Origin of the sequence: Streptomyces sp. NPDC048331, assembly GCF_043201215.1 — a bacterium.
Taxonomy (GTDB): Bacteria; Actinomycetota; Actinomycetes; order Streptomycetales; family Streptomycetaceae; genus Streptomyces.
In genome coordinates, this window is record NZ_JBICYT010000024.1 from 1 (window position 1) to 113,625 (window position 113,625).

The 113,625-nt window shown below is 71.8% G+C and carries 95 protein-coding genes, 1 tRNA gene, 1 other RNA gene and 1 pseudogene (1 of these 98 only partly in view); 62 read left to right on the top strand and 36 right to left on the bottom strand.

The window, feature by feature from the left end:
• Positions 1-124 precede the first annotated feature (124 nt).
• Genes ACGFYY_RS29020 through ACGFYY_RS29045 form a run of 6 tightly spaced genes read right to left on the bottom strand, consistent with a single transcriptional unit; the run spans position 125 to position 6,289 of the window.
• Positions 125-721 (bottom strand): Uma2 family endonuclease, encoded by a 597-nt coding sequence (locus ACGFYY_RS29020; RefSeq protein ID WP_393713840.1) that lies wholly within the window; start codon positions 719-721, stop codon positions 125-127.
• 47 nt (positions 722-768) lie between these two features.
• Entirely contained in the window at positions 769-2,079 is a 1,311-nt protein-coding gene (locus ACGFYY_RS29025) for a DUF58 domain-containing protein (RefSeq protein ID WP_393713842.1), read from the bottom strand.
• Positions 2,079-3,065, bottom strand: a complete 987-nt coding sequence (locus ACGFYY_RS29030; protein WP_393713844.1) for an AAA family ATPase — start codon at positions 3,063-3,065, stop codon at positions 2,079-2,081. Before ACGFYY_RS29030 ends, ACGFYY_RS29025 begins: the two co-directional genes overlap by 1 nt.
• On the bottom strand, positions 3,062-4,345 hold the full coding sequence (locus ACGFYY_RS29035; RefSeq protein ID WP_393713846.1) for a DUF4350 domain-containing protein: 1,284 nt from the start codon (positions 4,343-4,345) through the stop codon (positions 3,062-3,064). The genes ACGFYY_RS29030 and ACGFYY_RS29035 overlap by 4 nt, the downstream gene beginning before the upstream one ends.
• Positions 4,342-5,022 carry a DUF4129 domain-containing protein gene (locus tag ACGFYY_RS29040; protein WP_393713848.1) on the bottom strand — a complete coding sequence of 227 codons (681 nt, stop codon included), beginning with the start codon at positions 5,020-5,022 and terminating at the stop codon, positions 4,342-4,344. The genes ACGFYY_RS29035 and ACGFYY_RS29040 overlap by 4 nt, the downstream gene beginning before the upstream one ends.
• 7 nt (positions 5,023-5,029) lie before the next feature.
• Positions 5,030-6,289 (bottom strand): hypothetical protein, encoded by a 1,260-nt coding sequence (locus tag ACGFYY_RS29045; RefSeq protein WP_393713850.1) that lies wholly within the window; start codon positions 6,287-6,289, stop codon positions 5,030-5,032.
• Positions 6,290-6,602: 313 nt separating this feature from the next.
• On the opposite strand from ACGFYY_RS29045, the gene mtrA reads away from it, so the two are divergent.
• The 6 genes from mtrA to ACGFYY_RS29075 all read left to right on the top strand — a co-directional run bounded on the left by mtrA (position 6,603) and on the right by ACGFYY_RS29075 (position 13,934).
• Positions 6,603-7,292: a two-component system response regulator MtrA gene (gene mtrA, locus ACGFYY_RS29050; RefSeq protein WP_200904315.1), complete on the top strand. Its 690-nt coding sequence runs from the start codon at positions 6,603-6,605 to the stop codon at positions 7,290-7,292.
• Between the two features lie 22 nt (positions 7,293-7,314).
• Positions 7,315-9,264: an MtrAB system histidine kinase MtrB gene (mtrB, locus tag ACGFYY_RS29055; protein ID WP_365269012.1), complete on the top strand. Its 1,950-nt coding sequence runs from the start codon at positions 7,315-7,317 to the stop codon at positions 9,262-9,264.
• Complete coding sequence (locus tag ACGFYY_RS29060; protein ID WP_393713852.1) at positions 9,254-11,128, top strand: LpqB family beta-propeller domain-containing protein; 1,875 nt, start codon at positions 9,254-9,256, stop codon at positions 11,126-11,128. The genes mtrB and ACGFYY_RS29060 overlap by 11 nt, the downstream gene beginning before the upstream one ends.
• 66 nt (positions 11,129-11,194) lie before the next feature.
• Positions 11,195-11,953: a ComF family protein gene (locus ACGFYY_RS29065; RefSeq protein WP_393713854.1), complete on the top strand. Its 759-nt coding sequence runs from the start codon at positions 11,195-11,197 to the stop codon at positions 11,951-11,953.
• 326 nt (positions 11,954-12,279) lie between these two features.
• Positions 12,280-12,975: a ribosome hibernation-promoting factor, HPF/YfiA family gene (hpf, locus tag ACGFYY_RS29070; protein WP_030724158.1), complete on the top strand. Its 696-nt coding sequence runs from the start codon at positions 12,280-12,282 to the stop codon at positions 12,973-12,975.
• A gap of 212 nt (positions 12,976-13,187) precedes the next feature.
• Positions 13,188-13,934, top strand: a complete 747-nt coding sequence (locus ACGFYY_RS29075) for a response regulator transcription factor (protein WP_365268940.1) — start codon at positions 13,188-13,190, stop codon at positions 13,932-13,934.
• Between the two features lie 70 nt (positions 13,935-14,004).
• Here ACGFYY_RS29075 and ACGFYY_RS29080 read toward each other — a convergent pair whose 3' ends face one another.
• Together ACGFYY_RS29080 and ACGFYY_RS29085 are read right to left on the bottom strand one after the other, a co-directional pair.
• Positions 14,005-15,165 carry a DNA glycosylase AlkZ-like family protein gene (locus ACGFYY_RS29080; protein WP_365268942.1) on the bottom strand — a complete coding sequence of 387 codons (1,161 nt, stop codon included), beginning with the start codon at positions 15,163-15,165 and terminating at the stop codon, positions 14,005-14,007.
• 207 nt (positions 15,166-15,372) lie between these two features.
• Positions 15,373-15,948: a GNAT family N-acetyltransferase gene (locus ACGFYY_RS29085; protein WP_393713857.1), complete on the bottom strand. Its 576-nt coding sequence runs from the start codon at positions 15,946-15,948 to the stop codon at positions 15,373-15,375.
• Between the two features lie 240 nt (positions 15,949-16,188).
• Here ACGFYY_RS29085 and secA point away from each other — a divergent pair, with 240 nt between their 5' ends.
• Positions 16,189-18,987: a preprotein translocase subunit SecA gene (gene secA, locus ACGFYY_RS29090; RefSeq protein ID WP_365268948.1), complete on the top strand. Its 2,799-nt coding sequence runs from the start codon at positions 16,189-16,191 to the stop codon at positions 18,985-18,987.
• 170 nt (positions 18,988-19,157) lie between these two features.
• Here the strand turns inward: secA and ACGFYY_RS29095 are convergent, their stop codons facing one another.
• Positions 19,158-19,607, bottom strand: coding sequence for an Rv3235 family protein (locus ACGFYY_RS29095; RefSeq protein ID WP_365268951.1), 450 nt, complete (start codon positions 19,605-19,607; stop codon positions 19,158-19,160).
• A 302-nt stretch (positions 19,608-19,909) separates the two neighbouring features.
• Here ACGFYY_RS29095 and ACGFYY_RS29100 point away from each other — a divergent pair, with 302 nt between their 5' ends.
• From ACGFYY_RS29100 to ACGFYY_RS29110, 3 genes are all read left to right on the top strand, one after another.
• Entirely contained in the window at positions 19,910-20,410 is a 501-nt protein-coding gene (locus ACGFYY_RS29100; protein ID WP_393713860.1) for a DUF6912 family protein, read from the top strand.
• Positions 20,407-21,102: an HAD family hydrolase gene (locus tag ACGFYY_RS29105; protein WP_365268957.1), complete on the top strand. Its 696-nt coding sequence runs from the start codon at positions 20,407-20,409 to the stop codon at positions 21,100-21,102. The genes ACGFYY_RS29100 and ACGFYY_RS29105 overlap by 4 nt, the downstream gene beginning before the upstream one ends.
• Before the next feature lie 367 nt (positions 21,103-21,469).
• Positions 21,470-26,434: an NAD-glutamate dehydrogenase gene (locus ACGFYY_RS29110; protein WP_365268959.1), complete on the top strand. Its 4,965-nt coding sequence runs from the start codon at positions 21,470-21,472 to the stop codon at positions 26,432-26,434.
• A 107-nt stretch (positions 26,435-26,541) separates the two neighbouring features.
• On the opposite strand, the gene ACGFYY_RS29115 is transcribed toward ACGFYY_RS29110, so the two are convergent.
• Together ACGFYY_RS29115 and ACGFYY_RS29120 are read right to left on the bottom strand one after the other, a co-directional pair.
• The gene (locus tag ACGFYY_RS29115) at positions 26,542-27,330 is read right to left on the bottom strand and encodes an ABC transporter ATP-binding protein (RefSeq protein WP_365268962.1); all 789 of its coding nucleotides are present in this window, start codon (positions 27,328-27,330) and stop codon (positions 26,542-26,544) included.
• The gene (locus tag ACGFYY_RS29120) at positions 27,323-28,237 is read right to left on the bottom strand and encodes an ABC transporter permease (RefSeq protein WP_393713863.1); all 915 of its coding nucleotides are present in this window, start codon (positions 28,235-28,237) and stop codon (positions 27,323-27,325) included. The genes ACGFYY_RS29115 and ACGFYY_RS29120 overlap by 8 nt, the downstream gene beginning before the upstream one ends.
• A gap of 137 nt (positions 28,238-28,374) precedes the next feature.
• Here ACGFYY_RS29120 and ACGFYY_RS29125 point away from each other — a divergent pair, with 137 nt between their 5' ends.
• The gene (locus ACGFYY_RS29125; protein ID WP_365268967.1) at positions 28,375-29,007 is read left to right on the top strand and encodes a TetR/AcrR family transcriptional regulator; all 633 of its coding nucleotides are present in this window, start codon (positions 28,375-28,377) and stop codon (positions 29,005-29,007) included.
• On the opposite strand, the gene ACGFYY_RS29130 is transcribed toward ACGFYY_RS29125, so the two are convergent.
• The 5 genes from ACGFYY_RS29130 to ACGFYY_RS29150 all read right to left on the bottom strand — a co-directional run bounded on the left by ACGFYY_RS29130 (position 29,004) and on the right by ACGFYY_RS29150 (position 38,161).
• Positions 29,004-31,253 (bottom strand): CDP-glycerol glycerophosphotransferase family protein, encoded by a 2,250-nt coding sequence (locus tag ACGFYY_RS29130; RefSeq protein ID WP_393713866.1) that lies wholly within the window; start codon positions 31,251-31,253, stop codon positions 29,004-29,006. The two genes, ACGFYY_RS29125 and ACGFYY_RS29130, sit on opposite strands and share 4 nt — an antisense overlap.
• 169 nt (positions 31,254-31,422) lie before the next feature.
• Positions 31,423-32,388: a carbohydrate ABC transporter permease gene (locus tag ACGFYY_RS29135; RefSeq protein ID WP_393713868.1), complete on the bottom strand. Its 966-nt coding sequence runs from the start codon at positions 32,386-32,388 to the stop codon at positions 31,423-31,425.
• Positions 32,385-33,677, bottom strand: coding sequence for a carbohydrate ABC transporter permease (locus ACGFYY_RS29140; protein WP_393713870.1), 1,293 nt, complete (start codon positions 33,675-33,677; stop codon positions 32,385-32,387). The genes ACGFYY_RS29135 and ACGFYY_RS29140 overlap by 4 nt, the downstream gene beginning before the upstream one ends.
• A 97-nt stretch (positions 33,678-33,774) precedes the next feature.
• Positions 33,775-35,133, bottom strand: coding sequence for an ABC transporter substrate-binding protein (locus ACGFYY_RS29145; protein ID WP_393713872.1), 1,359 nt, complete (start codon positions 35,131-35,133; stop codon positions 33,775-33,777).
• 97 nt (positions 35,134-35,230) lie between these two features.
• Positions 35,231-38,161: an FtsK/SpoIIIE domain-containing protein gene (locus ACGFYY_RS29150; protein WP_393713874.1), complete on the bottom strand. Its 2,931-nt coding sequence runs from the start codon at positions 38,159-38,161 to the stop codon at positions 35,231-35,233.
• Positions 38,162-38,598: 437 nt separating this feature from the next.
• On the opposite strand from ACGFYY_RS29150, the gene ACGFYY_RS29155 reads away from it, so the two are divergent.
• Positions 38,599-40,341 carry a protein kinase gene (locus tag ACGFYY_RS29155; RefSeq protein WP_393713876.1) on the top strand — a complete coding sequence of 581 codons (1,743 nt, stop codon included), beginning with the start codon at positions 38,599-38,601 and terminating at the stop codon, positions 40,339-40,341.
• Between the two features lie 160 nt (positions 40,342-40,501).
• Complete coding sequence (locus tag ACGFYY_RS29160; protein ID WP_393713878.1) at positions 40,502-41,752, top strand: serine/threonine-protein kinase; 1,251 nt, start codon at positions 40,502-40,504, stop codon at positions 41,750-41,752.
• A gap of 40 nt (positions 41,753-41,792) precedes the next feature.
• On the opposite strand, the gene ACGFYY_RS29165 is transcribed toward ACGFYY_RS29160, so the two are convergent.
• Positions 41,793-42,794, bottom strand: a complete 1,002-nt coding sequence (locus tag ACGFYY_RS29165) for an isopenicillin N synthase family dioxygenase (protein ID WP_393713880.1) — start codon at positions 42,792-42,794, stop codon at positions 41,793-41,795.
• Between the two features lie 316 nt (positions 42,795-43,110).
• On the opposite strand from ACGFYY_RS29165, the gene prfB reads away from it, so the two are divergent.
• A complete protein-coding gene (prfB, locus tag ACGFYY_RS29170; RefSeq protein WP_365268987.1) occupies positions 43,111-44,220 on the top strand; it encodes a peptide chain release factor 2 in 1,110 nt (369 codons plus the stop codon).
• A gap of 103 nt (positions 44,221-44,323) precedes the next feature.
• Here the strand turns inward: prfB and ACGFYY_RS29175 are convergent, their stop codons facing one another.
• Positions 44,324-44,515 carry a hypothetical protein gene (locus ACGFYY_RS29175; RefSeq protein WP_030724207.1) on the bottom strand — a complete coding sequence of 64 codons (192 nt, stop codon included), beginning with the start codon at positions 44,513-44,515 and terminating at the stop codon, positions 44,324-44,326.
• A 235-nt stretch (positions 44,516-44,750) separates the two neighbouring features.
• Here ACGFYY_RS29175 and ftsE point away from each other — a divergent pair, with 235 nt between their 5' ends.
• The 5 genes from ftsE to ssrA all read left to right on the top strand — a co-directional run bounded on the left by ftsE (position 44,751) and on the right by ssrA (position 48,664).
• Positions 44,751-45,440 carry a cell division ATP-binding protein FtsE gene (gene ftsE, locus ACGFYY_RS29180; RefSeq protein ID WP_030011324.1) on the top strand — a complete coding sequence of 230 codons (690 nt, stop codon included), beginning with the start codon at positions 44,751-44,753 and terminating at the stop codon, positions 45,438-45,440.
• A gap of 17 nt (positions 45,441-45,457) precedes the next feature.
• Positions 45,458-46,429: a permease-like cell division protein FtsX gene (gene ftsX / locus ACGFYY_RS29185; RefSeq protein ID WP_365268990.1), complete on the top strand. Its 972-nt coding sequence runs from the start codon at positions 45,458-45,460 to the stop codon at positions 46,427-46,429.
• Between the two features lie 67 nt (positions 46,430-46,496).
• Complete coding sequence (locus tag ACGFYY_RS29190; RefSeq protein ID WP_393713884.1) at positions 46,497-47,687, top strand: S41 family peptidase; 1,191 nt, start codon at positions 46,497-46,499, stop codon at positions 47,685-47,687.
• 18 nt (positions 47,688-47,705) lie between these two features.
• Positions 47,706-48,191: an SsrA-binding protein SmpB gene (smpB, locus tag ACGFYY_RS29195; RefSeq protein ID WP_030774276.1), complete on the top strand. Its 486-nt coding sequence runs from the start codon at positions 47,706-47,708 to the stop codon at positions 48,189-48,191.
• A gap of 84 nt (positions 48,192-48,275) precedes the next feature.
• Positions 48,276-48,664: a transfer-messenger RNA gene (gene ssrA, locus ACGFYY_RS29200) on the top strand.
• A gap of 55 nt (positions 48,665-48,719) precedes the next feature.
• Here the strand turns inward: ssrA and ACGFYY_RS29205 are convergent.
• The 3 genes from ACGFYY_RS29205 to ACGFYY_RS29215 are packed head-to-tail and all read right to left on the bottom strand — an operon-like array spanning position 48,720 to position 50,528.
• Positions 48,720-48,977, bottom strand: coding sequence for a Txe/YoeB family addiction module toxin (locus tag ACGFYY_RS29205; RefSeq protein ID WP_393713887.1), 258 nt, complete (start codon positions 48,975-48,977; stop codon positions 48,720-48,722).
• Positions 48,974-49,249 (bottom strand): type II toxin-antitoxin system prevent-host-death family antitoxin, encoded by a 276-nt coding sequence (locus ACGFYY_RS29210; protein ID WP_352043685.1) that lies wholly within the window; start codon positions 49,247-49,249, stop codon positions 48,974-48,976. The genes ACGFYY_RS29205 and ACGFYY_RS29210 overlap by 4 nt, the downstream gene beginning before the upstream one ends.
• Before the next feature lie 34 nt (positions 49,250-49,283).
• Positions 49,284-50,528: an MFS transporter gene (locus ACGFYY_RS29215; protein ID WP_393713983.1), complete on the bottom strand. Its 1,245-nt coding sequence runs from the start codon at positions 50,526-50,528 to the stop codon at positions 49,284-49,286.
• Between the two features lie 97 nt (positions 50,529-50,625).
• Between ACGFYY_RS29215 and ACGFYY_RS29220 the strand changes: the two genes are divergently transcribed.
• The 8 genes from ACGFYY_RS29220 (at position 50,626) to ACGFYY_RS29255 (ending at position 60,847) form a co-directional block, all read left to right on the top strand.
• Positions 50,626-51,588 (top strand): LysR family transcriptional regulator, encoded by a 963-nt coding sequence (locus ACGFYY_RS29220; protein WP_393713890.1) that lies wholly within the window; start codon positions 50,626-50,628, stop codon positions 51,586-51,588.
• A gap of 96 nt (positions 51,589-51,684) precedes the next feature.
• Positions 51,685-53,055, top strand: coding sequence for a nitrate/nitrite transporter (locus tag ACGFYY_RS29225; RefSeq protein WP_393713892.1), 1,371 nt, complete (start codon positions 51,685-51,687; stop codon positions 53,053-53,055).
• 95 nt (positions 53,056-53,150) lie between these two features.
• A complete protein-coding gene (locus ACGFYY_RS29230; protein ID WP_393713894.1) occupies positions 53,151-54,326 on the top strand; it encodes a uroporphyrinogen-III synthase in 1,176 nt (391 codons plus the stop codon).
• Positions 54,327-54,335: 9 nt separating this feature from the next.
• Positions 54,336-54,887 carry a GNAT family N-acetyltransferase gene (locus tag ACGFYY_RS29235; RefSeq protein WP_393713896.1) on the top strand — a complete coding sequence of 184 codons (552 nt, stop codon included), beginning with the start codon at positions 54,336-54,338 and terminating at the stop codon, positions 54,885-54,887.
• A 458-nt stretch (positions 54,888-55,345) separates the two neighbouring features.
• A complete protein-coding gene (locus ACGFYY_RS29240) occupies positions 55,346-55,906 on the top strand; it encodes a CGNR zinc finger domain-containing protein (protein WP_393713898.1) in 561 nt (186 codons plus the stop codon).
• A gap of 115 nt (positions 55,907-56,021) precedes the next feature.
• A complete protein-coding gene (locus ACGFYY_RS29245) occupies positions 56,022-58,328 on the top strand; it encodes a HelD family protein (RefSeq protein ID WP_393713900.1) in 2,307 nt (768 codons plus the stop codon).
• 493 nt (positions 58,329-58,821) lie between these two features.
• Positions 58,822-60,225, top strand: a complete 1,404-nt coding sequence (locus ACGFYY_RS29250; RefSeq protein ID WP_033224466.1) for an NAD-dependent malic enzyme — start codon at positions 58,822-58,824, stop codon at positions 60,223-60,225.
• Between the two features lie 340 nt (positions 60,226-60,565).
• A complete protein-coding gene (locus tag ACGFYY_RS29255) occupies positions 60,566-60,847 on the top strand; it encodes an HU family DNA-binding protein (RefSeq protein ID WP_007264399.1) in 282 nt (93 codons plus the stop codon).
• 426 nt (positions 60,848-61,273) lie between these two features.
• Here the strand turns inward: ACGFYY_RS29255 and murA are convergent, their stop codons facing one another.
• The gene (gene murA, locus ACGFYY_RS29260) at positions 61,274-62,617 is read right to left on the bottom strand and encodes a UDP-N-acetylglucosamine 1-carboxyvinyltransferase (protein ID WP_365273284.1); all 1,344 of its coding nucleotides are present in this window, start codon (positions 62,615-62,617) and stop codon (positions 61,274-61,276) included.
• 263 nt (positions 62,618-62,880) lie between these two features.
• Here murA and ACGFYY_RS29265 point away from each other — a divergent pair, with 263 nt between their 5' ends.
• From ACGFYY_RS29265 to ACGFYY_RS29320, 12 genes are all read left to right on the top strand, one after another.
• A complete protein-coding gene (locus tag ACGFYY_RS29265) occupies positions 62,881-63,441 on the top strand; it encodes a YqgE/AlgH family protein (RefSeq protein WP_365273287.1) in 561 nt (186 codons plus the stop codon).
• Positions 63,442-63,469: 28 nt separating this feature from the next.
• A complete protein-coding gene (locus tag ACGFYY_RS29270) occupies positions 63,470-63,754 on the top strand; it encodes a DUF3039 domain-containing protein (RefSeq protein WP_030010729.1) in 285 nt (94 codons plus the stop codon).
• Between the two features lie 166 nt (positions 63,755-63,920).
• Positions 63,921-65,558, top strand: coding sequence for a beta-N-acetylhexosaminidase (locus ACGFYY_RS29275; protein WP_393713903.1), 1,638 nt, complete (start codon positions 63,921-63,923; stop codon positions 65,556-65,558).
• Between the two features lie 319 nt (positions 65,559-65,877).
• A complete protein-coding gene (locus tag ACGFYY_RS29280; RefSeq protein WP_393713985.1) occupies positions 65,878-66,762 on the top strand; it encodes an FAD binding domain-containing protein in 885 nt (294 codons plus the stop codon).
• A complete protein-coding gene (locus tag ACGFYY_RS29285) occupies positions 66,759-68,843 on the top strand; it encodes a 2Fe-2S iron-sulfur cluster-binding protein (protein WP_393713905.1) in 2,085 nt (694 codons plus the stop codon). Before ACGFYY_RS29280 ends, ACGFYY_RS29285 begins: the two co-directional genes overlap by 4 nt.
• Positions 68,844-68,884: 41 nt before the next feature.
• Complete coding sequence (locus ACGFYY_RS29290; RefSeq protein WP_393713987.1) at positions 68,885-71,185, top strand: xanthine dehydrogenase family protein molybdopterin-binding subunit; 2,301 nt, start codon at positions 68,885-68,887, stop codon at positions 71,183-71,185.
• A gap of 159 nt (positions 71,186-71,344) precedes the next feature.
• Positions 71,345-71,890 (top strand): hypothetical protein, encoded by a 546-nt coding sequence (locus ACGFYY_RS29295; protein WP_393713907.1) that lies wholly within the window; start codon positions 71,345-71,347, stop codon positions 71,888-71,890.
• Positions 71,887-73,350, top strand: coding sequence for a hypothetical protein (locus ACGFYY_RS29300; protein ID WP_393713909.1), 1,464 nt, complete (start codon positions 71,887-71,889; stop codon positions 73,348-73,350). The genes ACGFYY_RS29295 and ACGFYY_RS29300 overlap by 4 nt, the downstream gene beginning before the upstream one ends.
• Positions 73,351-73,371: 21 nt before the next feature.
• Positions 73,372-74,544 (top strand): type VII secretion-associated serine protease mycosin, encoded by a 1,173-nt coding sequence (mycP, locus tag ACGFYY_RS29305; RefSeq protein WP_393713911.1) that lies wholly within the window; start codon positions 73,372-73,374, stop codon positions 74,542-74,544.
• 55 nt (positions 74,545-74,599) lie between these two features.
• A complete protein-coding gene (locus tag ACGFYY_RS29310; protein WP_365273304.1) occupies positions 74,600-75,022 on the top strand; it encodes a hypothetical protein in 423 nt (140 codons plus the stop codon).
• A gap of 8 nt (positions 75,023-75,030) precedes the next feature.
• Positions 75,031-77,313, top strand: a complete 2,283-nt coding sequence (locus tag ACGFYY_RS29315) for a hypothetical protein (RefSeq protein WP_393713913.1) — start codon at positions 75,031-75,033, stop codon at positions 77,311-77,313.
• Positions 77,310-77,858, top strand: coding sequence for a hypothetical protein (locus tag ACGFYY_RS29320; protein ID WP_393713915.1), 549 nt, complete (start codon positions 77,310-77,312; stop codon positions 77,856-77,858). Before ACGFYY_RS29315 ends, ACGFYY_RS29320 begins: the two co-directional genes overlap by 4 nt.
• 56 nt (positions 77,859-77,914) lie before the next feature.
• On the opposite strand, the gene ACGFYY_RS29325 is transcribed toward ACGFYY_RS29320, so the two are convergent.
• Positions 77,915-77,986: transfer RNA gene (locus ACGFYY_RS29325), tRNA-Cys, on the bottom strand.
• 180 nt (positions 77,987-78,166) lie between these two features.
• Here ACGFYY_RS29325 and ACGFYY_RS29330 point away from each other — a divergent pair.
• The 4 genes from ACGFYY_RS29330 (at position 78,167) to ACGFYY_RS29345 (ending at position 82,193) form a co-directional block, all read left to right on the top strand.
• Positions 78,167-79,612: an MFS transporter gene (locus tag ACGFYY_RS29330; RefSeq protein ID WP_393713917.1), complete on the top strand. Its 1,446-nt coding sequence runs from the start codon at positions 78,167-78,169 to the stop codon at positions 79,610-79,612.
• 52 nt (positions 79,613-79,664) lie between these two features.
• Positions 79,665-79,865: a hypothetical protein gene (locus ACGFYY_RS29335; RefSeq protein ID WP_365273314.1), complete on the top strand. Its 201-nt coding sequence runs from the start codon at positions 79,665-79,667 to the stop codon at positions 79,863-79,865.
• On the top strand, positions 79,862-80,272 hold the full coding sequence (locus ACGFYY_RS29340) for a type II toxin-antitoxin system death-on-curing family toxin (protein ID WP_393713919.1): 411 nt from the start codon (positions 79,862-79,864) through the stop codon (positions 80,270-80,272). The genes ACGFYY_RS29335 and ACGFYY_RS29340 overlap by 4 nt, the downstream gene beginning before the upstream one ends.
• Before the next feature lie 136 nt (positions 80,273-80,408).
• Positions 80,409-82,193, top strand: a complete 1,785-nt coding sequence (locus ACGFYY_RS29345) for a DEAD/DEAH box helicase (RefSeq protein WP_365273320.1) — start codon at positions 80,409-80,411, stop codon at positions 82,191-82,193.
• A 58-nt stretch (positions 82,194-82,251) separates the two neighbouring features.
• Here ACGFYY_RS29345 and ACGFYY_RS29350 read toward each other — a convergent pair whose 3' ends face one another.
• Positions 82,252-84,114: a hypothetical protein gene (locus tag ACGFYY_RS29350; protein WP_393713921.1), complete on the bottom strand. Its 1,863-nt coding sequence runs from the start codon at positions 84,112-84,114 to the stop codon at positions 82,252-82,254.
• Between the two features lie 372 nt (positions 84,115-84,486).
• On the opposite strand from ACGFYY_RS29350, the gene ACGFYY_RS29355 reads away from it, so the two are divergent.
• Both ACGFYY_RS29355 and ACGFYY_RS29360 read left to right on the top strand, forming a co-directional pair.
• Positions 84,487-85,128, top strand: a complete 642-nt coding sequence (locus ACGFYY_RS29355; protein ID WP_007264382.1) for an IclR family transcriptional regulator — start codon at positions 84,487-84,489, stop codon at positions 85,126-85,128.
• 138 nt (positions 85,129-85,266) lie between these two features.
• Positions 85,267-86,064 (top strand): S16 family serine protease, encoded by a 798-nt coding sequence (locus tag ACGFYY_RS29360; protein ID WP_365273326.1) that lies wholly within the window; start codon positions 85,267-85,269, stop codon positions 86,062-86,064.
• Here ACGFYY_RS29360 and ACGFYY_RS29365 read toward each other — a convergent pair.
• From ACGFYY_RS29365 to ACGFYY_RS29375, 3 genes are all read right to left on the bottom strand, one after another.
• The gene (locus ACGFYY_RS29365) at positions 85,994-87,334 is read right to left on the bottom strand and encodes an MFS transporter (RefSeq protein WP_393713923.1); all 1,341 of its coding nucleotides are present in this window, start codon (positions 87,332-87,334) and stop codon (positions 85,994-85,996) included. The genes ACGFYY_RS29360 and ACGFYY_RS29365 overlap by 71 nt on opposite strands.
• Before the next feature lie 55 nt (positions 87,335-87,389).
• Positions 87,390-87,995 (bottom strand): ArsR/SmtB family transcription factor, encoded by a 606-nt coding sequence (locus ACGFYY_RS29370; RefSeq protein WP_393713925.1) that lies wholly within the window; start codon positions 87,993-87,995, stop codon positions 87,390-87,392.
• Between the two features lie 92 nt (positions 87,996-88,087).
• Positions 88,088-88,567, bottom strand: coding sequence for an Lrp/AsnC family transcriptional regulator (locus ACGFYY_RS29375; RefSeq protein WP_030724270.1), 480 nt, complete (start codon positions 88,565-88,567; stop codon positions 88,088-88,090).
• 142 nt (positions 88,568-88,709) lie between these two features.
• Here ACGFYY_RS29375 and hppD point away from each other — a divergent pair, with 142 nt between their 5' ends.
• The gene (gene hppD / locus ACGFYY_RS29380) at positions 88,710-89,864 is read left to right on the top strand and encodes a 4-hydroxyphenylpyruvate dioxygenase (protein WP_365273333.1); all 1,155 of its coding nucleotides are present in this window, start codon (positions 88,710-88,712) and stop codon (positions 89,862-89,864) included.
• Between the two features lie 76 nt (positions 89,865-89,940).
• Here hppD and ACGFYY_RS29385 read toward each other — a convergent pair whose 3' ends face one another.
• Positions 89,941-91,422: a tetratricopeptide repeat protein gene (locus tag ACGFYY_RS29385; RefSeq protein WP_393713928.1), complete on the bottom strand. Its 1,482-nt coding sequence runs from the start codon at positions 91,420-91,422 to the stop codon at positions 89,941-89,943.
• Between the two features lie 96 nt (positions 91,423-91,518).
• Between ACGFYY_RS29385 and ACGFYY_RS29390 the strand changes: the two genes are divergently transcribed.
• A complete protein-coding gene (locus ACGFYY_RS29390; protein ID WP_393713930.1) occupies positions 91,519-92,901 on the top strand; it encodes an FAD-binding oxidoreductase in 1,383 nt (460 codons plus the stop codon).
• A gap of 50 nt (positions 92,902-92,951) precedes the next feature.
• Here ACGFYY_RS29390 and ACGFYY_RS29395 read toward each other — a convergent pair whose 3' ends face one another.
• Positions 92,952-93,431, bottom strand: coding sequence for an SsgA family sporulation/cell division regulator (locus tag ACGFYY_RS29395; RefSeq protein WP_365278672.1), 480 nt, complete (start codon positions 93,429-93,431; stop codon positions 92,952-92,954).
• 257 nt (positions 93,432-93,688) lie between these two features.
• Here ACGFYY_RS29395 and ACGFYY_RS29400 point away from each other — a divergent pair, with 257 nt between their 5' ends.
• Together ACGFYY_RS29400 and ACGFYY_RS29405 are read left to right on the top strand one after the other, a co-directional pair.
• Positions 93,689-95,182, top strand: coding sequence for an RDD family protein (locus ACGFYY_RS29400; RefSeq protein ID WP_393713932.1), 1,494 nt, complete (start codon positions 93,689-93,691; stop codon positions 95,180-95,182).
• 111 nt (positions 95,183-95,293) lie between these two features.
• A complete protein-coding gene (locus ACGFYY_RS29405; protein ID WP_393713934.1) occupies positions 95,294-96,040 on the top strand; it encodes an RDD family protein in 747 nt (248 codons plus the stop codon).
• 68 nt (positions 96,041-96,108) lie between these two features.
• Here the strand turns inward: ACGFYY_RS29405 and ACGFYY_RS29410 are convergent, their stop codons facing one another.
• Positions 96,109-96,429, bottom strand: a complete 321-nt coding sequence (locus ACGFYY_RS29410; RefSeq protein WP_393713936.1) for a hypothetical protein — start codon at positions 96,427-96,429, stop codon at positions 96,109-96,111.
• Positions 96,430-96,924: 495 nt separating this feature from the next.
• Between ACGFYY_RS29410 and ACGFYY_RS29415 the strand changes: the two genes are divergently transcribed.
• Together ACGFYY_RS29415 and ACGFYY_RS29420 are read left to right on the top strand one after the other, a co-directional pair.
• Positions 96,925-99,279, top strand: a complete 2,355-nt coding sequence (locus ACGFYY_RS29415; RefSeq protein ID WP_393713989.1) for an immune inhibitor A domain-containing protein — start codon at positions 96,925-96,927, stop codon at positions 99,277-99,279.
• Between the two features lie 112 nt (positions 99,280-99,391).
• Positions 99,392-99,694, top strand: a complete 303-nt coding sequence (locus ACGFYY_RS29420) for a hypothetical protein (protein ID WP_033226620.1) — start codon at positions 99,392-99,394, stop codon at positions 99,692-99,694.
• A gap of 45 nt (positions 99,695-99,739) precedes the next feature.
• Here the strand turns inward: ACGFYY_RS29420 and ACGFYY_RS29425 are convergent, their stop codons facing one another.
• Together ACGFYY_RS29425 and ACGFYY_RS29430 are read right to left on the bottom strand one after the other, a co-directional pair.
• Entirely contained in the window at positions 99,740-100,342 is a 603-nt protein-coding gene (locus ACGFYY_RS29425; RefSeq protein WP_365278660.1) for a nicotinamidase, read from the bottom strand.
• A 333-nt stretch (positions 100,343-100,675) separates the two neighbouring features.
• Positions 100,676-102,004, bottom strand: coding sequence for a nicotinate phosphoribosyltransferase (locus ACGFYY_RS29430; RefSeq protein ID WP_393713938.1), 1,329 nt, complete (start codon positions 102,002-102,004; stop codon positions 100,676-100,678).
• A 143-nt stretch (positions 102,005-102,147) separates the two neighbouring features.
• On the opposite strand from ACGFYY_RS29430, the gene clpS reads away from it, so the two are divergent.
• From clpS to ACGFYY_RS29465, 7 genes are all read left to right on the top strand, one after another.
• On the top strand, positions 102,148-102,462 hold the full coding sequence (gene clpS / locus ACGFYY_RS29435; RefSeq protein ID WP_030010601.1) for an ATP-dependent Clp protease adapter ClpS: 315 nt from the start codon (positions 102,148-102,150) through the stop codon (positions 102,460-102,462).
• Positions 102,462-103,064 carry a DUF2017 domain-containing protein gene (locus tag ACGFYY_RS29440; RefSeq protein WP_365278654.1) on the top strand — a complete coding sequence of 201 codons (603 nt, stop codon included), beginning with the start codon at positions 102,462-102,464 and terminating at the stop codon, positions 103,062-103,064. The genes clpS and ACGFYY_RS29440 overlap by 1 nt, the downstream gene beginning before the upstream one ends.
• Positions 103,065-103,382: 318 nt before the next feature.
• On the top strand, positions 103,383-104,822 hold the full coding sequence (locus tag ACGFYY_RS29445) for an amino acid permease (protein WP_030724304.1): 1,440 nt from the start codon (positions 103,383-103,385) through the stop codon (positions 104,820-104,822).
• Positions 104,823-104,966: 144 nt separating this feature from the next.
• Positions 104,967-105,389 (top strand): Mov34/MPN/PAD-1 family protein, encoded by a 423-nt coding sequence (locus tag ACGFYY_RS29450; protein ID WP_393713941.1) that lies wholly within the window; start codon positions 104,967-104,969, stop codon positions 105,387-105,389.
• 77 nt (positions 105,390-105,466) lie between these two features.
• Positions 105,467-105,574 (top strand): putative leader peptide, encoded by a 108-nt coding sequence (locus tag ACGFYY_RS29455; protein WP_314252769.1) that lies wholly within the window; start codon positions 105,467-105,469, stop codon positions 105,572-105,574.
• 90 nt (positions 105,575-105,664) lie between these two features.
• Entirely contained in the window at positions 105,665-105,943 is a 279-nt protein-coding gene (locus ACGFYY_RS29460) for a MoaD/ThiS family protein (protein WP_393713944.1), read from the top strand.
• Complete coding sequence (locus ACGFYY_RS29465) at positions 105,943-106,893, top strand: PLP-dependent cysteine synthase family protein (protein ID WP_393713946.1); 951 nt, start codon at positions 105,943-105,945, stop codon at positions 106,891-106,893. Before ACGFYY_RS29460 ends, ACGFYY_RS29465 begins: the two co-directional genes overlap by 1 nt.
• A 225-nt stretch (positions 106,894-107,118) precedes the next feature.
• Here the strand turns inward: ACGFYY_RS29465 and ACGFYY_RS29470 are convergent, their stop codons facing one another.
• Positions 107,119-107,481, bottom strand: coding sequence for a DUF488 domain-containing protein (locus tag ACGFYY_RS29470; RefSeq protein ID WP_393713948.1), 363 nt, complete (start codon positions 107,479-107,481; stop codon positions 107,119-107,121).
• Positions 107,478-107,897: a hypothetical protein gene (locus ACGFYY_RS29475; RefSeq protein ID WP_393713950.1), complete on the bottom strand. Its 420-nt coding sequence runs from the start codon at positions 107,895-107,897 to the stop codon at positions 107,478-107,480. Before ACGFYY_RS29475 ends, ACGFYY_RS29470 begins: the two co-directional genes overlap by 4 nt.
• A 195-nt stretch (positions 107,898-108,092) precedes the next feature.
• On the opposite strand from ACGFYY_RS29475, the gene ACGFYY_RS29480 reads away from it, so the two are divergent.
• Positions 108,093-108,845 carry an MBL fold metallo-hydrolase gene (locus ACGFYY_RS29480; protein WP_365279073.1) on the top strand — a complete coding sequence of 251 codons (753 nt, stop codon included), beginning with the start codon at positions 108,093-108,095 and terminating at the stop codon, positions 108,843-108,845.
• Positions 108,846-108,919: 74 nt separating this feature from the next.
• Here ACGFYY_RS29480 and ACGFYY_RS29485 read toward each other — a convergent pair whose 3' ends face one another.
• Both ACGFYY_RS29485 and ACGFYY_RS29490 read right to left on the bottom strand, forming a co-directional pair.
• On the bottom strand, positions 108,920-110,194 hold the full coding sequence (locus ACGFYY_RS29485; protein ID WP_365279076.1) for a PTS transporter subunit EIIC: 1,275 nt from the start codon (positions 110,192-110,194) through the stop codon (positions 108,920-108,922).
• Positions 110,195-110,460: 266 nt separating this feature from the next.
• Positions 110,461-111,762 carry a PTS transporter subunit EIIC gene (locus tag ACGFYY_RS29490; RefSeq protein ID WP_393713952.1) on the bottom strand — a complete coding sequence of 434 codons (1,302 nt, stop codon included), beginning with the start codon at positions 111,760-111,762 and terminating at the stop codon, positions 110,461-110,463.
• A 219-nt stretch (positions 111,763-111,981) separates the two neighbouring features.
• Here ACGFYY_RS29490 and ACGFYY_RS29495 point away from each other — a divergent pair.
• The 3 genes and pseudogenes from ACGFYY_RS29495 to ACGFYY_RS29505 form a co-directional block, all read left to right on the top strand.
• Positions 111,982-112,224: pseudogene (locus tag ACGFYY_RS29495) on the top strand (glucose PTS transporter subunit EIIB); the annotation flags it as partial.
• Positions 112,225-112,508: 284 nt separating this feature from the next.
• Positions 112,509-113,234 (top strand): ribonuclease PH, encoded by a 726-nt coding sequence (gene rph / locus ACGFYY_RS29500; RefSeq protein WP_365279079.1) that lies wholly within the window; start codon positions 112,509-112,511, stop codon positions 113,232-113,234.
• A 105-nt stretch (positions 113,235-113,339) separates the two neighbouring features.
• A protein-coding gene (locus ACGFYY_RS29505; RefSeq protein ID WP_365279082.1) for a hypothetical protein crosses the window boundary here: on the top strand, positions 113,340-113,625 show its 5' portion. Its footprint extends 95 nt past the window's final position; the window shows 286 of its 381 coding nt (coding positions 1-286); it begins with the start codon at positions 113,340-113,342; its stop codon lies beyond the right edge, outside the window.

Genomic DNA, 113,625 nt, shown 5'->3' on the forward strand with positions numbered 1-113,625 from the left:
GGGGACCCTGTGGGAGAGTAGGACGCCGCCGAACAATCATTGTGGGAAAGCCCCGCACCTTATGGTGCGGGGCTTTTCTGCGTTCACGGGCCGATACCGTTCCCTACACGGCCGGGGCCGGCTCCTACCAGTCGGCGGGATAGCTCTTGAGGGTGCTCGTGTCGAGTGTCCAACGGCCGGCGGTGACGGTGTCTCCGAAGGCGTAGGGAACCGTCTTTCGGTATCGCGTGCCGTCGGGTCCGTCCGAGGGGTCGCTGTGCACGGTGACCGACTTCTTGTGCCTGCGCGGATCGACGACGACGTACAGGGGGACTCCCATCCTTGGGTAGTCGTGCAACTTGTCGCGGATGTCAGTGAGGGAGTTCGTACGGGAGACGACTTCCACGACCAGCAGGACGTCGCGCGAGTTGACGACCTTCGCCGTGTCGTCCGTATCCTCTTCCGCGATGACCATGAGGTCGGGCACCTTGGTCAAGCCGGTCTCGGGGTCGCCCATGTTCGTATCGTTGAGAGCCATCACCTCGGGTGTCTGCGCCTCGATCTGGCGGCGCATGCGCACCACGTTGAGGCCGTGGGGGGCGGTGGGGCTCATCATCGTGAGGAAGATCTGACCGTCTGTGGTCTGCACCTTCCACCGGTCTTCCTGGTGCTCGGCCAGCTCCGCGAGCTGCTCCGCGAAGTCGTGCATTCGACGCATCTGCTCGGGGGAGAGGTCGGCCATGGTGTCCTCCTGGTGGGTGCCTTGGCCAGCGTATCCAGCCCTGCGGGCTAGAGGCGGCCCGCGGCCTTCAGGGCGAGGTAGGCGTCCGCCAGGGCCGGGGCCAGGGTGTCCGGGGTGGCGTCGACCACGTGGACCCCGTGGCGGGACAGCTGGTCGGACGTGCGGCGGCGTTGGGACTGGGTCTGGGTGCCGGCGGCGGCCTCGTAGACCGCGTCCACGGTGCCCCGGGAGGCGGTCATCGCCGCTACGTGCGGGTCGGCGACCGAGGCCAGGAGGACCGTGTGGCGTTGGGTGAGACGGGGGAGCACCGGGAGCAGGCCCTCCTCGATCGGGGCCGCGTCCAGACTCGTCAGGAGAACCACCAGGGACCGGCGCGGGGCGCTGCGGAGGATGGTGGAGACCAGGGTCCTGGCGTCCGTTTCGACCAGCTCCGGTTCCAGGGTGGCCATCGCGTTGACGAACGACGGGAGCGTGTCGGCCGCCGAGCGGCCCTGGACCTGGGCGCGCGGGCGGCGGTCGTGGGCCAGCAGGTCCACGCGGTCACCGGCGCGGGTGGCCAGGGCGGCCAGGAGCAGGGCCGCGTCCATCGCGGAGTCCAGCCGGGGGGCGTCGCCGACGCGGCCCGCCGAGGTGCGGCCGGTGTCGAGGCAGATGAGGATGTGCCGGTCGCGTTCGGGGCGCCAGGTGCGGACGGCCACCTTGTTCTGGCGGGCGGTGGCCCGCCAGTCGATGGAACGGGTGTCGTCGCCGGGGACGTAGTCGCGGAGGCTGTCGAACTCGGTGCCCTCGCCGCGGGTCAGGACGCTGGTACGGCCGTCGAGTTCGCGCAGGCGGGCCAGTCGGGACGGGAGGTGCTTGCGGCTGGTGAAGGGCGGCAGGACCCGGACGGTCCAGGGGGCGACCTGGGAGCGCTGGCGGGCCCACAGTCCCAGCGGGCCGTAGGAACGGATCGTGACGCGGTCGGCCTGGCGGTCGCCGCGGCGGGTGGGCAGCAGCCGGGTGGTCAGCCGGCGGCGTTCGCCCGCGGGGACGACCACCTCGTGGCGGGACGCGCCGCTCTCCGTGCCCGGGAGCCAACTGCTCGGGGGCCAGGCGTCACGGACGCGGGCCCGGAGCTTGCGGCCGCTGGGGTTGGTGACGGTGAGGTGGACCTCCGCCGGTTCGCCGAGGCGGACCGAGGTGTCCCCGGAGCGGCCCAGCACGAGGCCGCGTACGGGCGCCGCGAGGGCGCCGTCGAGTGCGCAGGCCAGTGCGATCGGGCCGTTGACCGCGAGCATGCCGGTCCAGCTCGGTTCGAGGAGGCCGACCGGGATGCTGCCGAGGGCCGCCAGCAAGGCGGCGCGTCCGGTGAGGGCCATCAGCGCGGGACGGGGACGTGGGAGAGGATCGCCGTGATCACGGCGTCGGCGGTGACTCCCTCCATCTCCGCTTCCGGGCGCAGTTGGACGCGGTGGCGCAGGGTCGGCAGGGAGAGGGCCTTCACGTCATCGGGGGTGACGTAGTCGCGGCCGGTGAGCCAGGCCCAGGCGCGGGCGGTGGCCAGCAGGGCGGTCGCGCCGCGCGGGGAGACGCCGAGAGTGAGGGACGGCGATTCGCGGGTGGCGCGGCAGATGTCGACGACGTAGCCGGCGATCTCGGGGGAGACGGATACCTGGGCGACGGCCTGGCGGGCGGCTTCGAGCTGGGCCGGGCCGGCGACGGCGCGGATGCCGGCGGCATGCAGGTCGCGGGGGTTGAAGCCGGCGGCGTGGCGGGTCAGGACCCCGATCTCGTCCTCGCGGGAGGGCAGGGGGACGGTGAGCTTGAGGAGGAAGCGGTCCAGCTGGGCTTCCGGGAGGGGGTACGTGCCCTCGTACTCGACCGGGTTCATGGTGGCGGCGACGAGGAAGGGGTCGGGCAGCTTGCGCGGTTTGCCGTCGACCGTGACCTGGCGTTCCTCCATGGCTTCGAGGAGGGAGGACTGGGTCTTGGGTGGGGTGCGGTTGATCTCGTCCGCGAGGAGGAGGTTGGTGAAGACCGGGCCGTCCTGGAAGGAGAACTCGGCGGTGCGGGCGTCGTAGACGAGGGAGCCGGTGACGTCGCTGGGCATCAGGTCCGGGGTGAACTGGACGCGCTTGGTGTCGAGTTCGAGAGAGGCGGCCAGGGCTCGCACGAGGAGGGTCTTGGCGACGCCGGGGACGCCTTCGAGGAGGACGTGGCCGCGGCACAGGAGCGCGACGACGAGGCCGGTGACGGCGGAGTCCTGACCGACCACGGCCTTGCCGATCTCGGTGCGGAGCGCTTCGAGGGAAGCGCGGGCGCTGTCCGCGGTCACTGCCGTGGACTCGGTGGCCGGGTACGTCATGACGTACGGACCTCTCTTTCGAGGGCGTCGAGGTGGTCGGCGAGCGCGACGAGTGCCGCGTCGTCGGAAGGCGTGGTGCCGAAGAGGAGGGCGGTCACGTCCCGGGGCTCGCCGGTCAGGCGGGCGGAGACGGCCGGGGCCAGTGCCGCGGGGTCGTGGGCCTGGGTGTGCGGTACGCCGACCAGTGCGGCGAGGCGTTCGCGGGTGGCGGCGCGCAGCACGGTGGCGGCGCGGTCGCGGGCGTCGGCCTTGCGGTAGAGGCGGGCGCGGCCCTCGGTGGCCTCGGAGGCGCGGATGGCGACGGGGAGCTTCTCGGTGACGAGGGGGCCCAGGCGTCGGGCGCGCCACAGGGCGGCGAGGACGGCGGCGACGAAGAGTTGGAGCAGGGCCCAGGACCAGCCGGTCGGGACGAGTTCGAGCAGGCTCTTGTTCTCGTCGGAGGACGCGGTGTCGGGGTCGGAGTCCGCGAGGGACGGCAGGTACCAGACGAGGTCGGGGCGGGAGCCGAGGAGTTGGAGGGCGAGGGAGGCGTTGCCTTCGTCGGCGAGGGACTCGTTGAGGAGGATCGTCTCGGAGCCGAGGACGACGGTGTCGCCGCCGGTGGGGCCGGTGGGGAGGACGAGGAGGGTGGGGTCGCCGGCGCTGGGGTAGCAGGCGGTGGCCCTGGGGAGGGTGGTGGTGTAGCGGAGGCCGCCGCCGGTGTCGGCGCGGCCGGCCGAGGTGGCGGCGGGCAGGGAGCAGCCCGGATCGGGGTGTTGCGTGTCGGCGTCGCCCGCGGTGCGTACGCCGGGGGAGAGATCGGTGAGGCTGTGGCTGCTGGGAGCGAGGAGGACGGTGCGGCCGCCGGAGAGGTCGATGGCCGAGCGGATGACGCCGCGTTGGGTGGCGCCGAGCCGGTCGGGGTCGGTGACCAGGAGGGTGGTGCGGGGGCCGGCGGCGTCGGCCGCCTCGCGGGCGGTGGTGACGACGCGGGTGGTGACGCCGCGTTCCTTCAGGAGCTCGGCGACGGCGTGGCTGCCGAAGGGATCGGTGGTGCGGGGGTCGAGGTAGCCGTGGTGGGAGCCGGAGTTGAGGGCGGCCGTGGCGATGACGCCGGCGGCGAGGACGGCAACGGCGGTGAGGGCGCGGCGGATCCGGCGGACGCGGCGGATGCGCGCGTCGGCGTCGGCGTCGGCGTCGGCGGGTGCGGGGAGGGGGGCGGTGCCCTCGGGCTCCCGCGCCTCGTCCGCGGGCGGGGCGGAAAGCGCCGTCGGTGAGGCCGGGTCGGTCGGGCCGGTCATGCGGTGGGTCCCGTCAGCAGCGGCTTTGCGCGGTCCAGGGTGAGGTCGAGGGCGCGCAGGCGGGCGTACGTGTCGGCGTCGGCGGTGCGTCCGCCGTAGGTGACGTCGTCGAAGGTACGGGCGGCGGCGCGGAGTTCGGCGGCGTGGTCGGGGAGGGTGACGGCGGCTTCGGCGGCGGCCTCGTCGGCGGTGCGGCCGGGGCGCGGGTCGAGCAGGGTGCGCTCCTCCAGGGCGCGGACCACGGCGCGCATGCGTTCCTGGACGGCTTCGGTCCAGCGGCCGGCGGCGGCGTGGGCGTCGGCGGCGGTGCGGTGGTCGGCGGCGCTGCGGGCGCCGTCGGTGAAGAGGACGCCCGCGCCGGTGGTGATCCGGCCGGGGGTGCCGAGGCGCCACCAGAGGGCGCCGACGGCGAGGAGGACGAGGACGAGGATCACGAAGAGGCCGAAGCCGCCTCCGGGGGTCGCCCCGGAGGCGGCGCCGAGCACGTCGTCGAGCCAGTCGAAGAACTTGCGCAGGGCGCGGTCGAACAGGCTCGGGTCGTTCTCGTGGTACATCGGCTTGGACAGTTCGCGCTCGGCCGCTTCCCTGGCGGGTTCGCGCGGTGTGGTCACCGGTGGTGTCTCGGCGTTCGGCAGGAGCGCCCTGGCGCGGGTGATGAGGCCCCCCGTACTCATCATCTGTGCGTCAGCCTCCGGTCGTGCCGTAGTTCTCGAGGCCGGCGGCCCGGGCGAGCTCCAGGTCGAGTCCCTCGCGGCGGATGCGCTGGTCGACGTAGAGGAGGACGGTGACGCCGGACTGGAAGGGCATCACGATGGTCTGCGCGATGATCAGGCCGATCGCGGGGCCGATCAGTACGCCCCAGTTGGTCATGCCGCTGCCGTCCTCGAAGGAGTCGAGGCCACCGCTGAAGGCGAGGAGGCTGATGATCTGGAACGGGGCGACGATCATCGCCGAGATGAAGAAGGCGATGACGGTGGTGAGGACCGTGATGCCGAAGATCCTCCACCAGGTGTCCTTGACCAGCTTCGAGGACCGCGCGAAGGCCTTGATGACGCTGCTCTTCTCCAGCATCAGGGCGGGCGAGGCCAGGCTGAACTTGATGCCCAGCCACACCAGGAGCGGCACCCAGACGAAGACGCCGAGGATGACGAGGCCGACGCTGTCGGTGAGGGCACCCGGCAGGATCAGGACGGCGCCGAGCAGCACGGCGCCGAGGGCCAGCAGCAGGGTGAGCCCGATCAGGCGCAGCAGCTGGGGGCGGGCCTCGCGCCAGGCGCCGGAGACCGAGGACTGATGGCCGAGCACGGCGCGGCTGAAGACCATCGTGAGCATCGCGGTGACCACGATCGTGCCGAGGGCCTGGATGAACTGGATGACCACGGAGGCGCCGATGGTGCTCCCGAGCGAGTCGAAGACCTCTTCGGGGCCGGCGTCCGGGTCCGCGGTGAAGGCGATGTCGTCGAGCATGAACTTCTGCACGATCACGCTGATGACCTGGACGACGGTGGCCACGACGAGGGTGATCGGCAGGACCGAGCGCCAGTGGGTGCGCATGGTGGCGACCGCGCCGTCGAGGATCTCGCCGAGGCCCAAGGGCCGCAGCGGGATCACACCGGGCTTGGCGGCGGGGGGTTGGCCCCACTGGCCGGGGCCGCCCGGGTAGCCGTACTGGGCGCCGTTGTGGCCCGTCTGCGGGGTGCCTGGCTGCTGTCCCCAGCCCCCGGTGGGCTGCGGCTGGGCCTGGGGGGTCTCGGGCGTGGCGCCCGGGCTCGACCACTGACCGGGCGGCGGCTGCTCGGCGGACCACTTCGGGTCGCCGGCGGGCTGCGCGGGCTGTTCGGGCTGTGCGGGCGCTGCGGGCTGCTGCGCGTCGCCGTCGGTGCCCGGCCGCTCGCCGTCGGACGGAGAGGATCCGGGCGTAGCCCAGCCCGGAGAGTCGTTCATCGTCACTCCTTCATGTGCGCCTGCCGCGGCGGGGCGCTGGTCGCTGCCATCGTGCCACGTAGGGGGCCCGAACGGAGTAGGGGGTGGGCGGCGGATCGGGCGTGGTGGCGGGGTGGGGAGGGGCGGTTCGGGGCGATCCCGACCGGTCGGTCGATCCTGGGCGGTACTGCGGGGTCCTCACAGCCCGTACCTTCAATAGTCGACCCGATCGGGGGCAGACTGGTGGGGCTGATCTCCACGCAGGTCCGAGGGTCGATTTCCAGCCCTTTTGGCTGTGGGACAGCTCACCGCCGGGTAACGATTAGCTAATGGGATGATGTCAAGCATGAAGGGACGAGTCCTTGTCGTCGACGACGACACCGCGCTGGCCGAGATGCTCGGCATTGTGCTGCGTGGAGAAGGTTTTGAGCCGTCGTTCGTAGCGGACGGTGACAAGGCGCTGGCTGCCTTCCGGGAGGCGAAGCCCGACCTGGTGCTGCTCGACCTCATGCTGCCCGGGAGGGACGGCATAGAGGTGTGCAGGCTCATCCGGGCCGAGTCCGGCGTGCCGATCGTCATGCTCACCGCCAAGAGCGACACGGTGGACGTCGTCGTGGGCCTGGAGTCCGGGGCCGACGACTACATCGTCAAGCCGTTCAAGCCGAAGGAGCTGGTGGCCCGGATCCGGGCGCGTCTGCGCCGGTCGGAGGAGCCGGCTCCCGAGCAGCTGACCATCGGTGACCTGGTCATCGACGTGGCCGGGCACTCGGTCAAGCGGGACGGCGCGTCCATCGCCCTGACCCCGCTCGAGTTCGACCTGCTGGTCGCCCTCGCGCGCAAGCCCTGGCAGGTCTTCACCCGTGAGGTGCTGCTGGAGCAGGTCTGGGGCTACCGGCACGCGGCGGACACCCGCCTGGTCAACGTGCACGTGCAGCGCTTGCGCTCCAAGGTCGAGAAGGATCCGGAGCGCCCCGAGATCGTCGTGACGGTGCGCGGTGTCGGCTACAAGGCCGGACCCAGCTGACGTGCAGTCCGGCACCTCCGGCATGTCCGGCAGGGCCCCGGGCGGCTCCCGCCCGTGGAAGCTGCGCTTCGGGCGGCTGTTCCGGGACCGGGCATCGAGCAGCCGGGTACTGCGGCTGTTCGTACGCCTGGCGCGGCGGCCGCTGCTTCCGGCTGTCCGGTTGTGGCGGCGCAACATCCAGCTCCGGGTGATCGCCGCCACCCTGTTGATCTCGCTCGCCGTGGTCCTCGCCCTGGGGTTCGTCGTCATCGCCCAGGTCAGCAGGGGTCTCCTGGAGGCCAAGGAGGAGGCGGCGCAGAGCCAGGCCGCGGGCGGGTTCGCGGTGGCGCAGGAGAAGGCCAACGCCCCGGCCACGGTGGACGGGCCCGACGCCACCGACAACAAGGTCGGCCGGGACGCCAGTACGTGGATGAACTCCCTGGTCAAGCAGTTGGCCAGTGGTGGCCAGACCGCCTTCGAGGTCGTCGCGCTGGGCGCGGGCACCGGTGACGAGGCACTGCCCGGGACGCAGGGCGTCAAGGGCGCCCGGGCCTCCGGCAACGTGGACCCGACCGCCAGCGTCCCGCTGGGGCTCCGCCGGTCCGTCAACCGAGCCACCGGCGCCTTCAAGACCTTCTCCGAGATCCGGTACACCAGCGGGGACGGGGCGAAGGAGCCCGAGCCGGCGCTGGTCATCGGCAAGCGGCTCTCGGACATCAACGGCGACCCGTACGACCTGTACTACCTCTTCCCGCTCACGCAGGAGGAGGAGTCCCTCAACCTGATCAAGGTCACCATCGTGACCGCGGGTCTGTTCGTCGTCGTCCTGCTCTGCGGCATCGCCTGGCTCGTCGTACGCCAGGTGGTGACCCCGGTCAGGATGGCCGCCGGGATCGCCGAGCGGCTCTCGGCCGGGCGGCTGCAGGAGCGGATGAAGGTCACCGGTGAGGACGACATCGCGCGCCTCGGCGAGGCCTTCAACAAGATGGCGCAGAACCTCCAGAACAAGATCCAGCAGCTGGAGGAGCTGTCCCGGATGCAGCGCCGCTTCGTCTCGGACGTCTCGCACGAGCTGCGCACCCCGCTGACGACCGTACGGATGGCCGCCGACGTCATCCACGACGCGCGGGTCGACTTCGACCCGATCACGGCACGCTCCGCCGAGCTGCTCGCGGGGCAGCTCGACCGGTTCGAGTCGCTCCTCGCCGACCTGCTGGAGATCAGCCGCTTCGACGCCGGGGCCGCGGCCCTGGAGGCCGAGCCCATCGACCTGCGTGACGTCGTCCGCCGCGTCATCGACGGAGCCGAGCCGCTCGCCGAGCACAAGGGCACCCGGATCCGGGTCCTGGGCGACACCCAGCCGGTCATCGCCGAGGCCGACGCCCGGCGGGTGGAGCGGGTGCTGCGCAATCTGGTCGTCAACGCCGTGGAGCACGGCGAGGGCCGCGACGTGGTGGTCCGGCTGGCGTCCGCGGGCGGGGCCGTCGCCGTCGCCGTACGGGACTACGGCGTCGGGCTGAAGCCCGGCGAGGCCACCCGCGTGTTCAACCGCTTCTGGCGGGCCGACCCGGCGCGGGCGCGCACGACCGGCGGGACCGGCCTGGGCCTGTCCATCGCCGTCGAGGACGCCCGGCTGCACGGTGGCTGGCTGCAGGCCTGGGGCGAGCCGGGCGGCGGCTCGCAGTTCCGGCTGACCCTGCCGCGCACGGCCGACGAGCCGCTGCGGGGCTCGCCCATCCCGCTGGAGCCCGAGGACTCGCGGGCCAACCGCGCCAACCGTGCCCGGGCCGCGGCCGAGGCCGAGGCCGCGGGGGGCGCGGCGGAGCGTACGCCCGCCGACGCGGGTGACCGTTCGCCGATACCGCCGCGCTCGCCCGTCGCCGGAGCGATGCCGGTGCCCGCCGACCCGACGGCCCTGCCGGGGAACGGGGCCAGGGTCGTGGCCCGCCCGGCCGACCAGGCACAACAGGAGGACCGAGCCGATGGACGCTGAGCCCTTGGACGCGCGGGCGGAGCGTGCGCGGGTGCGGCGCCGGCGGCTGCGTACCGTACGGGCGTACGCCTTCGGGGCGGCCGGGCTGCTGCTCGCCGGCTGTGCCTCCATGCCGGACAGCGGTGACATCCGCCCGGTGCAGGCTTCGCAGGGCGTGGACTCGCAGGTCCGGGTGTTCGGCGTACCGCCCGCGGACAAGGCCAGCCCGGCGGAGATCGTCGACGGCTTCCTGGAGGCGATGACCAGCGACGACCCGCAGCTGGAGACCGCCCGCAAGTACCTCACCGAGGCCGCCGCGAAGAGCTGGAAGCCCGGATCCGCCGTCACGGTGCTCTCCTCGGGACTCAACCGGGTTCCGAACCGGGGCGAGAAGGACCCCGAGGGGCCCCGCTGGAAGGTGACCGGCAAGAAGCTGGCGACCGTCGACGAACACAGCGCGTACCAGCCGCAGACCGGGGCAAGGGAGTACGAGGAGTACCTCCAGCTCGTCCAGAACGAGGACAAGCAGTGGCGGATCTCGACCCCGCCGAGCGGGCTCGTGCTCAGCGAGTCGGACTTCCAGCGCATCTACATGCCGGTCAACAAGTACTACTTCGCGGGCGGCACACTCGTCGCCGACCCGGTCTACGTGCGTCAACGCACCGATCCGGACTCGCGGATGGACCCGACCACGCAGACCGTGCAGTCGCTGCTGGCCGGGCCCTCGCGGTGGCTGGCCCCGGTGGTGGAGTCCAGCTTCCCCACCGGTACGGAACTGGGTCCGGGTACCAAGTCCCTGTCGTACGACGGGCAGAACACGCTGCGCGTGCCGCTCAACGAGAAGGCCGAGAACGTCGCGCAGCCGCAGTGCAAGAAGATGGCCACGCAACTCCTGTACACCGTCAAGGATCTGACGGGCTCCCGGCTCGACCAGGTCGAGCTGGTGCGGGCCGGCGACAAGCCGACCTCGCTGTGTTCGGTGAGCGAGGTGAGCGCGGCCGCGATCGCGGGCCGGCCCAGGATTCCCGAGTACCAGTACTTCGTCGACAACGACAAGCGGCTGGTCCGGATGAAGTTGGACACGAGCAGCGAGGACCAGCAGGCCCGGTTCGAATCGGTGCCGGGGCCGTTGGCCACGCCTCCGGGGTTCAAGGTCAGGTCGGCGGCGATCACCCACGACGAGCGTCGGGCGGCCGTGATCTCCGAGGACGAGCACGCGCTGTACGTCGCCACGCTGGTCGGGGGCGGGGCGATGCCGCAGCCGTTGCCGATCGGCAGGGGCGGCAAGTCGGCGTTGTTGACCGCGCCGAGCTGGGACGCCTCGGGTGATCTGTGGGTCGCCGACCGGGATCCGCAGGCCCCGGGGTTGTGGCGGGTGCCCGGCGGTGCCGGGACGCCGGAGAAGGTCCAGGTGGCGGGGCTCGACGGGCGCCGGATCGCCTCGCTGAAGGCGTCGGCGGACGGGGCGCGGATCGCGCTGCTGGTGGAGCAGCCCGACAGCAACAAGGTCCTGTACGTGGGGCGGATCGAACGGCCCGACGGCAAGACGGACTCCTCGGCGGTGTCGGTGCGCGAGCTGCGCCCGGCGGCCCCGCAGATGGTCGACGTGACGGCGATGAGCTGGGCGCCGCGCGGGCGGTTGCTGGTGGTGGGCCGGGAGAACGGTGGTGTGCAGCAGGCCCGCTACATGCTGGCCGACGGCTCGATGGTCGCGGCGAGCCTGCCCGGGGCCACCGGGCTGTCGGAGGTGGCGGTCGCGGCCACGGAGGACGAGGCGAAGCCGAAGCCGGTGGTCGCCTACTCGGAGGACGGGATCGTGTGGCTGCCGCCGGGGGCGCAGTGGCGCACGGTGGCGGGTGGCCGGTCTCCGGTGTACCCGGGCTGACCTGCCCGCGCGTACGGATCGTCCACAGGGGTCGCGGGCCGGGGCCGCGGCCGTCACTGTGGAGCCATGCGGGAGTGGTGGCAGGAGTTCGCCGGGCTGGTCCTGCCGGCGGACTGCGCCGGCTGCGGGGCGGTCCGGGTGCTGGTGTGCGTCGAGTGCCGGGACGCGCTGAACGGGGCCGGGGAGGGGCCGGTGCGGCCGTCTCCGCGGCCCGCGGGGCTGCCGGTGGTACGGGCCGCCGCCGTGTACGAGGGAGCCGTACGGAGCCTCCTGCTGGCCCACAAGGAGCGCGGGGCGCTGCCGCTGGCCGGGGTGCTCGGTGCCGCCCTGGCGGTGGCCGTCCTGGGTGGCACCGCGTCCGGTGGTGCCGGTGGTGCGGCCGGGGCGGGAGGTACGGGAGGTGTGGTGCTGGTCCCGGTGCCGTCGGCGCGGCGACAGGTCCGGGCGCGCGGGCACGATCCGGTGCGCAGGATCGCCCTGGCGGCCGCGGGTCGGCTGCGGCGGGTCGGTGTCCGCGCGCGGGTGGCGCCCGTACTGGGGCTGCGGCGGGCGGTGGCGGACCAGGCCGGGCTCGGGGCCCGGGAGCGCAGGGAGAACCTCGCGGGGGCGCTGGCGGTGCGCCGGGGCGCGCGCGGGCTCCTGCCGGACGGGGCCCCGATCGTGCTCGTGGACGACCTCGTCACCACCGGGGCGACGCTGGCGGAGGCGGCCCGGGCGGTACGTGCCGCGGGGCTGGTCACGGGCCCGCGGGCGGCGCTGCGGGCGGCGGTGGTGGCCGCGCCCGGGGACTCGTTCAGACGCATCGAGCGGGTGTCGCGCGTTTGAGCAACTCGTACAGAAGAAAAATCTTGTGAATAGATTCGGAACTGGCGGGGAAGGCCCATCGTTGCAGGTAGTAAGAGGGAACAGCCACTTCGTCGGAAGTACATTCCGGTAGCGGGTGCCGACAACCGCCATAGAGGGATATGTTCGGTTGTAAGGAACTCAGGAGGCTGTCTCTCGACTCCGAAGTCGGTGGGGTGTTGATCTTGCCGATGGGGGAGGAGGAGGTGAAAGTCGCCAAGTCCGAGGCTCCGGCCTTCACCGGAGTCTGGTGCGAAAGGGAGACGCTTCGCCCCGTCGGGCGGAGCTATCCGGGAACGGAGTTCTGCGTGGACATCGTCGTCAAGGGCCGCAAGACCGAGGTGCCCGAGCGGTTCCGCAAGCACGTGGCCGAGAAGCTGAATCCGGAGCGGATCCAGAAGCTCGACGCCAAGGTGATCAGCTTGGACGTCGAGGTGTCCAAGGAGCACAACCCGCGTCAGGCCGACCGTTCCGACCGCGTGGAGATCACCCTGCGTTCGCGGGGCCCGGTGATCCGTGCCGAGGCCGCCGCCGCCGACGCGTACGCGGCGCTCGACCTGGCTCAGGACAAGCTGGAGGCCCGGCTGCGCAAGCAGCACGACAAGCGTTACACCCGCCGCGGCAGCGGCCGGATCCCGGCGGCGGAGGTCGCCGACGTGGTGCCGGGCGTCGCATCGCTGAACGGCAGCGGCCAGCCGGTGTCCGAGGAGAAGAAGGACGGGGTACCGATCACCCGGATCGGATCCATCGAGGTGCAGGGCGAAGGCCCGCTCATCGTCCGCGAGAAGACCCACTCGGCCGCACCGATGTCGCTCGACCAGGCCCTGTACGAGATGGAACTGGTCGGCCACGACTTCTATCTGTTCGTCGACTCCGAGACGAAATTGCCGAGTGTCGTCTACCGCCGGCACGCCTATGACTACGGAGTCATCCACGTGAACCCGGACGGTGCCTCCAGCTCGGAGGAGCCGCGGGGCGGCGCCGGTGGCGCGCTCGGCGGCTGAGGTCGACCACATCCGTTCATCGCCCCCGGGCAGGCGCTCAGGCGCCTGCGCGGGGGCGCCTGTGTGACGGGTGTGCGACGGGTATGCGCCACGTGGCTCACTTGTGGCCCCCGGGCCGTGGTGCGGGCATGGAATCATGGCGTGCAGTCAACCGGCTGCGGTGTGTGTCCGGTTGGCCCAGCAGCAGCTGAGCACATGCAGGGGGAGGAACGATGGCGGACAGCTTCGGGCCGGTGCGCGGGGACGGCGGCGTCGCGGGCTGCCGTGCGACGGACGACCCGGCGCAGGAGACCGACCGGGAGCCCATCAGGGTGCTCGTGGTCGATGACCACGCGCTCTTCCGGCGGGGACTGGAGATCGTCCTCGCGCAGGAGGAGGACATCCAGGTCGTGGGCGAGGCCGGGGACGGGGCGGAGGCCGTGGACAAGGCGGCCGACCTGCTTCCGGACATCGTGCTGATGGACGTGCGGATGCCCCGGCGCGGTGGGATCGAGGCGTGCACCTCGATCAAGGAGGTGGCCCCCTCCGCGAAGATCATCATGTTGACGATCAGCGACGAGGAGGCGGACCTCTACGACGCGATCAAGGCGGGCGCGACCGGGTACCTGCTGAAGGAGATCTCGACGGACGAGGTGGCCACGGCGATCCGGGCGGTGGCGGACGGCCAGTCGCAGATCAGCCCGTCGATGGCGTCGAAGCTGCTCACCGAGTTCAAGTCGATGATCCAGCGGACCGACGAGCGGCGGCTGGTGCCCGCGCCGCGGCTGACGGACCGGGAGCTGGAGGTCCTGAAACTGGTGGCCACCGGTATGAACAACCGTGATATCGCCAAGCAGTTGTTCATTTCCGAGAACACCGTGAAGAACCACGTCCGCAACATCCTGGAGAAGCTGCAGCTGCACTCCAGGATGGAGGCCGTGGTCTACGCGATGCGGGAAAAGATCCTCGAAATCCGTTAGTCGGGAGCGGTCGGGAGCGGTCGGGAGCGGTCGGGAGTGTCCGGCCCGGCCGGCGGGGCATTCCCGGTGCTCAGAGCGCGGCCAGTTCCGCGGTGACGGCCGCCGCTTCCGCGGGCGAGCTCGCGCGTTCGACGCGTACGTCCTCGCAGCCGACCCATTCCGCCGCCTCCCGCAGTGCCAGGGCCATCGGGCCCGCGGCCTTCGGTGAGGTGAGGGAGAGCTGCCGGGCGACCAGTGTGCGGCCCTCGCGGGCCGGGTCGACGCGGCCCTGGAGCCGGCCGCCCGCCAGCAGCGGCATCGCGAAGTACCCGTGGATCCGCTTCGGCTTGGGCACGTACGCCTCCAGGCGGTGCGTGAAACCGAAGATCCGCTCCGTGCGGGGACGGTCCCAGACCAGGGAGTCGAAGGGCGAGAGCAGCGTCGTGCGGTGGCGGCCCCTGGGGGTCTGCGCGAGAGCCGCCGGATCCGCCCAGGCCGGCTTGGACCAGCCCTGCACCTCGACCGGGACCAGCCCGGAGTCGGCGACCACCGCGTCGAACTCCTCGCCCTTGAGCCGGTGGTAGTCCGCGATGTCGGCGCGGGTGCCGACGCCCAGGGACCGGCCGGCGAGGGCGACCAGGCGGCGCAGGCACTCGCGGTCGTCCAGGTCGTCGTGGAGCAGCGCGTCGGGAACGGCCCGCTCGGGAAGGTCGTAGACCCGCTTCCAGCCGCGGCGCTCGCTGCAGACCACCTCGCCGGTGTCCAGCAGCCACTCCACCGCGATCTTGGTCTCGGACCACTCGAACCATTCGCCGCCGTTCTTGGCGCCGCCCAGCTCGGTGGAGGTCAGCGGACCGTCCGCCTTCAGCCGGTCCAGGACCGCCCGCGTCGAGTGCTGCTTGTCCTCGAGGATGTGCCAGCGGTGGCCGCGTGCCCGGTTGGCCCGGCGGCGGAACGCGAAATGCGGCCACTCCTCGATCGGCAGGATGCAGGCGGCGTGCGACCAGTACTCGAAGGCGTGCCGGTCCGACCAGTAGGCCCGCTCGACGGTGTCCCGGCCCACCGCGCCCAGGCGCGCGTACGGGATCAGCTCGTGCGAGCGGGCCAGGACCGAGATGGTGTCCAACTGCACGGCGCCCAGGTGGCGCAGGACCCCGCGGACCCCGCCGCGCCGGTCGGGCGCCCCCAGGAAGCCCTGCGCGCGCAGGGCGATTCGGCGGGCTTCGTCGGCGGACAGCGAGAGCAGGGTCATCCGCGCAGCCTAAGGGCTGTCCCGTAATCCCCGGCGGGCGCGCGGCGCCAGCTACGGCACCTCACCGCGTTGTCGGGATCGCCCGAATACGCCCAGTATGCGGACGACCCTCCGCCTTGCGATGCACCGCATCTGACGCCGCGCGCCGACCCGCCGCGGATTACGGGACAGCTCTTAGGGGGGACCACCGACAGCGGGGCCGGAACCTCAGGCGGCGGGTGCCGGGAGGTACGGCGTCCGCGAGGGCAGGCCCAGGTCGGAGGGGAGGAGGGCGCCGATCCAGCAGTCGCGGTAGGTCTCGCGCTGGATGATGCCGGCCCGCAGCATGCCCTCGATCCGGAAGCCGGCCTTCTCGGCCACGGCGCGGGAGCCCACGTTGCCCACCTCGGCCCGCCATTCCAGACGTCCGATGCCGAGCTCGGTGAAGGCCCAGCGGGCGACGCCCAGGACCGCCTCGGCCGTGTAGCCCCGGCCGCGGTGCTCGCGGACCGCCCAGTAGCCGACCTCGTAGCTCTCCGCGCTGTGGACGTGCAGGCCGACGGACGCGACCAGCGGGCCCTCCGCCCCCAGGCGCACGGCGAAGGGGAAGGCCTTGCCGTCGCGCCAGCCGTCGGGTGCGGTCTCGGTCACCCAGGCGTGCGCGTGCTCCTCCTTGTAGGGGGAGGGAACCAACGTCCAGCGCTGGATGTCCGGGTCCTGCGCCGCGGCGTAGACCTCGGCCTCGTCCGCGGGGACGAAAGGCCGCAATACCAAACGGTCCGTCTTCAGTGTCGTGGGCTCCATGAACGAATTCTGCTGCCGTCCCGACATCGGGGGCGAACAATTTTCGGTGATCCCTGCGGGCCATGCGGCACCTTCGGTGTCCCCCGTACGTTCTCAATCCGGGCACCCGTGCCCTCACAGGAACGGCGGACCTCCCGACGTGGCCACGTCCTCGCTTACGATGGCCGTTGCGGTGGGGCCCACCTGCCGTGCCCGTGTACGTACAGTGCCCAGGCCCGACCGGCAAGGAGACAAACCTCGGTGTCCGTCTTCAACAAGCTCATGCGTGCAGGCGAAGGCAAGATCCTGCGCAAACTGCACCGCATCGCGGACCAGGTCAACTCCATCGAAGAGGACTTCGTCAACCTCTCCGACGCCGAGTTGCGGGCGCTCACGGACGAGTACAAGCAGCGTTTCCAGGACGGCGAGAGCCTGGACGACCTGCTGCCCGAGGCCTTCGCGACCGTGCGCGAGGCGGCCAAGCGCGTCCTCGGCCAGCGGCACTACGACGTCCAGATCATGGGTGGCGCGGCGCTGCACCTCGGCTACGTGGCCGAGATGAAGACCGGTGAGGGCAAGACCCTCGTCGGCACGCTGCCCGCGTACCTGAACGCGTTGTCGGGCAAGGGCGTCCACCTGATCACGGTGAACGACTACCTCGCCGAGCGTGACTCCGAGCTGATGGGCCGGGTGCACAAGTTCCTCGGCCTGGAGGTCGGCTGCATCCTCGCGAACATGTCGCCCGCGCAGCGCCGCGAGCAGTACAACTGCGACATCACCTACGGCACGAACAACGAGTTCGGCTTCGACTACCTGCGCGACAACATGGCGTGGTCCCAGGAGGAGCTCGTCCAGCGCGGCCACAACTTCGCCGTGGTCGACGAGGTCGACTCGATCCTCGTCGACGAGGCCCGTACCCCGCTGATCATCTCCGGCCCGGCCGACCAGGCCACGAAGTGGTACGCCGACTTCGCGAAGCTGGTGACCCGCCTGACCAAGGGCGAGGCCGGCCAGCCGCTGAAGGGCATCGAGGAGACCGGCGACTACGAGGTCGACGAGAAGAAGCGCACCGTCGCCATCCACGAGACCGGTGTCGCCAAGGTCGAGGACTGGCTCGGCATCGAGAACCTCTACGAGTCGGTGAACACCCCGCTCGTCGGTTACCTCAACAACGCGATCAAGGCCAAGGAGCTCTTCAAGAACGACAAGGACTACGTCGTCATCGACGGCGAAGTCATGATCGTCGACGAGCACACCGGCCGTATCCTCGCCGGCCGCCGCTACAACGAGGGCATGCACCAGGCGATCGAGGCGAAGGAAGGGGTGGACATCAAGGACGAGAACCAGACCCTCGCCACGATCACCCTGCAGAACTTCTTCCGCCTCTACTCGAAGCTGTCCGGCATGACCGGTACGGCCATGACCGAGGCCGCCGAGTTCCACCAGATCTACAAGCTCGGTGTCGTCCCGATCCCGACCAACCGGGGCATGGTCCGCAAGGACCAGCCGGACCTGATCTACCGGACCGAGGTCGCGAAGTTCGCCGCCGTCGTCGACGACATCGCGGAGAAGCACGAGAAGGGCCAGCCGATCCTCGTCGGTACGACGTCGGTCGAGAAGTCCGAGTACCTCTCGCAGCAGCTCTCCAAGCGCGGCATCCCGCACGAGGTGCTCAACGCCAAGCAGCACGACCGTGAGGCGACGATCGTCGCCCAGGCCGGCCGCCGGGGCGCGGTCACGGTCGCCACGAACATGGCCGGCCGCGGTACCGACATCAAGCTCGGTGGCAACCCGGACGACCTCGCCGAGGCCGAGCTGCGCCAGCAGGGCCTGGACCCGGAGGAGCACATCGAGGAGTGGGCGCACGCCCTGCCCTCGGCGCTGACCCGGGCCGAGGCCGCGGTGAAGACGGAGTTCGAGGAGGTCAAGGAGCTCGGCGGGCTGTACGTGCTGGGCACCGAGCGCCACGAGTCGCGCCGCATCGACAACCAGCTGCGCGGTCGTTCCGGCCGTCAGGGCGACCCGGGCGAGTCCCGCTTCTACCTGTCGCTGGGCGACGACCTGATGCGCCTGTTCAAGGCGCAGATGGTCGAGCGCGTCATGGCGATGGCGAACGTCCCCGACGACGTGCCGATCGAGAACAAGATGGTGACGCGCGCGATCGCGTCGGCCCAGTCGCAGGTGGAGACCCAGAACTTCGAGACGCGTAAGAACGTCCTGAAGTACGACGAGGTCCTCAACAACCAGCGTGAGGTCATCTACGGCGAGCGCCGCCGCGTCCTGGAGGGCGAGGACCTCCAGGACCAGGTCCGCCACATGATGGACGACACCATCGACGCGTACATCACGGCCGAGACGGTCGAGGGCTTCGCCGAGGAGTGGGACCTGGAGCGCCTGTGGGGCGCCTTCCGCCAGCTCTACCCGGTGAAGGTCACCATCGAGGAGCTGGAGGAGGCCGCGGGCGACCGCGCGGGCATCACCGCCGAGTTCATCGCGGAGTCCGTCAAGGACGACATCCACGAGCAGTACGAGACGCGCGAGAAGACGCTCGGCTCCGAGATCATGCGTGAGCTGGAGCGGCGCGTGGTCCTGTCGGTGCTCGACCGCAAGTGGCGTGAGCACCTGTACGAGATGGACTACCTGCAGGAGGGCATCGGCCTGCGGGCCATGGCCCAGAAGGACCCGCTGGTCGAGTACCAGCGCGAGGGCTTCGACATGTTCAACGCCATGCAGGAGGGCATCAAGGAGGAGTCCGTCGGCTACCTGTTCAACCTGGAGGTCCAGGTCGAGCAGCAGGTCGAGGAGCTTCCGGTGCAGGACGCGGCGCCGTCGCTGACGAAGGAGCCGGCGGGTGTGCGGCCGGAGATCCGGGCGAAGGGGCTGGACGCTCCGCAGCGGCCGGACCGCCTGCACTTCTCCGCCCCGACGGTGGACGGGGAGGGCGGTGTCATCGAGGGCGACTTCGACAGTGACGCCGTCGGCGGTGAGGGTGACGGGATGACGCGGGCGGAGCGTCGCAAGGCGCAGAAGGCCGCCGGTGGGCGTCGCCGGAAGAAGTAACCCCGCGCGGGGTTTCGCGTGAGCTGTCGGCCGGGGCCGGGCACCTTCGGGGTGTCCGGCCCCGGCCGCGTCGTGCCGGTGTCGGGTGCCGTGCGGCGCCGTTGCCGGGGTCGCTGCCCCCGGACCCCCGCGCCTCGAACGCCGGCGGGGCTGAATCGGTCGGCGGGAGGTCACGGGCGGGGGCCCTGGATCTCCACTGCCGCGCAGCGCCAGCGGAGGTCCGGGCCCTGTTCGAGGCGGAAGGCCATCGCGGTGAGGCGGTCGCCCGTGGCGATGCGGGCGAAGGCCTCGATCACTCCCGGGCCGGGGGTGAAGCGGCCGCACCGGCGGACCACCGGGCGCAGGCGGTCGCGCAAGGGGTCCGTCGGGGCCAGGGTGATCAGCTGCTGGTAGGCGGGGCCGATGGTGTGGCCGAGGAGTGAGTGGACCGGGCGCAGGCCGCTGATCACCGCGAGGAGGTGTTCGGCGAACCAGTGGTGCGGGCCCTGTCGCAGGGCACGCGGCGGTCCGGCCGGGCGTCGTGGGTCGCGGCGGCCCGCGGGCCGGGTCCGGGTCCGGCCCGCGGGCCGTCGGCGGCTGCCGTCGTTGCCGGTCGTCGTGCCGCGCACCGTGGTGTCCATCGCGAGCTGCCCCCGTACGGTCCGGGCCCGGAGCGGTACCGGGCGGTAACTTGATGGGGATCTTCTACGGCCGGCGCACCCCCTGCGCAACCACGCTCGCGGCCCGCCCGGCCACCGCCCCGCTTCACCTATCCGGGTGGGCGGCGGCCGCTCACCGGCCTCGGGCGGCGCCCGCGCGCGGACCCGGGTGGACGGGCGCGGCTCCCGGTGCGGCGCCCCGAAGGGGGACGGAGTCCCTCACCCGGCCGGCCCCGCCCGAGTCGTATCCTGAGGGCGTTTCCGACTACCGAAAGCAGCCGGCCATGCGTGTGTACGTCCCCCTGACCCTCCCCGGGCTCGCCGAGGCGCACAAGGCGGGTGAGCTGGGCCCCGCCCCGCTGACGGCGTACGCCGTCACGCCCGGGCTGCGCGAGTGGTACGTGTCGGAGGACATGGAGGAGCTGGAGTACGCCGCCCTGAACCGGGCCGCGCTCGCCTCCCTGCGCATGGTCGCCGCGGACGCGGGCGCCCCGCGCCGCCGCGTCGTGGTCGCCCTCGACGTCGACGACAAGGCCGCCACCACCGCGCCCGGGGCCGACGAGGCCGGACTGGGGCGGGTGACCCTCGCCGCCGCCGTACGGCTCGCCGTGGCCGCCGCCGTGCACCTGGACGCCGACGACGCCGACGAGGACGTGGCCGCCGCCGTGCGGGCCCTGGAGGCCGCCGACGGCGGGGACGCGGACGCGCAGGACACGGTCGACGCCGCCGAGGACCACGACCTGCTGTGGTTCGGCGTGCAGGAGATTCCGGGGCTGCTGAAGTGATAGACGCGAACACCACGACCGCCGTCACGACGCTCCCGAACCACATCGTCTGGGACTGGAACGGCACGCTCCTCCACGACATCGACGCCGTCATCGTCGCGACCAACGCCTCCTTCGCCGAGCTCGGCTTCGCGCCGATCACCCTGGAGACCTACCGCGACCTGTACGTCGTACCGGTACCGAAGTTCTACGAGCGCCTCATGGGACGGCTGCCCACCGACGAGGAATGGCTCGTCATGGACGACACCTTCCACCGCCACTACTGGGCCGCCGCCGCGGACTCCGGGCTGACCGACGGTGCCCGCGAGCTGCTCCGGGACTGGCAGCTGGACGGGCTCACCCAGTCCCTGCTGTCCCTCGCGCCCCACGACAAGCTCGTCCCGCTGGTCCGGGCCCACGGCATCGACCAGCACTTCCTGCGCGTCGACGGCCGCGTCGGCCCCTCCCACACCTCCAAGGCGGGACACCTCGTACGCCACCTGGCCGCCCTGGACGGGACGGGTGTGACGGCGGACCGTACGGTCCTCATCGGAGACGCCGTGGACGACGCCCTCGCCGCCGCCCACGTCGGCGCCCGAGCGGTGCTCTACACGGGTGGCTCGCACAGCCGCAGCAGTCTGGAATCAGCCGGAGTGCCGGTCGTGGACAGCCTGGCCGAGGCCGTGCAGACCGCTCGCGAGCTGGCCGGATAGCGACGGAACACGCCGCTGCACGGACAGCTCGTCACGTCGCCGGCCATAGTGTCAAAGTTCCACCCCAAGATTTGTACAGATGCAGCGAATGACGTCCTGGGGGTAGGTCGGGATAGCCTTGTACCCGTGATCAGCGCGATAGTCCTCGGGGGCACTGGAGCCTCCGGCCTGCGCCCGGCGCACGACCGTGCCCGGGCCTTCGCTGATCCCCGCCCCCGGGACCTTCTGCCGATCATGGCTCATTCCCTCCCGGTCGGCTCTCTCGACGGCATAGCGTCGATCCCGAACGGACACCCCGCCTCGCGGCGCTATGTCATTCCTTCCTTCACCTACGTCACGCAATGGCGCGCGACAGGAGCCAGAGGACATGCAGACCAAGCTGGACGAAGCAAAGGCCGAGCTGCTCGCACGGGCGGCCCGGGTAGCTGAGCACAGCCCGGCCGGGGGGCTACTTCCGACTGGGTCCGAGCGGGGAGGCCGTCCAGATCAGGACACGGTGCTCTCCTACCTCCAGCGCTACTACCTGCACACGGCGCCCGAGGACCTCGCGGACCGCGACCCGGTCGATGTGTTCGGAGCCGCGCTCTCGCACTACCGGCTCGCCGAGAACCGGCCGCAGGGCACCGCCAACGTGCGCGTGCACACGCCCACCGTGGAGGAGAACGGCTGGACCTCCAGCCACTCCGTCGTCGAGGTCGTCACCGACGACATGCCCTTCCTCGTGGACTCCGTGACGAACGAGCTGTCCCGCCAGGGCCGCGGCATCCACGTCGTGATCCACCCGCAGGTCGTCGTGCGCCGTGACGTCACCGGCAAGCTGATCGAGATCCTCGGTCCCGACTGCGACGCCCACGGCCCGCGCACGGCGCGCCCCCACGACTCCCTCGTCGAGTCCTGGATCCACGTCGAGATCGACCGCGAGACCGACCGCGCCGACCTCAAGCAGATCAACGCCGACCTGCTGCGCGTCCTGTCCGACGTAAGGGAGTCCGTCGAGGACTGGGAGAAGATGCGCGACGCCGCGCTGCGCATCGCCGAGGGCCTGCCCGAGGAGCCCACCGCCCCCGACCTTCGCGAGTACGAGCTCGAAGAGGCCCGTGAGCTGCTGCGCTGGCTCGCCGACGACCACTTCACCTTCCTCGGCTACCGCGAGTACAACCTCGTCGACGGCGACTCCCTGTCCGCCGTGCCCGGCACCGGACTCGGCATCCTGCGCTCCGACCCGCACCACAGCGGCAAGGACGACGGCCACCCGGTCTCGCCGTCCTTCAACCGGCTGCCGGCCGACGCCCGCGCCAAGGCCCGTGAGCACCGCCTGCTGGTGCTGACCAAGGCCAACAGCCGCTCCACCGTGCACCGCCCCTCGTACCTCGACTACGTGGGCGTCAAGAAGTTCGACGCCGACGGCAACGTCGTCGGCGAGCGCCGCTTCCTCGGCCTGTTCTCCTCCGCCGCGTACACCGAGTCCGTGCGCCGCGTCCCGGTCATCCGCCGCAAGGTCGTCGAGGTCCTCGACGGCGCCGGCTTCGCGCCGAGCAGCCACGACGGCCGCGACCTGCTGCAGATCCTGGAGACGTACCCGCGCGACGAGCTGTTCCAGACCCCGGTCGACCAGCTCCAGGCCATCGTCACCTCCGTCCTGTACCTCCAGGAACGCCGCCGGCTGCGGCTGTACCTGCGCCAGGACGAGTACGGCCGCTACTACTCGGCACTCGTCTACCTGCCCCGCGACCGGTTCACCACCGGCGTCCGGCTGCGCCTGATGGACATCCTGCGCGAGGAGCTCGGCGGCATCAGCGTCGACTTCACCGCCTGGAACACCGAGTCGATCCTCTCCCGCATCCACTTCGTGGTCCGCGTCCCGCAGGGCACCGAGCTGCCCGCGCTGACCGACTCCGACGTCGAGCGCATCGAGGGCCGTCTGGTCGAGGCCGCCCGCTCCTGGGCCGACGGCTTCCAGGAAGCGCTGATCGCCGAGTGCGGCGAGGAGCGCGCCGCCGAGCTGCTGCGCCGCTACGGCACCTCCTTCACCGAGGGCTACAAGGCCGACCACTCGCCGCGCGCGGCCGTCGCCGACCTGGTCCACCTGGAGCGGCTCGCCGCCAGCGACCGCCAGTTCGCGCTCTCGCTCTACGAGCCCGTCGGCGCGGGCCCCGGCGAGCGCCGGTTCAAGATCTTCCGGACCGGCGACCAGGTCTCGCTCTCCGCGGTCCTGCCCGTGCTGCAGCGCCTGGGCGTCGAGGTCACCGACGAGCGTCCGTACGAGCTGCGCCGCTCCGACCGGGTCAGCGCCTGGATCTACGACTTCGGTCTGCGGATGCCCGTCTCCGGCAACGGGGACAACTACCTCGGCGACGACGCCCGCGAGCGCTTCCAGGACGCCTTCGCGGCGGTCTGGCAGGGCGACGCGGAGAACGACAACTTCAACGCCCTGGTGCTGAGCGCCGGGCTCACCTGGCGACAGGCCGTCGTCCTGCGCGCGTACGCCAAGTACCTGCGCCAGGCCGGCTCCACCTTCAGCCAGGACTACATGGAGGACACCCTCCGCAACAACGTCCACACCACCCGGCTGCTGGTCTCGCTCTTCGAGGCCCGGATGGCGCCCGTGCGCCAGACCGCCGGCAGCGAGCTCGTGGACGCCATGCTGGAGGAGCTCGACGGGGCCCTGGACCAGGTCGCCTCCCTCGACGAGGACCGCATCCTGCGGGCCTTCCTCACCCTCATCAAGGCCACGCTGCGCACGAACTTCTTCCAGCTCAACGGCGTGGGCGAGCAGCACTCGTACGTGTCGATGAAGTTCGACCCGCAGGCCATCCCGGACCTGCCGGCCCCGCGTCCGGCCTTCGAGATCTGGGTGTACTCCCCGCGCGTCGAGGGCGTCCACCTGCGCTTCGGCAAGGTCGCCCGAGGCGGCCTGCGCTGGTCCGACCGCCGCGAGGACTTCCGTACGGAGATCCTCGGCCTGGTCAAGGCGCAGATGGTCAAGAACACCGTGATCGTGCCGGTCGGCGCCAAGGGCGGCTTCGTCGCGAAGAACCTCCCCGACCCGTCGGTGGACCGTGACGCCTGGCTCGCCGAGGGCATCGCCTCGTACAAGATCTTCATCTCGGCGCTGCTCGACATCACCGACAACATGGTCGCCGGCGAGGTCCTGCCCCCCAAGGGCGTGGTCCGCCACGACGAGGACGACACCTACCTCGTCGTCGCCGCCGACAAGGGCACCGCGACCTTCTCCGACATCGCCAACGGAGTGGCCGAGTCCTACGGCTTCTGGCTCGGCGACGCCTTCGCCTCGGGCGGCTCGGCCGGCTACGACCACAAGGGCATGGGCATCACGGCCCGCGGCGCGTGGGAGTCCGTCAAGCGGCACTTCCGCGAGCTGGGCCACGACACCCAGACCGAGGACTTCACCGTCGTCGGCGTCGGTGACATGTCCGGCGACGTGTTCGGCAACGGCATGCTGCTCTCCGAGCACATCCGCCTGGTCGCGGCCTTCGACCACCGGCACATCTTCATCGACCCGCACCCGGACGCGGCCACCTCCTACGCGGAGCGCCGGCGCCTGTTCGAGCTGCCGCGCTCTTCGTGGGCCGACTACGACACCTCGCTGATCTCGGCGGGCGGTGGCATCCACCCGCGTACCGCGAAGGCCGTCCCGATCACCGCGCAGGTCCGTGAGGCCCTCGGTATCGAGGCGGGCGTCACCAAGATGACCCCGGCCGACCTGATGAAGGCGATCCTGCAGTCCCCGGTGGACCTGCTGTGGAACGGCGGCATCGGTACGTACGTCAAGGCCACCGCCGAGACGCACGCGGACGTCGGCGACAAGGCCAACGACGCCATCCGCGTCAACGGCTCCGACGTGCGGGCCAAGGTCATCGGCGAGGGCGGCAACCTGGGTCTGACCCAGCTCGGCCGGATCGAGTTCGCCCGCACCGGTGCGGGCGGCGAGGGCGGCAAGGTCAACACCGACGCCATCGACAACAGCGCGGGCGTGGACACCTCCGACCACGAGGTGAACATCAAGATCCTGCTCAACGCGGTCGTCACGGACGGCGACATGACCGTCAAGCAGCGCAACAAGCTGCTCGCCCAGATGACCGACGAGGTCGGCCGGCTGGTGCTGCGCAACAACTACGCGCAGAACATCGCGCTCGCCAACGGCTCCGCGCAGGCCCCCAGCCTGCTGCACGCCCAGCAGCGCTACATGCGCCGCCTGGAGCGCGACGGACGTCTCGACCGGGCGCTGGAGTTCCTGCCCACCGACCGGCAGATCCGCGAGCTGATGAACAGCGGCAAGGGCCTGACCCAGCCGGAACTGGCCGTCCTGTTCGCGTACACCAAGATCACGGTGGCGGACGAGCTGATCGCCACCGAGCTGCCGGACGACCCGTACCTGCGCCGGCTGCTCTTCGCGTACTTCCCGGCCGCGCTGGCCGAGCGGCTCACGGAGCAGATCGACGCGCACGCGCTGCGCCGGGAGATCATCACCACCCTCCTGGTCAACGACACCGTCAACACGGGTGGCTCGACCTTCCTGCACCGTCTGCGCGAGGAGAGCGGGGCCTCCACGGAGGAGATCGTCCGCGCGCAGCTCGCGGCCCGCGAGATCTTCGGCCTGGCCGATGTGTGGGACGCGGTGGAGGCGCTCGACAACAAGGTCGCCGCCGACGTCCAGACCCGGGTGCGGCTGCACTCGCGGCGCCTGGTCGAGCGCGGTACCCGCTGGCTGCTGAACAACCGGCCGCAGCCGCTCCAGATCACCGAGACCATCGGCTTCTTCCAGGAGCGCGTGGGCCAGGTCTGGGCCGAGCTGCCGAAGCTGGTGCGCGGCGCCGACCTGGAGTGGTACCAGTCGATCGTGGACGAGCTGACGGGCGAGGGCGTCCCGGAGGAACTGGCCGCCAAGGTGGCCGGCTTCTCCTCCGCCTTCCCGGCGCTGGACATCGTCGCGATCGCGGACCGCACGGGTGCGGACCCGCTGGAGGTCGCCGAGGTGTACTACGACCTCGCCGACCGCCTGGCCATCACCCAGCTGATGGACCGGATCATCGAGCTGCCGCGGTCCGACCGTTGGCAGTCGATGGCCCGTGCCTCCATCCGCGAGGACCTCTTCGCTGCGCACGCGGCCCTGACGGCGGACGTGCTGTCGGTGGGCGACGGCACGTCGACTCCCGAGGAGCGCTTCAAGGCGTGGGAGGAGAAGAACGCGGCGATCATCGGGCGGGCGCGGACGACTCTGGACGAGATCCAGGGGTCGGACGACTTCGACCTGGCGAACCTGTCGGTGGCGATGCGGACGATGCGGTCGCTGTTGCGCGTGCACAGCTGATCGCGGGGTCGTAGGAACGGAACGGGCCGGGCCCGGGACCTTGGTGGTCCCGGGCCCGGCCCGTCGGTGGTTCCGGGGGCGCGGGTGCGTGCGGAGCGCAGGGAAGGTCAGTGGCCCGAGGTGAAGGCCTCGTAGGCGGCGCAGACCTCGGCCGAGGGGCCGTCCATGCGCAGGACGCCGGCTTCCAGCCAGATCGCGCGGTCGCAGGTCTCGCGGACCGTGTTGATGCCGTGGCTGACGAGGAAGACGGTGCCCGCGCGCTCGCGCAGTTCCTCGATGCGGGCCTGGCTGCGGCGCTGGAAGGCGGCGTCGCCGGTGGCCAGGGCCTCGTCGATCATCAGGACGTCGTGGTCCTTGGCGGCGGCGATGGAGAAGCGCAGCCGGGCCCCCATGCCGGAGGAGTACGTCCGCATGGGCAGGGAGATGAAGTCGTTCCTCTCGTTGATGCCCGAGAAGTCGACGATCTCCTGGTAGCGCTCGCGGATCTGCTGCTTGGACATGCCCATCGCGAGGCCGCCGAGGACGACGTTGCGCTCGCCGGTCAGGTCGTTCATCAGGGCGGCGTTCACGCCGAGCAGGGACGGTTGGCCGTGCGAGTAGATGCGGCCGTGGGTCACCGGCTGGAGGCCGGCGATGGCGGCCAGCAGGGTGGACTTGCCCGAGCCGTTGGATCCGATGAGGCCGATGGCCTCGCCCTTGTACGCGGTGAAGGTGACGCCCTTGACGGCGTGCACCTCCTTGACGCCCGCCGGCTGCTTGCGGGAGAAGACCCGGCTGAGCGCCGCGGTGGCCCCGCCCTTGCGGGCGCCGGCGCCGTGGACCTTGTAGATGACGTGGACCCCGTCGGCGATGACGGTCGGTACCCGGGTGTCGGTGTGCGTCGCGGTGTCAGCCACGGCCGTACTCCTCTTCTGCCTTCCAGAACCAGATGAAGCCGCCGACACCGGCGAGCAGGGCCCAGCCGATGGCCAGCGCCCACGCGTGGGGCGGCAGCGAGTGGGCCTGGAAGCTGTCGATCAACGCGAAGCGCATGAGGTCGATGTAGACGGCCGCGGGGTTGAGCTTGAGCAGCGTGAGGACCCAGTGGTGCGGCAGGTGGTCCGACGCGAGCATCTGGTCGATGGACCACATGACGCCCGAGGAGTACATCCAGGTGCGCAGGACGAAGGGCATCAGCTGGCTGACGTCCGGGCTCTTGCTGCCGATGCGCGCCATGACCATCGCGCACCCGGCGGCGAAGACGGCCATCAGGAGGAGGGCCGGGACGGCCAGGAACCAGGACCACGCGGGCCGCTGCCCGAAGGCCAGCAGCAGGACGACCAGGGCGCCCATGGTGACGAGCAGCTGCTGGAAGAGCTGGACGACGGTGGAGATGGGCAGGCTGGCGCGCGGGAAGTGCAGGGCGCGCACCAGGCCGCGGTTGCTGTGCACGGAGCGGGTGCCGGCGTTGATGGAGCTGCCGATGAAGTCCCAGACGAAGATGCCGGTGATCAGGAAGGGGACGTAGTCCGGCACGCCGTGGCTGGCCTTCATCACGATGCCGAAGATGAAGTAGTAGACGGCCGCGTTGAGCAGCGGGGTCACCAGGTGCCAGAGCTGGCCGAGCTTGGCCGTGCTGTACGTGGCCTGCATGCGGGCGGTCGCGTACGCGGTCACGAAGTGGCGGCGGTCCCAGAGTTCCGCGATGTAGCGGGGGAGCGTGGGGCGGGCGCCGCTGAGGGTGAGGCCGTGGGCGGCGGCGAGTCGCGCGAGGTCCGCGGAGGGCGGCGCGGGCTCGGTCTTGGGTGCGGTCGCGGTGGTCACAGGGTTCGCTTTCGACGGGGTCAGTACGTCACTGCCGAGGTCGGGACGGGTCCGTATCGTCGCTACGGCGAGGTTAGGGCGTGACTCGTCGGAACGCAACCGTATCGTTGTGACGGGGGCGCGGTTATGCTCTGTGCATGACCCCGGACCCCGCCGCCCCTTCCGCCCCCGCCCGTAGAGCTCCCGCCGGGGCCGCCGTCCTGCGCGCGGACGTGACCGAGGCGATCCGCGACGCGGTGGTGGAGGAGCTGGCCGCGGTCGGTTTCTCGAAGATGTCCATCGAGGGCATCGCCCGCCGGGCAGGGGTCGGCAAGACCGCGGTCTACCGGCGGTGGAAGTCGAAGCTGCACCTGGTGCTGGACCTGGTGGGAGCCTTCGCGGTGGACGGCCTGCCGGTACCCGCGACGGGATCGCTCTACGGGGACGTACGGGCCCTGCTGGAGGTCATGTCACACGTGCTGCGGCACCCGGTGGCCTCAGCGGTGATCCCCGACCTGCTGGTGGAGGCGGCGCGCAACCCGGAGATCGCCGAAGCGGTGCGCGGCGCACTGCTCGACGGGCAGCGCCGTATGGCGGAGGGCATCGTCTCGGACGCGGTCGCCCGCGGTGAACTCCCGGCCGGCATCGACCCGGCCCACGCCCTGGACCTGCTGATCGGCCCGCTCTACTGGCGCCAGGTCGTCGTCCGGGACGCGGTGACGGGCGGCCACCTCGACGTCCTGGCCCACCAGGTGGTGGCGGGCCTGAAGGCGAGCGCGGAGGCGCTCTAGGGCCGGACCGGCGTCAGGGCCGGCGTCGGTGCGGGCGCCGCGGGGGTCGGGCGGCGGTCCTCCAGGGGGATGACCGCCGGGATCGGGGCCGTCTGCCCGAGGAAGACCCGGCGCACCACGCGCTCCGCCGCGTGCCCGTCGTCGTGCGAGCAGAAGCGCGCGCGGAACGCCGCCCGCAGCTGCGCGGACCGCGAACCCTGCCAGTGGCCCGTGCCGAAGATGTCCACCAGCTCGTCCTCGGTCCGGGCGATCGCGCCCGGCGGGCACGACCGCAGGTCGAAGTAGGTGCCCCGGGCCGCCTCGTACGCCTCCCAGTCGTCCGCGTGGATCACGATCGGCCGGTCCAGCACCGCGTAGTCGAACATCAGGGACGAGTAGTCCGTCACCAGCGCGTCCGAGGCCAGGCAGAGCTCCTCCACCGACGGGTATGAGGAGACGTCGATCAGCCGCGGGTGGGTGTCCGGGGAGGGCGGGACGTCCGCGTACGTGAGGTGGGTGCGGGCCAGGATCGTGAACCGGGGGCCCAGGTCCCGCAGCACCCGCTCGAAGTCCAGGTGGTCCGGCCGGCTGCGCCGGTAGTCGCGGTGCGTGGGCGCGTACAGGACGGCCGTCGAGCCCGCCGGGATGCCCAGGCGTTCGCGCAGCTCCAGCACCTCGGCCGGGCCCGCCCGGTGGAAGACGTCGTTGCGCGGATAGCCGTACTCCAGCGTCGTGTAGGAGGACGGGACGGCCTTCTCCCAGACCAGGGTGGAGTGCCGGTTGGAGGAGAGCAGGTAGTCCCACTGGTCGGCGCCGCGCAGTAGGCCCGCGAAGTCCGTCGTCGGCGTGGCCGCCGGCCGGTCCTGGAGGTCGAGGCCCACGCGCTTGAGCGGGGTGCCGTGCTGGGTCTGGACGAGGATCTGCCCCGGGCGCTTGACCAGGGCGCGGTCGAAGTTGACGTTCGTGACCAGGTAGCCGGCCCTGGCGAGGGCGGTCCAGTACGCCGCCGAGCCCGGGCGCAGCGCCGTCGTTTCGCGGGGCAGCGTCGAAGCGTGCTCCGGGCCGCAGATCCACGCCGTGCGCATCCGCGGCGCGAGCTCCCGCAGGGTGGCCTCGATCGCGGCCGGGTTGCAGGCGTAGCCGCCGTGCCAGTACGCGGAGAAGACCGCGAGCTCCGGGCGCAGCGGGAGGAGCCGCTGGGTCCGGTAGTGCAGGCGCAGGGCCGTCTCGCGCAGTCCCCGGCCCAGGACCGCGGTCGCGCGACCCAGGGCCTGTCCGGCGCCGCGCAGCACCGACAGCAGTCGGTAGGTGCGCCGGGTGCCCCACCGCATCAGGGTGTGGCGGATCCGGTCGGTCCGGGACCGGGACAGTGGCAGGGCGCCGCTGCCGCCGGGGACGTGGTGGCGACGCAGCAGGGCACAGGCCCGGGCGAAGAACTCGGGCCGGGCGGCGCGCGGGAGGCGGCGCGGGTCGGCGTACAGGGCGCAGAAGTGCTCGGCCATCCGGCGGTGCACGGCGGGGCGCCAGCGTTCCAGCTCGGGGCGGCCGGCGAGGTAGCCGAAGACCCGGTCGTACTGGTCGAAAACGTCGAGGTGGCGGCGGCTGGTGGTGGTCAGGACCGAGCCGGTGCGCCGCTGACGGTGGTGGACGCAGACCCGGTCCAGGACGCCGACGGACTCCGCGGCCAGCAGGGCCGGGTAGGTCCAGGGGGTGTCCTCGTAGAGACCGGGCGGGAACGCGAAGCCCTCGCGTTCCACGTACTCGCGGCGGTAGGCCTTGTTCCAGACCACCAGCAGCATGCCGAGCAGGGCGGGGCGGTCGGCGAGCCGGAAGCTGGCCGGGCCCTCCTCGGACAGCCGGTGGGAGAGGCGGTCGCGCACGAGTTCGCCGGACCAGAAGGTGCGCGCGTAGTCGTAGACCAGGACGTCGGGGGAGCCGGTGGCCTTCAGCCGGTCGGTGATGGCCTGCAAGGCGCCGGGGGCGAGGGTGTCGTCGCCGTCGAGGAAGATCAGGTAGTCGCCGCTCGCCCGCGCCAGGCCCGCGTTGCGGGCCGGTCCCGGCCCCAGGTTGTGCGCCAGGTGGACGGCCGTCACCCGGGGGTCACGGGCCGCGTACTCGTCGATGATCGAACCGGAGGCGTCCGGGGAGGCGTCGTCGACCGCGATCAGCTCCAGATCCGGGTACGACTGCCCCAGGACCGAGTCCAGACTCTCCTGGAGGTAGGCCTGGACCTTGTACGCGGGCACGATGACGCTGAACCGGGGCACGGCACATCCAGGGGTCGGCGCGGGCATATGGCCCAGGAACCCCTGGTGTGGCGATCGGGTTACGCGCTGTGCGGCATTCGGGTTACGCAGCGTCAACGGCCCACGTCGCGGCACGGCACGTCGCGGCACGGGCACGGCGGGTGCGGAGGGCGGGCGACGGAGAGCGGCGTCACTTGATCGCCCCGGCCATCACCCCCGAGACGAACTGCCGTTGGAACGCGAAGAAGACGACGAGCGGGACGACCATCGACAGGAACGCGCCGGGCGCGAGCACGTCGATGTTGTTCCCGAACTGCCGTACCTGTTGCTGGAGCGCGACCGTGACCGGTGGGTGGGCCGAGTCCGCGAACACCAGCGCCACCAGCATGTCGTTCCACACCCACAGGAACTGGAAGATGCCGAGCGAGGCGATCGCCGGACCACCGAGCGGCAGCACCACCCGGGCGAACAGTCGTAGTTCACCCGCTCCGTCGAGGCGGGCCGCCTCCAGCAGCTCGCGCGGGATCTCCGCGAAGAAGTTGCGCAGCAGAAACACGGCGAAGGGCAGCCCGAAAGCGGTGTGGAAGAGGACCACGCCCGCCGTGGTCTCGAACAGCCCGATGGAGCCGAAGAGTTCGGAGACCGGGATCAGCGCCACCTGTACGGGGACGACGAGCAGTCCGACGACGAGGAGGAACAGCCAGTCCCGGCCGGGGAACTCCAGCCAGGCGAAGGCGTATCCGGCGAACGCGCCCAGCGTCACCACCAGCAGGGTGGCCGGCACGGCGATCGCGAAGGTGCTGAGGAGGGAGCCGGTGATGGTGTCGTTCGCCAGCAGCCGCTCGTAGTTGTCGACCGTCAGCCGCGAGGGCGCCGTCAGGACCTGCCACCAGCCGCCGTCGTTGAGGTCGGTGGGGGAGAGGAACGAGGACAGCAGCAGCCCGAGGGTGGGCAGCAGCCAGAAGACCGCCGCGACGACCAGGAAGACGCGCAGGGCTCCCCCGGCGAGCCTGGCGGAGGCCCGGGCGGCGTACGAGGGCCCGGTGGAGGTGAGGGCCGCGGACGGGGATCCGGTGTGCGAGGACCCCGCGCGCGAAGGCCCGGCGTACGCGGGTTCGGCCGCCGTGGGGTCCGGCGTCGCGTCGGTACCGCTCATCGGGTCCCCTCCTTGCGCAGCCGGCGGATATTCACGAGCATCACCGGGATCACCAGCACCAGCAGGAGCACGGCGATGGCGCTGCCCAGCCCCGGATCGGCGTCCGTGCCGAAGGAGGTCCGGTACAGCTGGAGCGCCAACACGTTCGCGTCGTCCTGGACCGCGCCCGGCGCGATCACGAAGACCAGGTCGAAGATCTTCATGACGTTGATGACGAGGGTGACGAGCACGACCGCCAGGACGGGCGCCAGCAGCGGGACGGTGATCCGCCGGAACACCTGCCACTCGTTCGCCCCGTCCACGCGCGCCGCCTCCAGCAGCTCACGCGGAACGGCGGCCAGCCCGGCGCCGATCAGCACCATCGCGAAACCGGCCCACATCCATACGTACGCCCCGATGACCGCCGGGGTGACGAGCGCCGGGCCGAGCCACTGCACCCCGCCGTACGCCTCTCGGAAGTTGACCGCGGGCAGCCGCAGCAGCGCCCCGTCCGCCTTCGCCGACAGGGTGAAGGTGCCGTCGGTGCCGGCCGTCGCCGTGTCGACCACCCGGCCGTCCTTCACCGCCTCGATCCGCATCCCGGCGAAGCCCTGCTCGGTCGGATCGACCACGTTCGTCGTCCCGCCCCCACCCCGGGTGAAGTCCTGCCAGACGGTGCCGGTGACCTTCCCCGGCACGGCCTCGGCGCCGCCCGCGGTACGGGTGCCGTCCGGCAGTGCCTCCGGGGCCACGCCGACCAGCGGGAGCAGCACCGGTGTCCCCGCGCGGACCGGGTCGCGGGTGATGAAGGCGCCCCCGCCGGCGTCCGCGAGCGGCGAGTCCCGGCCCGGACGGGCCTTGGGGAAGGCCGAGGACTCCGCGAAGGTGTCGTGGACCCCGACCCAGACCGCGTTGGCGACCCCGCGGTCGGGATCGTGGTCGTAGACCAGCCGGAAGATGATGCCCGCGGCCAACATCGAGATCGCCATCGGCATGAACACCAGCAGCTTGAACGCCGTCCCCCAGCGCACCCGTTCGGTGAGCACCGCGAAGATGAGACCGAGGGCGGTGGCCGTGGCCGGGGCGAACACCACCCACAGCGCGGTGTTCTTGAGGGCGGTACGGATCGTGTCGTCGCTCAGGATCTCCCGGTAGTTGTCACCGCCGACGAAGGTGTCACCGGAGCGGTCGAAGAAGCTGCGATAGAGGGAGTAGCCGATCGGGTGCACGACGAGCGCACCCAGCAGGACGAGGGCCGGGAGGAGGAACGCCGCCGCGATCAGCCGACGGCGCCGGGCCTCCGCGGACACGACGCCCTTGGCGGCCGGAGCAGGAGCCGGAGCAGGAGCAGGAGCAGGAGCAGGAGCCGGATCGGGAGCGGGGGCAGCGGCAGGGGCCGGCACGGGATCAGTTCCCGTAGGCCTTGGCCGCGTCCGCCTCCAGTTTCGCCTGGGTCCCCGCCACGTCCGACGGGTTCGCCAGGAAGTCCTGGAGCGCCTTCCACTCACCCGCGCCCGGGGTCCCGCCGAAGGCCGCCGGAGCCTGGTCCGACATGTCGAAGCGGAAGTCGTCACCGGCGGCGATCAGCGCCTTGGCGATGTCCCGCTGGATGGCGTTCGGATAGGCGGCCGGATCCACCGCCCTGTTCGGGGAGACGAAACCGCCCTGCCGGGCGTGGATCTCCGCCGCGTCCGCCGAGGCCAGGAAGGTCAGCAGCGCCTGCGCCCCCTTCGACGGCTTCAGCGCGACCGCCACATCGCCGCCCGAGACCACCGGAGCCTTGTCGCCGACCGAGGGGAAGGGGAAGACGAGGGCGTCCTCGCCGACCTTCGCCTCCGTCTGCGCGATGTTGACCGCCACGAAGTCGCCCTCGAAGACCATCGCGGCCGCCGGACGGTCGCCACCGGTGAAGGTCTGCGTCACCGACTTCGGGAACTCGGTGGCCAGCGCCCCGCTCGGCCCGCCCGCCAGGAAGTCCTTGCGGCCGAACAGTTCGCCGAGCGTGGTCAGCGCCTGCTTGACGCTGTCGTCCGTCCACTTGATCTGATGCTTGGCCAACTGGTCGTACTTCTCCGGCCCGGCCTGGGAGAGGTAGATGTTCTCGAACCAGTCGGTGAGGGTCCAGCCGTCCGCGCCCGCCACCGAGACGGCCGGGGTGCCGGAGGCGGACAGCGTGTCGGCCGCGGCGATCAGTTCCTTCCAGGTCTTCGGGGGCTTGACCCCCGCCGCCTCGAACGCCTTGGCGTTGTACCAGATCAGCGACTTGTTGGCGGCCTTGTAGTACACGCCGTACTGGGTGCCCCCGACGGCGCCGAGCTGCTTCCAGCCCTTCGAGTAGTTCGCGTCGAGCTGCGCGGCGGCCTCCGGGCCCAGCGGCTGCGCCCATTTGTTCTCCACCGCCGCCGTCAGTGCCCCGACCTGCGGGAGCAGCGCCACGTCCGGCGGCGCGCCGCCCGCGATCTTCGTGCCGAGGAAGGTGACGATCGGGTCCTGGGCCGGGACGAAGGTGACGGAGGCACCCGTCCGCTTCTCGAACTCCTTCAGGACCTTGGTGAAGTTCTCCTGCTCCGGGCCCGTCCAGACCGCGGCGACCTCCAGCTTCTCGCCGGGCAGTTTCGGTAACTGCACCCGGGGGGCGGCCGTGCTGCCCTCGGGACCTTGCGGCTCCTGCGTCCCGCCGTCCCCGCACCCGGAGAGGGCGAGGGCGGCCGCCGCGGCGAGCGCCGTCCAGGTGAGTGTCGTACGGCTCGTTCCGTGCCTGCGCATGGCTCTGCCCCCGATGCCCGTGATGTGTCCTGGACCACAAGGTCTACGCCGAGCCGTGCGCCCCCGCAATACCGCCTCGCGGGGGCGCGGCCGTGCGTCAGGGCGCGGGCGGGAACAGCACGGGTATCGCCGAGACCAGGTGCGAGGCCCGGTCCAGGGCGCTGGCCAGCAACGCGAGGTCGGTGGGCCCGTTGCCCAGCTCACGTACCGGGCGGCGGGCCGGCGGATCACCCATCCGCTCCCACTCCACCGGGACCACGGTCGGTCGCTGGGTCGCCGTCCGGGGGATCCGGCCCGTGACCCGGCCCGCCTGGAACGGGACCGTCCGGCCGTCGCCGAAACGGAGCAGGCCGCGGCCCGGTCCCGGCTGGTCGGGGGCTTCGAGTTCCACGCGCAGGGTGGCCAGCCGGCCCGGCCCGCTGCCCGCCGTACGGTCCGGGCGGGCGCTGGTGGCCACCAGGTGCACGCCGAGGCGGGCGCCCTCGCGGGCCACCGCCTCCAGCGCCCGGACCACCGAGCCGGCGGCGGGGCGGCCCGTACTGCCCAGCCCCGGCGCGACCAGCGCGTCGAGGTCGTCCACGAGCACCACCAGGCGGGGCAGCGGGCTGGGGCCGGGCGGATCCGTACGGGTCGTCGAGGCCCGCAGCCGCAGGGTGCCGGTGCGCTGGGGGTCGAGGTCGCCGCGCTGCTCGCCCGGGGTGGGCCGGCGCGGCGCGACCATCCGGTCGGACACCTCGCGCTGCGCGTGCCACTCGGCGAAGGACGACTCCTCCAGCAGTTCGGAGCGGCGCTTGAGCTCCGCGCCGAGCGCCTGCGCGAACTCCCGCATGCGCACCGGATCGGCGGCGACCAGGTGGGCGCTGACGTGCGGGAGCTCGGTGCAGGGCAGCAGCCCGTCGCCGCGCTCGCCGCCGGCCCCGTCGAGGAGGAGCAGCCCGAGGCGGTCGGGCCGGGCGGCCGCGGACAGCGACGCGGCCACCGAGCGCAGCAGCTCGGTCCGCCCGCTGCCGGCGGGCCCCTCGATGAGCAGGTGCGGGCCGTCGTGGACGAGCTCGGTGCCCACGGGCCCACGACGTCCGCTGCCCAGCACGATCTCGGCGAGGCCTCCCACGCCCTGCCCCTGATCGGTGGCGGCGGCCCAACGGGCCATGAGAGAGGCCGGGGTGGCCCGGGCCAGCCCCAGCTCGTCCAGCAGCCGTGCGGTGGCGGGCAGGGTGGCGGTGGTCGTCCGGTACGGCTCGGCGGAGCCGCCCTCGGCGGTGCGCAGCGGGGCCAGGGCGCGGGCGAAGCGTTCGGCCCAGGCGGTGGAGACGGCGTCGGCGGTGGCGGTGCCGCCCGAGGGGACCGGTCTGCCGCCGCTGACCGTGAAGGTGCGTACGGCCGTGGCCACATCGCCGCTGAGCAGGGCGACCGCGCCGCAGTCCCGGAAGGCGGGGGAGACCGCGCAGGCGGCTTCGTACGTCTCCTCGACGGGCGAGGCGGGGGTGGCGGCCGGGGCCTCGGCGAGCACGAGCACGTGGATCCCGGCGGCCGGGCCGTGCGAGGCGAGCCGGCCGGTGATGTCGCGCAGCGGGCCGGCCCCGGGATCGCCGTCGAGGACGACGAGCGTGTACGGGCCCTCGTAGACGGCGGCGGCCCGCCGGACCTGTCCGGCGTCGGCGGCGTTCCAGTGCACGCCGAGCGGACCCTCGTCGAGGCGCCGGGTCAGCTCACCCGTACGGGCGACGGCCTGGTCGCGGTCGTAGGCGAGCAGGAGCCGGCAGTCCTGGCCGTGCGCCGGCCGGACGTGGGGCAGCCAGCCGAGCCAGCCCCAGTCGCGCCGCCGGTCGGCGAGGCCGCGCGCCCGGTCGGCGGAGACGAGCACGATCTCCAACTGCCCCGGCGCGTGCAGTGCCGCCAGCTGCGCGACCACCCAGCGGGCGGCCCCGGCCAGCCGGGGCCGCGGGCCGGCCAGCCCGAGGGAGCCGACGGCGGGCAGGGACACCCGGCTCCCGGCGCCGAGCCCCACCTCCAGTGCGGCGGGATGCCCGGGCGTACGGGACCACAGGCGCTCGGTGGGGCCCATCGCGGCCAGCAGCAGCGCGGCGGGATCGTCGGGGTGGGGTGCGGCGGCCACCGGCTCCGGCGGGGCCTCGGCGGGTTCCTCGCCGCGCACCCACTTGCGGGCCCAGGCGCCGAGGCCCTTCCGCCGCCCGGTCCCGGAGCCGGTCCCGGGCTCCGACGTCGTGCCCCGCGGCCCGGCTTCGCCCGCCGCGTCGGGGATCTCGGGTGCGTCCGGCGCCGGTCCGGCGACGGCCGGATCCGCCACGGCGGGCGACCCGGCGAGGGGACCGGTGGGCGGGCCGGCGGGTGGGCCGGGAAGCGCCGCGGGGTCGAGGGGCCGGGCGGAGATCGACAGGTGGCCCTGGAGGTCCGGGGTCACCGACAGCGAGGGAGTGCCCGCCGGGGCCAGCCGCAGGGTGGACTCGCCGACCCGCAGCAGCGCCCCCGGGGGCAGGGCGACGGGCTGGGCGCCCAGCGGGGCGCTGTCCAGCGTGGTGCCGTTCGTCGAGTTCAGGTCGGCCACCGCGACCCGCCCGTCGGGGATCACCGTGACCGCGCAGTGCAGCCGGGAGACGTCGGGGTCGTCGAGGGGGACGTCGGCGTCGGCGGAGCGGCCCACCATGATCTGACCGCTGTGCAGCAGGTGCACCCCGCCCGCGTCGGGTCCGGCGACGACGTGCAGCTGGGCCGCGCCGAGGCCGTCCTCCGGCAGCACGTCCGGGACGGGCCCGTGCAGCGCCAGCACCGCGCCGTCCACGAGCGGCGGCTCGCCCAGCACCCGCCGCTGGAGGTCGAGGCGCTCGGAGCCGGCGTACAGCACGACGGTGCCCCCGGTGTCGGGTCCGCCGACGGTCGCCGCGAGCCCGGAGGCGACCGCGGCCAGCGCGGTGCCGACGGGCGCGGTGACGAGGACGTCACAGCTCGCGGGGGCGGTCGCGGCCTGGTGGCCGCTGCGCGACCCGAGGACGGTCAGCCGGATCTGCATCGCCGTCAGCGGTCCCTTCTGCGCGGTGCGCGGTGTGTGCGCCCGGCAGGGGAATCCCGTGACATGACCGTCCGGTCGCCCCCCACCCGGCACGGACGCGTCGTCCGGTCAGGTCTGCCCGGAAGGCGGGGCTCCCGTCCCGTGCCGTCCGTACGTGTGCATCCTCGCACCTGTCACGGACAACACGCCCGGCACCCGGCAACAAATGATCTTGATGTGTCGGGACCCGGGTCGAACCCCGGTCGGATCCGGACACCAAGGCGGGGAAAGACGGGGAAAATCGCCTCCGGCATACCCCGCAAACATCACCCTCCGTACATATGTGCGGCAACCAACCTCCGGGGACCGGCGTCTTCCGAGGAGACAGCCCCTAGAGTGGGCCGGAAAACCCATCAGCGTATCGACCACATTCAGACGACAGCAGGGGAGCGCGAGACGTGCGGCCAGTCGGCAGCAAATACCTGCTCGAGGAGCCGCTCGGGCGCGGCGCCACGGGCACTGTCTGGCGTGCCCGCCAGAGGGAGGCCGCCGGCGCGGAGGCGGCCGTCGCGGGACAGCCCGGGGAGACCGTGGCCATCAAGGTCCTCAAGGAGGAGCTGGCCCAGGATCCCGACATCGTCATGCGCTTCCTGCGGGAGCGCTCGGTCCTGCTGCGCCTGACCCATCCCAACATCGTGCGCACCCGCGACCTCGTCGTCGAGGGCGATCTGCTGGCCCTGGTCATGGACTTGATCGACGGCCCGGACCTGCACCGCTACCTCCGCGAGAACGGCCCCTTCACGCCCGTCGCGGCGAGCTTGCTGACCGCCCAGATCGCCGACGCCCTCGCCGCCAGCCACACCGACGGCGTGGTCCACCGCGACCTGAAGCCGGCCAACGTGCTGCTCGACGAGCGCGGCGGGCAGATGAAGCCGATGCTCACCGACTTCGGCATCGCCCGCCTGGCGGACTCCCCGGGCCTGACCCGCACCCACGAGTTCGTCGGCACCCCGGCCTACGTCGCCCCCGAGTCCGCCGAGGGCCGCCCGCAGACCTCCGCCGTCGACATCTACGGCGCCGGCATCCTGCTCTACGAGCTGCTCACCGGCCGCCCGCCGTTCGCCGGCGGCACCGCGCTCGAAGTGCTCCACCGCCACCTCAGCGAGGACCCCCAGCGGCCCTCGACCGTGCCCGAGCCGCTGTGGACGGTCGTCGAGCGCTGCCTGCGCAAGGAGCCCAACGAGCGCCCCAGCGCCGAGAGCCTGGCCCGTGCCCTGCGCGTGGTGGCCTCCGGCATCGGCGTGCACTCCTCGGCCGCCGAGGTCGAGGCCGCGCTCGGCGTCGGCGCGCTGCTCGCGCCCGACCCCTCGCCGGCCCCGGTCCCCGAGACCCCCGGCGCCCCCGTGGGCGCGTACGACCCGAACGGCATGACCAGCGTCCTGCCGCCGGTCGGCGCGGCCGACGCCACCTCCGTGCTGCCGAGCACGGCCGGTCCCGGGGCCGACCCGACCTCGGTGATGCCCCCGGTGCAGCGGCCCGACTCGCCGCACCCGTGGCAGTCGCAGATGCAGGCCGCCCGTGACCGCAACGAGCAGACGCAGATCCAGTACCTCGACCCGAACGATGACCCGCTGCGCCGCCGCCCGCAGCGGCAGGCGCCGCCCCCGCCGCAGCACCGTCCCCAGCAGCAGCAGTACCGGCAGGGCCCGCCGCCCCCGCAGCAGCAGTACCAGCAGCCCCAGCAGCCGCAGTACCGCCAGCCGCAGCAGCAGCCGCCGCAGCAGCAGTACGCGCCGCCGCCTCCGCCGCAGCACTACCAGCCGCAGCAGCACCAGCCCCAGCAGTACCAGCAGCAGCCTCAGCAGCAGCAGCCCCAGTACCGCCAGCCGCAGCAGCAGCCCCCGCAGGCTCCGCCGCAGCAGCGGCCGGCCCCGCGGGAGCCGCGTGAGCCGCGCCGCCGCAGCGCCAACCCGGTGCGGATCCCCGGCCTCGGCTGCCTCAAGGGCTGCCTGGTGCTGATCCTGGTGTTCTTCGTCGCCGGCTGGTTGGTCTGGGAGCTGACCCCGCTCCAGGAGTGGGTGGGCACCGGACGGGGCTGGTGGGACCAGGTCTGGACCTGGGGTTCCAACGCCGTCGACTGGGTCAGCACGATCGGGGACTCCGCGGGCTCCTCGGGCTCGGGGGGGTCCACGAAGCCCTGAGACGGACCCTCGTAGCGCCGACTTCGTGGATTTGTCGACTTCTGGGACACGATTTCGCTCGCAGAAGTGAAGGTCGCCGCGAATCCGGCCCCCTGCCGGCCTCCAATGCCCACCCGGCCGCGTAGCTTTGGTGCGTACGCCAGCCGCTGAGGGAGCAGTCGTGGCACGGAAGATCGGCAGCCGGTACACCGCGCACCAGATCCTGGGGCGCGGCAGCGCGGGCACGGTGTGGCTGGGCGAGGGGCCTGACGGGCCCGTCGCCGTCAAACTGCTGCGCGAGGACCTCGCGTCCGACCAGGAACTCGTCGGACGGTTCGTCCAGGAGCGCAGCGCGCTGCTCGGCCTGGAGCATCCGCACGTCGTGTCCGTCCGCGACCTCGTCGTGGACGGCAACGACCTCGCCCTCGTGATGGACCTCGTCCGCGGTACGGACCTGCGCACGCGCCTCGACCGCGAGCGCCGGCTCGCCCCCGAGGCGGCCGTGGCGATCGTCGCGGACGTGGCCGACGCGTTGGCGGCGGCGCACGCGGCGGGGGTCGTCCACCGGGACGTCAAGCCGGAGAACGTCCTGCTGGACATGCAGGGCCGGCTCGGCCCCGGCGGCTCGCACCCGGCGCTGCTGACCGACTTCGGCGTGGCCAAGCTCATCGACTCCCCGCGGCGGGCCTCCACGGGCCGGGCCTCGGCCCCCACGACCCGGATCATCGGCACCCCGGACTACCTGGCGCCGGAGATCGTCGAGGGGCTGCCCCCGCGGGCCGCGGTGGACATATACGCCCTGGCCACGGTCCTGTACGAGCTGCTGGCCGGATTCACCCCCTTCGGCGGGGGGCACCCGGGCGCCGTCCTGCGTCGGCACGTGACGGAGACGGTCGTCCCGCTGCCGGGCATCCCCGACGAGCTGTGGCAGCTGGTCGTGCAGTGCCTGGCGAAGGCCCCGGCCTCGCGGCTGCGGGCCTCGGAGCTGTCGGTCCGGCTGCGGGACCTCCTCCCGATGTTGGCGGGGATGCCGCCGCTGGACGTGGACGAGCCGGACGACGCGGATCCGGACCCCGAGCCCTCGGAGGAACCGGCCGCCGACCCGGTCCGGCGGCGGGGCGTGGTCCCGCTGGTGCCGGGCTCCGCGACCGACTCCAACCGGGACACCCACACCTCGATGCGGGTGCCGGGGCCGGACGAGCTGGCGGGCGGGGCGCTGGGCACGGCCCGCGTGCCGCGGCCGGCGGGCGGCCACCGCCCCGGCTCGGCCCGCCACCGCGCGGAGGCCGCGCGCAAGCGGAGGCTGGCCTTGTCCGCCGGAGCCGTGGCCCTGGTGGCGGCGGTCGGCCTCGGCGGCTGGCTGGCCCTCTCCGGAGGCGACGAGCCGGAGCCCCGGCAGGACAACAAGCAGTCGGGCACCCTGCACCCGTAGCCTCTGCGGCGCCGTCCGCCGGGGGCTCCGCCCCCGCGGGTTACACCGAGGCCAGTTCCGGGTGCCAGCGCCGCGCCACCGCCGGGTGGGCGCGGACCCAGCCCTTCAGCTCGTTGCGGCCGTACTGGGCGTGCAGCGGGTTCGAGTCGTCGTGCGCGACACCGGGCGCGGAGCGCAGGTACTCGCCCGGGACGGTCTCGATCACCGCGTCCAGCCGCGGGTTGTAGAAGAACGGCACCGAGTACCGCTCCACCGCGCCGGGCGGGCTGACCACCCGGTGGTCCGTCGCCGTCAGGTAGCCCTCGGTCGCGATCTCCAGCAGCTCTCCCAGGTTCACCACGAACGCGCCCGGCATCGGCGGTACGTCCACGTAGCCGCCGTCGCGGACCACCTGGAGGCCGCCCACCGAGTCCTGCAGCAGGAGCGTCAGGAAACCGTAGTCCTTGTGCGCGCCGACCCCCTGGTCGGCGCCGGAGGGGGCCGACCCGGGGTAGCGGATCAGCTTGGTGTGCAGGTGCGGGCGGTCCGCGAAGGCCTCGTCGAAGAAGTCCGCCGGGGCGCCGATCGCCACGAGGAGTTCCTGGAGCAGGCGGTGGGCGACCGCCGCGAGCCGGGACTGCCAGTCGAGGACCACGGTACGGAGCTCCGGGAGGGCGGCGGGCCACTGGTTCGGGCCCTCCAGCCACAGGAACGCCGGGTCGTCCGGTCCCACGACCGGAGCCGGGCGTTCCGCGCCCACGTCCAGCTGGTCCCGCCAGTCGGAGGCGCCGCCGGTCAGCTCGTGACCGATCCGGGTGTAGCCGCGGAAGTGCGGGGAGTTCAGATTGCTGACGGCCAGCCGGTCGGCTTCCGGGAGGGCGAAGAAGGCCCTGGTCAGCTCCAGGATGCGAGCGCTCTCGGCGGCGGTGACGCCGTGCCCGGTCAGGTGCAGGAAACCGGTGTCCCTGGCGGCCGCGTGCAGCTGCTTCAGGAAGTCGGCCCGCTGGGCCGGGTCGTCGGCCTGGGAGAGGTCGAGGACGGGGAGAGTGTGCGCGGACGGCATGACGGCTCCGTTTCGGATGTCACGGGGTCCTGTTCCCCAGAGGTGGTGGGGGCCGCGGGCGGGGGGAGGGTCTCCGACGGGGATGGTGCCGGGACCACGGGAGCCGCGTACAGGACCAAGTCGGATCGTGGTGGATCAGGCTTGGGTTCGGTCCGGCGGCGGACAGCTCGTCGTCGTGACACGCATGTGGTCCACATGGCGGCGCTTGACGAGGAGTACGGTCATACGGAGAGCGTACGCCTGTGCGATCCCTCATCAGAACGGGTGATTCGGCCTGCCCGGACGGCGTCCTCCGGGGACCGGCTACGCTGGACCCGTGGCAGTCGTCGATGTTTCCGAAGAGCTGAAGTCCCTCTCCTCGACCATGGGGTCGATCGAGGCCGTCCTGGACCTCGACAAGCTGAGGGCAGAAATCGCCGTGCTCGAGGAGCAGGCCGCCGCGCCGTCCCTGTGGGACGACCCGGAGGCCGCCCAGAAGATCACGAGCAAGCTTTCGCACCTCCAGGCGGAGGTCCGGAAGACCGAGACCCTGCGGGGGCGCATCGACGACCTCGCGGTGCTCTTCGACCTCGCCCAGGAGATGGACGACGAGGAGACCCTGGCCGAGGCCGAGGCCGAGCTCGTGTCCGTCCGCAAGGCGCTGGACGAGATGGAGGTCCGGACCCTGCTCTCCGGCGAGTACGCCGAGCGCGAGGCCCTGGTCAACATCCGCGCCGAGGCCGGCGGCGTCGACGCCTCCGACTTCGCCGAGCGCCTCCAGCGCATGTACCTGCGCTGGGCCGAGCGGCACGGCTACTCGACCGAGATCTACGAGACCTCGTACGCGGAAGAGGCCGGCATCAAGTCGACCACCTTCGTCGTCAAGGCCCCGTACGCCTACGGAACGCTCTCCGTCGAGCAGGGCACCCACCGCCTCGTGCGGATCTCGCCCTTCGACAACCAGGGCCGCCGCCAGACCTCCTTCGCGGGCGTCGAGGTGCTCCCGGTCGTCGAGACCAGCGACCACGTCGAGATCGACGAGGCCGAGCTGCGCGTCGACGTGTACCGCGCCTCCGGCCCCGGCGGCCAGGGCGTCAACACCACCGACTCGGCCGTGCGCATCACGCACCTGCCGACCGGCATCGTGGTCTCCTGCCAGAACGAGCGCTCGCAGATCCAGAACAAGGCCAGCGCGATGAACGTCCTCCAGGCCAAGCTGCTCGAGCGGCGCCGCCAGGAGGAGAAGGACAAGATGGACGCCCTCAAGGACGGCGGCAGCTCCTGGGGCAACCAGATGCGCTCCTACGTCCTGCACCCGTACCAGATGGTCAAGGACCTGCGGACGGAGTTCGAGGTCGGCAACCCGCAGGCCGTGCTCGACGGCGAGATCGACGGCTTCCTGGAGGCCGGAATCCGCTGGCGCAAGCAGCAGGAGCAGACCGCGTAACCCGCGACACCCGCGGAAGGGCCCGGACACCTCGTGTCCGGGCCCTTCTCGCGTGTGTGATCGGTACGTGGCACGGGGGCCGCGGGCACCACGGCCGGGCGGTCTAGGCGGTGTGCTGGGCCACCAGTACCAGAGCTGTCACGAGGACCACCATGAGCGCGATGAGTGTCACGGGGTTCAGGCCGGAGAAGGGGCCCTCCTGCTGGAGGCGCTCCCGGTTCGCCCGGCACACCGGGCAGCGGCCCTGGCTGACGGGTGCGGCGCAGTTCGCGCACACGAGCCGGTCATATGTCATGCGCTCCTCCTCTCGTCCCCTCGGTCTTCTGCTGCCTATAACGGCGTGGGGAACCGGAGCGTTCCCCCTACCACTGTGCCGGCTCAGCCGACATTCGGCGCGGCCCGTCCGGGCAATCACGGTCCCGAGCGCCCGCACGTCGGGATAAAACGGGCAAGTCCGGAGCCCGGGTCCCCACCTCGCGCCCGTTCGCGTATGGTCACGCACACCTACTCCCGGCGACCGTGGTGCACCCGTGATCCGATTCGACAGTGTCTCCAAGTCCTACCCGAAGCAGAGCCGTCCCGCACTCAGGGAAGTCTCCCTCGACATCGCGAAGGGCGAGTTCGTCTTCCTGGTCGGCTCCTCCGGCTCCGGCAAGTCCACCTTCCTGCGGCTCATCCTGCGCGAGGAGCGGGCGAGCCACGGCCAGGTGCACGTCCTGGGCAAGGACCTCGCCAAGCTCTCCAACTGGAAGGTTCCGCAGATGCGGCGCCAGCTGGGGACCGTCTTCCAGGACTTCCGCCTGCTGCCCAACAAGACGGTGGCCGAGAACGTGGCCTTCGCCCAGGAGGTCATCGGCAAGCCGCGCGGCGAGATCCGCAAGGCCGTCCCGCAGGTCCTCGAACTCGTGGGTCTGGGCGGGAAGGAGGAGCGGATGCCGGGCGAGCTCTCCGGCGGTGAGCAGCAGCGCGTGGCCATCGCCCGCGCCTTCGTCAACCGCCCCGCCCTGTTGATCGCGGACGAGCCCACCGGCAACCTCGACCCCCAGACCTCGGTCGGGATCATGAAGCTGCTGGACCGGATCAACCGGACCGGCACCACGGTGATCATGGCCACCCACGACCAGCAGATCGTCGACCAGATGCGCAAGCGCGTCATCGAACTCGAACAGGGCCGACTCGTGCGCGACCAGTCGCGCGGCGTCTACGGCTACCAGCACTGAAAGGTCCCTGAGACGCAATGCGCGCCCAGTTCGTCATGTCGGAGATCGGCGTCGGTCTCCGTCGCAATCTCACCATGACCTTCGCGGTCATCATCTCGGTGGGCCTCTCGCTGGCCCTGTTCGGCGGCTCCATGCTCATGAGCGAGCAGGTGAGCAAGATGAAGGGCTACTGGTACGACAAGGCCAACGTCTCGATCTACCTCTGCAACAAGCAGGACGCCGTGGAGGCGAGCGAGGCCGCGACCAAGAAGGCCGACGGGTCGGGGGGCGGCTCCACGGGCGTCACCACCTGCGCCAAGGGCGCGGTGACCGAGGAGCAGAAGAAGCAGATCCAGGCCGAGCTCAAGCAGATGTCCCTGGTGAAGTCCGTCGCCTACGAGTCGGCGGACGAGGCGTACAAGCACTACCAGGAGCGGTTCGGGAACACGGCGCTCGCCTCCTCCATCACGCCCGACCAGATGCAGGAGTCCTTCCGCGTCAAGCTGAAGGACCCGGAGAAGTACAAGGTCGTCACCTCCGCCTTCGTCGGCCGTGACGGCATCCACACCGTCGACGACCAGCGCCAGGCCATCGACGACCTCTTCCGGATCCTCAACTACCTGAACATCGCCGCGCTCGCCATCATGCTGATCATGCTGATCGTGGCGCTGCTGCTGATCGTCAACACCGTGCGCGTATCGGCGTTCAGCCGACGGCGTGAGACGGGGATCATGCGGCTGGTGGGTGCCTCCAGCTTCTACATCCAGGTCCCTTTCATCATGGAGGCGGCCGTCGCCGGCCTCATCGGCGCGCTCTTCGCCTGCGCCATGCTGATGTCCGGCCAGTACTTCGTGATCGACCACGGCGTCGGACTGCGGGACAAGATCCAGCTCATCGACTTCATGGGCTGGGGATCGGTGCTGGCCAAGCTCCCGTACGTACTCTTCATCGGCCTCTTGATGCCCTCCATGGCCGCCTTCATCGCCCTGCGCAAGTACCTGAAGGTGTGACAAGCGCCCCGTGAGCGGTCCGGTCAACCACCCGTACCGGCGCGGGGCTTGTCCTAGACTCGGCGCCATGCTGGGCTTGCCGAGTATTCCCGCCGTCTGTCTCCGGCCCCGCGACCTGCGTCGCGGGGCCGTTCTGACGATGGCCTTCCTCGCCGCCGTCGGCGCCGGTGCGTACACCGGCTGCTGGGACCGCGACGAGGGCGCCACGGCCGCGGCGGTCTTCACGGGCGCCCCCGCGGCCGAGAGCCCGCGCGAGGTGGGCACCGCCGACCGGGACGCGGTCGCCCGGGCCGTCGCCGAGGCCGTCGCCGAGGGGAAGTCCGGGAAGAAGGCGGCCCAGGAGGTCGTCAGCCGCAGCGGGGACCGCTGGGGCACCGTCTACGACCAGGGCGAGTACGCCGCCTTCGCCGAGGGCCTCGACGGCAGCTGGACCGGCGTCGGGGTGTGGGCCGGGAAGGCCGCCGACGGCATGATCGAGGTCGACCGGGTCCAGCCCGGCAGCCCCGCCGCCCGGGCCGGGCTGCGCGCCGGGGACCGGCTGCTGAGCGTCGACGGGCACGCCGTGACGGGCCTGGCCGTGACCGACGTGGTCGCCCTGCTGCGGGGTGACGCCGGCACCCCCGTCGTGCTGAACCTGAGCCGGGACGGCGCCGACCTCACCGAGACCGTGCGCCGCGAGCAGTTGCGCACCGAGCCGGTGACCGTGCGCCGGCGCCCGGACGGGGTCACGGTCATCAAGGTCGCCTCCTTCACCCGTGGTTCCGGCGACCGCGTCAAGGCGGCCGTCCGCGCGGCCCCGCCCGGCGAGGGGGTCGTCCTCGACCTGCGCGGCAACCCGGGCGGGCTGGTCACCGAGGCGGTCACCGCCGCCTCCGCCTTCCTGGACGGCGGGCTCGTGGCCACCTACGACGTACGGGGCGACCAGCGGGTCCTGTACGCGGCGAAGGGCGGGGACACCACCCGGCCGCTGGTGGCCCTGGTCGACGGCGGCACGATGAGCGCGGCCGAACTGGTGACGGGCGCCCTCCAGGACCGGGGCCGGGCGGTGGCCGTGGGCAGCCGCACCTTCGGCAAGGGCTCGGTGCAGATGCCGACCGAACTCCCGGACGGTTCGGTGGCCGAGCTGACGGTGGGCACGTACCGCACGCCGACGGGCCGCAGCCTGGACGGCGACGGCATCACCCCGGACGTGCCGGCGGGGGAGCGGGTCGAGGAGCGGGCGGTCACGGTATTGGGTGGCCTCGGGGTGGGTCCGTAGTGCGAAAATGACCGCACTATGGCTAAGGAAAAAGGGCGCAAGCTGATCGCCCAGAACAAGAAGGCGCGTCACGACTACGCGATCCTCGACACCTACGAGTGCGGTCTCGTGCTCACGGGTACCGAGGTCAAGTCCATGCGCCAGGGCCGGGCCTCGCTGGTGGACGGCTTCGTGTCGGTGGAGAGCGGGGAGGCCTGGCTCTACAACGTGCACGTGCCGGAGTACAGCCAGGGCACCTGGACCAACCACAGCGCCCGGCGCAAGCGCAAGCTCCTCATGCACCGCGAGGAGATCGACAAGCTGGAGCGCAAGGCGGACGAGGCGGGCCACACGGTCGTGCCCCTGTCGCTGTACTTCAAGGACGGTCGGGCGAAGGTCGAGATCGCGCTGGCCAAGGGCAAGAAGGAGTACGACAAGCGGCAGACCATGCGCGAGAAGCAGGACACCCGCGAGACGAACCGGACGATCTCGGCGATCCGTCGCAAGCAGCGCGGCACGGTTTAATCACCTGGCACGCGGTGGTCCACTTCGCGTACCATGGCGTCAGCACCGCCCCCCAGGGGTCGGCGCAGCTTGAAAAAACAACATGGGGATGATCGGTTTCGACAGCGGATGTCGATGCAGGGGAAGCGAGCCGAGGAAGCGGCAATGATCTCGCTAACCACATGTCGCAAACAATAATCGCCAACTCCAAGAGCGATAACTCCCGCTTCACCCTCGCTGCCTAATAACAGTGAGCTGAAGCCTCTGTGAGGAGCGTCAGCCCGGAAGTGGTCCCGGTCCGGATCCTGGCGTCAATTAGGGATCTAAACCTCTAGCCCCGGTCACGGGGGTTGGAGGGAAATCAAACAGTGACTGAGCCCGTCGGAGACTTGTCCGTGTGATCTCCGGGGCCGAGAAAAGCGCAGCGGACTGCGCTCGGAGAAGCCCTGCTTCTGCACCGTTGGACGCGGGTTCGATTCCCGCCATCTCCACTCATCCCATGTGGGCAAAGGCCCCGCGGCCTCTCGGCTGCGGGGCCTTTGTCATGTGTCAGTAGCGGTAGCGGGCCTTGAGGACCTTCACTTCCTTGTCGTCGGCCCGGTAGACGAGGCGGTGCTCGTCGTCGATACGGCGGGACCAGTAGCCCGTCAACTCGCCCTTCAACGGCTCGGGCTTGCCGATGCCGGTGAACGGGTCCCGCTGGATCTCGCCGATCAGGCGAGTGATCCGGCGGGCCATCTTCCGGTCCGACGCGAGCCAGAAAAGGAAGTCCTCCCAGGCGGCGGGGTCGAAGTGAACGCTCCTCACTCCTCGCCCCCGGCCAGCTCCCTCAACTCGTCCAGAGTCCTCACGACCGTGGACGCGCCCTCGCGGTCGCGTGCGACGGCCTCCATCAACCGTTGGGCGTTGGCAGGGGAGCGCAGGAGGTAGACCGTCTCCTGCCAGGAGTCGTAGTCGTCGGCGGACATGAGGACCGCGTCACCGTTCTTGGAGGTGATGCGCACCGGGGCGTGGTCGGTGTTGACACGCTCGATCAGCGGGAACAGGGTCGCCCTGGCTTCGCTGGCGCTTATGGACATGGTGCGCTCCTCTCTCCGGCCTACTCGTACGAATTTATGGTACGTCTCTCGTACCGGAAACCGGTACGACCTTCGGGGCTGCGAGTGCGAGGAGGGCTGCCGCCGCCGGGAGGGCGTAGGCCGTCGCCGGCCCCAGGTGGTCGACCAGGGTGCCGGCCGTCGCCGCGCCCAGGGAGATGCCCGCGAAGATGGCGGTGACCGCGAGGGTCATGCCCTCGTTGAGGCGGCCCTCCGGGGTGCGCGCGTGGACCCGGGACATCGCCGTCACCATCGTCGGGGCCGTGGCCATGCCCGCCAGCAGCAGCGCGCAGGCCAGCGGGAGCAGCGAGCCCGTGGCCGCCGCCGCCCAGGGCAGGGCCATCGCGGCGGCCATGGCGATCAGGCAGGTGCGCAGGCCGCGCGGCCGCAGGGTGCCGTAGAGCAGGCCGGCCGCGCAGGAGCCCGCCGCCTGGAGGGCCAGCACCGGGCCCGAGGCCGCGCCCAGTCCCAGGTCGTCGAGGTGGGCGATCGAGGCGATCTCCATCGAGCCGAAGACCACCCCCGTGGCGAGGAAGAGGGGCAGCAGCGGCCCCAGGGCCCGCAGCGGCGACCCCTGCCGGGGACCCGCCGTCACCGGGGGTTGGGTGGCGCGGCAGGAGGTGAAGACCAGCATGCCGGTCAGCAGCAGGACGGCCGCGGCGAGGGTGCCGGCCTCTGGGAGGACCACTGAGCAGAGGAAGGCCGCCAGGACCGGGCCGAGCATGAAGCAGAGCTCGTCGGCGGCCTGCTCGAAGGACATCGCGGTGTGGTGCGCGCCCGGGGACCCCCGCAGCAGATGGGTCCAGCGGGCCCGGGACATGCCGCCGATGTTGGGGGTGGTGGCGGTCGCGGCGTACGAGGCGAAGAGGGTCCAGGCCGGGGCCCCGGTACGGACGCACACGATCAGGGACAGCGAGCCGAGCACGGCGATCACGGTGGCCGGGACGGCGATCCGGGCCTGGCCGTGCCGGTCGATCAGCCGGGCGGTCCACGGCGCGACCAGCGCCGTGGCGGCCAGGCCGGTCGCCGTGACAGCGCCGGCGAGGGCGTACGAGCCGCGCTGGCCGGCGATCATCATGACCGCGCTGACCCCGAACATGCCCATGGGGAGCCGGGCGAGCAGGTTTCCGGCGGTGAAGCCGCGCGTGCCGGGCAGCGCGAACAGCCGCCGGTAGGGGGCCAGCGGGCCGCGAGGGGCGCGGGGAGCACGGGCGGGGGAGGGCGGGGCGGCGAGGACGAGGGTGTTGCCGGTGACGGCCATGAGGGGCATGACCCCCACCCTCCGCCGGGCCCGGGGGGAGCGTCCAACACCTGTTGGAGGGCCATTCACGCCGATCTGTTGTTAGTCTCCGGGGGTGATGCCCCGTGATGTGGATCCCCGGCTGCTGCGCGGGTTCGTCGCCGTGGCCGAGGAGTTGCACTTCACCCGCGCCGCCGCCCGCCTGTACGTCGCCCAGCAGGCGCTGAGCCGGGACGTACGGCGGCTCGAAGAGGCCCTCGGCACCACGCTGTTCGTCCGGACGACCCGAGCCGTCGAACCCACCCCCGACGGGGAACGACTGCTGCCGCTCGCCCGGCGGGTGCTGGCCGCGCACGAGGAGGTCGCCGCCGCCTTCGCCGCGCCCCGGCCGCTCCTCGTCGACCTGAACACCGACGGGCCGAGCACCGCGCGCACCGTGCTGGAGCGGGCCCGGGAGCTGGCCCCGGACTGCGAACTGATGGCCCGCTGGGAGAGCGGACTGACCCACGCCGCCGCCGAGGTCGCCGCCGGCCGCCTCGACGTGTCCTTCGGGTACGCCGACGGACTGGACCCGGTGTGGCGCTCGCGCATCGCGCACCGGCCCGTGCGCTACGAGCCGCTCGCCGTACTGCTGCCCGAGGGGCACCCGCTGGCCCGGCGGGCGACCGTACCGCTGGACGCGCTGGCCGGGGAGACCGTGTACGCGGGCGCCGGGAACCCGCGGACGGTGGAGTGGACCGGACTCGCGCGCGAGCTGTTCGCCGGGCGGGGCATCCTGATGGCTCCGCCCGCTCCGGTGGCCATCGGCAAGGACGAGTTCCGCCGGGTCATGGCCAAGACCGGTAACCCGGTGCTGGTGACCGTCGACTTCGTCGACATGCCCGGGTCCGTGAAGCGGCCGCTGGTCGACCCCGTACCGCTGTCCCCGCTGTCCATGGTCTGGCGCAAGGGTTTCGGCCACCCCGGACTCGAAGCGCTGCACCGGGCCGTGGCCGGCCTCGGCGGCGAACGCGGCTGGCTGGACGTGCCTCCGGCGAGCTGGCGCCCCGGCGCGCTCACAGGTGCCCGCGACGGCGGGTGAGAGCAAGGTTTCCCGGCGGTCATCCGGCGGGGACCGGGGCGGAAACGCGCCGTTCCTACGGTCGTTCCACGGACGCGAGAGCTGTGGAGGCGTGTGATGACCGGTACGACCGCACCGCGCAGGGGAGGCCGCTGGATCGAGCGGTGGGACCCCGAGGACGAGACCTTCTGGAAGGAGACCGGGGAGCGGACCGCCCGCCGCAACCTCCTCTACTCCGTCTTCTCCGAGCACATCGGGTTCTCCATCTGGTCCCTGTGGTCCGTGATGGTCCTCTTCATGGGCCCGGCCTACGGGATCGACCCCGCCGGGAAGTTCTTCCTGATCGGGACCGCGACCTGCGTGGGCGCGTTCGTCCGGGTGCCCTACACCTTCGCCGTCGCCCGCTTCGGCGGCCGGAACTGGACCGTCTTCAGCGCCCTGCTGCTGCTCGCGCCGACGGTCGCCGCGATCGTGGTGATGGAGCCCGGTACCTCCTACACGACCTTCCTGGTCGTCGCCGCACTCACCGGCGTAGGCGGCGGCAACTTCGCCTCCTCCATGACCAACATCAACGCCTTCTTCCCGCTCCGCAAGAAGGGCTGGGCACTCGGTCTGAACGCCGGCGGCGGCAACATCGGCGTGCCCGTGGTGCAGCTCGCCGGACTCCTCGTCATCGCGACCGTCGGGGCGACCCACCCGCGGTACCTGCTGGCCGCCTACCTCCCGCTGATCGTGACCGCGGCGGTACTGGCCGCCGTACGGATGGACAACCTGGCGCCCGTACGCAACGACACCGGCGCGGTCCGCGAGGCCCTGAAGGACGCCCACACCTGGATCATGGCGTTCCTCTACGTCGGCACGTTCGGCTCCTTCATCGGCTACAGCTTCGCCTTCGGCCTGGTGCTCCAGACCCAGTTCGGCCGCACTCCGCTCCAGGCCGCCTCGCTCACCTTCATGGGACCGCTGCTCGGATCGCTGATCCGGCCGGTGGGCGGCGCGCTCGCGGACCGCTTCGGCGGGGCCCGGATCACCCTGGGGACGTTCGTGGCGATGGCGGCGGCCACCGGAGTGGTCGTGTTCGCCTCCCAGCGCTCCTCGCTCCCGGTCTTCCTCGTCGGGTTCGTGGCCCTGTTCGTCCTCAGCGGCCTCGGCAACGGATCGACGTACAAGATGATCCCGGGCATCTTCCAGGCGAAGGCACTGGCGCGCGGCATGAGCGGCGAGGGCGCGGCCGCCTACGGGCGGCGGCTCTCCGGCGCCTCGATGGGACTGATCGGGGCGGTCGGCGCGCTCGGCGGTCTCGGCATCAACCTGGTCTTCCGCGAGGCGTTCCGCACCTCCGGCTCCGGCACGGCGGCCTTCGTCACCTTCCTCGTCTTCTACGCCCTGTGCTGTGCGGTCACCTGGGCGGTATACCTTCGCCGCCCGGTGGCCCCCGTGATCCACACGGTCGGGGTCGAGACGAAACCGCAGCTCACGTCGGTGTAACCGGGGCGAAATACGGGTGAACCGAGACCGACACGACGGGTTGGCAGTCTCGGTACACCCGTACCGCCCCCACATGCGTCAGTAGGCAGGTCACGATGGACGACACGAACACCGGCCCGCTCGCGGGCTTCACCGTAGGGGTCACGGCCGCCCGCCGCGCGGACGAACTCATCGCGCTGCTGCGCCGTCGCGGGGCGGCGGTGCTGCACGCGCCGGCGCTGCGGATCGTGCCGCTCGCCGACGACAGCGAGCTGCTGGCCGCGACGAAGGAACTGATCGGCTGCGCACCGGACGTGGTCGTGGCGACCACGGCCATCGGCTTCCGGGGGTGGATCGAGGCGGCCGACGGGTGGGGCGTCGGCGAGGAACTGCTGGAGCGGCTGCGCGCCGCCGAACTGCTGGCGCGCGGGCCGAAGGTGAAGGGCGCCATCCGGGCCGCCGGGCTCACCGAGACCTGGTCCCCGGACTCGGAATCGCTCGCCGAGGTCCTGGAACGACTGTTGGCCGACGGGGTGGCCGGCCGGCGGATCGCGCTCCAGTTGCACGGGGAGCCGCTGCCCGGATTCGTCGAGGCGCTGCGGGCCGGCGGGGCCGAGGTGGTGGTGGTCCCGGTGTACCGGTGGATGGCGCCGGAGGACCTCGCGCCGCTGGACCGGCTGCTGGACGCGATCGTCGGCGGCGGGGTGGACGCCGTCAGCTTCACCTCCGCGCCGGCGGCGGCCTCGCTGCTGTCCCGGGCCGAGGAACGGGGGTTGCGGGAGGCCGTGCTGGACGCGCTGCGGGGCAGGGTGCTGGCCGCGTGCGTCGGGCCGGTGACCGCACTGCCGCTGCAGGCCGAGGGGGTGGACACGGTCCAGCCGGAACGGTTCCGGCTGGGCCCGCTGGTGCAGTTGCTCTGCACGGAGCTGCCGGCCCGGGCGCGGGTGCTGCCGGTGGCCGGGCGCCGGGTGGAGATCCGCGGGCACGCGGTCCTGGTGGACGACGCGCTGCGGCCCGTACCGCCCGCCGGGATGGCCCTGCTGCGGGCGCTGGCCCGGCGGCCGGGCTGGGTGGTCTCCCGCGCGGAACTGCTGCGGGCGCTGCCGGGCGCGGGGCGCGACGAGCACGCCGTGGAGACGGCGATGGCCCGGCTGAGGGTGGCCCTCGGGGCCCCGAACCTGATCCAGACGGTGGTCAAGCGGGGGTACCGGCTGTCGCTGGACGCGGGCGGCGAGGCCAAGTACGGGGAGCTGCCGGCCGACGCGGTGACGGCTCGGGGGGTCCTCGGCTAGCGTGCCGGCATGATCATTGTTGACGGGGTCGAGATGAGGGGCGTCACGCTCGCCGACGCGGCGGGCCTGGCCGAGACGTTCACGCGGAACCGGGCCTTCATGGCGCGCTTCGAGCCGGTCCGGCCGGACACCTTCTACACGGAGGCCGGTCAGCGGGAGCGGATCGAGGGCGTGCTCGCCGAGCGGGACGCGGGGCGGATCGTCCCGTACGTGTTCGTCGAGACGGCCACCGGGGCGTTCGTCGGCGCGATCAACCTCGGCTCCATCGCGTACGGGCCGCTGTGCAGCGGCGGCGTGGGCTACTGGGTCGACCGGGCCTGGCACGGCAAGGGGGTGGCCTCCGCGGCCGTGGCGGAGGTCTGCCGGGTCGCCCGCGACGAGCTGGGCCTGCACCGGGTGGAGGCGGGCACCCTGGTCGACAACCTGGCCTCGCAGCGGGTGCTGGCGAAGGCGGGCTTCGAGGAGTACGGCCTCGCGCCGCGCTTCCTCCACATCAACGGCGCCTGGCGCGACCACCGCCTCTTCCAACGCCTCCTCCACGACAACCCCCCGCCGCTCTAGCCAGGCCGGCCGATTCCGCCTCGCCGGCGTTCGAGGCGCGGGGTCCATTCCGGCCTCGGTCCGGCAAATCCAGCCTCGCCGGCGTTCAAGGCGCGGAGCCCACTTCCAGCCTCGCCGGGGGGTTGTGGGGGGGGGGGGGGGGGGGCCCCCGGGCCCCCGGGGGGGCCCGGGGGCGGGGGGGGGGGGGGCGGCGCCGCCGCCGGCCCGCGCGCGGCCCCCCCCCCCCCCCCCCCCCCGGAACCCGGCTCCGCCGGGCACCGGGCTCTGCCCGGACCCGCGCCTCAAACGCCGGCGAGGCTGGAGTGAGCCGGCCAAGGCCGAAACGGGCCCGGCGAAGCTGGAACGGCGGGGACGGAGGGACATGGCCCGGGCGGGCGGACCCACCGGTTCGGGGGCTTCCGTTGGGACCCGGTGGGCTGCAATCTGGTACGGCACCCCCACGACGGGAGGCTGACGGCATGCGGTTCGATACCGGGCGGGTCTGTCTGGACCTGGTGGCCACTTACACCCCGCACGAGGCGATCCCGGACGGCGACGAGCTGCGGCTGTGGCTCGCCGGCGCCGGTCTGGTCCCCGATCGGACGCCGCTCGCCCGGGTGGGGCCCGACTGGGCCGCGGCCTTCCGATCACTGCGCGCCGACGTGGAAACCCTCGTACGGGCGGAACTGCTCGGCACCGACACCGACGAGGGCGCCCTCGCCCGGGTCAACGCGCTGGCCGCCGGACCACCCCCGGGGGTGTGCGCCGTACGGGACCAGGAAGGCCACCTGGTGCGGGAGTTGTGCGGCGGCGTGGAGTGCGGCGCGCTGCTCGCGGCCGTCGCCCGGGACGCCGTCGAGCTGCTGACCGACCCCGGCGACCGGGCCCTGCTGCGGGCCTGCGCCGGCGACGGCTGCACCCGCGTCTACCTGGACACCTCCCGCGGCCACCGGCGCCGATGGTGTTCCAGCGAGCGCTGCGGGAACCGCGAGCGCGTGGCGCGACACCGCCGCCGGGTCCTGGCGGCCGGGTCCCGGTAAGGGTCCTGGTGCGGGGCGTACCACCCTGCGAGACCGGTTCCGGAACGGGCGTGCGGACAGGGGGCCGATTCGCGTACGGTTGACGGTCGCCCATGCACGTCAGAAGGGGGCCTTGGTGGCCGCGCAGAATGCCGCTGTCGACAGCACGGCGGATTCCGTCCGCGATCGGGAGATCGCGGTCGAGCAGACGCATCTCGACCAGGTGTACCGACGCCTCGAGGAGAAGATCCACGAGGCCGAGTTCCTCATGAACGACGCCGCCAAGCGCGGCCAGGTGGGGACGCCCGGCGCGCTCGCCGAGCGTGACGCCCAGGTCTTCCGGGCGGGGATCCACCTGAATCGGCTGAACAACGAGTTCGAGGACTTCCTGTTCGGCCGCATCGACCTGGTGCTCGGCAAGGACGGGGAGCGCGGCGCGGACGGCGCGTACACCTCCGTGGAGCCCGCCGACGACGCGATCCGCGAGGACCTCACCGCCGACATCGCCGAGACGCTGCACATCGGCCGGATCGGGGTCCTGGACTCCGACTACGCGCCGCTGGTCATCGACTGGCGCGCGCCGGCCGCCGCGCCCTTCTACCGGTCCACGCCCAAGGAGCCCGGCCGGGTCGTGCGCCGCCGCGTCATCCGTTCCAAGGGCCGCAAGGTGCTGGGCGTCGAGGACGACCTGATGCGTCCCGAGGTCACCGCGTTCATCGACGGCCAGGAGCTGCCCGCGATCGGCGACGGCGCCCTGATGGCCGCCCTCGGGCGGGCCCGTACGCACTCGATGCGCGACATCGTCTCCTCCATCCAGGCCGAGCAGGACCTGGTCATCCGGGCCCCCGCCGCCTCCGTGGCCGAGGTCGCGGGCGGCCCCGGCACCGGCAAGACCGCCGTCGCCCTGCACCGCGCCGCCTACCTGCTCTACCAGGACCGGCGCCGCTACTCCGGCGGCATCCTGATCGTCTCGCCGACCCCGCTGCTCGTCGCGTACACCGAGGGCGTGCTGCCCTCGCTCGGCGAGGAGGGTCAAGTGGCCATCCGGGCGCTGGGCTCGCTCGTCGACGGCGCGGAGGCGACCACCTACGACTCCCCGGCCGTGGCCCGTATCAAGGGCTCCTCCCGGATGCTCAAGGTGCTCCGCAAGGCCGTACGGGGCGCCCTGGAGCTCGGCGGCGCCCCCGACCGGCTGCGCGTGGTGGCCTTCGGCCGCCGCCAGGAGCTGGAGGCCGACGAGCTGAACCGGATCCGGCAGAACGTGCTCAGCGGCACCGCCCCGGTCAACCTGCTGCGCCCGCGCGCCCGCAAGCTGCTGCTCGACGCCCTCTACGCGAAGTCCGGCGGCGCCGGCCGGCACAGCGACCCGGAGCTGGCCGCCGAACTGCGCTCCGCCTTCGACGAGGACATCTCCACCGAGGACGCCTTCATCGGCTTCCTCGACGCCTGGTGGCCCGAGCTGACCCCGCGCGCGGTGCTCGCCGCGCTCGCCGACGAACGCCACCTGGGCCGTTGGTCGCGCCGGGACCTCAACCCGCGCGAGAGCCGCCAGCTGGCCCGTTCGCTGCGCCGGGTGGGCCTGGACGGCAAGGGCCCCCTGTCGGTGCACGACGTCGCGCTGCTGGACGAGCTCCAGCTGCTGCTGGGCGCCCCGGCGCGGCCCAGGCGCAGACGCGAGATGGACCCGCTCGACCAGCTCAGCGGGCTGGAGGAGCTGATGCCGACCCGCGAGGAGACCCAGTGGGAGCGGGCCGAGCGGCTCGCCGCGGAGCGCACCGAGTACGCGCACGTGATCGTGGACGAGGCCCAGGACCTGACGCCGATGCAGTGGCGGATGGTGGGCCGCCGGGGCCGGCACGGCACCTGGACGGTGGTCGGCGACCCGGCGCAGTCCTCCTGGACGGACCCGGAGGAGGCCGCCGCGGCCCGCGACGAGGCCCTCGGGTCGCGCCCGCGCCGGCGGTTCACCCTGACGGTCAACTACCGCAACCCGGCCGAGGTCGCGGAGGTCGCCTCCCGGGTGCTGCGGCTGGCGATGCCCGGCATGGAGCCGCCGTCGGCGGTGCGCTCCACGGGCCTGGAGCCCCGCTTCACGGCTGCCGCGGGCGATCTGGGCACCGCGGTCCGGGAGGAGACCCGGCGGCTGCTGGAGCAGGTGGACGGCACGGTCGGCGTGGTCGTGGCGATGGACCGGCGGGCGGAGGCCGCGGGCTGGCTCGCGGACCTCGGCGAGCGGGCGGTCGCGCTGGGCAGCCTGGAGGCCAAGGGTCTGGAGTACGACGCCACGGTGGTGGTCTCTCCGGCGGAGATCGCGGACGAGTCCTCGGCGGGCCTGCGGGTGCTGTACGTGGCACTGACCCGTGCCACGCAGCAGCTGACGGTGGTCTCGGCCGATCGGGACAAGCCGGACGCCGACGGGGTGCCGGAGCTGCTGCTGCCGTAGGGGCCGCCCGGTGGGTCGGCCCGGCGGTGGCGGTTCATCGCCGGGGTCCCGGCCCGCTCAGGGCCTCGTACGGCCGGATGGCCCGCGGCCACGCGCGTGGTGCTCGGATACGGGTACGAGCAGGGGGATCACTTTCGGCGATCCTTTGTTAGCCTGGGTACGGCACCGACTCGATCCAAGCCCCCGGGCCCAACCTTCGTCGCTCAGAGCGACCACTTGCCGCGAGGCGAGCATGGCGGGTCGGTGTCGTCAAACGTATGAACGACCAGGTCCGCGTCCCCCACCTGTGGGGGGCGCGGACCTGTTTCGTATGACCCCACCATTCCGAACACCAGGGGTATCTCGTATGGTGGAAGAGTCTTTCCGAATTTTGTAGCTGGTTACCTTGTACTGGCTGGTAGGTGGGACGATCGGACAACAGGTCCTGCCGCACCTGCTGTGCAGCGGGGCTCTGTGTGTTACAGCGAACCAGGGACAGAAGAGGAACACGGCCATGGCAACGGCGCCCAGCGTCTCGTATTCGATGACGGTCCGGCTGGAAGTGCCCGCGAGCGGAACCGCGGTCTCCCAGCTCACCACCGCCGTGGAGTCCTCCGGCGGATCCGTCACCGGCCTCGACGTGACCGCATCCGGCCACGAGAAGCTCCGGATCGACGTCACCATCGCCGCGACCTCCACCGCGCACGCGGACGAGATCGTCGAGAAGCTGCGCGGCATCGAGGGCGTCAGCCTCGGCAAGGTCTCCGACCGCACCTTCCTGATGCACCTCGGCGGCAAGATCGAGATGGCGTCCAAGCACCCCATCCGCAACCGTGACGACCTCTCCATGATCTACACCCCGGGCGTGGCCCGCGTCTGCATGGCGATCGCCGAGAACCCCGAGGACGCCCGGCGCCTGACCATCAAGCGCAACACCGTCGCAGTCGTGACGGACGGCTCCGCCGTGCTGGGCCTGGGCAACATCGGCCCGATGGCCGCCATGCCGGTCATGGAGGGCAAGGCGGCCCTCTTCAAGCGCTTCGCCGACATCGACGCCTGGCCGATCTGCCTGGACACCCAGGACCCCGACGAGATCGTGGCCGCGGTCAAGGCCATCGCCCCCGGCTTCGCGGGCATCAACCTGGAGGACATCTCCGCGCCGCGCTGCTTCGAGATCGAGGCCCGCCTGCGCGAGGCCCTCGACATCCCCGTCTTCCACGACGACCAGCACGGCACCGCGATCGTCGTGCTCGCCGCCCTCACCAACGCACTGCGCGTGGTGGGCAAGGCAGTTGGCGACGTCAAGGTGGTCATGTCGGGCGCCGGCGCGGCCGGTACGGCCATCCTCAAGCTGCTCCTCGCGGCGGGCGTCAAGAACGCGGTGAGCGCCGACATCCACGGTGTCGTGCACGCGGGTCGCCCCGACCTGGTCGACGCGGCCGCGGACTCCCCGCTGCGCTGGATCGCCGACAACACCAACCCCGAGGGCTACACGGGCACGCTGAAGGAGGCCGTGGTCGGCGCCGACGTGTTCATCGGTGTCTCGGCCCCGAACGTGCTGTCCGGCGAGGACGTCGCCGCCATGGCGGAAGGTGCGATCGTGTTCGCGCTCGCGAACCCGGACCCCGAGGTGGACCCGGCCGTGGCGCGCCAGACCGCCGCCGTGGTGGCCACCGGCCGCTCCGACTTCCCGAACCAGATCAACAACGTGCTGGTCTTCCCGGGTGTGTTCCGCGGTCTGCTGGACGCCCAGTCCCGCACCGTGAACACGGAGATGATGCTGGCCGCCGCGAGCGCGCTGGCGGACGTCGTGGGCGAGGACGAGCTGAACGCGAACTACATCATCCCCTCGGTGTTCAACGACAAGGTGGCGGGCGCGGTCGCGGGCGCGGTCCGCAAGGCGGCCTCGGGGGCCTGAGCCCCGCTGTGACGGCCCTCACGGCGCTCCGATCCCGGCGCGTCGCGAGATGCGGGCCCGTCGGGCCGCCTCTAGGGTTGCGGGGATGCCCGCGAGGTCCGCGGTCCGCAGCGGCGTGTGAGCGAGGGCGTGGACGGAGCGTCACCGTTGCGTGACTGTGGCGCTTTTCGTGTGACCCCGACGGGTGCCGGATTGGCTTTCCCGCCGCTGGTGGGGGCAGGATGCGTAACCGGGCGAGAGGGTCTGACGTTCAGACCCGGGTCCGGGGACTGTCCTAGGGCCCTGGCAGCATCGGCTTCGATCTCACGCCTCTAAGGCAAGTTGAACACGGGAGTACAACATGAACCGCAGTGAGCTGGTGGCCGCTCTGTCCGAGCGCGCCGAGGTGACCCGCAAGGACGCCGACGCCGTTCTGGCCGCGCTCGCCGAGACCGTCGGCGAGATTGTCGCCAAGGGCGACGAGAAGGTCACCATCCCCGGCTTCCTGACCTTCGAGCGCACCCACCGTGCCGCTCGCACCGCGCGCAACCCGCAGACCGGCGACCCCATCCAGATCCCGGCCGGCTACAGCGTGAAGGTCTCCGCGGGCTCCAAGCTCAAGGAAGCCGCCAAGGGCAAGTAAGTCCTGCCCCGGCGCCGAGGGCCGCACAGGTCTTTGGAACGGCAGTAGTACGGAGAACGACGATGGGCGGTCACCCCCGGGCGGGGTGGCCGCCCTTCGGCATGTCCGGCGCCGGACGGGGACCGGGGGGACCGTGGGGCGGATGGGCCCGGACGGGGGCCGGTGGGCCCGCGGAGGTGGGCGCCCGGCCTCGGCCGCCCGGCGGGCCCGGCAGGGCCTGTGAGGGGCCGTCAGGGGCCTGGCTGGGCCCACGTATGCCGCCGGCATGTCCCGCGGGGACCGCTGTGCGGCGCGTACGGGCCCCGCGCGGGCCCGAGGCAGGACCCGTACGGGCCCCGCACGGGCGCCGGAGCGTACGGAAAAGCCCCCCGGACCCTGTGCGGGGCCCGGGGGGCTTCTGCGTGCGCGAGGTGCCGCGCGGGAGCCTCAGACGAGCTCGCCGCCCGGGAGTTCGACCTTCGCGCCGAGTTCCACGAGCTTCTCCATGAAGTTCTCGTAGCCGCGGTTGATCAGGTCGATGCCGTGGACCCGCGAGGTGCCCTCGGCGGCCAGGGCCGCGATCAGGTACGAGAATCCGCCGCGCAGGTCGGGGATGACCAGGTCGGCGCCCTGCAGCTTGGTGGGGCCGGAGACGACCGCCGAGTGCAGGAAGTTGCGCTGGCCGAAGCGGCAGGCGCTGCCGCCCAGGCACTCGCGGTACAGCTGGATGTGAGCACCCATCTGGTTGAGCGCCGAGGTGAAGCCGAGCCGGGACTCGTAGACCGTCTCGTGGACGATCGACAGGCCGGAGGCCTGCGTCAGGGCCACGACCAGCGGCTGCTGCCAGTCGGTCTGGAAACCGGGGTGGACGTCCGTCTCCAGCGCGATGGCGTTGAGCGGGCCGCCCGGGTGCCAGAAGCGGATGCCGTCGTCGTCGATCTCGAACGCCCCGCCGACCCGACGGAAGGTGTTCAGGAAGGTCATCATCGAACGCTGCTGGGCGCCGCGCACGTAGATGTTGCCGCCGGTGGCGAGCGCCGCGGAAGCCCAGGAGGCGGCTTCCAGGCGGTCCGGGAGGGCCTTGTGGTTGTAACCGCCGAGGCTGTCGACGCCCGTGATCCGGATGGTCCGGTCGGTGTCGACGGAGATGATCGCGCCCATCTTCTGCAGGACGCAGATGAGGTCCTCGATCTCCGGCTCCACCGCGGCGTTGCTGAGCTCGGTGACGCCCTCGGCCAGGACGGCCGTCAGCAGCACCTGCTCGGTCGAGCCGACCGACGGGTAGGGCAGGCGGATCTTGCAGCCGCGCAGGCGCTGCGGGGCTTCCAGGTACTGGCCGCCCTCGCGCTTCTCGATGGTCGCGCCGAACTGGCGGAGCACGTCGAAGTGGAAGTCGATCGGCCGGCCGCCGATGTCGCAACCGCCCAGGCCCGGGATGAAGGCGTGGCCGAGCCGGTGCAGCAGGGGGCCGCAGAACAGGATCGGGATCCGCGAGGAGCCCGCGTGGGCGTCGATGTCGGCGACGTTCGCGCTCTCGACGTGGGTGGGGTCGAGGACGAGTTCGCCCGGCTCCTCGCCGGGACGGACCGTCACCCCGTGCAGCTGGAGCAGTCCGCGGACGACGCGCACGTCACGGATGTCGGGAACGTTGCGCAGCCGGCTGGGTCCGCTGCCGAGCAGAGCGGCGACCATGGCCTTGGGCACGAGGTTCTTCGCACCACGGACACGGATCTCGCCCTCGAGCGGGGTACCGCCGTGGACAAGCAGTACATCGTCACTGATGCCGGTCATGAATCTCGCGTTCCGGAGAGGGGTGGGCAGGGGGCCAGGGAAAAGGGTAAGGGCCACCACCCCCTTGTTCGTAAGGCCGACGTGGCCGTAGGACTGTCATGAATTCGGTACAACACCCTCCGTATCCACCACATGGCGGAGCGTTGCGTTCCGCCTACGCCGTCCGTGCGCGCTCCTCGCTGCCGCCGTGCGCCCTGAGCTGCGATCGATCCGATCTTTCCGCCCGCTCCCCGGAAACGGCCGATGTGCGGGATCATGGCGGCATGACCGAGGTGTCCTCCCTCACAGGGCGGCTGCTCGTGGCCACCCCCGCCCTCGCGGACCCGAATTTCGACCGCGCGGTCGTGCTACTGCTCGACCATGACGAGCAGGGCTCTCTCGGCGTGGTCCTGAACAGGCCCACCCCCGTCGGCGTCGGCGACGTCCTGCTGCCCTGGGCGCCCCTGGCCGGCTCGCCCGGTGTGGTCTTCCAGGGCGGGCCGGTGGCCATGGACTCGGCCCTGGGGCTCGCGGTGGTCCCGGGCGAGGAGGGTCCCCTCGGTTGGCGCCGCGTGCACGGGGCGATCGGACTGGTCGACCTGGAGATGCCGCCGGAACTGCTGGCCGCGGCCCTGGGCGGCCTGCGGATCTTCGCGGGCTACTCCGGCTGGGGCCCGGGTCAGCTGGAGACGGAACTCGGCGAGGGTGCCTGGTACGTGGTGGAGTCGGAGCCGGGGGACGTGTCCTTCCCGGATCCGGAGCGACTCTGGCGGGCGGTGCTGCGCCGCCAGCGCAGCGACCTCGCGATGGTCGCCACCTATCCGGACGACCCGTCGCTCAACTGACCGGCGCGGGGTTAAGTACCCTGGGTCCATGAGCACTCTTGAGCCCGAGCGCGGGACTGGCACGGGGACCCTCGTAGAGCCGACGCCGCAGGTGTCGCACGGTGACGGCGACCACGAGCGCTTCGCCCACTACGTCCAGAAGGACAAGATCATGGCGAGCGCGCTCGACGGGACCCCCGTCGTCGCGCTCTGCGGCAAGGTCTGGGTACCGGGCCGGGACCCGAAGAAGTACCCGGTCTGCCCCATGTGCAAGGAGATCTACGAGTCCATGGGCCCCGGTGGGGACAAGGACAAGGGCGGCAAGGACAAGTAGTCCGGCCTCCGGCCCTCCTTCTTCCGCGGGACCAGGACCCCCGGCGCGCCACAGCGCGTCCGGGGGTCTTTGCCGTGCCCGCACGGCGCGTTAGGGTCGGCGCGACGAGCGCCCCGCGGAACGAGCGTTGCGCAGGACGCAACACGCGGTCGTGAAGGGCTGACGCATGGACTTGATCCCCGCACCTCAGGTCGTACGGCTCGACGAGGGCGGCCGCCGCTTCGCGTTCGGCCCCGAGCCGCTCCTCGACGCCGGCCCGGGAACCGGAACGACCGCGCGCTGGCTGCGGCGGGAACTGGCGGCGGCCACCGGATGGGAGCTGCCCGCCGCCCCGGCCGGCGTGAGCGCGCAGCTGCGGCTGCGCATCGACCCGGACGTCGAGGGGGACCGGGGACCGGAGTCGTACCTCATCGACATCGGCCCGGACGGCGCGGAGCTGACGGGCGCGAGCGCGGCCGGGCTGTTCTGGGCCGCCCAGACGCTGCGTCAGCTGCTCGGGCCCGACGCGTACCGCAGGGCGCCGCTGCCCGGCCGCACGTGGAGCCTGCCGTACGCCTCGGTCGTGGACGGCCCGCGGTTCGGCTGGCGCGGGATGATGCTGGACGTGGCCCGGCACTTCATGCCCAAGGACGGCGTGCTGCGCTACATCGACCTCCTCGCCGCGCACAAGCTCAACGTGCTGCACCTGCACCTCACCGACGACCAGGGCTGGCGGATCGAGATCAAGCGCCACCCGCGGCTGACCGAGGTCGGCGGATGGCGCCCGCGCAGTCGCTGGGGGCACCGGGCCTCGCCGCTGTGGAACGAGACCCCGCACGGCGGCTTCTACACCCAGGACGACATCCGCGAGATCGTCGCCTACGCCGCCGAGCGGCACGTCCGGGTGGTCCCGGAGATCGACGTACCGGGGCATTCGCAGGCCGCCATCGCCGCGTACCCGGAGCTGGGCAACACCGACGTGGTCGACACCGCCGCGCTGGGCGTGTGGGACGACTGGGGGATCACCGAGAACGTGCTCGCGCCCACCGAGGCCGTGCTGCGCTTCTACGAGGGGGTCTTCGAGGAGCTGCTGGAGCTGTTCCCGGTGGAGGTCTCACCCTTCGTGCACGTGGGCGGGGACGAATGCCCCAAGGCGCAGTGGAAGGCCTCCGCGGTCGCCCAGGAGCGGATCCGCGAGCTGGGCGTGGACGGGGAGGACGGGCTGCAGGCGTGGTTCGTCCGGCACTTCGACGGCTGGCTCGCCGCACGCGGGCGGCGACTGATCGGCTGGGACGAGATCCTGGAGGGCGGGCTCGCGGACGGCGCCGCCGTGTCCTCGTGGCGCGGCTACGAGGGCGGCATCGCCGCCGCCGAGGCCGGGCACGACGTGGTCATGTGCCCCGAGCAGCAGGTGTACCTGGACCACCGGCAGGCGGGCGGCCCGGACGAGCCGATGCCCATCGGGTACGTGCGCACGCTGGAGGACGTCTACCGCTTCGAGCCGGTGCCGCCGAAGCTGTCGCCGGAGGCCGCCGCCCACGTGCTGGGCGCGCAGGCCAACGTCTGGACCGAGGTGATGGAGAACCAGGACCGGGTCGACTACCAGGTGTTCCCGCGGCTCGCGGCCTTCGCCGAGGTGGTGTGGTCGTGGCAGCCGGCGCCGCAGGAGCGCGACTTCGCGTGGTTCGAGGGCCGGATGCCCGCGCACTACGCGCGGTTGGCCGCCCAGGGGGTCGATTACCGGCCGCCGGGCGGACCGTTGCCGCGGCAGCGGCGGCCCGGGGTGCTGGGGCGCCCGATCGAGGGCGCGCCCCCGAACGTGTGACGCGTGGGTGACGACCTCGACCGGAACCGAAAGGGAACGGGAGGGGAAGTCTGCCTCAATTTCCCTCGATACAGGGAAAATCGGGCAATCAGGGAGAAGGGTCGTCGAAGGCGGTGCGACAGGGCCGTACGACCCGTACGGGACACCGTGCCCGGGGCAGGACGCAGGGGGCCGACCCTCGCGCCGGGCGGCCCGGGAGATGTGCCAGAGTTGCCACGTCCCGGCGGTGAGCACGTACCGTACGGCGGAACAGGCGTGAGCGCCGGAACCGGGACATCGGGAAGGGGCAGCTGGGTTGACCACGCACGCACCGCACGCACTGGATTCACCTCAGGGGCCGCACGGCCCGCAGGCGGCGCAGTCCGTGACGCTGCCGGCCTCGCTCGACGAGGCCGTGGCGGCGCTCACCGCCATGCCCGCCGCCGTGCCGGTCGCCGGCGGCACCGACCTGATGGCCGCCGTCAACGCAGGGCTGCTGCGGCCCGCCGCACTGGTGGGCCTGGGCCGGATCAACGAGATCCGCGGCTGGCAGTACCAGGACGGCCACGCGCTGCTCGGCGCGGGCCTCACGCACGCCCGGATGGGACGGCCGGATTTCGCCGCTCTGATCCCCGCCCTGGCGGCCGCGGCCCGAGCCGCCGGCCCCCCGCAGATCCGCAACGCCGGCACCCTCGGCGGCAACGTCGCCACCGCCGCGCCGACGGGTGACGCGCTGCCCGTGCTGGCCGCGCTGGAGGCCGTGCTCGTCATCGTCGGCCCGGGCGGGCAGCGGGAGATCCCGGTGTCGTACCTGCTGGCCGGGCGGGAGATGCTGCGGCCCGGCGAGCTGATCGGCTTCGTACGGGTGCCGCTGCTGCACGCGCCGCAGGTGTTCCTGAAGGCCACCGGCCGTACCGGCCCGGGGCGTGCCGTGGCGTCCGTGGGGCTCGTCCTGGACCCCGCGCGCCGGGGCGTGCGCTGCGCCATCGGCGCGGTCGCCCCGATGCCGCTGCGGCCGCTGGAGGCCGAGCAGTGGGTGGCCTCGCTGATCGACTGGGACGGCGGGCGGACCCTGGCCCCCGAGGCTCTGGAGGCCTTCGGCGAGTACGTCGCGGCCGCGTGCGTGCCCGACCAGGGCGAACCGGTGGCTCCCGGAGTACTGCATCTGCGGCGGACGGTGGCCGTGCTGGCACGCAGGGCCCTCGGGAGGGCGCTGACCTCATGAGCGAGAACGAGAACGAGAACGTGACCCAGGGGAACGGCACGGCGGGCTGGGGCTGGGAACCCGTCCCGCAGGGCGGCGAGTACGACTCGGACGCCACGGCCTTCGTGAAACTGCCGCAGGACATGCTGGACGCGCTCGGCACCGGGGAGCCGCTCGCGGCACCCGGGCACGGCTACGTGCCGCCGCCGATGATCGTGCCGCTCGGCACGGCCGGCACGGACCCGGCGGCCACCGGGACGTGGACGATCCCGGTGCAGTGGCCGGAGGCCGGCGGCTCGGCGCAGACCGATCCGGCGGGCGGTACCGGTGCGGGTCAGGGCCCCGGTTCCGGGTCCGTGGGCGGGCCGATCCCGGCGGCGATCCCCATCCCGGCGTCGGTCGCGGCGGCGTTCGCCGAGGCGGAGCCGGAGCAGCCGGTGACCGATCCGAGCGCGACGGCCGAGTGGCGCTTCCCGGAGGCGGCGCACGAGCCCGAGCAGGTCGGCCCGGCGACCGGCCAGTGGGCCGTGCCCGAGTACAACGATTTCCCCGAGCCCTCGAACGACTACCGGCCGAGCGCCCTGGACGCCGACTGGAGCCAGGCCCCGGCGACGCTGCCGGGCGGCGCCCCGGCGCCGTGGGCCTACCTGACGCAGCAGCCGGCCGAGGACGCGAACGCCGACACCGGCGCGGGTGCCGCCGGCGGTGTGCTGCCCGGTACCGACGAGGCCGCGGCCGCTTCGGCCGCCGCCGCGGCGACCGGGCAGGCCGCCGGGCGGCTGCTCGGCGGGCCCGGAGTGGGCGCCGCCGGACGCGGGCCGCGGGTGCTGGGCGGACCCGGGGTGGGCACGCCCCTGCCCGAGGGCGAGCCGGCGCACCAGGCCCCGCACGACATCGAGGCCGCGCACGGCCCGGCGGCGGAACAGCCCGAGGGCGCCAGGGCCACGGACCACGCGCAGCGGGCGGACCACGCGGAGCACGCGGTCCAGGACGCGTACTCCGGGCACACGGGTCACACGGCCCTGGGGGAGTACGCCGAGTACGCCGGGTACGCGGAGCAGGCCGGCTACGCCGAGCCGGCCGCCGTGGCCGACCCCGCCCCCGTCGCCGACCCGGAGCCGGAGTCGCGGCCGGAGTCGCGGCCGGTGACTTCCCCCGAGCTGGATCTCTTCGGCGGGGTGCGCGCCCAGGCGCCGGCCGCCGAGACCGCGCAGCCCGACGGCACCGACGGCCACGGCTTCACCGCGTTCGGCCACGCGCCGGAGCCCGGGCCCGAGGCCGTGTACGAGGCCGCGCACGAGGCGGAGTCCGCCGCCGCGCCGGAGTCCGACCCCAACGACGGGGACGGGCCGGCCGCGCAGGAGCCCCCGGCCGACCGCATGCCGACCGAGGACACCGCCGACAGCGAGGGCGCACTCCCGGACGAGGGGATCGGCCGAGGTCTCCCGGCTGAGGAAGCGACGTACGAGGAAGACGCGACAGCCGGGGCCGTCGCCCATCACGAGCACCCGTCGGCCTCCTACGTCCTGCGCGTCAACGGCGCCGACCGGCCCGTCACCGGCGCCTGGATCGGCGAATCCCTCCTGTACGTGCTGCGTGAGCGGCTCGGCCTCGCGGGCGCCAAGGACGGCTGCTCGCAGGGCGAATGCGGCGCCTGCGCCGTGCAGGTCGACGGCCGGCTCGTCGCCTCCTGCCTGGTCCCGGCCGCGACGGCCGCGGGCAGCGAGGTCCGTACCGTCGAGGGGCTCGCGACGGACGGGGAACTCTCGGACGTCCAGCAGGCGTTGTGCAGGTCGGGCGGGGTGCAGTGCGGGTTCTGCATCCCCGGCATGGCCATGACCATCCATGACCTGCTGGAGGGCAACCACGCCCCCAGCGAGCTGGAGACCCGGCAGGCCCTGTGCGGCAACCTCTGCCGCTGCTCCGGCTACGCGGGGGTCGTCGACGCCGTGCGCGAGGTCGTCGCCGAGCGCGAGGCGGCGGCCGCCGAGCCGGCCGCCCCGGGCACGGGCGGTCCGGGCCAGGGGCAGGGACCGGAGCCGCGCATCCCGCATCAGGCAGCGCCCGGCGAGGGCGGCATCCACCACGGAGGCACGGCGTGAGCGGGCAGGACGCGGCGACGGCGACGACAACGGTCAACACCATGGTGACGGCCATGGCCGCCGGCGGATCCGAGGCCACCGAGCCGCAGGAACCCCGCGGCATCGGCGCCTCCGTCCCGGCCGCGGACACCCGCGCCAAGACCGAGGGCACCTTCCCCTACGCCGCCGACCTGTGGGCCGAGGGCCTCCTGTGGGCCGCCGTGCTGCGCTCCCCGCACGCCCACGCCCGGATCCTCTCCATCGACACCACGGCCGCCGCCGAGATGCCCGGCGTGCGCGCCGTCGTCACCCACGCCGACGTGCCCGGCGCCACCACCCACGGCCGCCGCATCGCCGACCGGCCGGTCTTCGCGCACGACGTCGTACGCCACCACGGCGAGGCCATCGCCGCCGTCGCCGCCGACCACCCGGACACGGCCCGGCTCGCCGCCGCCGCGATCGCCGTCGAGTACGAGCTCCTCGATCCGGTCACCGACCCCGAGCAGTCCTTCGGCGCCCCCGCCCTGCACCCCGACGGCAACCTGATCCGGCACATCCCGCTGCGGTACGGCGACCCGGAGGCCACCGGCGAGGTCGTGGTCGAGGGCCTGTACCGGATCGGCCGCCAGGACCCCGCGCCCATCGGCGCCGAGGCCGGACTGGCCGTGCCGCGCCCCGACGGCGGCGTGGAGCTCTACACCGCGTCCACCGACCCGCACACCGACCGCGACCTGGCCGCCGCCTGCTTCGGACTGGAGCCGGACCGCGTACGCGTCGTCGTCACCGGCGTGCCCGGCGCGACGGCCGACCGCGAGGACGCCGCCTTCCAGCTCCCGCTCGGCCTGCTCGCCCTGCGCACCGGCTGCCCGGTCAAACTGGCCGCCACCCGCGAGGAGTCCTTCCTCGGCCACACCCACCGGCACCCGACCCTGCTGCGCTACCGCCACCACGCGGACGCGGAGGGCCGACTGGTCAAGGTCGAGGCACAGATCCTGATGGACGGCGGCGCCTACGCCGACGCGTCCTCCGAGTCCCTGGCCGCGGCGGTCGCGTTCGCGTGCGGCCCGTACGTCGTCCCGCACGCCTTCGTCGAGGGCTGGGCGGTACGCACCAACAACCCGCCGTCGGGCCACGTCCGCGGCGAGGGCGCCATGCAGGTGTGCGCCGCGTACGAGGGCCAGATGGACAAGCTCGCGGCGGCCCTCGGCATCGACGGGGCCGAGCTGCGCATGCGCAACGTCCTCGCCACCGGCGACCTCCTCCCGACCGGCCAGACGGTGACCTGCCCGGCCCCGGTGGCCGAACTGCTCCGCGCGGTCCGCGACTTCGAACTGCCCGCGCTGCCCAAGGACGCCCCCGAGGACGAGTGGCTGCTGCCGGGCGGCCCCGAGGGCGCGGGCGAGCCGGGCGCGGTACGGCGCGGGGTGGGCTACGGCGTCGGCATGGTCCACATGCTCGGCGCCGAGGGGACCGACGAGGTCTCCACCGCCACCGTGAAGGTGGTGGGCGGCGTGGCCACGGTCATCTGCGCGGCCGTCGACACCGGCCAGGGCTTCGCCACGCTGGCCCGCCAGATCGTCCAGGAGGTCCTGGGCGTCGACGTGGTCACGGTGGCCCCGGTGGACACCGACCAGCCGCCGGCGGGCGCGTCGGCGCACGGCCGGCACACGTGGGTGTCGGGCGGCGCGGTGGAGCGGGCGGCCAAGATGGTCCGCACCCAGCTCCTCCAGCCGATGGCCCACAAGCTGGGCATGTCCACGGAGCTCCTGCAGATCCAGGACGGCCGGATCACGTCGTACGACGGCGCGTTCTCGATGTCGGTCTCGGAGGCCATGGCGGGCAAGGAACTGTGGGCGACGGCCCAGTGCCGCCCCCACCCCACGGAACCCCTGGACGCGGACGGCCAGGGCGACGCCTTCGTGGGCCTCGCGTTCTGCGCGATCCGCGCGGTGGTGGACGTGGACATCGAACTGGGCTCGGTCCGCGTCGTGGAACTCGCGGTGGCCCAGGACGTCGGCCGCATCCTGAACCCCCGTCAGCTGGAGGCCCGGATCGAAGCGGGCGTCACCCAGGGCGTGGGCGCGGCCCTGACGGAGAACCTCCGCTCGGTCGCCGGCCTGATCCGCCACCCCGACCTCACGGGCTACGCCCTGCCGACGGCACTGGACGCCCCGGCGGTCCGCATCGTCAAGCTGGTCGAGGAGCGCGACGTGGTGGCCCCGTTCGGCGCGAAGGCGGCGAGCGCGGTCCCGGTGGTGACGACCCCGGCGGCGGTGGCCTCGGCGGTCCGCGCGGCCACGGGCCGCCCGGTGAACCGCCTACCGATCAGGCCGTCGGCGGCGGTCGGTACGCCCAACTCATGACCGTGTGACCCGCATTGCACGTGCAACCCTGGACTTGGGCCTGTCGGTACCGGTCGCTAGAGTGATCGGTACCGGTGTGCGCGTACGCGCGGACACGGGTGCGAACGGGGACGGGGAGCGGCGCCTGCGCCATTCCTACGGGGAGACGGGGAGGCCAACGTGGCAGACGACAACGGGGCAGGCACGGTCCAAGCGGCCCTCACGCTGGGGCTGGTGGGCCCGATGGGCGCGATCGCAGGCGCGGCCTACGGGGCTACCGCTGCCGCACTGCGGGTCCAGTACGACGAATTGAAGGACTACCAGAAGCTCGTGGACGGGCTTCTGACGACGCTCCGGGAATCGTCGGCCCATCACGGGAAGCTGGCCGACGGCACGCTGCCGACGTCAGCCCTGGGCAAGGGCTTCGCCCAGGCCGGCAAGCTCTACACGGCCTACAACACCGTCCACACGGAGCTGCAGAACCTGTCGAAAAGCCTGGCGGTGCAGATCGAGGCCCTGGGCATCGCGATCCAGTCCGCGAACGGCGGTTACAGCGAAGTGGACGAGGAGACGAAGCGGCGTATGGGCCTCCTCGCCAAGCAGGCCCATGACCAGTACATCGAGGAACGCGACCCGTACGCGGACAAGAAGGCCGACGGCGGACAGCCTGCCACGCCGAACACGCCGCAGCCGAACGCGACGAAGAAGGGTGGTGCCGTCGGATGAGCGAGTTTGAGGGCCTTACGCACGCACAGCTGTACGGCATGATCGCTGCGATCGACCCGGACAAGGTCTACGACTGCTCGGCGCTGCTCACCAACGCCGCCAAGACGATCGACGAGATCGGGAGCAAGCTCAAGGACCACAAGGTCAAGGGCTGGGAGGGCGAAGCGGCCGACGCTTTCCAGAACTGGGTGAACCAGACGGGAAGTGCCACGCTGGAACTGGCCAAGTACAGCGCCAACGGCGGCAAGTACATGGCCGAGACGGCGCAGATCATGCGCGAGGTCGCGCCCACCACGTACGGCGCGGGCGACATGCCGATGTACAGCGCGTCCGCGGAGGCGACCCTCAAGCAGAACCTCGCGACGTCTCGGGAGTACCACAACGACCCGGACGCGGTGAAGATGGGCCAGGAGGCGTGGTCGCAGCTGAGCGGCGACCACGCGCGGGCCGTCGATGCGATGACCAAGCTGGCCGGATCGTACGAGAAGTCCACGCAGCACATAGAGGCTGTGAAGCCCCCGACGTTCCCGCCGCCGCCGGACGTGCTGGTGCCGCCGGCCCGCGATGGCGAATACGACGTGGCGAGGTCTAGCGGAGAAGCTGGCGGAGGAGTTGGCTCTACAGGCTCCTCGTATACGGCGACTGGCCCGTCGCACAGCGTGTCCTCGGACGATCCCGGACCGGTCGCCAGCCGTCCGCACCAGCCGGACAGCACGGTGCCATCGGTGCCGATGCCGTCGATTCCGGACCGCGAGGTGGGTGTCGACCTCGACACCGTCGGCACGCTTCCGGAGCGGACCGTGCCTCCGGTGACGACCCTGCCCAGCCCGCTGCCCACCGGTCCCGTCAGCCCCACTCCTGGACCCGTCCTCCCGCCCATCGGCTTCCCGCCGGTCGGAGGCGTGAGGCCGCCCGGCCTCACCGGTCCTCCGGGCCTTGGCCCCTACCCGGGATTGGGTGGTCCCACGACTCCCCCTCCTGGCGGCAAGTCCCTCGGGACGTTGGGAATGCCCCCGCGTGACAGCGGGATCACGGGCGGCCGACCCGTGACATCCACCGGCCCCAGCGCGGGCATCCCGCGCGGCAACGTCATCGGGGAAGGCGCTCACGCCGGCCGTGGCATGGGCGGCGGCATGGGTACCGGCTTCGGCGGTGGTCACGGCGGACAGAACGGCTTTGCGGCAGGTCGTCGACTCGCCTCGGAGCCGGGAGGTATCGTCGGAGGGAAGCCCGCCACAGGCGCTCGTCCGATCGCGAACGGCCAGCCGTTCACCCAGGGTGGCTCGGGGCTTGTGCGCAACGGTGCGGGTGGCGCGGGTGCCATGGGGCACGCGGGTGCACGTACGCAGTCTCCGGGCAAGCAGCGGGACGAGCAGCACGGCGAACGTCCTGACTACCTGGCCGAGGACGAAGAGACCTGGCAGGCCAACCGTCGTGTTGTCCCGCCCGTGGTCGACTGAACGGAACGGACGTTGCACGGGATGCGCATGCGTAAGGCGACCTCGGCCCTCGTGGGCCTCTTGCTGGCCGGGGTCGCCGCGACCCCGGCCCACGCGGCCACCATTCGATCGCAGCAATGGCATCTGGACGCCATGAAGGCGGACGAGATCTGGAAAATCAGTACAGGGAAGGGCGTCACCGTCGCGGTCATCGACGATGGGGTCAGGGAGATCCCCGAACTGCAAGGCCAGCTCGTTCCCGGCAAGCGCTTCACCCCGGACGGCGCCGACGGCCCCACCGACCAGGGCGGTCATGGCACAACTATGGCTGCCTTGATCGCCGGAACGGGAAAGCACCCCAGCGGCGACGGTGGCTACGGCCTTGCCCCCGGCGCCAAGATTCTCCCCATCCTCGTTGCGAATACTGAAAAGGCGACGCCGACCTGGGTTGCGGCGATTCGCTACGCAGCCGACTCGGACGCAAAAATCATCAATGTGTCTCTGGGAATCGGAGGCACTCCGGAAGATGATCTGGCGCGGGCCGAAGCGGTGAAGTACGCCCTTGCGAAGGGAAAGCTGATCTTCGCCGCTGTCGGCAACACCGGGAATTCGACTAACCGGATCGAGTACCCGGGCGCGACCCCTGGGGTGGTCGGCGTTGGCGCGGTAGACGCCAGTGGTGAGCCGACCCAGGAATCACAGCACGGTCCCCAAGTTGAGATGGCCGCACCTGGCATCGACATCTTCACGGCATGTTCGGGTAAGACGGGGGTTTGTAAGAACCACGGCACCAGTGACGCGACTGCCCTCGCCTCCGCCTCCGCCGCACTCCTCTGGTCCGCCCACCCCGACTGGACCAACAACCAGGTGCTTCGCGTCCTGTTGAACACCGCCGGCAAGCCCTTCGACGGTTCCCAGCGCAACGACTACGTCGGCTACGGCGTGGTCCGGCCCAGTGCCGCGCTGAAGAGTCCCGGTGACCCCGGCCCCGCCGACGTGTACCCGCTGCCCGACCTCGCGGCGGCGGATGGGGCGGCCAAGAAGCCCTCCGCCTCCGCCGACGGCAAGGCCCCCGACGCCGCCGCGTCCACACCCGCCGCGCAGGCCGAGTCGAAGAAGAGCGGCAGTGTGCTTCCCTGGGTCGCCCTCGGTCTGGGAGCCTGCGTGCTGATCGGTGGAGCCGTGACCGTGGTCGTCGTACGACGTAACCGCTGACCCGGGGCCGATCGGACCGGACCGGACCCGCACCCTGACTTCGGGAGTTCACGCGATGTCGTTCGACGAGGAATGGTCGGCGGCGCGCGCCACGGCCACCACCAACGTGACCATGCGTCTCAATCAGGTGCCCGTCGACCCCGGTGGCGGCGGCAGCGGTGACCTCGAGCTCCATCAGGACCACATCGGTGCGATCGGCTCCGAGGCGTACAAGCTGCACACGCGCCTGCAGACCGACGGCAAGCACGCCGCCACCGCCACCGCCGAAGCCGCCGGGGCCCTCACGAAGGAGGGCTTCGCGAGCGGGGCGGCGTTGCTCAAGGCGCACACCGCCTGGGAGGGCCAGGTGAAGACGCTCGTGGCCGCCTGCGCCAACATCTCGAACGGCCTGAACTACTCGCTCGCCTCCCACGCCAAGGACGAGCAGCAGCTCCACGCGGACTTCACCGCGTCCGCGATAGACACATACCTCAAGTAGGCGCCCTCATGCTGACGTACGAGAACGTGATGAACGCGCCCCTGGGCAAGCTCCAGACAGCCGTCACCGACTGGACGGCCATGGCCGGCAAGCTGGACGAGATGGCCGAAGCCGCGCGCAACGGCATGAAGGCGAAGTCCGACAAGGCCGAGTGGAGCGGGGTCACCGCCGGGGTGGCGCGCGGGTTCGTCGACAGGACGGCCGAGGAGTTCGAGGACGCGGCCAAGGCCGCCAAGGGCATGCACCAGGTCCTCGCCGACGCGCACGCGACGTTCAAGGCCGCCCAGGACGAGCTGAAGAAGCTCACCGCCGAGGCCCCGGAGGCCGGCTTCCGGGTGGATGTCGACGGGCGGGTCACGGCCATCCCGCTGCCCACCGAAGGGGAGCGGAACGCGGCCCGCCACGACCCCGACTACCAGCAGACCCTGAACACGGCCCGCAACGCCTGGCAGACGCGGATCAACCGGGCGATCGAGGACGCCCAGGACGCCGACGACTCCCTGGTACGGGTCCTCCGGGCGAACGTCGCCGACGAACACGACTTCAGCGGACCGAAGTTCACCACCCTCGACGCCGAACAGGTGGCCCGCGCCGCCGATCTGATGAAGAAGGTCACCGGCGAGGGCGGCACGGCACGCAACGTCGAAGCGCTGCGCGAGCTGGAGGAACTGCTCGACGACAACCGGGCGGACCCCGAGTTCTCCACGGGCTTCTACCGGACGATCGGCGCCGAGGGCACGCTGGAGATGTACTCCACCCTGTCCCTCGACGCCACGGGCCTGGGACCGGCGGGCAAGGACCGCGCGCTGATGGTCGCGAACATCCAGAGCGACATGGGAGCGATGCTCGGGCTCGCGACGCACAAGGACGTCCCGAACCACCTCGACGCGGCCTGGACGACCCAGCTGATGAAGGCGGGCCGCAAGGAGATGGCCGTCTACGGCGGCGTGCAGCAGATCTACGGATACCAGGCCCTGGGCGCGTTGCTGCGCGAGGGGAAGTACGACACGGAGTTCCTCACCTCGGTCGGCCGCGACATGGTCGCCATGGACCGTAAGGACCCGAGGGCCTGGGAGTTCCACACCCCGTACGGGCTGGAGACGGTCCTCAGCCAGGGCCAGGACGGCCGCGGCTTCTACCCGCTGACCGGTCTGATGGAGGCCCTCGGCAACAACCCGGACGCCGCGACGGCCTTCTTCAACGAGCCGGTCCGTGAGGACACCGACAAGGACGGCATCGTCACGAAGAACGACAAGCCGGTTTCGGGGCAGCACGGCAAGGACCAGGGCATGGTCGACTACATGCTCGACAAGAAGCCGTACATGGACAGCTTCGACATCAGCCTGACCGGCGACATGCACCCCGCCCAGCAGGCGGTCGGTGACGCCCTGATGGCGGCGGTCTCGCACCGCACCCCGGGTGACGAGGACTCCCCGCCCGTCCCGCACACGAAGGAGATGGCGGCGGTCATGGAGCGGGTCGTCGAGAAGATCGGCGACGCGCCGGAGCTGGTCGACGCGGACCCGAAGGAGTCGGACGGCCCGCTGAACGGGCTGTCGGGGCACTTCGGCCAGATGGCGGCCGAGTACATGCCGGACTTGCAGGCCGCCGCGGAGAACGGCAGCGGCACGATCAAGGCCAACGGTGAGATGGCCGAGTTCGACAAGGCCGGCATGGCGCGGTTCATCGGGGCGGTGGGCCAGGATCCGGAGGCCTACGGTGCGATGACCACGGCCCAGCGGACCTTCACCACGGCACTGGTCAATGACGTCTTCACCCACCGGGGCGAGTACGAGGACGTCGACGCGGCCGTCAAGGTCGCGGTGCACCCCGGTGGACAGATCGCCGGCATGCTCTCCGAGGCCCGGGCGGAGGGCACGTTCGGCGAGAACGCCCACCAGCAGGAGGAGTACGTCAAGGGCGTCGAGGACAGTGCCAAATGGGTCAACCGCGGTATCACCGCCGCGGGCGGCAAGTATCTCGAACTGGTGCCGTTGGCCGGTGACGTCGTCGAATGGCTTCAGGAGGACATCACGGAGAGCGTGGTCGAGGGGGCCGAGAAGGACGCGGCGAAGAAGGTCGAGGGCAGCAACCAGAAGGCGGGCGAGGAGTACGTGCGCGCGCAGACCGGCGCCTCCGACTCGGCCGCGGCATCGGTCCGCATCGCAGCCCGCGGATCCGGACTGTCCGAGCGGACCATCGACTCCTACGCGGGTGTCGCGTCCACGGAGACGGCGAACGCCTACTCGGTCGGCCGGGACCTGGTGGCCACCATGAACGGTGGATCATGACGGCCCGCCCCCGTACGTACCGTGCGGTGGTCGCGGTCGCCGCGGGAGCGGCACTGCTCGCCGGCTGCTCCGACGACAAGGCGTCGGCCGCGCCCGAGCTTCCGGCGTCCACCTGCTTCGGGGCCTTCACCCCGACGGAACTCGCACCCTTCATGGGTACGGGTGAGGAGGCGCGGGTGGCCGGGCCGGCCGATGTGCGTCTGAGCGCCGGCCGCAAGAGCGCGATCTGCAACATCTACGTGGACGGGAAGACCCGGTTCTTCGCGTCGGCGGAGCGTCTGCCGCAAGGGCAGCACTTCACCTGGGCCCCCGCGGTCGACGAGCAGAAGCCGGAGCCGCTTCCCTTCGCGGAGAACAGCAAGCTGTGGGACGGCGGTGCCGCGATCTTCCTCTCGTGCGACGGCCCCACCGACGCCTTCGAGCTGAAGCTGTGGCTCGACGGCTCCACGGAGCACATCGAGCAGGGGGAACGCCGCCCCCTGTTCGCGGGACTCATGAAGAAGTACCTGGACTTCGCCAGGCAGCAGACCGGGTGCGGTGCCTGAGCCCGGAAGAGCGCGGGCCGCCCAGGGGTGCGCCTCCCCCTGGACGGCCCGCAGCGAAGCCGTGACCGGAATCGAACCGGCGTAACTCGCTTTGCAGGCGAGTCCCTCAACCACTCGGGCACACGGCTGTGTGGTGGTGACGCGCATGACGCTACGGGGGCCCGCCGGCCCGGGGAAGGGATGCGCGGCCCGTGCAACGCGACTGCCATACCGCGTTCACAGTCCGGCGGACCTAGGTCTGTCGGACGAGAGCGGGATCCGTCGAATTGACAGGGTCACTCCGGGGCTACGCACCTTACTCTGGGGCGATGAGCGCCCTTGAACCCCGCGTGCCCCAGAGAACCGCACCGATCCCGCCCCCACCCCAGGGCGGGATTCTCGGGCCCGCGTACCGGACGCTCAGCATCGGGATCATCTCCGTCGTCTTCCTCATCGCCTTCGAGGCCACCGCCGTCGGCACGGCCATGCCCGTCGCCGCCCGCGAGCTGCACGGGATCGGGCTCTACGCCTTCGCCTTCTCCGCCTACTTCACCACCAGCCTCTTCGGCATGGTCCTGGCCGGCCAGTGGGCCGACCGGCAGGGGCCGCTGCGGCCGCTGACCGTCGGCATCGCCGCCTTCGCCTCCGGGCTCGTGATCTCCGGGACCGCCGGGGTCATGTGGGTGTTCGTCCTCGGCCGGGCCGTGCAGGGCTTCGGCGGCGGGCTCGTCATCGTCGCCCTCTACGTCGTCGTCAGCCGGGCCTACGAGGAGCGGCTGCGCCCCGCGATCATGGCGGCCTTCGCCGCGAGCTGGGTGGTCCCCTCGATCGTCGGGCCGCTGGCCTCCGGAACGGTCACCGAGCACCTCGGGTGGCGATGGGTCTTCCTCGCGATACCGGCGCTCGTCGTCGTCCCCCTGGTGGTGGCGCTGCCCGCGATACGGCGGACCGCGTCCGGGCCCGTCGACCCCGACGCCCCGCCGGTGGCCTTCGACCGGCGGCGGATCCGGCTGGCCTTCGGCATCTCGGTGGGGGCCGGGCTGCTCCAGTACGCCGCCCAGGACCTGCGGTGGCTGTCGCTCGTGCCGGGCATCGCCGGCGCCGCCCTGCTCGTGCCCGCCGTGCTGGGGCTGCTGCCGCGCGGGACCTACCGGGCGCGGCGCGGGCTGCCGTCCGTGGTGCTGCTGCGCGGAGTGGCCGCCGGGTCGTTCATCGCGGCCGAGAGCTTCGTACCGCTGATGCTGGTCACCCAGCGGGGGCTCAGCCCGACCATGGCCGGGTTCTCGCTGGCGCTCGGCGGACTCACCTGGGCGGGCGGCTCGTGGGTGCAGTCCCAGGGCCGGACGGAGCCCTACCGGGAGCGGCTGATGGTGGGCGGCATGGTGCTGGTGGCGCTGGCCATCGCCGCGGCGCCCGCCGTGCTGATCGAATCCGTGCCCGTGTGGACGCCGGCCGTGGCCTGGGCGATCGGCTGCCTGGGCATGGGCCTGGTGATCGGCTCCACCAGCGTGCTGCTGCTCCAGTTGTCCGCGCCCGAGGAGGCCGGGTCCAACTCGGCCGCGCTGCAGATCTCGGACGCGCTGGCGAACGTCGTGCTGCTGGCCGGCGGGGGCGCCGCCTTCGCCGCCCTGGGCGGTGGCGCGGTGGGCGCCGCGCACACCGCCGGCGCGTCGGCCTCGCACCCGGCCGCGTTCGCCGTGGTGTTCCTGCCGATGGCCGCCGTCGCACTGGTCGGGGCCTGGGTCGCGACCCGGCTGGACCCCGCCGACACCTGAGCGACCCGAATCCGGATGTGCCGCGGGCGGCCGCGGCACTACTGTTCCGGCCATGAACGAGTTGATCATCAGGTTGTCCGACACGGAACGGGCGGAGTGCGCCGACCTGGCCGACGCCACCGGCCGCACCCCCGAGGAGCTCGCGCTCGACGCCGTACGGGCGCTGCTGCGGGCCGAGCGGGACCGGGTCGGCGACGAGGCGCGGCGCCTCGCGCTGCGCCACGCGCCCCTGCTGAAGCGGCTCGGCGCATGAGCGCGGCCACCGCCCCCGTGCGCCACCTCACGCTCGCCGAGGTCCTCGACCTGGCCCGGCACGCCTGCCTGGCCCAGGACCAGCCGGTCGAGCTGCGCGCCCCCGGACTGCTGGAGTCGGCCGTGCACCGGCCGCGGGCCCGCATGTTCGGGACCCCGGCCTACGAGGACCCGTACGAGCACGCCGCCGCGCTGCTCCACGCCATCGCGACGAACCACCCCTTGGTCGACGGGAACAAGCGCACCGCCTGGCTCGCCGCGGCGACGTTCCTCGCCGTGAACGGCGTCGAACTGGGCGACGCCGACCAGGAGGCCGCGTACGGGCTGGTCATCGACGTGGCCGCCGGGCACGAGAGCGATGTCGCGCGGATCGCCCACCGACTGCGGGCGCTGACCGAAGCGATGTGACGCTCGCCGCACCCGCCGAGGTCACGGGCCTGTCCCTCCGCGAGGGGCGGGCCCGGGCCGGTAGGGTGGCCCGGTTGTCCTACGTACGACTGCCTGCCACCCGTACCAGATACGCCGAGAGCACGAACCGGAGACCGTGACTACTACCGCCTCCCACCATCTCTCACCCGCCTTCCCCGGCCGTGCCCCCTGGGGTACCGCCAACAAGCTGCGTGCCTGGCAGCAGGGGGCGCTCGACCGCTACATCCAGAACCAGCCGCGGGACTTCCTCGCGGTCGCCACGCCCGGCGCCGGCAAGACCACCTTCGCGCTCACCCTCGCCTCCTGGCTGCTGCACCACCACGTCGTCCAGCAGGTGACCGTCGTCGCGCCGACCGAACACCTGAAGAAGCAGTGGGCGGAGGCGGCCGCGCGGATAGGCATCCGGCTCGACCCCGAGTACTCCGCCGGACCGCTCAGCAAGGACTACCACGGCGTCGCCGTCACCTACGCCGGTGTCGGCGTGCGGCCGATGCTGCACCGCAACCGCTGCGAGCAGCGCAAGACCCTCGTCATCCTCGACGAGATCCACCACGCCGGTGACTCGAAGTCCTGGGGCGAGGCCTGCCTGGAGGCCTTCGACCCGGCGACCCGCCGCCTGGCCCTGACCGGAACGCCCTTCCGGTCCGACACGAACCCGATCCCCTTCGTCACGTACGAGGAGGGGAACGACGGGATCCGCCGCTCCTCCGCCGACTACACCTACGGCTACGGCAACGCGCTCGGCGACGGCGTCGTCCGGCCGGTCATCTTCCTCTCCTACAGCGGCAACATGCGCTGGCGGACCAAGGCCGGTGACGAGATCGCCGCCCGGCTCGGCGAGCCGATGACCAAGGACGCCATCTCCCAGGCCTGGCGCACCGCGCTGGACCCGCGCGGCGACTGGATGCCGAACGTGCTGCGCGCCGCCGACCAGCGGCTGACGGAGGTCAGGAAGGGCATCCCGGACGCGGGCGGCCTCGTCATCGCCTCCGACCAGGACTCGGCGCGCGCCTACGCCAAGCTGCTCCGGGAGATCACCGGCAGCAAGGCCACCGTGGTGCTCTCCGACGACACCGGCGCGTCCAAGCGGATCGACGAGTTCAGCGAGGACGGCAGCCGCTGGATGGTCGCGGTCCGGATGGTGTCCGAAGGCGTCGACGTACCGCGCCTCGCGGTGGGCGTCTACGCCACCACCATCTCGACGCCGCTGTTCTTCGCGCAGGCCGTCGGTCGCTTCGTGCGATCGCGCAGGCGCGGCGAGACCGCGTCCGTGTTCCTTCCGACCATTCCTTATCTCCTCGGCTTCGCCAACGAGATGGAGGTCGAGCGCGACCACGTCCTCGACAAGCCCAAGAAGCAGGGTGAGGAGGATCCGTACGCCGAGTCCGAGAAGGAGATGGACGAGGCGAACAAGCAGGAGGACGAGGACACCGGCGAAGAGGAGCAGATGTCCTTCGAGGCGCTGGAGTCCGACGCGGTCTTCGACCGGGTCCTCTACGACGGCGCCGAATTCGGCATGCAGGCGCACCCCGGCAGCGAGGAGGAGCAGGACTACCTCGGCATCCCCGGGCTGCTGGAGCCGGACCAGGTGCAGATGCTGCTGCAGAAGCGCCAGTCCCGGCAGATCGCGCACAGCCGGCGCAAGCCGGACGCGGAGGCGGACCTGCTGGAGCTGCCGGCCGACCGGCGGCCCGTGGTCTCGCACAAGGAGCTGCTGGAGCTGCGCAAGTCGCTGAACACCATGGTGGGCGCCTACGTCCACCAGAGCGGGAAACCGCACGGGGTGATCCACACGGAACTGCGCCGGGTGTGCGGCGGTCCGCCGAGCGCGGAGGCGACCGCGGGGCAGCTGCGCGAACGCATCAAGAAGGTGCAGGAGTGGGCCACCCGCATGCGGTGAGTCCGTACAGAGTGGGGGACGGGGTCCGTGCGGAGGTTCGCACGGACCCCGTCCGCCGTTACGCGGTGGGGCGGCGGCGTCGGCCGGTGCCGGCGACCAGGGCCGCGCCCATGGCGAGGGCCACGCCGGCGCCGCCGAGGGCCCAGCTGGTGGCCGCGTCGGAGCCGGTCTCGGCCAGCTGACCACCGGTGGTGGGCGAGGTGCCGGTGCCGGTTCCGGTTCCGGTGCCCGTGCCGTTCCCGTCGACGATCGGCGTGGTGGTGGTGCCGCCGTCGGGCTTCGACTGGTTGCCGGTGCCGCCCCCGGTGCCGGTGCCGCCGCCGGTGCCGGTGCCGCCGCTGCTGCCGCTGCTGCCGGCGGCGAGGATCGTGGTGCTGTGGGCGCCGGTCGAGGACCAGATGAACGGGCCCGAGCCCTGGTCCTTGTAACCCGAGGCCCCGATGTTGAAGCCACCGGCCGGGGTGCCCTTGTCGAAGCGCAGGCGGAGCTTCACGACGGCCTTGTCGCCCGCGGCGATCGACTGGAGGCCGATGTCACCGCCCATGGTGTCCTCGCTGCCGCCGATCTCGATGTCGAACCAGCCCTCCTTGCCGTGCTCGTCCTCACCGAAGGCCTGGAGGTGGATCTGCGACGGCTCGACCCACGGGCCCTGGTCGAAGCCGCGGCCCATGTGGAACGACACGAGGTAGTCCTCGATGCCGGCCAGGCCGGCGTTGTCGAGCGTGAGGGCGAGCTCCTGCCAGTCCGCACCCGCCGTGAAGCCGCCGGTCGGGATGCCGCCCAGGGTCATCTTCGGACCCTCGACGTCCACGGGCGCGGTCGCGGCCTCCACGGAGGAGCTGTAGCTCACCGTCTTCGAGACCAGGCCACCGTGGTGCGGATTGCCCTGACCGGAGACGTTCAGCTTGAAGTCGCCGGCCGGGACGTCCGCCGCGAACGTGACCCGGAAGACCAGGTCGCGCTGCTCGCCGGCCGCGTACTCGCCGCCGTAGTCGAAGATCCGCAGCTTGCCCTTGTCGCCGGTGACCTCGACGGGGTGCCAGAAGGACTCGCCGGTCACGGTCGTGGCGTAGTACTCGACGACGACCTGGTCGGCGCGGAGCGAGGTGTTCCCGGAGACGAGGTCGACACCGACGTAGTACTCGCCGGTGCCGGGGCGCGCCGAGTTGTCCACCTTCAGCGTGAGCTCGTTGCCGACGTCGTCCCCGGCCTTGAAGCCCTCGCGGGGCAGGCCGGCCAGGCTGAGGACCGGGGCCTGCGACTGGACCTGCTCGCCTGCCCGGGTGATCTTCGACTGGCGGGAGAAGGGCGTGGAGTCGACCGAGGTGTGGTTGGTCCCGGTGGCCGTGATCGTCACGGCCGTGGCGGGAGCGTCCGCCGAGGCGCGGGCGCGCACCCGGACGGTCTTGCTCCCGTTCTTGCTGATCGTCGTACCGGACACCAGGTCGAAGTTCGGCGCGTCCAGGCCCGGCATCTGCGGGGCCTTGGTCCAGCTGTTTCCGGAGTGGTATTCGAGCTCGATGTGCTGGCCGGACAGCTTGGCGTCGGTGCCCAGGAAGGAGAGGCCGAGGTCGAAGCCCTCCACCGCCTCCTTGCCGGTGTTGTTCACGGACACGTTGAACTCGGCCCAGTCGCCGCCGGCGGCGAAGGCCTGCGGCTGGCTGAAGATCGACAGTTCCGGCCCGGCCTGTGCCTGGGCCGCCGCCTTCGAGGACGCCTTGGCCGGCGCCTCGGCCGGTGCCTTGGCGGGCGTCCCGGTCGCGGCCGGGGTCCCGTCGCCGGCCCCGTCGTCCTTGGGCTCCGCGTCCGGGGTGGTGACCGCCGGACTCCGGACCTCGTCGGCCATCGCCGGGGTGGCCATCAGGACCGTCGGACCGACCACCGCGGCGGCGGCCACGACGGCGATGCGCTTGAGCTTCATGTGGTGCTTCCCCCTACTGGGCTCCGGGTGCGCGTGGGCGCATCCCCCCCTGGAGCCGATCACAGTCGTTTTGAACATGCTCAGAGTAATGGGGTGGTAAAGACCTCTTGTGGCAAACGAGGTCACGAATTGACACCGAGCTCGATCAGGAAACGGCACAAACGGGTAGCACGCGCCCGGATTCTGGACGAGCCCTTCCGCTGAGCGGACCTGCTCGCTACTGTCCCCGCATCAAACGCACCGTGGCAGCGCCGCCGCGGGAGCGCAGCCGGTGCAATGGCCGCTACCGGCGGCCTCTCCGTGCGTCGCCGCGGGACCGGCGACGTGCCACCCCGAGAGTCACCGCCGCTCACCGAAAGAGGGCGAGGCGTCGTGACCGCGGAAACCTCCCAAACTCTCGACAGAGGGCTCAGAGTCCTCAAACTGCTCGCCGACACCGACCACGGTCTGACCGTCACCGAGCTCTCCAACCGCCTCGGTGTGAACCGCACCGTGGTCTACCGACTCCTCGCGACCCTCGAACAGCACGCCCTGGTCCGCCGTGACCTCGGCGGCCGGGCCCGGGTCGGACTCGGGGTGCTGCGGCTGGGTCGACAGGTCCACCCGCTCGTACGCGAGGCGGCCCTGCCCGCGCTGCGGTCCCTCGCCGAGGACATAGGTGCCACCGCGCACCTGACCCTCGTCGACGGCACCGAGGCGCTCGCCGTCGCCGTCGTGGAGCCGACCTGGACCGACTACCACGTGGCCTACCGGGCCGGCTTCCGCCACCCGCTGGACCGCGGGGCCGCCGGGCGGGCCATCCTGGCAGCCCGTCAGGGCTCCTTGATCGAGCCGGGCTACACGCTGACCCACGGGGAGCTGGAAGCGGGCGCCAGTGGCGCCGCCGCTCCGCTCGTGGGCATCACCGGGCTGGAAGGCAGCGTCGGCGTCGTCATGCTGGCGGACGCGGTGCCGGAGCGGGTCGGGCCGCGGGTGGTCGACGCGGCGCGCGAGGTGGCCGACGCCCTTCGCTAGGCCGCGGGCTCGGTGGACGGGGTGGGTGCGGTTCGTTGCCGGGGGCGCCGCCCCCGGACCCCCGCGCCTCGAACGCCGGCGGGGCGGGGAGAGGGCCGGTCGGGTCGGTGGGGGTGTGGGTCCGGATAGATTGGGCGGGTGCTCTCACGCCTCACACGTCTGCCGCGTCCCGCCGCCCTGGCCGTCTGCGCCGTGCCCGTGCTCGGGCTGTTCGTCGCCGCGGCCTTCGCTCCGCTGCCCTTCGTGGTCGCCATCCCCGGGCTCACGGCCGACGTTCTGGGCTCCGACCAGGGCAAGCCCGTCATCACCGTGACCGGTGCTCCCGTCCGGGACACCAAGGGCGAGCTGCGGATGACGACCATCCGGGCCACCGGGCCGTCCTCGACGATGAAGCTGCACGAGCTCGTCGGCCACTGGTTCACGACGGACCGGGCGGTCATGCCCAGGGAGGCCGTCTACTCGACGGGTGGAAGCGACGAGGAGATCGAGAAGCACAACCTGGAGGAGATGACCAAATCGCAGTCGGCCGCCACCGACGCGGCCCTCGGCTTTCTCCACAAGGACCCCAAGGACGTGAAGGTCGACCTCAACCTCGCCGACGTCGGCGGCCCGAGCGCCGGGCTCCTCTTCTCCCTCGGCATCGTCGACAAGCTCGATGGTGACGGCAGCGGCGGCGATCTCACCGGCGGTCGTAGCGTCGCCGGCACGGGCACCATCACCCCCGACGGTCAGGTCGGCGCGGTCGGCGGGGTGGCCCTGAAGACCCAGGCCGCACGGCGCGACGGGGCGAGCGTGTTCCTCGTACCGAAGGCCGAGTGCGCGGACGCCCTGTCCGAACTCCCCGAGGGGCTGCGGCTGGTCCCCGTCACCTCGCTGACGGATGCGGTGAACTCGCTTCGCGCGCTGAACCGGGGAGAGCCGGCTCCGTCCTGCTGACGTCCGGCCCGCCGTCCAGGCCGCGCCAGGCCGGGAAGACCATCGGGGCGAGCGTCGTCAGCAGGTAGGTGCCGCCGAACAGCAGCAGCGCCGTGGTCACCCCGAGCCCGTCGACCAGCAGACCCGCGGCGAGTCCGCCCATCGGCATCGTCAGCTCGCAGCCCGCCGTGGCCACGCCCGAGACGCGACTGCGCAGCGCCTCCGGCACCTGCTCGTACATGACGGTGGTCAGGATCGGGTTGAGCATGCCCGCGCCCAGGCCGGCCAGGGCCATCGTCACCGCGAGCGGCAGGGGTGTGTCGGTGAGGGCTGCCACCACGTACCGGGTCGCCCCGGACAGCAGGAACGCCGCCGTGAACACCGCCCGGCGCGGGTAGCGCTCGCCCCACATCCCGTAGAGCAGGGCGCCGAGCAGCGCGAAGCCGCCGAAGAGGGAGATCATCAGGCCGATCGCGGTGGCGCCGCCGAGGTCCTCCCGGCCGTGCACCGGCAGCAGGACCGAGGACCAGCCCTGGTCCAGCCCGTTGGTCATCATGACCATCACCATGACGCCCAGCAGCAGCCTGGTGCGGGTCATGAAGGCCCAGCCTTCGGCGAGTTCGGCGCGGTAGGCCCCGAAGGACACCTTCCCGTCGGTGCGTTGCGGTTCCGCGGCCGGGACTCCGCGCAGGAAGGTGGTGACGAGCAGCGCCGACGCCCCGAAGGTGGCCGCGTCCAACAGGAGGACGGTCTCGGCGCCGAACGCCGCGATCAGCAGGCCGGCCACCGCCGCGCCGATCATCCGGGCGCCGCGCGAGACCGCGTCGTAGAGGCCGGCGGCCCGGGTGATGGTGGTGCCGGCGTGTTCGGCGAGGTTCGGCAGGAGCACGGCGCGGGCGGTCAGGCCGGGAGTGTGCACGAGGCCGCCGAGGGCCATCAGCGCGCACAGCATCCAGAACTCCAGCACGCCCGCGTGGTGCAGCAGCGGGATCGCGCCGACCGACAGGCCGCTGATCAGGTCGGAGGCGACGGAGACCCGGCGGCGGCCGATCCGGTCGATGACCGGCCCGCCGATCAGGGCGGCCACGATGACGGGCAGGGTGGCGCAGAAGGCCACGACCCCGGCCCGGCCGGCGCTGCCCGTGGTCTGGAGCACGAACCACGGGACGCCGATGAGGGTGAGTGAACTCCCGGCTATGGAAATGGTGTTGGCGGCCAGTACGCCGATCAGCGGGCGCCTGTCCGTACGGCGCTCCGCGCGGGTCGACCCGTCGGGGGTTAAGGCGTGCACAGCGGGACTCCTGGAGGTGTGGGGTGGGGGAGGGGTGGCGGGTGCGGCGGAGCCGCTACTCGGGCGCGCCGAGCGGGAAGACGTGCGTGTGGAGGCGGACCGTTCGTGTGTCCTGTGCCTCGGGCAGAGCGCGGTAGCAGTCGATCAAGTCGTGCATTTTGTGGAGCAGTTCCTCGCTCTGCCCGGCGGTCAGGCGCAGGGTGAAGTTGCTGAGGTCGGAGCCGCCGCGCCACCGGGTGGACCAGTTGTGCGCGTCCTGGAGCCAGGCGCCGACCTCTTGGGCGTGGGTCGCGGCGACCTCCCGCAGGAAGACGTCCATCGCGCCGCGCGTGGCCGGGTCGGCGTCGTGCATCAGCGACTCGTCGAGGCTGGTGCCCTCGTGGGCGGCGCGCCACCAGCGCTCGCGGCCCTTGCCGTGCCCGGGCGCGTCCTCGACGAAGCCGTGGGCGGCGAGCTGGCGCAGGTGGTAGCTGGTGGAACCGCTGGACTCGCCGAAGCGCTCGGCGAGCTGGGACGCGGTCGCCGGTCCCTCGTGGCGCAGGGCGGTCAGCATCCGCATCCGCAGGGGATGGGCGAGTCCGCGGAGGGAGCGTGCGTCGAGCGCGCGGACCTGGGGCTCCGCGGGGGAAGCCGGTTCCACCGGCCGGGGGTTCTCGGGCATGGCACGACGATAGAGTTGCAAAGATTTCTATGCAAGCATTTCTTTGCAACTCGTTGTCCGGATGTCGCGCCCCTCGGCTCGCGCCCCTCGGCTCAGGCCCGGGTGTCGTCCTCCGCGGCCTGCTCCACCAGCGGGATGATGCGCAGCGGTACGGGGTTCTCCATCACGATCGCCGTCGAGGCCCGCACGATCCCCTCGAAGCCGACGACGCGGTCGATCACCCGCTGGAGGTCGGCATTGGACCGGGCCACCAGTCGGCACAGCATGTCCCCGTGCCCGGTGGTGGTGTGCAGCTCCAGTACCTCCGGCACCCCGTTCAGGTGCGCCCGTACGTCCGCCCCCTGCCCCTGCTTGATCTCCAGCGTCGCGAACGCGGTCACCGGATACCCCAGCGCCGTCGGGTCGACCTGCGGGCCGAACCCGCGGATGACCCCGCTCGACTGGAGCCGGTCCAGGCGCGCCTGCACGGTCCCGCGGGCCACCCCGAGCCGCCGCGAGGCCTCCAGGACCCCGATCCTGGGCTCGCGGGCGAGCAGGACGATGAGCCGGCCGTCGAGTTCGTCGATGCCCATGGATGCCTCCGGGTGCCCACGCGTGCCCGCGGGTGGTCATAGTGCACAGATGTTTCACACAGCCTGCGGTCATCCTGGGCAGTTTGTACAGGCAAACAGGAAACTATTGCGCAGCTTGTGGATCGGCGGGACTCTGCGTCCCATGACTGAGTCTCTGGCGAACCTCGAAACCACCCCGCACACCGCGCGTGAGGCAGACCCCTTCCCGGTGAAGGGTATGGACGCTGTCGTCTTCGCCGTCGGCAATGCCAAGCAGGCCGCGCACTACTACTCGACCGCCTTCGGCATGAAGCTCGTGGCCTACTCCGGACCGGAGACCGGCTCCCGCGAGACCGCCAGCTACGTCCTGACCAACGGCTCCGCGCGCTTCGTGCTGACCTCGGTCATCAAGGCGACGACCGACCACGGCCGCTTCCTCGCCGAGCACGTCACCGAGCACGGCGACGGCGTGATCGACCTCGCCATCGAGGTCCCGGACGTCCGCGCCGCCTACGCCTACGCCGTCGAGCAGGGCGCCCGCGGCCTGGACGAGCCGTACGAGGTCAAGGACGAGCACGGCACGGTCGTGCTGGCCGCGATCGCGACCTACGGCCAGACCCGCCACACGCTCGTCGAGCGCGGCGACTACACCGGCCCGTACCTGCCGGGCTACGTGGCCGCCGAGCCGATGGTCGCGGCCCCGGCCAAGCGCACCTTCCAGGCCATCGACCACTGCGTCGGCAACGTCGAGCTCGGCCGGATGAACGAGTGGGTGGCGTTCTACAACAAGGTCATGGGCTTCACGAACATGAAGGAGTTCGTGGGCGACGACATCGCGACCGAGTACTCGGCGCTGATGTCCAAGGTGGTCGCGGACGGCACCAAGAAGGTCAAGTTCCCGATCAACGAGCCGGCGATCGCGAAGAAGAAGTCGCAGATCGACGAGTACCTGGAGTTCTACAACGGCCCCGGTGTCCAGCACATCGCGCTGGCCTCGAACGACATCGTCTCGACGGTCCGCTCGATGCGCGCGGCGGGCGTCCAGTTCCTGTCCGTCCCGGACACGTACTACGACACCCTCGGCGAGTGGGTCGGCGACACCCGGGTGCCGATCGACGAGCTGCGCGAGCTGAAGATCCTCGCCGACCGCGACGAGGACGGCTACCTGCTGCAGATCTTCACCAAGCCGGTGCAGGACCGCCCGACCGTCTTCTTCGAGATCATCGAGCGACACGGCTCGATGGGCTTCGGCAAGGGCAACTTCAAGGCCCTGTTCGAGGCGATCGAGCGCGAGCAGGACAAGCGCGGAAACCTCTGACCTCCGGTCGGATCGGCCCGAGGGGGGCCTGGCGCCGCACCCGTGCACGGGTGCGGCGCCGCCGTGCTTCCGGGACTCAGCGCCCCGACGGGGTCGGCTTCGGCTTGGCCGCCTTCGGCAGCTCCGGCTCCACCCAGGGAGCCGTCGGGCGAATGTTCTCGGGACCGCCCGGCGCCGGCTGCGCGATCGAGGCCAGGGCCTGCTTCGCCAGCGGCCCGCGCAGCGGTGAGAAGTGCGGGTTCGTCCGCAGGGCCTCCTGGAGATGCCGGCGGGCCGCCTCCTCGTCACCGAGACCCTGTTCGATCATCGCCCGGTGGTAGGCGAAATCGGCACTGCGCAGCCCCGGCTCCGTGGCCTTCTTCGCGTACTCCAGCGCCGCCGTGTCATCGCCGCTCTGGTGCAGCGCCCACCCCAGCGCATCCGCGACCTGCACGCTCTTGTGCCGCGACCACTCCTGCGACAGGCGCCGCACCGCCGCCGCCGCATCGCCGTGGTCCGCCTCGTACAGCCCGAGGAGCACGGCGTCGTCGACCCCGTTCGCACTGTCCTTGGCGACCATCGCGGTCAGCGCCTCGTACTGGGCGCGCGCCTCCTGGCCCCGCCCCAGCGCGTCCAGCAGTTCGCCCAGCTCCCGCGCCAACTGTGGCATCGCGGACCGGCCCAGCGCCATCCGGTAGTCCCGGACCGCCTCCCCGCCACGGCCCAGCGCGGCCAGCGCGCGGGCCCGGCCGCCGAGCGCCTCCGCCTGCGCCGGATCCGTCCGCAGCGCACCCTCGTACTGCCGCAGCGCCTCGGCCGCGTCACCCCGCTCCCATGACAGCTCCCCGAGACGGAACAGCGCGTACGCCTTCTCCGCCGGAGTCTTCGCCGCGCCCGCCGCGTGCTCCATCGACATCACCGCGTCCTCGCGCCACCCACGGTCCCGGTAGACCTGCGAGGCCCTGACGTACGCGGCCAGGCCCGGCCGCATGTCCAGCAGCAGCTCCATCGCCTGCTGCGCGCCCTTGTAGTCGCCCAGCCCGGTGTACGCGTCCACCAGCACCGGGTACGCCCCCCACCGCTTGGGCGCCTGCGCCCGTACGAGTTCCCCCCACTTGCGGCCCGTCCCGAAGTCCCGCCGGGCATTGGCCAACGCACCCATGCCCGTCATCGCGTCGAGGTTGCCCTTCTCCGCCGGCCGGACCTCCAGCGAGCGCTTCAGGGCCTTCTCCGCCTTCGGGTACCAGCCGGATTCGGCCGTCCGCCGCGCCTGCTCGAGGTACGCGGAGCCGAGCACGGCCCACGAGGCGTCATCGTCCGGATGCGCCGCGAGCCACTCCTCCCGGTCCGCGACCAGCGCCGTCAGGTCCACCGCCGCCGCGGGCGCGCCCATGCCCACCGCCGACGCGGCACGCTCGCTCGGCTCCGGCGGACGGGCGTCGTCATCGGTCCTGGCAGGCCGGATCAGCAGGGCCCCGGCGATCAGGACCACGGCGACCGCGGCCGCCACGAGCGTCTTGCGGCCGGTGAAGGTCACGGGCGGCGCCGGCGTCTGCGATTCCTCGTCGATACGGTCCATGGGGTCACTGTGCGTCAATATGAAGAGTTCGCGGAGGTGTCCGAAGGGGAGCGCGGCCGTGTTCACACCGATGGCCCCGGCTGCCACGCTGGTCCCATGGATGACGATCTCTTCGCACGTCTGCGGGCCGGTCTGCTCGAAGGGCTCCCCGCCGAGGCACTGCTCACCGATCCCCAGGTGACCACCTCCTACGCCACCGACATGGCCAGCTTCTGCGCCGCCGGCACTCCGGCCGCCGTCGTCCTGCCCCGCACCGTGGAACAGGTCCAGCACGTCCTGCGCACCGCCACGGCCCTACGGATCCCCGTGGTTCCGCAGGGTGCCCGGACGGGCCTGTCGGGCGGCGCCAACGCCTCCGACGGCTGCATCGTCCTGTCGCTCGTCAAGATGGACCGGATCCTGGAGATCAGCGCCGTCGACCGGATCGCCGTGGTCGAACCGGGCGTGGTCAACGCCGTGCTCTCACGGGCCGTCGCCGAGCAGGGCCTGTACTACCCGCCCGACCCCTCCAGCTGGGAGCAGTGCACCATCGGCGGCAACATCGGCACCGCCTCGGGCGGCCTGTGCTGCGTCAAGTACGGGGTCACCGCCGAGTACGTGCTCGGCCTCGACGTGGTCCTCGCCGACGGGAGGCTGCTGCGCACGGGCCGCCGTACCGCCAAGGGCGTGGCCGGCTACGACCTGACCCGGCTCTTCGTGGGCTCCGAGGGCAGCCTGGGCGTGGTCGTCCAGGCCGTCCTCGCCCTGCGGCCGGCGCCGCCCCGGCAACTGGCGCTCGCCGCGGAGTTCCCCTCCGTGGCGGCCGCCTGCGAGGCCGTCTGCGCCGTCATGGAGGCGGGCCTGACCCCCTCGCTGCTGGAGCTGATGGACCGGACGACCGTCCGGGCCGTCAACGCCCTCGGGAAGATGGGGCTGCCCGAGGCCACGGAGGCCCTCCTGCTGGCCGCCTTCGACACCCCGCACGCCCCCGAGGACCTCGCGGCCGTCGGCGGGCTGTGCACGGCCGCCGGAGCCACCGCCGTCGTGCCCGCCGAGGACGAGGCCGAGTCCGAACTCCTGCTCCAGGCCCGCCGGATGTCCTTCCCGGCGCTGGAGGCGCTGCGGCCGGCGACGATGATCGACGACGTGTGCGTACCGCGCTCGCGACTCGGCGAGATGCTGGACGGCACGGCCGCCATCGCCCGCGCCCAGGACCTGCTCATCGGGGTCTGCGCGCACGCCGGCGACGGCAACACCCACCCGATCGTCTGCTTCGACCCCGCGGACGAGGACGAGACGCGGCGGGCTCGCGAGTCCTTCGGCGAGATCATGGCGCTCGGCCTCTCCCTGGGCGGGACCATCACCGGCGAGCACGGGGTCGGTGTGCTGAAGAAGGAGTGGCTGGCACGCGAACTCGGCCCGGTGGGGCTGGAGATGCAACGGACCGTCAAGCAGGCCTTCGACCCGCTCGGGCTGCTCAACCCCGGCAAGCTCTTCTGACGCTCCCCGCCGGGTGCGGCCGCTGCCGCACCCGGCGGGGTCGCCCCGCATCACAGGTCCCCGTCCGTCGACTCGTCCGACGGCCACGGGTCGCGCAGCCACAGGTCGTCGACCGGGGTCGGGGTGAGCAGCTCGGCCAGCGCGGCGTCCAGGCCGAGCCGCTCGCTCTCGGTACCGGGCGGAACGACGCGCAACGTGCGCTCCAGCCAGGCCGACACGGAGCCGGCGGGAGCCTCCAGGAGGGCGTCGCCGTCGGGGGAGGTGAGCGCCATGCAGAGCACGGCCTTGTTGTCGACCTTCGTGGGCCAGATCCGGACGTCGCCGTGGCCGCAGGGACGGAACACCCCCTCGACCAGCAGCTCGCGGGCGAACGTCCAGTTGACGGGGGTGTTCGAGCCGGTGTGGAACGTGATGTGGACGGCGTACGGGTCGTGCGTGACGTAGATGAGCCGGGCCGGGACGGGGATGCTGCGCTCGGGGGACAGGACCAGCTTCAGTTCCAGCTCGCGCTCGATGACGGGGTGGTGCATGACGGCCTCACTTCGGTTCGGTGCGCGGGGCCGGACGGGGCCCCACACCCGGAGAGAGCGGCAGTGTGCCCAGGTATGACGTGACTTCGGGCAGCGAACCGGAGATTGGCTGATTTCTTTCGGCTGACCGAAAACCGTCGTGCAGGGTGACGTTCGCTCGTTTGCTTGGATTCTCCCGTTACCGGACCTGTCGGGGGGCGGTTCTTGGCTATGGTCCTCCCTTGCACAAGCCTCAAGCCACGATCGGAGTTGGGGACATGACGGCCTCCCCTGGTGACGGCGAGCACGCGGCCCGCGAGGGCTACTACCCGGATCCGTCCATCCCGGGGTACATCCGCTACTGGAACGGAGCGGCCTGGGTTCCCGGTACGAGCCGCCCTGCCCCGCAGCAGGCACCTGCCGCGCAGGCCGCCCCCGCCCCCGCTCCCGCACCGGTCGCCGCCCCCGCCGTCCGCGGCGGCCACGCCGTACTCGCGGACGAGACGGGACCGGTGTTCCTCGACCAGACCTCCATGACCGAGGCGCTGCCGGAACCCGCCCCCGCGCCCGCGGCGGTCGCCGGGGCCGTCGCCGAGCCCGTGGTGTGGCAGGCCGATCCCGTGCACCAGGCCGGCTTCGGCGGACCCCGCGACCACCGGGTGTCATGGGGCAGCACCCCGGATCCGGAACCCGCCGCGCAGCCCCTCCCGCGGCCCGAACCGGAACCCGAAGCGGAACCCGAACCGGAACCGGAACCGTCCCCGCGGTCGGCGGGCATCTCCCTGGCCCGTACGGCCGCCGCCGCGGCGGCGCCCGCGGCGGCCCCCGCGAGACTCCGCGAGCAGGCCTCCGCGGGCATCCTGTCGGTGCGCTCCCCGGCCGCCCAGACCCCGGCCGCCCAGACCCCGGCCTGGCCCGACGCTCCCGGAGCCGGTGGTCCCGGCCCGTCCGGGCTCACCTCCGCCTGGCCCGAGGCGGTCGCCTCCGCTCCGGCCCCCGCGCCCACCCCGGCCCCCGCGCCCACCCCGGCCCCCGCTCCCACCCCCGCGCCGTCCCGGCCGGGCCCCACCGTCCCCGAGGCCCCGGCCGCCGACCGACCCGAGGTGTGGGCCCCGCGTCCCGCCGGGGTGCGCCCGAAGATCGCCACACGGCGGCCCGAGGCGTCCGCCCCGGCGGGGCCCCGCCCCCAGCCGCGGAGCCAGGAGCCGCGCGGGCCCGAGGAGGTCCGCCCGGGCGGCTCCGGCTCCCGTCCCGCGGGTGCCCGTACCACGCCCCGGGAGGTGTTCGAGCGGATGGCCGAGCGGGCCGTGCGTCCCGCCGGGCTTCCGCGCCGGGCCATGGCCCGCGCCCTGGACTCGCTGGTCCACGCGGCCGTCGCGGTGGCCGTGGCCCGCCCCCTCCTGCCCGAGGCCACCGCCCACGTCGAGGCCAAGGTGGACGCCGCCCGGGCGAGCGGCCGCACCACCACCGTCTGGCTCCTCGACGGAACCATCGCCGCCCAACTGGGCCTGGTCCTCGGCGCCGTACTCCTCTTCGGGATCCTCTACGAGGTGCTGCCCACGGCCCGTTGGGGCCGCACCCCGGGCAAGAAGCTGCTCGGCGTCCGGGTCCTGGCCACCGCCACCCTGCGCCCGCCCACCTTCGGCGCGGCCCTGCGCCGCTGGCTCGTGTACGCCTTCCTCGGCCTTCCGGGCAGCCTCTGGTGCCTCGTGGACCGCCCGCGCCGCCAGGCCTGGCACGACAAGGCGGCCCGGACGTACGTGGCTCGCTGAGCCCGCCCGGAGGGCCCGGCCACGCCCCCGGCGACGCTCCCGGGCCCGCCCCCGCCCCCGAATGGACGCGGTCCCGTTGCGAGGGTGTCGGAGCCGGGTTCGACTCGGGCCATGAGTACCGACCAGCCGCCGCCGGGCCAGCCGCCCGAGGACGACCCGTTCCTCAAGAAGCCCCAGGAACCGACGCCTCCGTCGGGCGGTTCGCCGTACGGCTCGCCGCCCCCCGGTAGCGGTGGTCCGCCGCCGCCCCCGCCCGGAGGCCCGCCCGGAGGCCCGCCCGGGGGCGGGGGATACCCGCCCCCGCCGCCCCCGTACGGCGGCGGGGACCCGTACGGCGGGAGCGGTGGCTACGGCATGCCCGATCCGCTCGCCGGGATGCCCCCGCTCGCCGACTTCGGCAAGCGGCTCCTCGCGCGCATCATCGACGTCGTGATCGTCGCCATCCCGCTGGCCCTCATCCAGCTGGCGTTGGGCACGAACCGCTACGAGTACAACACCGACCAGGGCGAGGACATCAGCGAGGTCTTCAGCAAGTCCTACAGCGGCAGCGGCCTGATCATGACCCTGATCTCGATCGTCGCGTACGTCGGCTACGACTGGTGGTTCACCAAGAAGAACGGCCAGACGGTCGGCAAGAAGGCGATGAAGCTGCGCGTCGCGATGCTCAACGACGGCAGCGTGCCGAACTCCAACGCCGCCCTGTCGCGCGCCGCCGTGCTCTGGCTGCCGACCCTGATCTGCTGCGCCTGCCTGTGGCCGATCGCGCTGGTCGTCTCGATCCTGGTCGACAAGCCGTACAAGCAGGGCCTGCACGACAAGGTCGCCAAGACCGTGGTGGTCCAGGCCGCCCACCAGTGACCTGACGCATCGCCACACGGGCGGTCTCCCTCCGGGGAGGCCGCCCGCGCCGTGTCCGGCGTCGATCGTCAGTGATGTACGGGGTGTTCGGCGGTGGCCGGCCGGCCCTCGGACACCCGGGCGTCCCCTGGCGCGCTCTCCTGGGCCGCGGTGGCGGCCGGGGATCCGGCGGCGGCGGCCCGGGAGGCGCCCGTACGCGCCGCGTGGCGGCCACGGCGCCGCGGCAGGGGCACGGTGAGCGCGACGAGCAGACCCAGGGCGAGCGCGGCGGCGGAGATGACCGCGACCCCCAACCCGGTGCTCGTCTGCGAGAGCAGCAGCATGGCGATCGTCGACACGACGACCGTGGCGGACCCGTACGCGAGCTGTGCGGCAGTCGGACGCGGCATGGCGATATCCGTCCTCGGTGAGGGGAGGGGGAGTCGGCTCAACCAGTTCGCGCGTCAAGTGACTCTATGACGGGAGATGCCCGAGTCGGACCGCTGGTAAGCGTGACCTTACACACGGTGCCGGAGCACAGGGGGCGCACGGGATCATTTTCCGGGCGACGACAGCGGGAGGGAGGGGGGATGAAGGGGGGAGAAAGGGGGACGGGACGGACCGCCGGCGGGGTCGGGAAGAGCCCTTCGCCCCGTATGGCTGCGGAACGTCCGGATAGCGGAACTCCCTGACCGCATAGTGCAGTTGTAAGGGTCAAGTCAAGGTCTGTCTTTTCTTGCTTCCCTCCGGTCAAATGTCGTCACTTGAGACGCGCGCCGCGCGGAACCCCCCGCTCCTATGGAGAAGTTCCGACCAACGTTGCGGCCGCGGGAGGGGAACGACATCAAGTGACCAGCAATTCCGCCAGACGGCGTGCGATACGCGCTGCCGCTGTCACCGTGACCATGGCCGCTTGTGCGACAAGCGCCACCTTCTTCACCGTTACCGCGGCTCAGGCCGAGGGCAAGGCTCCGGCCGCCCCGGCGGCCGACCGGCAGGACCCGACGTCACCCTCGAAGGTCGTCGAGCACGACCTCAAGGGCCCGTTCAGCGACCAGCAGGCCAAGCAGCGCGCGGCCGCCCTGGACCAGGTTCTGACCGGCAAGAAGGGCGTCGAGCAGCGCGGCGCCTCCAAGGTCGTCAAGCTCGACGACAAGAAGTACGTCGAGCTCGGCCGCGAGAAGACCGACAAGATCTTCACGATCCTCGTCGAGTTCGGCGACCAGGTCGACAACACCACCATGTACGACCCGGACGGTCCGGGCCCCAAGCCCGAGGCCCCCAAGTACGGCGGTACCCCCGGTCCGCTGCACAACACGATCGCCCAGCCGGACCGCACCAAGGACAACAGCACCGCTTGGCGCAAGGACTTCAGCCGTCAGTACTTCCAGGACCTGTACTTCGCCACGGGTCAGGGCAAGGAGTCGCTGAAGACCTACTACGAGAAGACCTCCTCGGGTCGCTACTCGGTCGAGGGTGAGGTCGCCGACTGGGTCAAGGTCCCGTACAACGAGGGCCGTTACGGCTCCAACTACTGCGGCCAGACCAACTGCTCCAACGTGTGGGACACCGTCAAGGACGGCGTCACCGCATGGTCGGAGGCCCAGAAGAAGGCCGGCAAGACCGACGCCCAGATCAAGGCGCAGCTGTCCCAGTACGACCAGTGGGACCGCTACGACTTCGACAACGACGGCAACTTCAACGAGCCCGACGGCTACATCGACCACTTCCAGATCGTCCACGCGGGCGAGGACGAGTCGGCCGGTGGCGGCGTTCAGGGCACGACCGCGCTGTGGGCGCACCGCTGGTACGCCTACGGCACCGCGGCGGGCAAGACCGGCCCGGACAACAACAAGGCCGGTGGTACCCAGATCGGCAACACCGGTATCTGGGTCGGCGACTACACGATGCAGCCCGAGAACGGCGGCCTCGGTGTCTTCGCGCACGAGTACGGTCACGACCTCGGTCTGCCCGACCTCTACGACACCACCGGTGGCGGCGACAACAGCGTCGGCTTCTGGTCCCTGATGTCGGCCGGTTCCTGGCTCGGCAAGGGCAAGGACTCCATCGGTGACACCCCGGGCGACATGACCGCCTGGGACAAGCTCCAGCTGGGTTGGCTGAACTACGACACGGCCAAGGCCGCGACGAAGTCCACCCACAAGCTGGGCGTGTCGGCGTTCAACACCAAGGACAAGCAGGCGCTGGTCGTCGAGCTGCCGAAGAAGCAGGTCAAGACCGAGGTCGTCAAGCCGGCCGAGGGCTCCACCCAGTGGTGGAGCAACATGGGTGACGACCTCAAGAACACCCTGACCCGCTCGGTCGACCTGACCGGCAAGAAGTCCGCCGCCCTGTCCCTCAAGGGCTGGTGGGACATCGAGGCCGACTACGACTACCTCTACACCGAGGTGTCCACGGACGGCGGCGCCACCTGGACCGCGCTGGCCGGCACCGCCGACGGCACGGCCCTCCCGGTCGACGCCTCCGGCAGCCCGTCGCTCACCGGTGTCTCGGGTGCCTGGAAGTCGCTGAACTTCCCGCTCGACGCCTACGCGGGCAAGAAGGTCGACCTCCGCTTCCGCTACCAGACGGACGGCGGCGCGGGCGGCAAGGGCTTCGCGGCCGACGCCATCTCCCTGACGGCCGACGGCTCCGCGCTGTTCACCGACGGTGCCGAGAACGGCGACAACGGCTGGACCGGCAAGGGCTTCTCGCGTATCGGTGCCGACTTCTCCAAGGAGTACGCGCAGCGTTACATCGCGGAGAACCGCCGCTACGTGTCGTCCGACGCCACCCTCAAGGTGGGCCCGTACAACTTCGGCTTCGGCAACACCAAGCCGGACTGGGTCGAGCACTACCCGTACCAGGACGGTCTGCTCATCTGGCAGTGGGACACCAGCCAGAAGGACAACAACACCAGCGTCCACCCGGGCCAGGGTCTGATCCTCCCGATCGACGCCAACGCCAAGCCCATGAAGTGGGCGGACGGCACGCTGCTCCGCAACAAGATCCAGCCGTACGACGCCACCTTCAGCGCGTACTCCACGGACGCGTTCACCCTGCACAAGAACGGCGAGGAGCTCTTCCTCAAGCCGAAGCCCGCGAACCTGGTCTTCGACGACCACAAGGGCAAGTACTACTACGACGAGAACCCGACCGGATCGGTGAAGGTCACTGACACCAACACCAAGATCAAGATCCTGAAGGAGTCCTACGACGGTGAGGTCATGACCATCGAGGTCGGCCCCTCCTCGAAGTAACTCGTTAAAACCGCAGGTCAGAGCATGATCGGCCGTCGCCCTCTAGCGGGCGGCGGCCGTTCGCGTTTAGATGCCCGGTACGAGTTTCTTATTGACGGGGGAGATGACAGCGATGCCAGGCGGCGGTTTCGTGAGATTGCCGGGCGGCAGTGTGGTGGTTGCGCTCACACTGCCGAGGCCGTCCGGAGAAGGTGGAAATGTCCGCGTGCTGGTGCACGCCGCGAACCGGGCCCGCGCCCTGACCAGGCTGCGGAACCTCGGGATGCGGGCGGTGTACCTGCGGGGCAACGCGCACCCGCCGACCCCGGACGAGGTGACGGCCGTCCTGCACCATCCGGACGGCCTGCTGTGGCGCGGCGCACCGGACCGCGCCCAGGAGCTCTGGCACCCCATCCGGGCCCTGCTGGGCACGTAGGCGCGCCCAGGGGCCGCCAGGGGCGGCCGGGCGCGGCCCGGGCGGCTACGGCGCCTGGTCGGCCCGGCCGCCCACGAGCTTCACACCGGCCGTACGGAGCTCGTCCAGGGCCCGTGCGGTCGTGTGCGGGGCCACGGCTGCGGTCAGGTCCAGCAGGACCCGGGTGGCGAAGCCGGCGCGGGAGGCGTCGAGGGCGGTGGCCCTCACGCAGTGATCGGTGGCGATCCCGACCACGTCCACCTCGGTGACGTGCCGGTCCCGCAACCACTGGGCGAGCGTGGTCCCGTTCTCGTCGGCCCCCTCGAAACCGCTGTAGGCGGCCTCGTACGCGCCCTTGTCGAAGACGGCCGAAACGGCTCCCGAGGCCACGGCGGGGGCGAAGTTCGGGTGGAAGCCCACGCCCTCGGTCCCGGCGACGCAGTGGACGGGCCAGGAGGTCTCGTAGTCCGGCTCGGCCGGCGGGTGCGCGAAGTGCGACCCGGGGTCGACGTGGTGGTCGCGGGTGGCGACGACGTGCCGGTACGCGGGCGTGGCCTGGCCGATGTACTCGGTGACGGCGGCGGCGACGTCGGCTCCGCCGGTGACCGCGAGGCTGCCGCCCTCGCAGAAGTCGTTCTGTACGTCGACGACGATCAGTGCGCGGTGCATGACGTGTCCTTCGGCTCGATGTGCTGATACGGCGGCGGGGGCCCTGCGGGGGCTCTTCCCCCACCCCGCCCCTTCCCGAAACTGGGGCTGTGCCCCAGACCCCTCACGGCGCTCCGCGCCCGCGCCTCGATCGCCGGCGGGGCTGGGATCGAGCCCCGCCGGGCGAGAACTAAGGGCTGTCCCGTAATCCCCGGTGGATCAGCGCGCGGCGTCAGATGCGGTGCATCGCAAGGCGGAGGAGCGTCCCCATACTGGGCGTATTCGGGCGTTCCGACAACGCAGCGAGGTGCCGTATCTGTCGTCGTGCGCCCGCCGGGGATTACGGGACAGCCCTTAGACGTACTCCGTAGGAATCACGGCCTCACCGCGCGAGAGCTGGGTCGCGGACAGGGGCAGGCTCGCCCGCACCGCGTGGTGACGGTCCCGGGCGGCCTCCAGCGGCTCGCGGGCCACCACCTCGCCGGCCTTGACCAGCTGGGTCAGGAGCTGGTCGTCGGCCAGGGCCGCCGGTACGGGGCCCACGCCGATGACCTCCGCCTCCGCGACCCCCTCCGCGTCCCGTCGCCGCGCCGCCCACTTGCGGCCGCCGATGGAGGTCTTGCCGCCCGAGGACTTCTTGGCCACCGGGGCCAGCGCCGCCTTCGGGTCCGCCGACGTGGCCCGCGCCACCAGCTTGTAGACCATCGAGCACGTCGGGTGCCCGCTGCCGGTCACCAGCTGGGTGCCCACGCCGTACGCGTCCACCGGGGCCGCCGCCAGCGAGGCGATGGCGTACTCGTCCAGGTCCGAGGTGACCACGATCTTGGTCGAGGTCGCGCCCAGCTCGTCGAGCTGCTGCCGCACCCGGTGGGCCACCAGCAGCAGGTCTCCGGAGTCGATCCGGACCGCGCCCAGCTCCGGTCCGGCGATGTCCACCGCCGTGCGGACCGCCTCGGCCACGTCGTACGTGTCGACCAGCAGGGTGGTGCCCCGCCCGAGCGAGTCCACCTGCGCCGTGAAGGCGTCCCGCTCGCTGTCGTGGACCAGGGTGAAGGCGTGCGCGCTCGTGCCGACCGTCGGGATGCCGTACCGGAAGCCGGCCGCCAGGTCCGAGGTGGAGGTGAAGCCGCCGACGTACGCGGCCCGCGACGCGGCGACGGCCGCCAGCTCGTGCGTGCGCCGGGCGCCCATCTCGATCAGCGGGCGTCCGCCCGCCGCCGAGGACATCCGGGAGGCGGCCGCGGCGATGGCCGAGTCGTGGTTCAGGATCGACAGGATCACGGTCTCCAGCAGCACGCACTCGGCGAAGCTGCCCTCCACCCGCAGGACGGGGGAGCCGGGGAAGTAGACCTCCCCCTCCGGGTAGCCCCAGATGTCGCCGGAGAAGCGGTACGAGGCCAGCCAGTCCAGCGTCCGCATGTCGACGACGGCCCGCTCGCGCAGGAATTCGAGCACCGCGCCGTCGAAGCGGAAGTTCTCCACCGCGTCGAGCACGCGCCCGGTTCCGGCGACCACCCCGTAGCGGCGCCCCTCGGGCAACCGCCGGGTGAACACCTCGAAGACCGAGCGTCGGTCGGCGGCGCCGTTGGCCAGGGCGGCCTGCAACATCGTGAGCTCGTAGTGATCCGTGAAGAGCGCTGTCGACGGCACGTCCACCGGCAGGCCCAGGTCCGCAGGGTTCATGGCTGGGATGCTAGCGCACATTTCGTCAAAGTGACGAGATGTGGGTGGAGAAGGTGGGACCGGCCCGTCGCGGGGCACGGGAGCGGTCGGTGGCAGGGGCCGTCCGGCCCCTGTTTGGGCGGCGGCGCGGTCGAGGTGGCAGCATGGGACGAGTGAGTGTTGCTCCTGTTGAGATCGAACGCACCGAATCCGCCGAAGAGACCTTCGCGGTCCCCGAACCCGACGTCCCCTGGGTGACCCTGGTGCACAACGACCCGGTCAACCTCATGAGCTACGTGGCGTACGTGTTCCAGGCGTACTTCGGCTACTCGAAGGACGTGGCACACAAGTTGATGCTCGACGTCCATCACAAGGGGCGGGCGGTCGTGTCGAGCGGCACCCGCGAGGAAATGGAGCGCGACGTGCAGGCCATGCACGGCTACGGCCTGTGGGCGACCCTCTCGCAGGACCGCAACTGATGGGCGGCACCTTCGAGTCCCTGAAGGGCGGCGGCGCCGCCATCGCGCTCGACGAGATCGAGATCTCGATCCTGCGCTCCCTGGCCGTCCAACTGCTGGAGTTGATCGGCCCCGGCGCGCCGGAGCCCGCCGAGGACGCCGACCCGCTCGCCGCGCTGTTCGCCGAGGGCCCCTCCGAGCCCCCGTCCGACCCGGCGCTGGCCCGGCTCTTCCCCGACGCCTACGGGGCCCCCGACGGGGCCGGTGACAAGGGGGTGGACCCCGAGGAGCTCGCGGCCCGCTCCGCGGAGTTCCGCCGCTTCACCGAGAACGACCTGCGCGCCCGCAAGCGCGAGGACGCCCTCGCCGTCGTCCGCAGCCTGGACGGGCTCACCACGGCCGGCGACGGGGCGGCGGTGCTGGAGCTGTCCGGAGAGCTGCCGCTGCGCTGGCTCGGTGCCCTCAACGACCTGCGCCTGACCATCGCGGCCCGGCTCGACATCACCGAGGACGACGAGAGCGCGGTGCTGTTCCGGCTGCCCGACGAGGACCCGCGCAAGCCGATGGTCATGGCCTACCTCTGGCTCGGCGGCCTCCAGGAAACCTTGATCGAAACCCTCTGAGAATCCTCAAGAGGGAACACCGTTCGCTCAGCGGACGCTCAAATCCGGATAACGATCAGATCACCGCCATGCGGTGATCTGATCCATTTCTGGGTCTTTGGGGTGAATTTTTGATGCCCTGCGCCACATTTCTCCCCCTCGGGCAGCCGTAAGGCCGTGATAAATCTTCACGACTGCCGAAGGGACGCCACCCATGTCCCCCGGCTGGCTTGGCCCGGCTGATCGCCGGCGTGCAACTCCATCCGTATCCGGGGGGATCGAGGACCCGATCCGTCGCCAACGAAGGCGCGGGTCGGCGTGGAGAAAGGCGCACCAGACATGACCTCTGTGCAGGTCGAGCAGCACGACAAGACGCCCGGCGAGGGCGGCTCCGGCGAAGGCGGCGAGGGTTACCACCGCACGCTCGGCGCCCGTCAGATCCAGATGATCGCGATCGGCGGGGCCATCGGCACCGGCCTGTTCCTCGGAGCGGGCAAGGCCATCTCCAAGGCCGGCCCCAGCCTGATCCTGGCGTACGCCATCGCGGGCCTGGTCATCTTCTTCATCATGCGGGCCCTGGGCGAGCTGCTCATGTACCGCCCCGTCTCCGGCTCCTTCTCGGACTACGCCCGCGAGTTCCTGGGCCCGTTCTGGGGATACGTCACCGGCTGGACGTACTGGCTGTTCTGGGTGGTCACCGGCATCACCGAGGTCACCGCGGCCGCGCAGTACATGTCGTACTGGACCCACGACAGCTTCCCGCAGTGGGCCTACGCGCTGATCTTCACGGTCATCCTCTACGCCGCCAACCTGATCTCCGTGAAGCTCTTCGGCGAGCTGGAGTTCTGGTTCTCCATGGTCAAGGTCACCGCCATCGTCGGCATGATCCTGATCTGCGCCGGCATCCTCACCATCGGCTTCTCCGACGCGGCCGACACCGCCACCGTCTCCAACCTCTGGAACGACGGCGGCTTCTTCCCCAAGGGCATCGGCGGCACGCTGATGACCCTGCAGATCGTGATGTTCGCCTTCCTCGCGGTCGAGCTGGTCGGCGTCACCGCCGGCGAGTCCAAGGACCCCGAGAAGACCCTGCCCAAGGCCATCAACACCGTGCCGTGGCGCATCGCCGTCTTCTACGTCGGCGCACTGATCATGATCCTGTCGGTCGTCCCGTGGACGCACTTCCAGCCCGGCGTCTCGCCCTTCGTCGCCGCCTTCGAGCGCATGGGCCTCGGCATCGGCGCCGCGATCGTCAACTTCGTCGTGCTGACCGCCGCGCTGTCCTCCTGCAACTCGGGCATGTACTCCACCGGTCGCATGCTGCGTGACCTCGCCATCAACGGCCAGGGCCCGAAGGTCTTCACCAAGCTCACCAAGAGCGGCACCCCGCTCGTCGGCACCACCTTCTCCGCCGCGCTGATGCTGGTGGGCGTCTGGATCAACTACGTCGCCCCGGGCAAGGCCTTCGACTACGTCGTCTCCTTCGCCACCATCTCCGGCATGTGGGCCTGGATCATGATCCTGGTCTGCCAGATCCGCTACCGGGCCAAGTCCGACCGCGGCGAGCTGCCGCAGTCCGCGTTCCGCGCCCCCGGCGCCCCGTACACCAGCTGGTTCGCGCTGCTCTTCATCGGCATGGTCATCGTGATGATGGGCGCCGACAAGGACTCCCGCGTCTCGCTGTACTGCGCCCCGCTGTGGGGTCTGATCCTGGGTGTCTCCTACCTGGTCATGAAGTCCCGCGACCCGCGCGGCGCGGCCTTCACCAAGGCCTCGTAGCACCCGGTCGCCGCGAGTCCCGGCCGCCTGCCGCGGCCGGGAAAAGCGCCCCACGGCGTTGCCCCCAGGGGGGCGTGTCCATCATTCGGGCCCTTCCGTACCACTCCTCGGTACGGAAGGGCCCGTCTGTTTATCCTGTCGCTCATGCTGACCCTCACCCAGGCCCTGTACGACCGGATCGTCGAGCACGCCCGCCAGGACCACCCCGACGAGGCGTGCGGTGTCGTGGCCGGCCCGGCGGGCACCGACCGCCCCGAGCGGTTCGTCCCGATGCTCAACGCGGCCCGCTCGCCCACGTTCTACGAGTTCGACTCGAAGGATCTGCTGAAGCTCTACCGCGACCTGGACGACCGCGACGAGGAGCCGGTGATCGTCTACCACTCCCACACCGCGACCGAGGCGTACCCCTCGCGCACGGACGTCACGTACGCGAACGAGCCCCACGCGCACTACGTGCTCGTCTCGACGGCGGACAAGGACGGCCTCGGGGAGTTCCAGTTCCGCTCGTACCGGATCGTCGACGGAGTGATCACCGAGGAAGAAGTGCAGGTCGTCGACGCCTACTGACCAGTATGTGAGCGACGGACGTCCATGATGCGGGATCACACTCCAAACGGGGGACCGGGAATCGTTAACATGACCGCATGGTTTCCCACGACGTGAGCATCGAGACGCCCGGCAGGCTGCTGCTCGTGGCGCGGCTGCACGTCGACCTGTGCCGCCTCGCCAGCGCCATCTGTCCTGCGCTCTGAGTACCGGAGCCCTTCCGCGCGGAGGGCCGACCAACCGCGCGCCGCACCCTTCCACGCTTTCCACGCACTTCCCGACGACTGGAGACAGCCATGGCCATCGAGGTCCGCATCCCCACCATCCTCCGCACCTACACCGAAGGCGAGAAGGCCGTCTCCGGTGAGGGCGCGACCCTCGCCGACCTCTTCGCCGACCTGGAGACGCGTCACAAGGGCATCCAGGAGCGCATCGTCGACGGCGGCCAGCTGCGCCGCTTCGTCAACGTCTACCTCAACGACGAGGACGTCCGCTTCCTGGAGGGCATCTCCACCACCCTCAAGGACGGCGACAACGTCACCATCCTCCCGGCCGTGGCCGGCGGATCGAAGTAATGCGCTACGACTCCCCGCTGGCCGCGGTCGGCAACACGCCGCTGGTCCGGCTGCCCCGGCTGTCGCCCTCGGACGACGTCCGCATCTGGGCGAAGCTGGAGGACCGCAACCCGACCGGCTCGATCAAGGACCGCCCCGCGCTCCACATGGTCGAGCAGGCCGAGAAGGACGGCCGGCTCCGGCCCGGCTGCACCATCCTGGAGCCCACCTCGGGCAACACCGGCATCTCGCTGGCGATGGCGGCCAAGCTCAAGGGCTACCGCATCGTGTGCGTGATGCCGGAGAACACCAGCCAGGAGCGGCGTGACCTGCTGGCCATGTGGGGAGCCGAGATCGTCTCGTCGCCGGCCGCCGGCGGCTCGAACACCGCGGTCCGGGTGGCCAAGGAACTGGCCGCGGAGCACCCGGACTGGGTGATGCTCTACCAGTACGGCAACCCGGACAACGCGGGCGCGCACTACGCCACCACGGGTCCGGAGATCCTCGCGGACCTCCCCTCCATCACCCACTTCGTGGCGGGCCTGGGCACGACCGGCACCCTCATGGGCGTCGGCCGCTACCTGCGCGAACACGTGGCCGGCATCAAGATCGTCGCAGCCGAGCCGCGCTACGACGACCTGGTCTACGGGCTGCGCAACCTGGACGAGGGCTTCGTCCCGGAGCTCTACGACGCCTCCGTGCTCACCACCCGCTTCTCGGTGGGCTCGGCGGACGCGGTGACGCGGACGCGCGAGCTGCTGCAGCAGGAGGGGATCTTCGCGGGCGTCTCCACCGGAGCCGCCCTGCACGCGGCGATCGGCGTCGGCCGCAAGGCGGTGGCCGCGGGCGAATCGGCGGACATCGTCTTCGTCGTGGCCGACGGCGGCTGGAAGTACCTCTCCACGGGCGTCTACACGGCCGCGACCACCGAGGAAGCCATCGAGGTCCTCCAGGGCCAGCTCTGGGCGTAGGCCCTGCGGCGCCGCTGTCGGGGGGGGCGCCCCCCCCACCCCCCCGCCCCACAAGCCCCGCGGGGGGGTGGTTGATGCCCCCCGCGGGGGGTTGGGGGGGGGGGGGGGGGGGGGCCCCCCCCGCCCCCCCCCCCCCCTAAACCCCGGGGGGGGTTTATTTTTCAGCCCCGCCGGCGTTTGAGGCGCGGGGTCCGGGGCGGAGCCCCGTGCAGCGGCACCGCACCACTAGTCGGACAGCAGTTCCGCGAGCACCGCCGCGTGGCTGGAGCCCGGGTCCTTGACCGCGGTCAGCAGCGTCGCCGGCCCGCCCCCGATCAACCCGCGGAGGCGATCCAGCTCCGCCACCGCCCCCGGCTCCGCCAGCTCCGCCTCGTACCGCTCCCGGAACTCCTCCGCCGAACCCCCGTCGTGGAACCACTTCCGCAGCTCCGACGACGGCGTCACCGCCTTCGGCCACTCGTCCACCCCGGCCACCGCCTTCGCCAGGCCCCGCGGCCAGAGCCGGTCCACGAGGATCCGTACCCCGTCCGCCCCCGGCTCCGACGGGTCGTACACCCGCCGCAGGCGGATCACCGGTTCCCGCTTCACCCCGCGCCTCCCAGACCCTTGATCTCGTCCCACACCGCGGGGTCCAGCATCCCCATCCGGGTCCGGAACTCCCACAGCGACACCTCCGCAGGCCGGTCCGCCTCCAGGAAGCCCGCCCGGCCCTGCCCGCCGACCGTCCCCGGCGGCAGCGGGATCACCCCGGCCCGCCGGTCGTCGTACTTCCCGGTGATCCACGCGACCCGCGCCCGGTGGCCCCGTACCGACCCCACCGCGAGGACCAGGCACGTACGGCCGTCGGCCAGGCACCACAGCTCGCCCGCCCGCGGGTGCGGCGGCGGACCGGCCCCGTGCGCCGCCGGGGCCCGGCGGGGCAGCCCGGTGCGGCCCCCGGCGACCAGCACCAGCAGCGCCACGGCCACCACCGCGGCCACCGCGGGCCACCAGGACGTGTCCATGCTTCGACCGTAGCCGGGCGGGAACGCCCCGGCATGGCAACGCCCGTGCCCACCGTCGCTCCCCCGGGTGACAGCGCAGGTGATTCCCCCCACAACGGCCTGCCGCGGAGGAGCGACCGGACGTTTCGCGCCTTACGCTCGACGCACGCACGGCCCGCATTCCGTCCACGGACCGTCCTCGGAGGTTCACGCTCCATGAAGCTCACCGTCGTCGGCTGTTCGGGGTCGTTCCCCTCCGCGGAATCGGCCTGTTCGAGCTACCTCGTCGAGGCCGACGGCTTCCGGCTGCTCCTCGACATGGGCAACGGCGCCCTCGGCGAGCTGCAGCGTCACATCGGCCTCTACGACCTCGACGCGATCTTCCTGAGCCACCTGCACGCGGACCACTGCATCGACATGTGCGCGTACTTCGTCGCCCGCTACTACCGGCACGAGGGCGGCCGCTGCGGCACCATCCCCGTCTACGGACCCGAGGGCACCGAGCGCCGGCTGACCACCGCCTACGACGACGTCCCCGACGAGCGCTCGATGAGCGAGGTCTTCGACTTCCGCACGCTGAAGTCCGGGACCTTCGAGATCGGCCCGCTGCAGGTCCGCACCGAGCGGGTCTCCCACCCGGTCGAGGCGTACGGCATCCGCATCGAGCACGGCGGCCGCTCGATCACGTACTCCGGGGACACCGGCACCTGCCCGGAGGTGGGACTGCTCGCCGAGGGCGCCGACCTCTTCCTGTGCGAGTCCTCCTTCACGCACGGCAAGGAGGACATCCCGGGTCTGCACCTGAACGGCCGCGAGGCGGGCGAGTACGCGGCCGGCGGTCGCGTGGGCCGGCTCGTCCTCACCCACATCCCGCCGTGGACCGACCCCGAGCAGAACCTGGCCGACGCCCGCGCGGTCTACGACGGCCCGGTCGACCTGGCGTACTCGGGCGCGGTCTACGAGGTCTGACCCCCGGTCACGACGAACGAGGAGCCCCCGCCCTCCCTTCCGGGAGAGCGGGGGCTCCTTCGTGCGTACGGGGCCTACTTGGCCTCCGCCTTGGCCATCTCGGCCAGCTCCTCGTCGGACTCGCGGCCCGGCGTCGGGAGGTTGAACTTGACGATCGCGAAGCGGAACCCGAAGTAGTAGATCGCTCCGAAGACCAGTCCGATCGGAATGATCATCCAGGGGTTGGTCGCCTTGCTCCAGCCGAGGCCGAGGTCGATCAGACCGGCGGAGAAGGTGAAGCCCGCGTGGACACCGAGGGCCCAGGTGATCGCCATGGAGAGGGCGGTCAGGACGGCGTGGATCGCGTACAGCACCGGCGCGATGAACATGAACGAGAACTCGATGGGCTCGGTGACACCCGTGACGAACGAGGTGAGCGCGAGCGAGACCATCATGCCGGTGACGGCCTTGCGGCGCTCCGGGCGGGCGGTGTGGGCGATGGCCAGGGCGGCGGCCGGGAGGCCGAACATCATGATCGGGAAGAAGCCCGTCATGAACAGACCGGCCTCCGGGTCACCGGCGAAGAAGCGGTTCAGGTCACCGTGGACGACCTCGCCGGCGGCGTTGGTGAAGTCACCGATCTGGAACCAGGCGACGGTGTTGACGAACTGGTGCATGCCGATCGGGATCAGCGCGCGGTTGATGACACCGAAGATGCCGGCGCCCGCGGCGCCCAGTCCGGTCATCCACTCACCGAAGTTGGAGATGACGTCGCCGATCGGCTCCCAGACCACACCGAAGAACACACCGGCGAGGACGCCGACGAAGGCCATGATGATCGGGACGAGCCGGCGGCCGTTGAAGAAGCCGAGCCAGTCCACGAGCTTGGTGCGGTGGAAGCGCTGCCACAGGACCGCGGCGAGCAGACCCATGACGATGCCGCCGAGGACGCCGGGGTTGTTGTACGTCGCGGCGACGTCCACACCCTTGTTCTCGGTGGTGTTGATGACGGCCTCGGTCACCGGGAAGGCGGTGAGGACGTTCTTGTAGACCAGGAAACCGACGAGCGCGGCGAGCGCGGTGGATCCGTCCGCCTTCTTGGCGAAGCCGATGGCGACGCCGATGCAGAACAGCAGCGGCAGGTTGGAGAAGACCGCGTCACCGGCGGTGGCGAACACCGTGGCGACCTTGCCCCAACCGAGACCGTCCGCGCCGAAGACGTCGGGCTGACCGAGACGCAGCAGGATGCCGGCGGCGGGCAGGACGGCGATGGGCAGCTGGAGGCTGCGGCCGACCTTCTGCAGACCCTGGATCAGGCCGGATCCCCGCTTCTTGGCGGGCGGCGCGGCGGCGTCAGTAGCCGTACTCATAACTTCCTCCGGGGGGAGCAAGGCGCCGCCAAGGGGTGCAACCACGAGGGACGGCGACGTCTCAGAAAGGGGGACACGCCGCCGGGGGAAGCGGTCGTGGTCTACACCAATCGTGGTGTAGACCAGTTGTAACACGGTGAGGGTTAGATAAGGAACCTTCGATTTCCTGTGGCCTGGATCACACTTCCCGACGTACGCCGAAGGGCCCCCGGATCGTGATCCGGGGGCCCTTGACGGACCGTACGGTAACCCTGCCGGGGGCCTGCTCAGGCCTTGGTCGTCTCCGACTCCATCGCCGCGATCTCCTCGTCCGACTCCCGGCCCGGCGTCTTCAGGTCGAACTTCGTGATCGCGAAACGGAACACCACGTAATAGACGAGCTCGAAGCACAGGCCGATCGGAACGATCAGCCAGGGCTTGGTCGCCAGGTGCCAGTTGATGACGTAGTCGATCAGGCCCGCCGAGAAGCTGAAGCCGTCCTTGACGCCCAACCCCCACGACACCGCCATGGACACGCCCGTCAGCACCGCGTGCACCGCGTACAACACGGGTGCGACGAAGAGGAAGGAGTACTCCAGCGGCTCGGTGATCCCGGTGACGAACGAGGTCAGCGCCACCGACAGCATCAGACCGCCGACCTCCTTGCGCCGCCGCGGCTTCGCGCAATGCGTGATCGCCAGCGCCGCCGCCGGCAGCGCGAACATCATGATCGGGAAGAAGCCGGTCAGGAACAGGCCCGCCGTCGGGTCGCCGTGCAGGAACATGTTGATGTCGCCGTGGTACGTCTGCCCGTCCGGCGCCGTGTACGACCCGAACTGGAACCAGATCGGCACGTTCAGGAACTGGTGCAGGCCGATCACCAACAGCGCACGGTTCGCGACGCCGAAGATCCCGCCACCCCAGGCGCCCAAGCCGCGCAGCCAGTCGGAGAAGCTCTCCAACGCGTCACCGACCGGCGGCCAGACCCACAGGCAGAGCGCCGCGAAGGCGATCGCGACGAAGGACATGACGATCGGGACCAATCGCCGCCCGTTGAAGAAGCCGAGCCAGTCCACCAGCTTCACCCGGTGGTACCGCTGCCAGAAATAGGCCGCCAGCAGGCCCATGATGATGCCGCCGAACACCCCCGGGTTCTGGTACGTGTACGCCGTGAAGGTGTCGTTCGGCCCCAGGCAGCCGCCCCCGATGTCCTTGGTCCCGGCCGGGCACGCCTTCTGGAACGCGTGCAGCACCCCCCGGTAGACGAGGAACCCCGCCGTGGCCGCCAGCGCCGTCGAACCGTCCGCCTTCTTCGCCATCCCGATCGCCACGCCGATGCAGAAGAGGAGAGGAAGGCCCAGATCGGGATCGAGCAGCGCCCCGCCCGCGCCCGCCATCACCTTGGCCACGTCCGTCCACTGCAGGCCGTCCTTGCCGAACACGTCCGGCTGCCCCAGCCGCAACAGGATGCCCGCCGCGGGCAGCACGGCGATCGGGAGTTGCAGGCTCCGGCCCATCTTCTGCAGCGCCTGGAACGCGCCGTGTCGCCAATTCGGTTGCGGTACTGCGGTGGCGCTCGTCGCGCTCATCGGCGTCCTCCCTGACCGGCCCGTTTTTGGCTGCGGCAGCACGTACGGCACACTGGTGTAGACCAGTTGTGGGCAGGTCGCTGCTGATCGTCATCATTCGGCAGGGGTCGGTCATGCGCTCGCGTAGATGGGCCAACCGTGCGTTACCGTGACAAAGCGGACCGTGCAGGTGGGTAGCCATGTACCGGCCGCCGAGACTCGTTCTTCGAAACACTCAGGGAGACACACATGGCCACCAAGGCTGAGAAGATCGTCGCCGGGCTCGGCGGTATCGAGAACATCGAAGAGGTCGAGGGCTGCATCACCCGCCTGCGCACCGAGGTCATCGACCCCAGCAAGGTCGACGAAGCCGCACTCAAGGCCGCCGGCGCCCACGGCGTCGTCAAGATGGGCACCGCCATCCAGGTCGTCATCGGCACCGACGCCGACCCCATCGCCGCCGACATCGAAGACATGATGTGATCCGGACCCCCTAGTGCCGTGACCGGAAAGGTTCACCGGGTCGCGCTGCCCGGCACGGCACCTCGCCGCGTTGTCGGACCACGGCGGTACGTCCGGTACGAGCCGTGGCCCTCCGCCCGGGGGCCCCTCCCAGCGGTAGCTGGGGGAGATGCACCGCACCGGACAACGCGACCCGGCAAACCTTTCCGGTCACGGCACTAGCCCCCGGCAGGACCCGGCGGACCCCGTCCCGGAAGCCCCGGACGGGGTCTTCGCGTACCTCCGTACCGACTAGGCTCGCCACCATGTCTCGCATCGACGGCCGTACGCCCGAACAGCTCCGCCCGGTCACCATCGAACGCGGATGGAGCAAGCACGCCGAGGGCTCCGTCCTCGTCTCCTTCGGAGACACCAAGGTCTTCTGCACCGCCTCCTTCACCGAAGGCGTCCCGCGCTGGCGCAAGGGCAGCGGCGAAGGCTGGGTCACCTCCGAATACTCGATGCTGCCCCGCTCCACCAACACCCGCGGCGACCGCGAATCCGTCCGCGGCAAGATCGGCGGCCGCACCCACGAGATCTCCCGCCTCATCGGCCGCTCCCTGCGCGCCGTCATCGACTACAAGGCCCTCGGCGAGAACACCATCGTCCTGGACTGCGACGTCCTCCAGGCCGACGGCGGCACCCGCACCGCCGCCATCACCGGCGCCTACGTCGCCCTCGCCGACGCCGTCGCCTGGGGCCAGAAGAAGAAGTTCATCAAGGCCGGCCGCAAGCCCCTCACCGGCACCGTCGCCGCCGTCAGCGTCGGCATCGTCGACGGCGTCCCGCTCCTCGACCTCTGCTACGAGGAGGACGTCCGCGCCGAGACCGACATGAACGTGGTCTGCACCGGCGACGGCCGCTTCGTCGAGGTCCAGGGCACCGCCGAGGGCGAGCCCTTCGACCGCAAGGAACTGAACGCCCTCCTCGACCTCGCCGCCGGCGGCTGCGCGGACCTCGAAGCCCTCCAGCTGGGCGCGCTCGAACTCTAGCCGGCAACCGCCGGGCCCGACCCGGCGTCCAGGAAGATACGGGCGCACGGTTTCGCCACCGTGCGCCCGTCCTCGTAGCGTCCAAGCCCTCAGGGGGAGAACCGCATGAAGCTCCGCATAGCGGCCATAGCCGTGGCCGCCGTACTCACCGTCCCGGCCCTGTCCGCCTGCGACGCGATCTCCACGGCCATGGACTGCGCGAACACCGCCGTGGCCATCACGGACGGCGCCAACGACCTCCAGCAGGCCGTCTCCCAGGCGGGCAACAGCCCCCAGGACGCCCAGAACGCGCTCAACCAGATCGAGACGAACCTCAAGAAGATCGGCGACCAGACCGACAACGCCGACCTGAGCAAGGCCATCGACTCCATGAACACGGCCGTCAAGAACG

Bases quoted from the DNA above. Each gene is read 5' to 3' on its own strand.
- ACGFYY_RS29020 (WP_393713840.1), bottom strand. From the start codon at position 721: ATGGCCGACCTCTCCCCCGAGCAGATGCGTCGAATGCACGACTTCGCG.
- ACGFYY_RS29025 (WP_393713842.1), bottom strand. From the start codon at position 2,079: ATGGCCCTCACCGGACGCGCCGCCTTGCTGGCGGCCCTCGGCAGCATC.
- ACGFYY_RS29030 (WP_393713844.1), bottom strand. From the start codon at position 3,065: ATGACGTACCCGGCCACCGAGTCCACGGCAGTGACCGCGGACAGCGCC.
- ACGFYY_RS29035 (WP_393713846.1), bottom strand. From the start codon at position 4,345: ATGACCGGCCCGACCGACCCGGCCTCACCGACGGCGCTTTCCGCCCCG.
- ACGFYY_RS29040 (WP_393713848.1), bottom strand. From the start codon at position 5,022: ATGATGAGTACGGGGGGCCTCATCACCCGCGCCAGGGCGCTCCTGCCG.
- ACGFYY_RS29045 (WP_393713850.1), bottom strand. From the start codon at position 6,289: ATGAACGACTCTCCGGGCTGGGCTACGCCCGGATCCTCTCCGTCCGAC.
- mtrA (WP_200904315.1), top strand. From the start codon at position 6,603: ATGATGTCAAGCATGAAGGGACGAGTCCTTGTCGTCGACGACGACACC.
- mtrB (WP_365269012.1), top strand. From the start codon at position 7,315: ATGTCCGGCAGGGCCCCGGGCGGCTCCCGCCCGTGGAAGCTGCGCTTC.
- ACGFYY_RS29060 (WP_393713852.1), top strand. From the start codon at position 9,254: ATGGACGCTGAGCCCTTGGACGCGCGGGCGGAGCGTGCGCGGGTGCGG.
- ACGFYY_RS29065 (WP_393713854.1), top strand. From the start codon at position 11,195: ATGCGGGAGTGGTGGCAGGAGTTCGCCGGGCTGGTCCTGCCGGCGGAC.
- ACGFYY_RS29075 (WP_365268940.1), top strand. From the start codon at position 13,188: ATGGCGGACAGCTTCGGGCCGGTGCGCGGGGACGGCGGCGTCGCGGGC.
- ACGFYY_RS29080 (WP_365268942.1), bottom strand. From the start codon at position 15,165: ATGACCCTGCTCTCGCTGTCCGCCGACGAAGCCCGCCGAATCGCCCTG.
- ACGFYY_RS29085 (WP_393713857.1), bottom strand. From the start codon at position 15,948: ATGGAGCCCACGACACTGAAGACGGACCGTTTGGTATTGCGGCCTTTC.
- ACGFYY_RS29095 (WP_365268951.1), bottom strand. From the start codon at position 19,607: ATGGACACCACGGTGCGCGGCACGACGACCGGCAACGACGGCAGCCGC.
- ACGFYY_RS29100 (WP_393713860.1), top strand. From the start codon at position 19,910: ATGCGTGTGTACGTCCCCCTGACCCTCCCCGGGCTCGCCGAGGCGCAC.
- ACGFYY_RS29110 (WP_365268959.1), top strand. From the start codon at position 21,470: ATGCAGACCAAGCTGGACGAAGCAAAGGCCGAGCTGCTCGCACGGGCG.
- ACGFYY_RS29125 (WP_365268967.1), top strand. From the start codon at position 28,375: ATGACCCCGGACCCCGCCGCCCCTTCCGCCCCCGCCCGTAGAGCTCCC.
- ACGFYY_RS29135 (WP_393713868.1), bottom strand. From the start codon at position 32,388: ATGAGCGGTACCGACGCGACGCCGGACCCCACGGCGGCCGAACCCGCG.
- ACGFYY_RS29145 (WP_393713872.1), bottom strand. From the start codon at position 35,133: ATGCGCAGGCACGGAACGAGCCGTACGACACTCACCTGGACGGCGCTC.
- ACGFYY_RS29150 (WP_393713874.1), bottom strand. From the start codon at position 38,161: ATGCAGATCCGGCTGACCGTCCTCGGGTCGCGCAGCGGCCACCAGGCC.
- ACGFYY_RS29165 (WP_393713880.1), bottom strand. From the start codon at position 42,794: ATGCCGTCCGCGCACACTCTCCCCGTCCTCGACCTCTCCCAGGCCGAC.
- ACGFYY_RS29175 (WP_030724207.1), bottom strand. From the start codon at position 44,515: ATGACATATGACCGGCTCGTGTGCGCGAACTGCGCCGCACCCGTCAGC.
- ftsX (WP_365268990.1), top strand. From the start codon at position 45,458: ATGCGCGCCCAGTTCGTCATGTCGGAGATCGGCGTCGGTCTCCGTCGC.
- ACGFYY_RS29190 (WP_393713884.1), top strand. From the start codon at position 46,497: ATGCTGGGCTTGCCGAGTATTCCCGCCGTCTGTCTCCGGCCCCGCGAC.
- smpB (WP_030774276.1), top strand. From the start codon at position 47,706: ATGGCTAAGGAAAAAGGGCGCAAGCTGATCGCCCAGAACAAGAAGGCG.
- ACGFYY_RS29210 (WP_352043685.1), bottom strand. From the start codon at position 49,249: ATGTCCATAAGCGCCAGCGAAGCCAGGGCGACCCTGTTCCCGCTGATC.
- ACGFYY_RS29215 (WP_393713983.1), bottom strand. From the start codon at position 50,528: ATGGCCGTCACCGGCAACACCCTCGTCCTCGCCGCCCCGCCCTCCCCC.
- ACGFYY_RS29220 (WP_393713890.1), top strand. From the start codon at position 50,626: ATGCCCCGTGATGTGGATCCCCGGCTGCTGCGCGGGTTCGTCGCCGTG.
- ACGFYY_RS29225 (WP_393713892.1), top strand. From the start codon at position 51,685: ATGACCGGTACGACCGCACCGCGCAGGGGAGGCCGCTGGATCGAGCGG.
- ACGFYY_RS29230 (WP_393713894.1), top strand. From the start codon at position 53,151: ATGGACGACACGAACACCGGCCCGCTCGCGGGCTTCACCGTAGGGGTC.
- ACGFYY_RS29235 (WP_393713896.1), top strand. From the start codon at position 54,336: ATGATCATTGTTGACGGGGTCGAGATGAGGGGCGTCACGCTCGCCGAC.
- ACGFYY_RS29240 (WP_393713898.1), top strand. From the start codon at position 55,346: ATGCGGTTCGATACCGGGCGGGTCTGTCTGGACCTGGTGGCCACTTAC.
- ACGFYY_RS29250 (WP_033224466.1), top strand. From the start codon at position 58,822: ATGGCAACGGCGCCCAGCGTCTCGTATTCGATGACGGTCCGGCTGGAA.
- ACGFYY_RS29255 (WP_007264399.1), top strand. From the start codon at position 60,566: ATGAACCGCAGTGAGCTGGTGGCCGCTCTGTCCGAGCGCGCCGAGGTG.
- murA (WP_365273284.1), bottom strand. From the start codon at position 62,617: ATGACCGGCATCAGTGACGATGTACTGCTTGTCCACGGCGGTACCCCG.
- ACGFYY_RS29265 (WP_365273287.1), top strand. From the start codon at position 62,881: ATGACCGAGGTGTCCTCCCTCACAGGGCGGCTGCTCGTGGCCACCCCC.
- ACGFYY_RS29270 (WP_030010729.1), top strand. From the start codon at position 63,470: ATGAGCACTCTTGAGCCCGAGCGCGGGACTGGCACGGGGACCCTCGTA.
- ACGFYY_RS29275 (WP_393713903.1), top strand. From the start codon at position 63,921: ATGGACTTGATCCCCGCACCTCAGGTCGTACGGCTCGACGAGGGCGGC.
- ACGFYY_RS29285 (WP_393713905.1), top strand. From the start codon at position 66,759: ATGAGCGAGAACGAGAACGAGAACGTGACCCAGGGGAACGGCACGGCG.
- ACGFYY_RS29290 (WP_393713987.1), top strand. From the start codon at position 68,885: ATGGTGACGGCCATGGCCGCCGGCGGATCCGAGGCCACCGAGCCGCAG.
- ACGFYY_RS29300 (WP_393713909.1), top strand. From the start codon at position 71,887: ATGAGCGAGTTTGAGGGCCTTACGCACGCACAGCTGTACGGCATGATC.
- mycP (WP_393713911.1), top strand. From the start codon at position 73,372: ATGCGCATGCGTAAGGCGACCTCGGCCCTCGTGGGCCTCTTGCTGGCC.
- ACGFYY_RS29310 (WP_365273304.1), top strand. From the start codon at position 74,600: ATGTCGTTCGACGAGGAATGGTCGGCGGCGCGCGCCACGGCCACCACC.
- ACGFYY_RS29315 (WP_393713913.1), top strand. From the start codon at position 75,031: ATGCTGACGTACGAGAACGTGATGAACGCGCCCCTGGGCAAGCTCCAG.
- ACGFYY_RS29320 (WP_393713915.1), top strand. From the start codon at position 77,310: ATGACGGCCCGCCCCCGTACGTACCGTGCGGTGGTCGCGGTCGCCGCG.
- ACGFYY_RS29330 (WP_393713917.1), top strand. From the start codon at position 78,167: ATGAGCGCCCTTGAACCCCGCGTGCCCCAGAGAACCGCACCGATCCCG.
- ACGFYY_RS29335 (WP_365273314.1), top strand. From the start codon at position 79,665: ATGAACGAGTTGATCATCAGGTTGTCCGACACGGAACGGGCGGAGTGC.
- ACGFYY_RS29340 (WP_393713919.1), top strand. From the start codon at position 79,862: ATGAGCGCGGCCACCGCCCCCGTGCGCCACCTCACGCTCGCCGAGGTC.
- ACGFYY_RS29350 (WP_393713921.1), bottom strand. From the start codon at position 84,114: ATGAAGCTCAAGCGCATCGCCGTCGTGGCCGCCGCCGCGGTGGTCGGT.
- ACGFYY_RS29370 (WP_393713925.1), bottom strand. From the start codon at position 87,995: ATGCCCGAGAACCCCCGGCCGGTGGAACCGGCTTCCCCCGCGGAGCCC.
- ACGFYY_RS29375 (WP_030724270.1), bottom strand. From the start codon at position 88,567: ATGGGCATCGACGAACTCGACGGCCGGCTCATCGTCCTGCTCGCCCGC.
- hppD (WP_365273333.1), top strand. From the start codon at position 88,710: ATGACTGAGTCTCTGGCGAACCTCGAAACCACCCCGCACACCGCGCGT.
- ACGFYY_RS29385 (WP_393713928.1), bottom strand. From the start codon at position 91,422: ATGGACCGTATCGACGAGGAATCGCAGACGCCGGCGCCGCCCGTGACC.
- ACGFYY_RS29390 (WP_393713930.1), top strand. From the start codon at position 91,519: ATGGATGACGATCTCTTCGCACGTCTGCGGGCCGGTCTGCTCGAAGGG.
- ACGFYY_RS29395 (WP_365278672.1), bottom strand. From the start codon at position 93,431: ATGCACCACCCCGTCATCGAGCGCGAGCTGGAACTGAAGCTGGTCCTG.
- ACGFYY_RS29400 (WP_393713932.1), top strand. From the start codon at position 93,689: ATGACGGCCTCCCCTGGTGACGGCGAGCACGCGGCCCGCGAGGGCTAC.
- ACGFYY_RS29405 (WP_393713934.1), top strand. From the start codon at position 95,294: ATGAGTACCGACCAGCCGCCGCCGGGCCAGCCGCCCGAGGACGACCCG.
- ACGFYY_RS29410 (WP_393713936.1), bottom strand. From the start codon at position 96,429: ATGCCGCGTCCGACTGCCGCACAGCTCGCGTACGGGTCCGCCACGGTC.
- ACGFYY_RS29415 (WP_393713989.1), top strand. From the start codon at position 96,925: ATGGCCGCTTGTGCGACAAGCGCCACCTTCTTCACCGTTACCGCGGCT.
- ACGFYY_RS29420 (WP_033226620.1), top strand. From the start codon at position 99,392: ATGCCAGGCGGCGGTTTCGTGAGATTGCCGGGCGGCAGTGTGGTGGTT.
- ACGFYY_RS29425 (WP_365278660.1), bottom strand. From the start codon at position 100,342: ATGCACCGCGCACTGATCGTCGTCGACGTACAGAACGACTTCTGCGAG.
- ACGFYY_RS29430 (WP_393713938.1), bottom strand. From the start codon at position 102,004: ATGAACCCTGCGGACCTGGGCCTGCCGGTGGACGTGCCGTCGACAGCG.
- clpS (WP_030010601.1), top strand. From the start codon at position 102,148: ATGGGACGAGTGAGTGTTGCTCCTGTTGAGATCGAACGCACCGAATCC.
- ACGFYY_RS29440 (WP_365278654.1), top strand. From the start codon at position 102,462: ATGGGCGGCACCTTCGAGTCCCTGAAGGGCGGCGGCGCCGCCATCGCG.
- ACGFYY_RS29445 (WP_030724304.1), top strand. From the start codon at position 103,383: ATGACCTCTGTGCAGGTCGAGCAGCACGACAAGACGCCCGGCGAGGGC.
- ACGFYY_RS29450 (WP_393713941.1), top strand. From the start codon at position 104,967: ATGCTGACCCTCACCCAGGCCCTGTACGACCGGATCGTCGAGCACGCC.
- ACGFYY_RS29455 (WP_314252769.1), top strand. From the start codon at position 105,467: ATGGTTTCCCACGACGTGAGCATCGAGACGCCCGGCAGGCTGCTGCTC.
- ACGFYY_RS29460 (WP_393713944.1), top strand. From the start codon at position 105,665: ATGGCCATCGAGGTCCGCATCCCCACCATCCTCCGCACCTACACCGAA.
- ACGFYY_RS29465 (WP_393713946.1), top strand. From the start codon at position 105,943: ATGCGCTACGACTCCCCGCTGGCCGCGGTCGGCAACACGCCGCTGGTC.
- ACGFYY_RS29475 (WP_393713950.1), bottom strand. From the start codon at position 107,897: ATGGACACGTCCTGGTGGCCCGCGGTGGCCGCGGTGGTGGCCGTGGCG.
- ACGFYY_RS29480 (WP_365279073.1), top strand. From the start codon at position 108,093: ATGAAGCTCACCGTCGTCGGCTGTTCGGGGTCGTTCCCCTCCGCGGAA.
- ACGFYY_RS29485 (WP_365279076.1), bottom strand. From the start codon at position 110,194: ATGAGTACGGCTACTGACGCCGCCGCGCCGCCCGCCAAGAAGCGGGGA.
- ACGFYY_RS29490 (WP_393713952.1), bottom strand. From the start codon at position 111,762: ATGAGCGCGACGAGCGCCACCGCAGTACCGCAACCGAATTGGCGACAC.
- rph (WP_365279079.1), top strand. From the start codon at position 112,509: ATGTCTCGCATCGACGGCCGTACGCCCGAACAGCTCCGCCCGGTCACC.